The following is a 111,948-nucleotide window of genomic DNA, read 5'->3' on the forward strand; positions in this document are numbered from 1 at the left end:
TTGCGGAAATTGAAGAGATTCGCCGCGAAGGCCATGCCTTCGACCGCGAGGAGCATGAAGCCGAGATCTGTTGCGTGGCAGCGCCGATCGTCGTTCCGGAGCACGAATTGGTAGCCGGTATTTCGGTAACCGGCCCTTCCTATCGCGTCACGATGACGCAATTGGCGGCCTGGGCGGCGGATGTTCGCAAGGCCGCCGCTAAGGTCGAGGAGGAGGCCCGAATCCGGTTGGGACCCGGCCGAGGCGGCCGCTAAGCATCGCTTTACGTAAATTAGAAGTTTCGACTGGACGAGGCGGCTATAGATCGCTAGCTTCAACTGGCTACTCCCGCCTCCACGACTGGTTGCAGTTTCGCGCGGGATGTGTTCCTTGGCGGAAGCGCCAAGAGCGGATTAGGACGGTGAACCGGCCGGACTTGCCAACGGCGTGAACAGGTTGTGGGAGGCCAGCGGAACGATGATGGATTTCAACGCGGACATCAATTCACTGATCCTTCCCGATGGCCGCTCGATCGATGGGGCGCTCGGCAATGAAGACGATGTCAGGCGCGCTCTGGACCAGATTTCGGACGCTTTCGGATTCCGCGGCTTCATCGTCTTGGCCATTCCCGACTCCGGTTGTCACAGCCTGGCTGCTCAGGCGTTGCTCACGTCCTGGCCCGCCGAATTCCTGCGGCGCTATGATAGCGCCGGCCTGATCGAGGGAAGCCCCGTTATCCAGCGGCTGCGCCGGAGCACCATCCCCTTCACCTATGATGCGCATTTGCTGGCGCGCAGGCGCATGGACGGCAAGGGCGAGGCCGCCGTCAGTGTTTTCGAGCAGGCTGGCATGCCGCGCGGTCTGTACCTTCCCGTCCACGACGCCAAGGGAGGTCGCGCTGCCATTGCCTTTGGCGGAGACCGGGAGGTGGTCTCGAGCGACGAAATGCAGGCCCTCAATTTCTGGGCGGGGCTGCTCTATAGCCGGCTTTCCGAGATCAGAACGCGCGACCGGCGCCGGCCGGGCGGCCTTTCCCGACGCGAGATCGAATGTCTGCGCTGGGCTGCGGCCGGAAAGACGACCGTCGAGATGGCGCGAATCATGGCGCTTTCCGAATACACGGTGAACCACTATCTGAATCGCGCGACCCGCAAGCTCGATTCGGTCAATCGTGTGCAGACGGTCGCCAAGGCGATGCGGGCCGGCCTGATCAATTAAAAGAACAAGCCTCGCTCCTGCCCCTCGTGCGTCCCGCCGCGCGAAACGTAATACACAGCCTTTTGGCGGCGAAGGGAGACCATTGCCGATCACCTGTTGGCAATCATGCGCGGCTCAGGCTATTTGATACTTGATGAATGTCATGGAACGCGCGAATGCAAGATACGATGACGACCGGGATGACTGACATCGATCTACCCCGGGGCGGTGATTTCGCGTCTGAGATCGCAAGGCTGGAGACTCAGTTCGATATCATCCGTTATATGCGGCGGATTACGCATATTTTCGGCTTCAAGACGTTCCTCATCTGCTCGATCCCGCCGATCGACATGGAGCGGCTTTCCGCCGCCACCGTCATTTCCAACATGCCAGCCGAGCTTCTCAACAAATATGACAGCCTGTCGATGCTGCGTTTCAGCACGGGCGTTCGTCGGTTGCGGGAGACCACGACGCCGTTCCAGATCACCCTTGAAGACTGGGAGAGCGAGGGCGGCAAGCCGGCGTCTGCCGGGGACTACATCGCGATGCTGCGCGAAAACGGCATCTTTCAGGCCAACTATTTCCCTGTCCATGATGCCGAGGGCGGCCGCGGCGCGGTCATTCTCATGGGCCCGGCGGCCGATCTGCCGATGACCGCGGCGATGGAACTGCAGATGATCGCGATCCACGTCTATAACCGGCTCGCCGAGATCGGTTCGGTTTGGAAGAACAGCAACACGACCCTGTCTGAGCGGGAAATCCAGTGTTTGAGCTGGACCGCAGCCGGTAAGACAAGTGCTGAAATTGCCGGGATCCTGGGCCTGTCCGAGCACACCGTCAATCACTACCTCAACCATGTCACGAAGAAGCTCGACGCCGTCAACCGCACGCAGGCGGTCGTGAAGGCGATGAAGAAGGGCTATATTAGCTAGCCTTCGGCCCGCCGTTACGGACAGCTGCTCGATTGCGGTCAAAGTGTTGTGCCCAAAAGCACGCATGCCCAGGATTTGGGCGGACACGCGGCCTGCGTCTCGCGTCGCTTCGCCTATTTCCGTGGAAATCGCAGCTTTATCCCCGCCGTTTGAAACTGGCACGGTTTCTGCTTGTTCATTGCTGGTCCACAGAGGGGACTAAAAAGAACAGCGCCCAAGAAGGTCGCGAAAAGGGCCGCCGCCCACCGCCCGTGATCCCGGATGTACGGACATGGGTGATAGGCTGGCGGCCCTTCATTTTCTCAATTCCAACATTGGCGAAGTGCCTCGCCTCGATTATCTACTGCACAAGGACTCTCGGATCGGACTCGGTTCGAAGGGATCGCATTGTAAGCGTGGGCAGCACCGTCCCGTCCCAACAGGCGGTGAATAGCCGGCGCGGCAGAGAGAAGAGGGCGAGATGCCGGACGTGACCAGGGAAATGGTGCTGGAAAAGCTGCGGAGCGTGCGCGGCCCGGACATGGAAGGCAACATCGTCGATCTGGGCCTGGTCTCCGATGTGTTCATCTCCGACGGCAAGGCCTATTTTTCGATCACCGTGCCGGCGGATCGTGCGAAGGAGCTCGAACCGATGCGCGCCGCTGCCGAACGAGTCGTTCGGGAGATGCCGGGCGTGAAGGCGGCCATGGTCGCGCTGACTGCGGACCGCAAGGCGGCGGCTCAGGCGACCCCGGTAAAGCGGCCGGCGCCGCCTTCCGGGCAGGCTCACGCGCATGCTCCGCGGCCGGCCGGCGGCGCGCCGGCCAAAGCAGGTATCCCGGGCGTTGGCGCGATCATCGCGGTTGCCTCGGGGAAGGGCGGCGTCGGCAAGTCGACGACCTCGGTGAATCTGGCCCTGGCGCTTCAGGCGAACGGTCTCAAGGTCGGGTTGCTCGATGCCGATATCTATGGCCCGTCGATGCCGCGCCTCTTGAAGATTTCCGGCCGGCCGCAGCAGATCGAGGGGCGGCTTATCCGGCCGATGGAAAATTACGGACTGCCGGTGATGTCGATGGGATTCCTCGTCGACGAGGAGGTCGCGATGATCTGGCGCGGACCGATGATCCAGTCCGCTCTCCTGCAGATGCTGCGCGAGGTCGCCTGGGGCGAACTCGACGTGCTCGTCGTCGATATGCCTCCTGGCACTGGCGATGCGCAGTTGACGATGGCCCAGCAAGTGCCGCTCGCCGGCGCGGTTATTGTGTCGACGCCGCAGGATCTGGCGCTCGCCGATGCGCGCAAGGGAATTACCATGTTCCGCAAGGTCGAGGTGCCGGTGCTCGGAATCGTCGAGAACATGAGCTATTTCGTCGCTCCCGACACCGGCAAGCGCTACGATATTTTCGGCCATGGCGGTGCCCGCAAGGAGGCCGAACGCATCGGCGTGCCGTTCCTCGGCGAAGTCCCGCTCACCATGGGAATCCGGGAAACCTCGGATGCAGGCACACCCCTGGTGGTGTCCGATCCTGATGGTGAGGTCGCGCGAAACTACCGCAGCATCGCCGAACGGGTCTGGAAACAGCTCTCGGCCGGGAAGGCGAACAAAGGCCGGGCGATGCCGAACATCGTCTTCGAATAGACCATCGGTGGGGCAGAACCAGACCGCGCTATTTTTTCTTTCGCGGGAAGGTACCGCTTGCGGAAAATATGACGTAGGGTCCGGCACCGTTCGCAACGAGGCGTGATGTGCCGCCGAGGTCGGCATCTGCAAAAAGCATTGATTTTGCCCGAGTGTTGCGCCATATGGCTTGCCGCTCGCGCAGAGGCAGGCGCACACCGTCCCTCACCGGAGATTTCAGCCAAGGGGAGATGTCGTGGGGCGGAAGTCTGCATCAGATGAATCGGCATTGTGGAAATCCTGTGGCGGCTGATCGTTTCAATCCTTCATCCTTCTTTCCTGTCGGTCCTACCCAAAAGGCGGCCGCATGATCTCAGGCTATTGCGTCAATGGCGAAGCCGTCGCCCTTACGACGGCCGAACCGCCAGCCGCCCTGCGCCCGGAGATCGTCTGGATCGACCTCGTCGAGCCGACCAGGGCCGAAGAACACATGATGGAGGGGCTGCTCGGAATTTCCATTCCGACCCGCGACGATCTCAAGGGCATAGAGCCGTCGAGCCGCCTTTATGTCGAAGGGGGCGCCGTCTTCATGACCGCGTCGCTGGTTTATCGCAGCGAAACCCAGATTCCCGGCTTGACGGATGTAGGCTTCATCCTTTCCGGAGGCAGACTGGTGACGATCCGCTACGCGGAGCCGCGCGCCTTCGGCCTCTTCAAGGCGGGCTTGCATCGGATTCCCAACGGCTGCCGCAACGGCGTGGTGCTGCTGACCCGGCTGCTGGAAACGATCACCGACCGGACGTCGGAAATTCTCGAGCAGGCCGTCGTCAAGATCGATGACCTGTCGATCGAGGTGTTCGGCGACAGGGCTGCGGGCCGGCGCCGGCCGCCGCAATTTCTCGAAGCTCGCCTGCGCGATGTGGCGGGCCACCACAGGCTGGTTGCGAAGACGCGCGATAGCCTCGCTTCCCTGTCGCGGCTGCTCACCTTCCTCTACACCGTGCCGGAAGTGCAGGAGGACAAGGACAGCCGCGAGCTTTGCCGCTCGATCTCCAGGGATATCCAGTCGCTTTCCGAACATGCGGCCTTCATCTCGGGAAACATTACCTTTCTGCTCGATGCGTCGCTTGGTCTCATCAATGTCGAGCAGAATGCCATCATCAAGATCTTCTCGATCGCTTCGGTCGTCCTCCTGCCCCCTACGCTGGTTGCTTCGGTCTATGGCATGAACTTTCGCGTGATGCCGGAACTCGAATGGCAGTTCGGCTATCCCTGGGCGCTCGCGGCCATGGTGCTCTCGGCCGTGATCCCGTTTTTCTTCTTCCGCTGGAAAGGCTGGCTCTAAGGAGCCTGTTGGATACCATGTCTCAGTCGTCTGCCCCTGCCGCACATGGATCCGAGAACCTGCGCCGCCTGCTTGCGCTTGGGCTTGGCTCGATCGGCGTTGTCTATGGCGACATCGGCACGAGCCCGCTCTACGCTTTCCGCGAAGCGCTGCGCCCGGTCGCCCATGACGGCGTCACGGATGCGGAGATCATTGGCCTGATCTCGATGATGATCTGGTCGCTGACGATCATCGTGACGATCAAATACGTGCTCTTCCTGCTGCGGGCCGACAACCAGGGTGAGGGTGGCACGCTCTCGCTGCTCGCTCTTTTGATGAAGACAGCCAACGGTCACGCGCCGATTCTGTTCTTCATGGGCGTCGCGGGGGCGGCGCTCTTCATCGGCGACGCGATGATCACGCCGGCGCTCTCGGTCCTCTCTGCTGTCGAGGGCCTGAAACTGGTGACGCCGGCGCTTTCGGACTATGTCGTTCCCATTGCCGTCGTCATTCTGCTGCTTCTCTTCGCCGTCCAGTCGAAGGGCACGGCGGCCGTCTCGAATTTCTTCGGGCCGATCACGCTCGTCTGGTTCCTCGTCATGGGCGGGATCGGCCTCGTGCATATCGCCGACGATCTGTCGATCTTCGCCGCCTTCAACCCCCTTTATGCGGTGACATTCCTGTTCACTGAGGGCTATGTCGGCATCATTGTGCTGGGCGCCGTGTTCCTGACGGTGACGGGAGCGGAAGCGCTCTACGCCGATCTCGGCCATTTCGGCCGCCGGCCGATCCAATGGGCATGGTTCACCATCGTCTTCCCGGCCTTGACCCTGAACTATCTCGGCCAAGGCGCCTTCGTGCTCGAGCATCCGGAGGCCATGTCCGATCCGTTCTTCCTGATGTTCCCAAAATGGGCGCTGCTCCCAGTCGTCATACTTGCGACCGCAGCGACCATCATCGCAAGCCAGGCGGTGATCACCGGCGCCTTCTCGCTGACGCGCCAGGCGATCCATCTCGGCTTCCTGCCGCGCATGGCGATTTTCCATACGTCCGAAACCCACACCGGCCAGATCTATTTGCCCAATGTCAACACGCTGCTGATGTTCGGCGTCATGGCACTCGTATTCGTCTTCGGCTCCTCGGAATCGCTTGCGACCGCCTACGGCATCTCCGTGACCGGCGCCATGGTCGTGACGACGATGCTCGCCTTCGAGTTTCTGCGCGCGCGCTGGAACTGGTCCGGCTGGGGGGCCGCCGCCGCTTTGCTGCCGCTCCTCACGCTGGAGCTCGTCTTCCTAGGCGCGAACATGCTGAAGATCCATGACGGCGGCTATGTGCCGATCCTGATCGCGGCGACCTTCATCATCGTCATGTGGACCTGGAAGCGCGGCACGGAGATCCTCCACAACAAGACCCGCCATATCGACATTCCGCTCGCGAGCTTCATAAACTCGATCGAACGCAAGAGCGAGCACGGGCCGGTCGCCGTACCGGGCACGGCGATCTTCCTGACCAGCGATCCGGATTCGACGCCCGCCGCCCTCCTGCACAACATCAAGCACAACCACGTCCTGCACCAGCAGAACTTCATCCTGACGGTCCGCACCGCCAACACCCCGAAAGTGCCCAAGGAAGAGCGCGTCAGCGTCCTGCCGCTGTCGGAGCGCTTCACCCAACTCGAGATGCGGTTCGGCTATATGGAAACGCAGAACGTTTCCCAGGCGCTCGGCCTTTTCCGCAAATCCGGCCTGAAGTTCGACATCATGTCGACCTCCTTCTATCTCGGCCGCCGCAAGCTCGTGCCCGACGCCCAGTCGGGCATGCCGCACTGGCAGGATCGCCTCTTCATCGCGCTCGCCAATGCCGCCATCGATCCTTCCGACTATTTCCGCCTGCCGACCAACCGCGTCGTCGAACTCGGCTCCCACGTGATCATTTGACGAGCTTCGCCACTCAGCCGCATTAACCAAACATCAAGGTTAATGCTTCATTTTCGAGGCTCGAACGAAGCGACCCCGGGCAACCGTCCGGACGCTTCAAGATCTTAGCGTCCCTGCATGTCGTCGTCAGGCCGGTTTCAAATTAAAGCCGGCTTGCGAGAACGCGTGCGCCAGTAAGATTTGCGTGGAGCGGTATGATGCGTAGGAGTAAGCAGTCGCGTCGCAAGTTTCGCCTGTCCTTCTCCGCCTGGCGCGCGCCGGCCATCATCGGCCTCGCCATTTTCTTAGGCTTTCCGTCGGTCGCTGCCTATTCCGATCTCGCCACCTTTCTTTCTGGCATCAACCGGGGCGGCGAGCGTTGGCGCATGTATCTGACCCGGTCGCCGGCCGGATCGCTTCACGACGTCGACATGGTGTTTGCCGATCCGATCACGACCGGCGGGCTCGACGGCGGCGCCGGCATGACGCTCTCCGATGGCAGGCGCGTGGCCCTGACGGCCGAATCGAAGCATCAGGGCGGAACTCCCGACGAGGACCGCGTCACCCGCAAGCTGAAGAAGGGCCGAATCGTCGCCGTCACGCCGGTAACGCCGCCGAAGGACTTCAGCGCCGGCTCGATCCTGAAGCGCACGAGCTTCCTGATGGAGCCTGATTTCGACGGGGCGGAGAAGATGGCCTTCGCCAAGCCGAAGATCATTGGCAAGGAGATCGAGATCGCCACGGCCTTCTACCGCAGGAAGCCGCCGCGGCCGGACCCGGGCGTTTCGCCCATGCTTGCCAAGCTCGTGACCAACCGCGATGCCGACATCCTCGCCACTGCCTACGTCCGGCCGGAGCCGGACTATGCGCGTGAATCGCCTTTCGATTCGATCCTTCGCCAAGACAAGAACGGTGGACGGTTCATCCCGGACATCTCCCCCGACGATCATGCCTGGGCGGCGACGGCCTTGCCGGCGACGGTGTTCGGCAAGGAGGAGCAGACCTGTCTTGCCGAAGGCATCTACTTCGAGGCGCGCAGCGAATCGGTGAAGGGGCAGGCGGCAGTCGCCCAAGTGATTCTCAACCGGGTGCGCAATCCCACCTACCCGAAGACCATCTGCGGCGTCGTCTATCAGAACAAGGCCTGGCGCAACCGCTGCCAGTTCTCCTTCGCCTGCGACATGATCCGTGATCTCATCTATTCGCGTTCGCATTGGAAGACCGCAAAGGAGGTCGCGATGGCGGTCACCGCCGGAAAGATCTGGCTCCCGGAAGTCGGTTCTGCGACACACTACCATGCCACCTATGTGAAGCCCGCCTGGGCGAAGACCATGAAACGCGTGGGACAGATCGGTCTGCACATCTTCTATCGGACCTATGGCGGCGGCTGGAGTTGATCGGCCACAGGATTCCGCACAAGTCACGCCTGTGAGGCGAAGAGCGGCTCCGATGAATGAGGGCGATTCCCGGTGCAGCTTTGTCGCAGGTGCCGCAAATTTCCATTAAGCCGTTGAAAAACCTGGCAAACATTGTCCACCCTCTATGCCCCCGCATGCCTTGACTATGCGGGTGCCTAAAACTATGTTGCGCGCGACTTCAAATGGGGCCGAACCGTGGCTTGAGCACCGGCCGTTTGTATGACCGAGATCGCGTTCGACCGCGTGGGGCTGCAAAAGGGGAGCCATGTGACGGAGAAGCCGGAAGAAAGTCTGGAAGCGCGGCTGAAGCGCCTTGGTGAGGACATCGCGTCGAAGCGCGTGGATGTTTCGGACGAGGCGGAGGTTCGAAGCGCGGAGAGCCGCAAAGGCTACGCAGCAGCGATGAAGCTCTCGAGCGAGTTCATCGCCGGCATCGTGGTCGGGGCATTCCTGGGCTATCTTTTGGACCATTTTGCGGGTACAGGGCCGTGGGGCATGATCGTCCTCCTGCTTCTCGGTTTCTGTGCCGGTGTTTTGAATGTGCTGCGTTCTGCCGGTTTGGTGGCGACACCCGACCAGCGCGGAGGCGGTACTGATGATAGCAAGAAGGACGGTGACGGCGCCTGAGGCGCCGACCGGAAAACACGGTTTCCGCTTGCGGGCGGGCAGAACGAAAGAGAAGCGCGGTGTCAAACGATCCGACCCACCAGTTCCTGGTCAACAAGATTGTCCCGATCGAGATTGGCGGAATTGACTTTTCCTTCACCAATGCGTCGCTGTTCATGGTGGCGACCGTCGGTGCTGCCGCGGGCTTTCTCTACCTGACGACTTCTCAGCGCGGCGTCATCCCGACGCGCATGCAGTCGGTTTCTGAACTGTCCTACGAGTTCATCGCCTCGATGCTTCGCGAAGGGGCGGGCAGCCATGGGATGAAGTTCTTCCCGATGGTCTTCTCGCTGTTCATGTTCATCCTGACGGCGAACCTGCTCGGCATGTTCCCGTATTTCTTCACCGTCACCAGCCAGATCATCGTGACTTTCGCTCTCGCCGTCTTCGTGATCGGCACGGTCCTGCTCTACGGCTTCTACAAGCATGGTCTGGGCTTTCTCAAGCTCTTCGTGCCGCACGGCGTGCCGGGCGCGTTGCTGCCGCTCGTGGTGTCGATCGAAGTCATCTCTTTCCTATCCCGGCCCATCAGCCTCTCGGTCCGTCTCTTCGCAAACATGCTGGCCGGCCATATCACGCTGAAGGTCTTCGCAGGCTTCGTCGCCTCGCTCAGCGCTTTCGGTGCGCTCGGCGTCGGTGGCGCGATCCTGCCGCTCATCATGACCGTCGCTCTCACCGGTCTTGAGTTCCTCGTCGCCTTCCTCCAGGCCTATGTCTTTGCGGTACTGACCTGCATGTACCTCAACGACGCTGTCCACCCGGGAAGCCACTAAGGAATAACAGTCGCTCGCTTCCGGTCGGCTTCAGCCGCCCGGGGCGCAAATCCTAAGCCGCAACACCATTCGAAGGAGTCAATCATGGACGCGGAAGCAGCAAAGTTCTTGGGTGCAGGTCTTGCATGCCTTGGTATGGCCGGCACGGCTCTCGGCCTCGGCAACATCTTCGGCAACTATCTCGCTGGCGCTCTGCGCAATCCGTCGGCTGCTGACGGCCAGTTCGGCCGCCTCGTATTCGGCTTCGCCGTTACGGAAGCTCTGGGCATCTTCTCGCTGCTCGTAGCCCTGCTCCTCCTCTTCGCCGTCTAATAACGGCTGAAGGTTCGGCCGCGGTCCCTCGGGTTCGCGGCCGCGCATATCTTTAAGTGCACCTTGGAGGTGAGCATGTTTGTGACCGCGGCCTATGCCCAGCAGTCAACCACCACTGAAGGCGCCGAAGCACACGATGCCCCTGCGGCCGGTGAGGTGCACACCGAAACGGGTGTGGCCCACGAAGGCGAGCATGGTTCCGGCGTGTTCCCGCCCTTCGATTCGACTCATTTCGCTTCGCAGCTGCTCTGGCTGGCGATCACCTTCGGCCTTTTCTATCTCCTGATGTCGAAGGTCATCATTCCGCGCATTGGCGGGATTCTCGCAAAGCGCCATGACCGCATCGCCCACGATCTCGATGAAGCCTCCCGCCTAAAGGGCCAGGCCGATGCCGCGATCGCTTCCTACGAGCAGGAACTGGCGAATGCCAAGGCCGAGGGCCACTCGATTGCCGACACGGCCCGCGAAGACGCCAAGAGCAAGGCGAATGCCGACCGCGCGGCCGTGGAGGCCGAGCTCACAAAGAAGATCACCGCTGCCGAAGCGCGCATCGCCGAGATCAAATCCAAGGCGCTTGCCGATGTCGGCGCTATCGCCGAGGAGACGGCCACGGCCGTCGTCAAACAATTGATTGGCGGCAACGTCACGAAGACCGAGATCGCTGCGGCGGTCAAGGCGTCAGCCGGCAACTGAGGGGCAGGGAACAATGGCACTTGATGCGACTTTCTACGCCCTCGTCGGCTTGATCCTCTTCTTCGCTCTCATCGCCTATCTGAAGGTGCCGGGCAAGATCGCCGAAGCGCTCGACGCGCGTGCCGACAAGATCGGCAACGAACTTGCGGAAGCCAAGCGCCTGCGCGAGGAAGCCCAGGCCCTGGTTGCCGAATACCAGCGCAAGCGCAAGGATGCCGAGGCGGAAGCCGCCAACATCGTCGCTGCCGCCCAGCGCGAGGCGGAGATGCTGGCGGCGGAAGCCAGGCAGAAGACCGAGGACTACGTCACCCGCCGTACGGCCCTTTCCGAACAGAAGATCAAGCAGGCCGAAAGCGACGCAATCAACGCGGTTCGCGCGGCAGCCGTCGATCTCGCGATCAGCGCAGCCGAGAAAGTGCTTGCGACCAAGACCGACGCGAGCGCACAGGACGCCCTTTTCCAGAAGGCGCTCGGCGAGGTCAAGGGACGCCTGAACTAAGCTCCGAATTTACACTTCGCGCATTAAGAGCCCTGCTTCGGCGGGGCTTTTTCTTTGGCACGGGCACTAGGGAAGGGGTTCTTCGTCAGGAACTGACTTCGAGCGGTTCGGCGCTCATTGCCATGGGTTGCTCTTGCTCCTGCCGAAACGGGCGGAAGCTCATCCGATGCAGCGAACACGGTCCATGGCTGTCAATGGCGTTCCGGTGCCGGACCGTGGCATAGCCTGCGTGTATGGCAAAGCCGTAGGCGGGAAAGGTCGCGTCGGCGCGGGCCATCATGCGATCGCGGGTGACCTTCGCGACGATGGAGGCGGCAGCGATCGACACGGAGCGGGAATCGCCCTTGATGATCGCCTTCGCGTGGCAGGCGAGGCCCTGCGGAACGTCGCGGCCGTCGATGAGTGCGAAGCGCGCCGCCACGGACAGGCCGTCGATCGCGCGGCGCATGGCGTCGAGGCTTGCCTTGAGGATGTCGGTTGCGTCGATATGTGCCGCCGAGGACGAGGCGATCGACACGGTCGCCGTCGCCATGATCTCGTTGAACAAGGCCTCGCGCTGCTCGGCCGTCAGCAGTTTGCTGTCGTTGAGACCGGCCGGCACGGCCTCGGAATCGAGGATGACGGCTGCTGCCACCACCGGACCGGCAAGCGGGCCGCGGCCGGCTTCGTCGGCGCCGGCGACCGGCCAAAAACCATCCCGCTTGGCGGCGATTTCGAAGCTGAAGTCCGGAAGCACCGGCTCAAGTTGAAAAAGCGGGGAATCGGGCGACTTGCGACGTGACATGCGGGGGACCCTCGCATATTCGCCCGATTCCCTTCAAGCCCCCCGGTACGTGTGCGGCGGTAAACCGGGAGGAAAGCCAGCGCCATCCTGAGGCAAGGGTGGCGCCGGAACTGAATATGAGATGAGAGGGTCTTTTCGCTCCCCCACATATTCGCGGCTCGTCTCGCACCCTCCTAAAGCGCGTCGCGTTCAAACGCATTCACGCGGCGCGCTTTAGGTCTTTGTTTTTGTGCATGTCGTCATCCCAAAACCGCTGCACACTTTCGGGCGACATGCATTAAAGCAGCGACAGCTGCACTCCCATTCCCAGCGGCGGCACGAAGAGATCGTGCCGCAATTGGCGACGGGTGAGGTTGAGCTCCAGGCGCTTGGCGGCAAGTTCGAAGCGGCGGCCGATCTGCCAGGCATAGGGACCGGCGCCCTTCATCCGCTTGCCGAACTCGGCGTCATAATCCTTGCCGCCGCGCATCGAGCGGACGAGCGACATCACGTGTCTGTAGCGGTCCGGATAGTTTCTGAGCAGCCAGTCACGGAAGAGCGGGCTAACTTCCAGCGGCAGACGTAGGAGAACGTAGCTTGCTTCCGTAGCGCCCGCCGTTTTCGCGGCATCGAGCACCCGCTCTATCTCATGATCGTTGAGAGCGGGAATGATTGGTGCCACCATCACGCCGGCGGGAATGCCTACTTCAGAGATCGCGCGAATGGCTTCGAGCCGCTTTGGCGGTGTCGATGCCCGCGGCTCCATGGCACGCGCCAGCTTGCGGTCGAGGGTGGTCACGGAAATGCCGACGCGCGCCAGACCTTTTTCCGCCATCGGTGCGAGGAGATCGATGTCGCGCGTCACCAGCGCCGACTTGGTAACGATCATCACCGGGTGATTGGCGGCCTTCAGCACCTCGAGGATCTGGCGCATGATGCGCCACTCTTTCTCGATCGGCTGATAGGGATCCGTGTTGGTGCCGATCGCGATCGGCCGCACCTTATAATCCGGCCTCGCCAATTCCCGTTCCAGCAAGCGGGGCGCGTCCGGCTTGGCGAAGAGCTTCGATTCGAAATCAAGCCCTGACGAGAGCCCCATATAGGCATGCGTCGGCCGCGCGAAACAGTAGATGCAGCCGTGCTCGCAGCCTCTGTAAGGATTGATGGAACGATCGAAGGAGATGTCCGGCGACTCGTTGCGGGTGATGACGTTGCGGGGTTTTTCGACCTGAACTTCCGTCCTGAACGGCGGCAATTCCTCAAGCGTCTGCCAGCCGTCGTCGAACACTTCGCGCGTCCGCGGTTCGAAACGTCCGCTCATGTTGAGGGCGGCACCGCGTCCCCGCCGACGATCGACGTCTATTCTGGCACCCGTACCGGTGACGATCGCTTCAGCCAGCTCTGCGCTATTGCCGGGCGCAAAGGCACCCTGCCTGAGTTGAGGCAGCTCGGTCATGGAAATCTCCTCGGAACCGATTTGCGACTTCGTTCCGCTCTGATTATTTTCCTAGCGCATCGAAACGAACAAAGCAAGAACAAATATCGCTGTAGGTCGGGAATGCCCGAGGGAAGCAGCTAACCTCCCTTAAGAATTATGGTATTTGATGCAGCTATGCGCTAGGAGACGGTATGCTGACGATCATAATGGAGACACGCGACAACGAGGCGGAACTCGCGCAGACCTTGTCCGTGCTCGTCGCCGGGGCCGTCGAGGGGCTCGTCAGCGACGTGATCATTTTGGATCACGGCTCGAGAGATGGCTCGGTACACGTCGCCGATGCGGCCGGCTGCCGCTTCTGCGCCGAATGGGACCTCGCCGATGTGGTCCGTTCCGCGCGCGGTGATTGGCTGATGCTGCTCGAGCCGGGGGCCCGTCCGATAGGGCGCTGGGTGGACGAACTCATCGAATATCTGGCGCTCAACAAGGATCCGGCCCGGTTTTCACCATCGCGCATGCACAGGCGTCCGTTCTTCAAGCGCTTGTCGCAACGGGCCGCGCCGCTGGAAACCGGGTTTCTGCTGCGCAAGCAGGATGCCGTGGCTGTCGCGCGAGCCGATATGCAGCTCAGCGACATCGCCAATGCCCGGGCAGTCCGCAAGCTGGCGACCGAAATCGTTCCGGCCTGGGTTGCTCTCGGCAATCGATCTTTGGCTGCGCCTATTTGAAACAGTCCAAGTGCTGCAGCCACACAAGAGGGAAGTGCCTTGCGGCACCCCCTGAAACGATTCTCAAATGACCTTGCCTAGGAAAGGGCTTGCCATGCTGCTCCATCTCCTTGTGGTGGGGCATCATGTCGTATGACTCTCTAGCTCTTTCCACGGGGAAAACGGAAAGAGGCGTCTTCGCTTCGCCTTGTACGAATGCTCGCTAGGTGCATTGTTCCGGTGAGCTGACGAGTAGCAATCTAGCGAGTTCAACCATGCGTGGCTGTTCCAAACGGAACAGGGTCAGCCGCGTTTCAGGTGTTCGTCCAGCCGGGGCATGATCTCAACGAAGTTGCAGGGCATGTGCCGGTAGTCGAGCTGCTGTTTCAGGATTCCGTCCCAGGCGTCCTTGCAGGCGCCGGGCGAGCCGGGCAACACGAAGATAAAAGTGGCATTGGCAACGCCGGCCCTTGCCCGCGATTGAATTGTCGACGTGCCGATCTTGTCGTAGGAGATCCGGTGAAACACTTCCGAGAACCCATCCATACGTTTCTCGAATAGCGGCTCCAGCGCTTCGGGCGTCACGTCTCGGCCGGTGAAGCCGGTCCCGCCGGTGGTGATGACGACGTCGATCGCCGCATCCAGCGTCCAGGCCTTTACCTGATCGTAGATCTTCTGGCGGTCGTCGGGCACGATTGCGCGCGCTTCGAGCCGATGTCCGGCGTCGCGGATGCGTGCCTCGAGCGTGTCGCCCGATTTATCATCGGCGCGCGTGCGGGTATCGGAAACCGTGAGGACGGCGATCCCGACCGAAATGAAGGGACGTGTTTCGTCGATGCCGGGCATTGCCTATCCTCTCTTCCCCGCCGTTCGGGTGGCGTGAACGTACCACTCGGGATGATCGGCGGAAATGCGCTGCGCCGCCGCAGCCGCCCTTTCGTCGCTGTCGAACAGGCCGAAGCAGGTGGCGCCCGAACCGGACATCCGCACGAGTTTGGCTTCCATGGTTTGCAACGCAGCCGACACCGCCGCTATCGTCGGCTTCAGGGTTTGCGCCGGTCGCTCCAGATCGTTGCGCATACCGGCAAGCGCCGTCAGCCAGTCCGCCGCCGTGCGGGCGCCTTGCGGAAGGGTGAGGGGAGGGTTGCGCTTCTCGGCGAGCATCCGGAAGATGACCGGGGTCGAGACGGCAACGAGCGGATTGACGAGGACGATCGCAAAGGACGGCAGATCGGCAAGCGGGGCAAGCTCTTCGCCGATCCCCCGCGCAAGCAGCGGCCCGCCGTCGAGACACATGGGCACATCGGCACCAAGTTCGAGCGCGAGCTCCGCGAGCCTTTCCGGGGCGATCTCTGCTCTCCATAGGGAAAGCAGCCCCCGTAGCGTCGCAGCCGCGTCCGCCGAGCCTCCGCCGATGCCCGACGCTATCGGCAGGTTCTTCTCCAGGTGCAGATGCACGGGCCCCGCAGCATCGCCGCGTCCGGTCAGCTCCCGCCGCAAGAGGTCGCGGGCCCGCAGCACTAGATTGCCCGTACTGCCTTCCGCCGAAACCGGCAGATCGCGCGCGAAGGGACCAGACAGAGTGAAGCGGTCGGCATCCGCCGGCGAGAATGCCACCCGGTCGCCGCACTCCGCAAAAGTGACGACGCTTTCCAGACTATGATGTCCGTCGGCGCGCTGACCGACGACATGCAGTGCGAGATTGATCTTGGCCGGCGCCACGCGGGTCAGCGCGAAGCCGGCGATGCCGTCCGCCTGCATGCCGTCAGGATTTCTTGTCCGGCGCGGCAAGCTCAGGGCCCGGCTTTTTCGGCAGCGTCTCCTTGGCGTCCGCCGCGGCTGGAACGTTCTGCTTGAGCGGCGGCAGGCCCTTCTCGATCTTGGCCTTGATCTTCGGAACTTCCGCTTCCTCGGGCTTCATTTCGAGAGCCTGGTTCCACTGGAAGACGGCCTCGAGCTTGCGACCGACCCGCCAATAAGCATCGCCGAGATGGTCGTTGATCGTCGGGTCGCCGGCCATCAGCTCGGCGGCGCGCTCCAATTCGGTCACCGCCTCGTCGAAGCGGTTCATGCGGAAATAGGCCCATCCGAGCGAGTCGACGATGTAACCGTCGTCGGGCTTCAGCTCGACCGCCTTGCGGATCATCTCCAAGCCCTTGTCGAGGTTGATGTTCATGTCGACCCACGAATAGCCGAGATAGTTCAGGACCTGCGGCTGGTTCGGATTGAGCTCAAGCGCCTTCAGGAAATTCGGCTCCGCCTTCGCCCAGACCTTCTGCCGCTCATAGGCGATCCCCCTCTGGAAGAACACCGTCCAATCGCTGCGCTTCGGCACCGGGCCGATCGCCTCGACGGCGCGGTCGTAAAGCTCGCCCATTTCCTTGTAGGCCTTGGCGTCGGAAAGCACGCTGCCATAGGCGAGATAGTTGCGGATGTTCTTCGGATCGACTTCGATCAGCGCCTGCAGGTGCTTCTTCGCCTCGTCGACCTTGCCGACGTCGGCCAGCGCCAGGCCGAGCTGAAGCTCGGAGATGCGGCGCATCGGGGAATCTGCCGGCACGCTCTTGTAAAGCGCGATCGCCTCTTCCTGCTTCTTCAGATTTTCGGCGATGCCGCCGAGCATGACCAGGATATCGGCGCTTTCCGGATCCAGGTGGCGGGCGGTCTGAAGATAAAGCGTGACGATGTCTTCCGCTCCCTCGCGGTTGAGGGCGCCGCCGATCGAGAAGAGGACGGCGGCAGCCCCTTGCGCGGCGTTGCGCACCTGTTGTTCCTGGTGCTCGCCCTTTTCGATGCTCTCCCTGAGCGCCTCGAGTGGCGTGTAGTTGTTGACCATGCTCTCGCCGACGGCAACCGTATCCAGCGCCTTCTGCTTGTTGCCCTCGCGGGCCTCGAAGCGGGCCAGCGCCTCGACCGCGCGCATGAACGTATCCGGTGCGGCACTGCCGCCTTCCCGGTCGAGAATGGCGTCGTTCAGCCTGGCACGGGCGGTTGCCTTGTCGCCGGCCACAAGGGCGATCGCGCCGGCGTGATAGTTCTTGAACACCCGGAACCACTCCGGCCCTTCGAGCGCCTTGATCTGCGCGACGGCCTCCTTGGGCCTGCCCTGGCCGGCCCGCGCCCAGGAGGAGAGCAAAGTGCTCATCAGCCGATCGAGATCGTTCGGGCCCTGATAGTTCAGGAGCTTCTGGGCGCTGCGATATTCGCGCTTGCGGATCGCCTCGATGGCCCGCACGGTTGTGGTGATCCGCTCGACGGCCGGATCGGCTTTCAACGCGTCGGCGATCTTGACCCCTTCATCGAACTTGCCGCTCATCAGCAGCGTGATCATCAGCCGCTGCTTGACCTCGGGATTGTCCGGTTCGAAGCGCAGGGCGATGCGGTAGAGCTCCGTCGCCGTTGCGAAGTCGCGATCGACGTCGGCCGTCCGTGCAGCCAGGAAGGCGCCGGCGAAGGTGTTGACGCTCCTGACGTCGAAAGGCCGGGCATCCTCTACGGCCGCTTTGTCTTCAGCGAAGGCCTGGTGGCTTCCGGTCACGCACAGAAGAGCCAGCATTGCCGCTCCGCCGAGCAGGCGGAGGAATGTATTATGCCGCATGTCAAACCTTTCGTTGCCGATCGTCTCGGCTCGCCGCGTCTCTGCTGGTTGTTCCGGAGTCGATCGCAAGTTGCCGAACGCAAGTCTTGAAGAATAGAATGGCTTTTTTGGCGCAACGCGGCAAGAAATTCCTCCCGCGGAGAATATTGCTCGTCGGCTGGCGCTCAGCTGAGCCGATCGATGCAGAAGTCGATCACCTCGATCAAGGCGGACTTCCAGGAAGAGGCCGGCAACGGCGCCAGAGCGTCGCGCGCAATCGTTCCATAGTGCTGGGCGCGGGCGATCGTGTCGGTCAATCCGCCGTAGCGGCGTATGAGGCCGAGGGCTTTGTCGAGGTTGGCCGCATCGCTGGCGCCGCCTTCGATCGCTTCGCGCCAGAAAGCTCGATCCTCCGGCGTGCCGCGCCGGTAGGAAAGGATGACCGGAAGGGTGATCTTTCCCTCGCGGAAGTCGTCGCCGACATTCTTGCCGAGATCGCTCGACGAGCCGCCATAGTCGAGAACGTCGTCGACCAGCTGGAAGGCGAGGCCGAGATTCATGCCGTAGGATTTCAGCGCATTGCGGTCGGACCGGCTGGCGCTCGCGACGATCGGTCCGACCTCCGCGGCGGCGGCAAAAAGCGCCGCGGTCTTGGCCCGGATGACCTGCAGGTAATCGTCTTCGGTTGTCTCCATGTTCTTGGCGACCGAGAGCTGCAGCACTTCGCCCTCGGCGATCACCGACGCGGCGGTCGACAGCACGTCGAGCGCGTCGAGCGAGCCGACGTCGACCATCATGCGGAACGCCTGGCCGAGCAGGAAGTCGCCTACGAGCACGCTCGCCTGATTGCCCCAGATCGTCCGCGCCGTCGACTTGCCGCGCCTAAGATTGCTTTCATCGACGACATCGTCGTGCAGCAGCGTCGCCGTATGCATGAACTCGACGCTTGTTGCGAGCTTGACATGGGCGTCGCCCTCGTAGCCGAACATCGAGGCTGCAGCGAGCGTCAGCATCGGCCGCAACCGCTTTCCGCCGGAGGAAATCAGGTGGTTGGCGACCTCCGGAATCATCTGCACGTCGGAGCCGGCTTTGGAGAGGATGAGCTGATTGACGCGCTCCATGTCGGACGCCGTCAGGTCGACGAGCGGCTTCACGGAAGCCTGTTTGTTTTTATTGTCTTCCAGCGGTATCACTACGCCCAACGCCCCGGACTCCTGCTTCGTTGTCGGGTCTGACAATAGAAAGCGGGACTTCGGGCGGCAAGAGGCGAATTGCCTCGTCCGGTGCAATTTAAGACGGGATCATTGAGACGAATGAAGGAATTGATCCGCACCAACGACGCCGTGCTGCTCTCCTTTGCGGAAAGCCTGATGAAGGATGCCGGCATTGCATGCCTGATTGCCGATCGGGACATGAGCATCCTCGAAGGCTCGCTCGGCCTCTTGCCACGCCGCTTTCTGGTGGCCGATGAGGACGCCGACAGAGCCCGGCGTATTCTCATCGATGCCGGCCTGGAAAAGGAACTGCGGCAATGACTCCCGGCCTGCCGGCCAGCGGCCGCCGGTTCGAGGCGTCGTTGCTGCAATGACGACGAGGACGACGACGGCGGAAACCGTGGACGCCTTTCACCGCGGGAAATTTCATCTGATCCAGCCGCTCGGCCAGGGCCATCGCTCCGGCATGGACGCGATGCTGCTTGCGGCACTCGTCTCGTGCGGGCGGCCGTGCCGCGTCGCTGATCTTGGTGCGGGCGCGGGTGCGGCCGGCATGGCGGTCGCCTCGCGGCTCGAAGAGGCAGAGGTCCTGCTCTTCGAGCGCTCGCCGATCATGGCGGACTTTGCCCGCCGCAGCCTTGCGCTGCCGGAGAACGCGCGCTTCGCGGCGCGGGTCGCGGTCCTCGAGGCGGATGTTTCGCTAAACGGCAAGGCGCGTGCCGCCGCCGGCCTTCCGGACGATGCCTTCGATCACGTGATCATGAACCCGCCGTTCAACGATGCGGCCGACCGCAGGACGCCCGATCGCCTCAAGGCGGAGGCGCATGCGATGAGCGACGATCTCTTCGAGACCTGGATCAAGACGGCCGGGGCGATCATGAAACCCGGCGGACAGCTTTCGCTGATCGCCCGTCCGGAATCGATCGCCGAGATCCTTGCCGCCTGCGGCCGCCGTTTTGGCGGCATCGAAATCACGCCGCTCCTGCCGCGTGCCGGCGAGAATGCGGTAAGGATCCTGGTGACGGCCATCAAGCAGAGTCGCAAGCGTTTGGTGCTTCGGGCGCCGCTGATCATGCATGCCGAAGGGACGCACCGTTTCGCGCCGGAGGTCGATGATCTCAACAATGGCCGCGCCGCCTATCACCGCCGATGATTAACGGCAAGCGTGCCATTGCGTTTGCGGCGCCAATGCATACATGCAGGTTCGGGTTCGTATCGGGCAGGAGTTGAAATGGCCGGATTCTTCAGAAAACTGATGCCAAGGCGTTTTCGCAAGGACGGGGTTGCGATTCCGACGATCCGGCTTCACGGTACCATCATGTCCGGGGGCGGGCAGTTCCGTCCGGTCCTCAATCTCGGGACCGTGGCGCCCCTTCTGGAAAAGGCTTTCTCCGTCAAGGAGGCGCCCGCCGTTGCCATTTCCGTCAATTCGCCCGGCGGCTCGCCCGTCCAGTCGCGGCTGATCTATCAGCGCATCCGCGATCTTGCGGAGGAGAAGAAGAAGCGCGTGCTGATCTTCGTCGAGGACGTCGCTGCCTCGGGCGGCTACATGATCGCGCTCGCCGGCGACGAGATCATCGCCGATCCGAGTTCGATCGTCGGTTCGATCGGCGTCGTGTCCGGCGGCTTCGGCTTTCCGGAGCTCCTGAAGAAGGTCGGCGTCGAGCGGCGCGTCTATACCGCCGGCGAGAACAAGGTCGTGCTCGACCCGTTCCAGCCGGAAAAGGAGCGCGACGTCGAGTTCCTCAAGAGCCTCCAGTTGGACATCCACGATACCTTCATCCAATTGGTCAAGGCCCGCCGCGGCTCGCTGCTTGCCGACCATCCCGATATATTTTCGGGTCTGTTCTGGACCGGGCGCCGCGGCCAGGAACTGGGCCTCGTCGATGGTCTCGGCGACATGCGCGGCGAAGTGAGGCGGCGCTATGGTGAGAAAGCCCGCCTGGAGCTCATTCAGCCGAGCCGCAGCCTATTCGGACGCCGCCAGCCCGGCGCGGCGGTGGATGGATCGATCGCCGCCCCCTTGGCGGCCTCGGCCGCTGCCGGCCTTATCGAGGCAATTGAGGAAAGGGCGCTTTGGGCACGCTTCGGCCTATGAGAGAATGGCTCCGGCATCTGGTCAGACGTGCAAGGCCGCTGTAACAAAAGCTGCTGCATCTCCTGTCCGACATTCCGTCTGATCCAAGGAGGAGCAGAGGAGAACCCATGCCGCAGATCATTCTGCTCTTGATCATTGCCCTGATCGCCTGGATCGGCTACCGCAAGTTCATAGGTGATGCCAAAAGAGTGACGCGTCAACAGGAACGCTTGCGCCGGGAGCGCCAGACCGGGGCCAACGGGACGCTCATCAAGGATCCGGAAACCGGGGAATACCGCCTGAAGCGCGAGGACGAGTGAGGTCTGCCGAATTCGTCGACCGATCTGCCGTCCGGCCAAGGCGCTTGACCCTTGACCTGCGGCATGGCACCTGTCCCGGCAAGATTTCGATGAATTCGGACGTGATCCATGACCACTGCCTCCCTGCCGGACCATATGAACCCGAAGCGCTCCTTTCAGGCCCTGATCCTTACGCTGCACAACTACTGGGCCGACAAGGGCTGCGCCGTGCTTCAGCCCTATGACATGGAGGTTGGGGCCGGTACGTTCCATCCGGCGACGACGCTACGCGCGCTCGGGCCGAAGCCGTGGCGGGCGGCCTATGTCCAACCGTCGCGCCGCCCGACCGATGGCCGCTACGGCGAGAACCCCAACCGGCTCCAACACTACTACCAGTATCAGGTTCTTCTGAAGCCGAATCCGTCCAACCTTCAGGAACTCTACCTCGGCTCGCTGGAAGCGATCGGCCTCGATCCGCTGCTGCACGACATCCGCTTCGTCGAGGACGATTGGGAAAGCCCGACGCTCGGCGCCTGGGGGCTTGGCTGGGAGTGCTGGTGCGACGGCATGGAAGTCTCGCAGTTCACCTATTTCCAGCAGGTCTGCGGCATCGAGTGCTCGCCGGTTTCCGGCGAGTTGACCTATGGCCTTGAGCGCCTGGCGATGTATGTCCAGGGCGTCGACAATGTCTACGACCTGAATTTCAACGGCCGCGAGGGTGCCGAGAAGATCACTTATGGCGACGTATTCCTGCAGGCCGAGCAGGAATATTCGCGGCACAATTTCGAATATGCCAACACGGCGATGCTGCATCAGCACTTCATCGACGCCGAGAAGGAGTGCATGGCGCTGCTCGCCGCCGGCGCGCCCGGCGACGCCAGCAACAACCGCCTGCACAAATGCGTTCTCCCCGCCTATGACCAGTGCATCAAGGCGAGCCACGTCTTCAATCTCTTGGATGCCCGCGGCGTCATCTCCGTGACCGAACGGCAGAGCTATATCCTACGGGTGCGCACGCTTGCCAAAGCCTGTGGTGAGGCCTTTCTGCTGACCGACGCTGGGGGTGCGAACGCAGCGAGAGACGCGGCCTGATCAGGCGAGCCTGATCTTTCGGCCGCATGGCATGGTGGGGTGCCTCTTCTCGGAGGTCCGCGCGCCGGAAGCCGACACCATGTTCTGCAGGCAAAAGAACTCGCTGCCATCGAGCCGCCACATCGGCTCCAGCCTCATCGAGGCGCTGTTCGTCAACTCGCCGGCATAGATCTGTAATGCGCGGCGAACGCCGGTCGGCCTCTCGACCGGGGCTGCGCTCGCATGGGCAGCGAAGAGCGCCGTAAAGGCGACAACGTTGATGAAAGTGGCGAGCGAGCCCATGGTCCTGTCTGCGTGCTGTGGTTGTTTGATGATCTGAGTATCGGCCATCGGCGGCCATCGTGCCGTTACCCGCGGAACAACTCGGTGCCTGGCGACGTCGCTACATCGAGAAGGGGCAAGGCGGCGCTTTTTGACAGGCCCCGGCTGGTGGTCGGCAATCGTGCGGATGAGCCGGTTCGGCCGCGGACATGCCTTGGAATTGGAGCGGGGAAATCTGCGCTTTTTGCCTGCGCGTCCAGTATCTCGAAGGCGGAGTCGGTGTTAACCTCCCGCGGGTTTCGAAGGAGGGCATTTCATGATCGGGCTGGCAATCGGGGTCGCCGTGATCCTGTACCTGGTGTTCGTCTACAACGGCCTCGTCAAGGCGCGGCAGATGGCGGAAGAGGCCTGGTCCGGCATCGACGTGCAGTTGAAGCGCCGCGCCGACCTCATCCCCAACCTGATCGAGACGGTGAAGGGCTATGCGGCACACGAGAAGACGACGCTCGAGGAAGTCGTGGCCCTGCGCAACCGGGCCCAGGCTGTCCCCGAGGGCGATGTCGCCGCGCGAGCGGCAGCCGAGGGGGCGCTCTCGCAGGCGCTCGGCCGTGTCTTTGCGCTCGCAGAAGCCTATCCGGATCTGAAGGCGAATGAGAACTTCGCCGAGCTACAGGGCTCGCTGGAAACGATCGAAGGCGAGATCCAGATGTCGCGCCGCTATTACAACGGTGCCGCCCGGGACCTCAACGTCAAGGTCGAAAGCTTCCCGTCCAACCTGATCGCCAGCGCTTTCCGCTTTGCCAAGGCCAGCTATTTCGAGATCACCAACGAAGCGGATCGCGCCGTGCCGTCGGTCAAGTTTTGAGACGGTCCGGAAGAGGAAATCCCGATGAAGCGGCTTCTGGCGGCGCTTTCTTTCGTGCTTATCGTGCTCGCCGCATCGTGCCCGGCTGCGGCGGAAGAGATCATCTCGTCCTATCATTCGGTCATCGACGTCGCCAAGGACGGCACCCTCACGGTGACCGAAACGATAACCGCGAATGTCGAGGGCAAACAGATCCGCCGCGGCATCTATCGTGACTTTCCGCTAACCTTTATCGACCCGAACGGCCGCCGCGTCCGGGCGGATTTCAAGCTCGTATCCGTCGAACGTGATGGCGAGCAGGAGGAGTACCGGACCGAATCGATCAGCGACGGCATCCGTATCTATACCGGCAATGCCGAGGTCTTCCTGCCGCGCGGCGAGCATATATTTCAGATCACCTATGAGACCGGCCGCCAGATACGCTTCTTCAACGATCACGACGAGCTCTACTGGAACGTCACCGGTACCGGATGGGCCTTCCCGATCGAGGAGGCGACCGCCACCGTGACTCTGCCGGATGGCGTCGTGGCCCAGGCGCTCGACGTCTTTACCGGCGGCTACGGCGCCACCGGCAAGGACGCGCGCGCGGTCGAGGAGGGAGGCGAGGTCTTCTTTGCCACCACGCGCAGGCTTCGACCGCAGGAGGGCCTGACCATCGCGATCAAGCTGCCGAAGGGCAGCATCGACCAGCCGAGTGCCTCCCAGCAGAACATCTGGTGGCTGCGCGACCACCTGGCGCTTGTCATCGCCGGCGCCGGCCTTGTCGTCGTGAGCCTCTATTACGGGCGGGCCTGGCTGCGCGTCGGGCGCGATCCCGCCCGCGGCGTGATGGTTCCGCGTTGGGATCCGCCGGACGGCATTTCGCCGGCCCTCGTCAATTACATCGACAACAAGGGATTTTCCGGCGAGGGCTGGACGGCGCTCTCGGCTGCGGTGCTCGACCTGGCGGTGAAGGGATATGTCGTCCTCGACGATCTGAAGAGTGCCATCGTCGTCTCGGCGACGGGCAAGAGCGGCGGTGAAAAGCTCCCGGCGGGCGAGGCGGCGCTGATGAAGGCGGTCAAGGCGGCCGGCGGCACGCTCAAGATCGATCGGGCGAACGGCAAGGCGGTGGCAGCCGCCGGTTCCAGCTTCCGCAGCGCCATGGAGCGCGAGCACCGCGGCAAATACTACCGGGCCAATATCGGCTACATCATCGGTGGCGCGGTGCTTTCGATCGTTGCGCTGGCGGGGCTTTTCATTTTCGGCCACCTCAGCGAAGAGACCATTCCCTTTCTCATCGTCCCGGTGTTTTTCGCCGTGTTCGTCTCCGGTTTTGCCGTTTCGGTCGGCAAGTCCCTGAGGCGCGGAGCGAGCCTCATGCGGCGCATCCTGTCGATCGTCGCGCTGGCCTTCATCGGCTTCGTCCTGTTCGCCGTCTTTTCGAGCATTCTGGCGGTCCTCTTCATTTCGGCAACCGAACCGGACGACCTGCCGCTGTTTTTCGCGGTCGGCGGCATCGTGCTCGTCAACGGCCTCTTCTATTACCTGATGGGAGCGCCGACGCCGCTCGGCAGCCGGATGATGGACGGTATTGATGGGCTCCGGCAATATATGACGCTTGCCGAGCAGGATCGGCTGAACATGCAGGGCGCGCCGGAAATGTCGCCGCGGCATTTCGAGACGCTCTTGCCCTATGCTGTGGCGCTCGGCGTCGAGAAGCCATGGACCGAGACGTTCGATCGTTGGCTGCTGGCGGCAGCCGGAGGGGCGGCAGCCGCCGCCTACCAGCCGAGCTGGTATCAGGGCGATTCTTTCGGCCCTGGATCTTTCTCCGACACGATCGGCGGCTTCGCCGGCTCGATGGCTGATACCATGACGTCATCGCTGCCGCCTCCGCCCAAGAGTTCGTCCTCCGGCTTCTCTTCCGGCGGCGGCTTTTCCGGCGGCGGCGGTGGTGGTGGCGGTGGCGGCGGCTGGTAGGAAGCCAATTTCCTCGCCGCACTTGATGACATTTTCGCCCCGGCTTGCTAAGTCGAGCCACCCACCGGAATAGAACAAAGTCTCGATTGATGCCCGATCTTCTTATTGAACTGCGCTCCGAAGAAATCCCTGCCCGCATGCAGCGCAAGGCGGCCGGCGACCTGAAGAAGCTCGTGACTGACGCACTGGTCGAGGCGGGCCTCACCTATGAGGGGGCGCGCGAATATTGGACGCCGCGGCGGCTGACGCTCGACATCCGCGGCCTCAATGCGCGCTCCGCCGATGTCCGCGAGGAGCGCAAGGGGCCGCGCACCGACGCCAACGCGAAGGCGATCGAAGGCTTTCTGCGTGCCGCGGGCCTCTCCTCCATCAGCGAGGCCCATGTCCACAGCGATCCGAAGAAAGGCGAATTCTACGTCGCCCATATCGTCAAGCCGGGCCGCGACGCGGAAGACATCATCGCCGAGGTGATGCCCACGATCATTCGCGACTTCCCCTGGCCGAAGTCCATGCGCTCCGGTGCCGCCTCCGCGAGGCCGGGCAGCTTGCGCTGGGTGCGGCCCCTGCAATCGGTCATCTGCACCTTCGGGGCTGAAACCGAGGAGACAAGGGTCATTCCCTTCGAGGTCGACGGCATAGTCGCCTCGAACGTCACCTACGGCCACCGCTTTCACGCACCCGAGGCGATCACCGTGCGCCGCTTCGCCGACTATGCCGACAAGCTCGAAAAGGCGAAGGTCGTGCTCGACGCCGAGCGCCGCAAGGAGATCATCGGCGCTGACGCGCGCAACGTCGCCTTCGCCAACGGGCTCGAATTGGTCGAGGACGAGGGCCTGCTCGAGGAAGTGGCGGGTCTCGTCGAATGGCCGCGGGTGTTGATGGGAAGCTTCGAGGAGAGCTATCTCGAGATTCCCTCTGAGATCATCCGGCTGACGATCAAGACCAATCAGAAATGTTTCGTGACACGGCAGCCGGGCGCGGAAACGCTGTCGAACCGGTTCATCCTCGTTTCGAATATCGAGGCGAAGGACGGCGGCAGGGAAATCGTCCACGGCAACGGCAAGGTTGTGCGAGCGCGCCTCTCCGACGCGGCGCACTTCTGGAAACGCGACCAGGGCGATTTGCCGGATCTCGAGACGCTGAAGCCGTCCGCCGAAAAATTCGGGCTCGATCTTCAGAAGCCGCTCGACCAGCGCATGGCCAAGCTCGACGCGCTGAACGTCACCTTCCATGCCAAGCTCGGAACGCAGGGCGAGCGCGTCCTCCGCATCCGTTCGATCGCCTTGGCGCTTGCCGAGGTCACCGGCGCCGACCAGGCTCTGGTGGCGCGCGCCGCCGTGCTTGCCAAGGCGGATCTGCGCACCGAGGCCGTCGGCGAGTTTCCCGAGCTGCAGGGCATCATGGGCCACAAATACGCGGTTCTGCAGGGCGAGGACGCGGCGGTCTCCAATGCGATCGAGGACCATTACAAGCCGCAAGGTCCCTCCGACCGGGTGCCGACCGATCCCGTGTCGGTGGCGGTTGCGCTTGCCGACAAGCTCGATACGCTCGTCGGCTTCTGGGCGATCGACGAGAAGCCGACCGGCTCGAAGGATCCCTATGCGCTGCGGCGTGCCGCACTCGGCGTCATCCGGCTCGTTCTCGAAGGCAAGGCGCGTCTGCCGCTGCTGCCGTTCTTCGACATCGCGCTGAAAGCCCAGAGGGCGCAGCGCCCCGATCTGGCCGGCGATATTGCCGCAGACCTTCTCGCCTTCTTCCATGATCGCCTGAAGGTCTATCTGCGCGATCTCGGGGCGCGCTACGACCTGATCGACGCGGTGTTGACGTCGGATGCGGACGACCTGTTGATGATCGCGCGCCGTGTCGAAGCACTCACTGCCTTCATCACGGCCGAGGAGGGCAGGAACCTGCTTGCCGGCACCAAGCGCGCCACGCAGATCCTCGCGGCCGAAGAGAAGAAGGGCACCGAAGTCGCAGACGCGGTGGACGAGAAACTTTTCAGCCTCGATGCGGAGCGGACCCTGCACGCTTCGATCAAGCTTGCCTCCGGCGATGCGCGCGAAGCGATCGTCAAGGAGGATTTCCGCTCCGCCATGGCGGCGCTCTCCAAATTGCGCGAGCCGGTCGATGTGTTTTTCAACGACGTGCTCGTCAATGACGAGGACAAGGCGATCCGTGCCAACCGGCTGGCGCTCCTGGGGCTGATCCGCTCGGCGACCGGCGAGGTTGCGGACTTTTCGAAGATTTCCGGATAGGTGCTTTCGGTTGGGCTGAGGTGCCTGTCGACAACCGACAGGCGCTTCCCTATCTGTGCGGGATGACGAACCACCATCCGAGCGCAGGTGCAGGTGCCATCGAGCCTCCGGGCCTGAGCCGACGTGGCGACTGGATCGCCCTCGCCGAGGATGCGGTTCCCTTCGAGCGCATCGAAGCCTTCTTTGCCGGACGGGCCTACGAGCCGCACCGCCACGATACCTATGGCGTCGGCCAGACGCTTACAGGCGTTCAGAGTTTTCGTTATGGCGGCGCGGAGCGCACCAGCCTTCCCGGCGCAACGATGGTGCTGCATCCCGACGAATTGCATGACGGCCAGGCCGGTGCCGAGGAAGGATTCCGCTACCGGATGATCTATATCGAGCCGGCCGCCATCCAGGCGGTGCTCGGCGGCCGGCCGTTGCCGTTCATAAAAGGCGGCATCTCGTCCGATCCGCGCCTGTTCGCCGCGGTTCACGCTCTCTTGCCGGCGACAGACACCCGCATCGATGCCCTGGAGTTCGAAGACGGCCTCTTCGAGCTTGCCCATGCGCTCGAGGCGGCTGCGGGCGGCCATGCAAAGCCTGGCGGGGCGCTCGACTATGGCGCCGCCGAACGCGCGCGCCTCTACCTCGATGATCTGCCCGAGGGAACCGTAACGCTTGAGCGTCTGGAGGCGATCAGCGGCCGGGATCGCTGGGGACTCAGCCGTGACTTCCGCCGGCTGTTCGGGACGAGCCCTTATCGTTATCTGGTGCAGCGGCGCCTCGATGCGGTGAAGGCCGACCTCCGGCGCGGTGTCGGGGCGGCTGAGGCCGCCCTTGCTGCCGGATTTGCCGATCAGGCGCATATGAGCCGCCATTTCAAGAAGGCCTTCGGCGTCTCGCCGGGCCGTTGGCTGCGCATGGCGGGGCCGGCGCCTTTAGAAATCCCGCCGCGCACCTGATTCCTGCACGATCGTTCAAGACCCCGGTTGCCTGAACTGCTGTAGTCCCGGCCGAAACAGCCTGAGGAACGCAGCCATGACCCTATCCAGCATCTACGCGCCGATCAATTTTGCCGAGAAGCTCACGAAGTTCGCCGATCAGTGGCAGCCGCGCGTAATCGCCGAACTCAACGACTACCAGTTTAAGATCGTCCGTATCGAGGGCGATTTCATCTGGCACGATCATCCTGAAACCGACGAGGCCTTCATCGTTCTTGACGGCACGCTCCGGATCGACTTCCGCGACGGTTCGGTCACGCTCGGCCCCGGCGAAATGTACATCGTCCCCAAGGGCGTCGAACACAAGCCCTATGCGGCAAGTGAGGTGAAGATGCTGCTCATCGAGCCGAGGGGAACGGTAAACACCGGGCAGTCGGGCGGCGAACGCACCGCTGCGAGTGACATGTGGATCTGATGCGATGGTCCGTGACCTCGCGCTTCTTGCACTTGCGGCCCTGCCGCTGATGGGCAGCCCCGGCCCGGCGACGCTCAGCCTCGCCGGCATGGCGGCGGCCCACGGTGTCGTCCGCAGCTTCCGCTATGCCGCCGGCATCAACACAGGCACGATTGCCGTCGTTCTGCTGATCGCGACGGGAACGACTGCGATCGTTCTCGGGCTGCCGGGGATGAAGACGGCGACAATGGTCCTTGCCGGGCTCTACATGCTTTACCTTGCCTGGCGCATTGCGACCGCGCCGCCGGTCGGCTCCGGTGAGCAAGGATCGCGTCTTCCCTCGTTCCTCGGCGGCTTTGCACTGGCGATCGCCAACCCGAAGGCCTATGCGGCGATCGGCTCGCTCTATGTGGGAAGCCTTGTCGAAGCACAGCAGGGGGCATACACGACCGCTGCAAAAGTCCTGGTCCTGGCGATCGTCGCGGTAACGGTGAACACGACCTGGCTTGCCTTCGGCGCGGCCATTGCAGCGGTTTTGCGGGATCCGCGGAAGGCGCGGATAGCCAACATCGTTTTTGCACTTCTGCTGCTTCTATCGCTTGCTCCGCTGCTGCTCAGCTCGCCCCTTGAGCGTTAGCACCCGGAGGTCTATGAACGCGCCATGACCGCCAAGATCCTCGTCAGCGCCTGTCTCATGGGCCATACTGTGCGCTATGACGGCGCAGCGAAACCGCTCCGTCATCCGGCGATCGAGCAGTGGCGCGCGGAGGGGCGGCTCGTGACGCTCTGTCCGGAGATGTCGGCAGGCATGCCGGTTCCACGGCCGCCGGCCGAGATCGAGGCAGGCAGGACCGGTGCGGACATCCTTTCCGGCGCCGGGCGGGTTGTCGAAAAGACCGGCGGCGATGTCACCGAGGCGTTTTGGCATGGTGCGGAAAACGCGCTCGCCCTGGCGCTTGCCACCAACTGTCGCTTCGCACTGCTGATCGACGGCAGCCCGTCCTGCGGCTCCAGCTTCGTCTATGACGGCAGCTTCAGCGGCGCGCGCGTCAAAGGCGAGGGGGTCACCGCCGCACTGCTTCGCCAGAACGGCATCGAGGTCTTTTCCGACCGCGAAGTCGAGATGCTTGTCGAGAGACTTGCCGGTGAGGAATTGGCCGCCCCATAAAAGATTACGCCCCTGCTTCTCTCAGGGGCGCAACCTTTCGCCATTGCAGCGAAACGCCCGTCAGCCTGAATATTCCGGCCGATGGGGCAGGGAACTCTATGTATATGGTGTCAATCTAATCTAAGTTCGAAGGCCGACGGATCAAATTCTTGTGAACCGCTGTCCGCCATCGAGGCGCTGACCGGTTCGGCGTGCGACACGACCCCGACCGCGGCGGTCTTTGCCGTCCGGTCGATGTCGGCGACTGCGGCGACTGTGGGCGCGGGGGCCGTCTTCATGGACGCGGCCCTGATGACGTCCTCCGAGGCCTTGTTGACGAAGACGACCGGCGATCCTCCGAGCCAGGCTTCGGTGCGGAGCGCCTTCATTTCGCCATCGATCTCCTTGAGCTCGAGCTTGGCGGTACCGGGTGCCAGCTCCGGCACGACATAGGAGGCCTTCTTCTTGGGTTGCAGCGGCGGGCACTGCGCGCAGGAAATCGTCGCGACGCTGGAATTGACGGCCGCTCCGGAGGCTACGTCCTCGACCGACGACCCTGCCGCCGTGCCGGCGGCAAATGTCAGGGCGGCGGTGATCAGCAGTGAACGCATCGGTTTCTCCTCGAAAGTATCGAGGAGAAGAATACGAGTTCTCCCTTACCTTCCCGTCAGGAGAATTGGTAAAAATTGAATCACGCCGCGATCCCGGGCAATCACGCCTTCTCGCGTGCGAGCGCCCGCCAGCCGATGTCGCGGCGGTAGAAGCCGTTCTCCCAGGAAACGCTGTTCACGCCTGTATAGGCGGCGTTTTTTGCATCGCTGACTGTCCGTCCTAGCGCCGTGACGTTCAGCACGCGGCCCCCGGTCGCGACGAGGCGGCCGTCCTTGAGCGCAGTCCCCGCATGAAACACCCTTGTCGTGGCGGATGCCTCGGGCAGGGCCGCGATCGGCGTGTTCTTTTCATAGGCCCCCGGATAGCCGCGCGAGGCCATCACGACCGTCAAGGCCGCCTCGTCGTGCCATTCGGTCTCTTTGCCCGCGAGCGTTCCCGTCGCTGCCGCGTAGAGCAGTGGCAGGAGGTCGCTCTTCATGCGCATCATCAGCACCTGGCATTCCGGGTCGCCAAAGCGGACATTGTATTCGATGAGTTCCGGCCCCTTCGCCGTGATCATCAGGCCGGCGAAGAACACGCCCGTGAATGGATGCCCGCTTTCGGCCATGCCGCGCGCGGTCGGCTCGATGATCTCCTTCATCGTCCGCTCGACCATCTCGGCCGTCATCACCGGAGCGGGCGAATAGGCGCCCATCCCGCCCGTGTTCGGTCCCGTATCGCCGTCGCCGACGCGCTTGTGATCCTGTGCCGAGGCAAGCGGCAGCACGGTCTCGCCGTCCGAGAGGCAAAAGAAGCTTGCCTCCTCGCCATCGAGATAGGCTTCGACCACGACCTCCGCCCCGGCGGAGCCGAAGGCGCCGGCGAAACACTCGTCGATGGCGGCGAGCGCCTCGTCGAGGGTCATCGCCACCGTGACACCCTTGCCGGCGGCGAGCCCGTCAGCCTTGATGACGATCGGAGCGCCCTGTTCGCGGACATAGGCCTTCGCGGGTTCGGCTTCGGTAAAGCGCCTATAGGCGCCGGTCGGGATCCCATACTTGGCACAAAGATCCTTGGTGAAGCCTTTGGAACCTTCGAGCTGGGCGGCAGCGGCAGAGGGGCCGAAGACGGCGATGTCGGCGGCACGGAGCACGTCCGCGAGGCCGGCGACGAGGGGGGCCTCCGGGCCGACCACCACAAAGTCGATCGCTTTCTCGCGGCAGAACTCGACCACGGCTGCGTGGTCGTCGGTGTCGAGGGCGACGATCGTCGCCTCTTCGGCAATGCCGGGATTGCCTGGTGCCGCGTAAAGCGCGGTAAGCTGCGGCGACTGCGCGATTTTCCATGCAAGCGCGTGCTCGCGTCCGCCCGATCCGATCAGAAGAACCTTCATTGCCATCCCTGCTGTCAGCGCCTTGATGCGCTGCGGTTAGGACGCCGGGCGGGGCAAGGTCAAGGGAAAACCGGCGCTGCGCTCAAGATTCACCGGAGCGCTTCGCGGCTCGGGCTCCGGCGCGCGCTGCCGGACCGCTCGTCGGCGGGCCGGTCCTTGACGTGCTGCGCCGTCCGGGTCAGCGCCCAGATGGCCAGATCGTCGAGCGAGAGCGGCTTGCTGATCAGGTAGCCCTGGAAGCGGTCGCAGCCGGCTGCGGTGAGCATGGCGAGTTTTTCCGGCGTATCGACGCCTTCGCCGATCACTGCCATGTCCTTGGCATGGCAGAGTGCGATCACCGCCTTGAGCACGGAAAGGGAGTGCGAGGCCGTAAGGTTGGTCACCAGCGCCCGGTCCAGTTTGATCGTATCCGCGGCGTAGTCGATGATCTGTTGGATCGAGGTGTAGCCGGCACCGAAGTCGTCGATCGACAGGCGGAAGCCTTTGTGGCGCAGCTTGTCGATGTTCTGCCGGAGCTGATCGCTGATCTTGACTGCGAATGTCTCGGTGAGTTCGATGTCGATCGATCGCGTTTCCAGTTGATGGCGGGCTGCGCAATCCGACAGATAGTCGCCGAGCGCATGCGAATGCAGCTCCGCCGAAGAAATGTTGATCGCCACGACCGTGTCTTGCCCGAAGAGGGCCTTCAACTGGCGGCAGTCGGACATCGCCCTGTCGATCACCCACCAATCGATCTTGGTGAAAAGACCGGAGCTTTCGGCGATCGGGACGAATTCGTCGGGCGTCACGGCACCGAGGACGGGCGAGTTCCAGCGCAGCAGCGCCTCACAGCCGGTGACCTGGCCGCGTACGTTGACGATCGGCATGTAGACCAGATGGAATTGCTCGTCGGGATTGAGCCCCCGCAGTTCCTCCTGGATCTGGCGGAGCCGTGTACGCTTGTCGTGGAGCGCACGCGAGAAACGGGAGGAGCGATTCCTGCCGCCGGACTTCGCCTGGTACATGGCCGCATCTGCATTGGAGATCAATTCGGCGATGTTGGTCGCATCGTCCGGGCAGATCGCCACGCCGATGCTTGCCGTCACCGGATAGCGCTTTCCGGAAACTTCGAAGCCTCCGTCAAAGAGGGCCAGGATCGCGTCCGAGATCTCCCGGACGGTGCCTTTGCCGGGGTTCGACCGCACCAGAACCGCAAATTCGTCACCGGAAAGGCGGGCGAGGACCGCAGGCTCCAGCTGTCTCCGCCGGGTGATCGTCTCCACCGTTTGCCCAATTCGTCCAGCAAGCGTCTTGAGCAGGTCGTCGCCGACGTCGTGGCCGTGCTTGTCGTTGACGAACTTGAAGTTGTCGATGTCGATGAACAGCAGGCTGCACTTCTCGCCGGAAGCGATCACTTGGTCGACGACACCGGCCGCAAGCGTGTTGAAGCGACCGCGGTTGTTGATGCCGGTGAGCGTGTCGGCCCATGAGCTTTGCTGCACGAGACGCAGGGAATGGGCGGACTGGCTGTGAAGCTCGCGGATATTGTGTGTCAGCCGGCCGATCTCGCCCGCCTCGTCCATGTCCCTGATGTCGTCACGCTCGCCGGCCATGACCGCCGTGACGTCCGCATCGAGGCTGGCGATCGGTCCCGTGATGAAACGTCTGATCAACAGCACGATCAGGAAGATCGAAACTAGGCTCATGGCGAGAGCACCGCAAGCAAGCAGCACCTTTCGGCGCCACACTTGAGCCTCGAAATAGGCGTCCGGAACGACGATCGTGGCATAGAGCTGCGTCCCGAGCGGCGTGCTGGCTGAAAGCTTGTCCGTGGCGGCGAGCGGCCATGGCTGGAGAACGACGTCGGCCCCATACTCCTTCTTCAGAGCAGCCTGCATTGCCAGGAACCGGTCCGGCAGGATGGCGATCTGCATCAGCAATGCATTGGCCTTGTTGCTCGGCAAGGGACGACCAAAGGTGACCGGGTCGACAAAGAGGGAATAGACGATCCGTGGCCTGTCGCCGGTGGGCTCAAGATAGGTCAAGTCGCTGAGCCGCTTGCCGGCGATCAACCTCCTGGCAAGATCGCGCTGCGGCTCGTCGATCTCGGCAAAGGGATCCCAACTGTTCTCGTAATAGTAATCGGCCTGGTTTCGGGTGTTGAGGACGGCGAAGGAGATGTAGGCTATCGGGTCCTCCGACAGCGACTTGATGCTTTCCTGCAGGCGAGCCCCGAGCGCCGTGACGCGATATCGCTCGTCGGTCTCGGCGACGAACTGGTGCAGAACGTCTCCGTTCAGGAGCGCGTTGAGAAAACTCTTGCTGCGCTGAACCTCGTTCTGGAAAACCGCGGCTGCGTGCTCGAGCCGTTGGGAGAGCTTCGCCTTCTCCAGCGCCTGAATGGAGCGCTCCTGGGCAACATAGACCGATAGCGCTGCGAGGATGTAGCCGAGCAGCACGACGGGGAAGATGAGGAAAAGTGCGCGCTTGCTGAGGGTCACTGAAAATTCGCCAGAGTGCTGATGATGCGTCGGCGTGCCTGGACCGACGGGATTGAAAGTTCCTGCTGGTACTGGCTCTTCGCCAGGGTCGCGGCCGGCGGATAGATCTCCGGATCGGAGCGCATCGCTTCCGGCAGAATCTTCAACGCCGCGCTGCTCGTGGTCGGCATCGTCAAGGCAACGGCGTTGGCGGCAGCGCCTTCCGGCGAACCGATGAAGTCGAGGAACTCCAGGGCACGCTGCTTGCGAGGCGAACTGGCCATGACCGAAACACAGTCGAGCCAGGAAAGCGTCCCTTCCTTCGGGACCGAATAACGCCACAACCCCGGCGTGCCGACCTTGTCGTTGAGGACGTGCTGGTCGCCGCTGTAGCCGAGTGCCATATAGATCTCTTTGCCCGTCGCCTGGTCCTGAATGGCGGTGATGACATAATCGTAGGTCAGCACGGCCGGCGCCTGTGCCTTCAGAAGATCGAAGGCGGCCTTCAAGGTTCCCGTTTCGCTCGCATTGATGGATGCGCCGAGCAGCATCAGAGGCGGCACGAAGAGTTCGGTATGGTCGTCGAACATCGCGATGTGCTTCTTGAGCGACACTGCAGGCCGCATCATATCCTGCCAGGAGGTCGGCGCCTGTGCGATGACGTCGGAGCGATAGAGAATGCCGACCGTTCCAGAGAAATAGGGCAGTCCGCGTCCGGAGCAGCGATCGCGCCACTTGGGCTCATAGTCCTTGAGGGCGGGCAAATTTGCTTCATCAAGCAACTCGAGCACGCCCTTTTTGCCGAAAAGATGCGCACCGTTCTCATCGACGACGACAAGATCGACATTGTTGCTGGGATCCGCGAGGATCTCGTCGCGGGCATCGTCGCTGTCGAAATTGATCTGGCGGATTTCGACACCGGTCTCCTGCGTCCAGCGGTCGATCAGACCCTGGTCGATATAGGCTTCCCAGATCAGCAGGTTCAGCGTTTCGGCGCGGCTTGCGGCCGCGCAAAGCAACGTCGCCAGGAAGACGGATGTAGCCGCGCGCCTTCTCATTCCTTGGCCCCTCGCCCTTCACTGGCAGACGGTAACCGGCAATAATTTAGGAATGCTTACGGGCAGCGCGAGCCATGCATCTCTTCGCGGTGCGCCGACTATCGAGACGGTATTTTCGGCAGCAACACCGTGAAGATACCGAGCAGCGGCAGGTAGGAGCAGATCTTGTAGACGAATTCGATGCCATGGCTGTCGGCGAAGATGCCGAGCACCGCCGCACCCATGCCGCCGAAGCCGAAGGCAAAACCGAAGAAGACGCCGGCGATGAGCCCGACGCGGCCGGGAACGAGTTCCTGCGCGAAGACGACGATCGCAGAGAAGGCCGACGAAAAGACGAGGCCAATCACCACGCTGAGCACGCCCGTCCAGAACAGGTTCGCATAGGGCAGCATGAGCGCGAAGGGAATGACGCCGAGGATCGAGAGCCAGATGACGAAACGGGCACCGTAGCGGTCGCCGATCGGTCCGCCGAGGAAGGTCCCGGCCGCCGCGGATCCGAGGAAAAGGAACAGCATCAGTTGAGCCTGCTGCACGCTGGTGCCGAACTTTTCGATGACGAAGAAGGTGAAATAGCTGGAGACGCTGGCGAGATAGACGTTCTTGGTCGCCGTCAGCAGGACGAGGATCGCGACCGTCCAGAGGACCCGGGCCTTGGGCAGCGGCAGGGTCCGGCTCGGCGCCGCACGGCTCATGGTCGAGCGGCGATGCCGCACGTACCAGGTGCTGACCCAGGACAGCACGAAGAAGCCTGTTATGGCGACGATCGAGAACCAGCCGAGGCTGCCCTGGCCGAAGGGCAGGACGATGAAGGCGGCAAGGAGCGGGCCGAGCGCGCTGCCGGCATTGCCGCCGACCTGGAACAGCGATTGCGCCAGCCCGTGGCGACCACCCGAGGCAAGCCGCGCGACGCGCGACGATTCGGGATGGAAGATCGCAGAACCGACGCCGATGAGGCTCGCCGCGAGCAGCAGCATCCAGAAGTGATCGGCATGGGCGAGGAGGAGAAGGCCCGAACAGGTCGACAGCATGGCAGCCGGCAAGGTGTAGGGGAGGGCCCAGCGGTCGGTGACGATCCCGACCGCCGGCTGCAGCATAGAGGCAGTCACCTGGAACGTGAAGGTCAGGAGGCCGATCTGGACGAAATCCAGTGCGTAGTTGGCCTTGAGCAACGGATAGAGCGCGGTCAGCAGCGATTGCATGATGTCGTTCAGCATGTGGCAGAAGCTGACGGCAAGAATGACGGAGAAGGCCGTCTTTTCCGGATTGATGCTGCCAGCCGTGACCGAAGACATGAGGTGTTCCTTCCGCGTGGCTCGCTGCGGGAGCCTTTTCCTCCATCTCTAGACGTCTTGCTGTTGGCCTGCTTTTGTGATTTGGTCGAATTCTTTCGCGAGTGGGCCAAATGCCGAAATACGACCGAGGACACCTGCCGGAACTACCGGACATGGATCACTTCAGGAGTCTTGAGTGGATAGAAATGGCGAATGCCCCGGTGGTGGCGATCGGCAAGGATTATGGCTGCGGGCTGGTCGTGCCTCCGCACAGCCACACGCGCACGCAGCTCTGGTGGGCCCGCTCCGGCGTGGTCCTCGTGCACACGGCTGACGGGCGATGGATGATCCCTCCCGGCCATGCCCTGCTCATTCCTTCTGGGATGGAGCACTCGGCCGAGATGGTCAGCGACGTTCGGATGCATTCCATCTATATCGCGGCGATGAGCCGGGCGCGCCGGCCTCTGGTGCTGGAGGTGTCGGCCTTGGCCGGCAGCCTCATCGACGAACTGGTCCGGATCGAGAACGAGACATCCTCCCAACGGCGGGAGCAGCTGATCGTCGAGCTGTTGCTCGAGGAAATACCGCGCCTCGCCGAGCGGCCGCTGGGCCTGCCCTTTCCGCAGGACCGTGCCCTTGCCGGCCTCTGTCGGAAATTCCTGGAGGCGCCTTCGGCGGCCGCCAATATCGATCAATGGGCCGACAGCATCGGCATCAGCCGACGTTCCTTCACGCGATTCTTCCGTCGCGAGACGGGCATCAGCTTCGTTACCTGGCGCCAGCAGGCCTGCATCTTCGCCTCGCTGCCGCGCATCGCCGACGGCGAGCCGATCACCACCGTCGCTCTCGATGCGGGCTATGAGAACGTCGCGGCCTTTACCACCATGTTTCGCCGCATGTTGGGTGCACCGCCGAGCCTTTACCTGCGCGCCCGTAATGCCTGACTGCAACGGATCATGCGGGCGCTTGACCGGTTTGCTCAGCGGGGCCAAACAGGGACCATGAACAGCTCATCCATCGATTCCGGCCGCGTGCACGATGCACCGTCGAAGAACTGGGTCTATCGCGTGCTGCCGCGGGTGCTTTGGCCTTATGCGCAGCTCGCCCGCTGGGACCGGCCGATCGGCTGGCAATTGCTGATGTGGCCATGCCTCTGGTCAGCGGCACTCGCGGCCGGCGCCGCAGCCGCGCTCGGCAGTTTCTCCACGGCTCGCTTCCTCTTGCACGTCCTTCTGTTCGTCGCCGGGGCGATCGCCATGCGCGGCGCCGGCTGCACCTATAACGACATCGTCGATCACGAGATCGATATGGAAGTGGCGCGCACCCGATCGCGGCCGCTGCCGTCCGGACGCGTGACGCGCGCCCAGGCGAAGGTCTTCATGGTGCTACAGGCGGTGGTGGGCCTCGTCATCCTGCTGCAGTTCAACGCCTTGACGATCATTCTCGGCATCGCCTCGCTGGGCCTGGTGGCAATCTATCCATTTGCCAAGCGCTTCACCGACTGGCCGCAATTCTTCCTCGGCCTGGCTTTTTCCTGGGGCGCCATCATGGGCTGGTCGGCGGAATTCGGCTCGCTGTCCTTCGCCGCCATCCTGCTCTACGCCGCGGCAATCGCCTGGACAATCGGCTATGACACGATCTACGCCTATCAGGACCGGGAGGATGATGCACTGATCGGCGTCCGCTCGACCGCACGCCGCTTCGGCGACAATCCGCGGCCCTGGCTGATAGGGCTTTACGCCTTGACCGTTCTCCTGATGGTTTTCGCATTCCTGGCGGCCGGCGCGGGATTCTTCGCCTATGCTGGACTGGTCGTAGCGGCCGTTATGCTCGCCTACCAGATCCTGGTGCTGAACATTCACGATCCTGAGCAGTGCCTGGCCCTCTTCAAGTTCAACAGCGTCGTCGGGCTGATCATCTTTGCCGGGCTGATGCTGGCGCTTCTCCTGCGTCTGATATGAAAAATCCTCCGGAAGGCCCGGAGGATATCTTGTTCAACGGATAGGGCGATCACGCCCAACTTGCTTCGGCGTCCGCCTTGCGCCGCTTGTCCGCGATGTGGGTACGAAGAGCGGCCCAAAGGGCGACGAGGGTGGCGAGCAGGTGCTTGCGCATCGGTATCTCCTTCATTCGTTGCCTTGGCTATGTGCCGCTTGTGGCATGATGAAGGCCGAGACCGCTGTATCCACCGTAACATTTGCCGCGGCCGCGTGTACGTTCTCCCGCGATAACATAAGCCGGCCGCAGGGATTGGCAGGCTTTTGCACTGGAGATGGAGATAGGCGGTCAGGACCGGGCGATGATCTCGCGGCCGTCGATTTTCATCTGCACGCCGAGCTTGCCGGTGGAGCGGCGCACGAGGAAGCGCGGCCGGCGCTCGGCAAAGAAGGAGTGGCGCCGGCGCGGCTTTACCGGCGCGGTGCGGATTTCGCCGAGATGTTCTTCCAGCGGCCGGGCGACACCATCAGCTTCGACCATCAGCATCGGGATGCGATAGGCATCCGCCCAGGCACGCCAGTCGGCCGCGATATCAGAAAGATCATGCGCGACGAGCAGCGGGATGCAAAGATCCGGATCGTCGTGATGAAGCTCGAGCGTCACAGTTACCTCCCCGTCGCCGTGGTCGATGGCCCGCGCTGCGACACCCTTGAAAGCTCGCGCAGGCAAGGCGATCGAAAGGGGCAGGCCGCTGGATGGTAGCACCTTGCGCAGGACAGCGCCACGCTGGTCGAGGCTGATGCTCACATTGCCCACATCGCCGCGTAGCACGTAGGTCGCCTGCTGCGGAAAACGCTTCGGATCGAGCCGCAGCGTATTTCCTACCCACGCCGGTTGAGAGAGTGTGTTGCGCATTTTCATTTCGCCCTTGTTTTCCTTGAGAGCCGGTTCCCGGTCTTCTTCTCGGGACGTTTTCGTCCTCTATGGGCTGGAGGATAGGCGGCCGCTCTTCCGGACGACTTAAAAATCGCGGTTAAAAAAACTTTGCGTCTCCCGATGGTTAGCAAAAGCCGAGGCGGCAAGGTTTCTCCTTCGTCAACGAAATCGCCGGGATTTTGCGGGTCGGCCGAAAAGCCACGCACAAGCCTGTTGATCCAGTTTCGGACGGAATAACCATCGGGGATGTCGCGCGCCGGCTGTCCCCCGATCCTTCCTGGCGGGGCAGCGCGCATGGTTTCGACTTATCTCGACTACAATCTCATCGCGCGGGACATGAAGGTCAGCCTGAGCCGCGTCTCGGAGCAGACGGTCGTCGCGCGCGACACGCAATACTACAAGGACAACATCGGCAATGTGGGCTCGGTCGACGACTTCCTCGACGACTACCGGCTCTATTCCTACGCGATGACGGCATTTGGCCTCGGCGACATGATCGATTCGGTGGCCTTCATGCGAAAGGTGCTCGAAAGCGACCTCTCCGACACGAGCAGCTTCGCCAACAGCTTGACGGACGATCGCTATCGAGAATTCGCTCTCGCCTACAGCTTCAGCGGCGGGACCGCCGTGTCGCAGACCGAGGCACAGCTCGACGAGATCATCGGCCTCTACGATACGAGCATTCTCAACCTCGCGGAGACGCAGAAGGAGGAGACCCGCTACTACAACGTCATGATCGACAAGATCACCAGCGTCGATCAGCTCCTCAACAACGATCGGCTGAGAGCCTATATCTTCACGGCTTTCGGCATCGATGAGAGCACCTACTCCCGCCAGACGATCCGCAGCGTCCTCTCCAGCAGTTCCGGCGATGCGAGCAGCTACGAGAATACGGTGATTGCTCCCAAGCTTACTGAACTCGAGACCGCCAAGGCAGCGGCGGAAGCACAGTTGGCCGCGGGAGACCTCACCGACGAGGAAGAGGCGGAGCTCGAGAGCAAGGTAACGACCTACACGAATTCCATTGCCACGCTGAACAACTATCTCGACCTTGCAGCTGCCTTCGACTTTGGTTCCGATGGCACCGTGAGCGCGGGTGCGGCGCAGACCGACGAAAACAAGCTTGCCGTCAACGACCTCTATGTCTCCAGCAATTCCCGCGTTACCTCACAGGCGGCGCTGCTGAACAAAGCCTATTTCGAGGAGACGATCGCGAGTATCACGTCCGTCGATGAGCTCATCGCGGATACACGCCTTTACAATTACATCAGGACCGCTTTCGACCTCGACGAGGTGACGATCGTTTCCGCAACCATCAAGAACATCCTGACGAGTGATTCGGATGATCCGGAGAGCTATGTCAACACGATCGGCGACGGCGACGAGAACTACCTGGCGCTCGCCAATGCCTTCAATTTCCAGGAGGACGGCACGCTGGCTGACGGCGACAGCGCGCAGACCGCCACCCAGACGACGCTCACCTCCAACCGTTACATGACCCGCTATAATGACAAGGACGACGAAGCGGACGAGAAGGCGGTCAGTGCCTACAAGGCCGCGGTCTCCGGCATGACCTCCGTCGACGATTTCATCGTATCCGCCTCGATCTATGATTTCGCCTTGCAGGCCGTCGGCCTCGATCCCGACACGGAGAGCACCCGCACCATCCAGCGCGTCCTGACCAGCGACCTCACCGATCCGAAGAGCTTTGTCTACACGCTCAAGGACGAGCGATACGTGACCCTTGCCAAACTGTTCAACTTTACGACAGAGGGCGAGGTCGGTGCACCGGCACTGGCTCAATCGGAAACGCAAATCCAGGAAACCGCGAAGAACTACATCGTCATCAAGTCCCGTTTTGGGTCGGACGAGGAGAAGACCAAGGCCCAAGAGGAGAGCGAATATTATACGGCCGGGGTCGCCAAACTTTCCTCCCTCGACGCGTTCCTGGCCGACGAGCGTCTCGTCACCATCGCGCTCGAGGCGAACGGCATCGACCCCGAGGGCGTGACGGCCGATTTCCTCCGCGACATCTTCGCCTCCGACATCGATGATCCGGGGAGCTTCATCAACGAACAGGAAAATTCCGCCGCCTATATCTCGCTCGTGACCTCCTTCAATTTCGACAGCGAAGGTAACGTGCTGCGCGAGGAAAGGGAAAGCATCGTCACACGCCACGGGCTTTACGAAACGCTTGATCAATATCTGCACCAGACGCTCGAAGAACAGGCGGGCGAAAGCAATGAAGGCGTTCGCCTGGCACTCTATTTCGAGCGCAAGGCCGGCACGATTGTCGACGCCTACGACCTCCTCGCCGACGACGCGCTCGCCGAGGTGTTCCGCACGATCTTCAGCCTGCCCGACGAGTTCAGCACCATGGACATCGATCAGCAGGCGAAGATCGTCGAAAAGAATCTCGATCTCGAGAAACTCAGCGATCCGGTCGAACTGAAGAAGCTGCTGGCGCGCTTTGCCGTGCTTTACGATCTGGAAAACAACACCGAGGTCGATCCGGCCGTCTCGGTGCTCACGAGCAGCGGCAGCAGCGTCGGCATCAGCGCCGACACGCTCTATACCTTGTCGCAGCTCAGGATGGGCGGATAGCGCCGCCTCAATCAATCCTGCCGCAGCACCTTGTCCGGGTTCATGATTCCGGCCGGATCGAAGGCATGCTTGATCCGCCGCATTAGCTCGATCTCGATCGGCGCGCGGATGGCCGCAAGTTCGTCGCGCTTCAACTGGCCGATGCCGTGTTCGGCCGAGATCGATCCGTTATATTTCAGCACAATGGCGTGAACGATCGCGTTCACTTCGTGCCAGCGGGCCAGAAAGGTCTCGCGGTCCGCGCCGACCGGCTGGGTAATGTTGTAGTGGATGTTGCCGTCGCCCATATGGCCGAAGGCGCAGATGCGTGCGTTGGGGATTGCCGTGATGACCGCCGCATCCGCTTCCGCCATGAAGGCGGGAATGCTCGACACCGGTACCGACACGTCATGCTTGATCGAGCCGCCCTCGGGTTTCTGCGCCGGAGACATGCTCTCGCGCATGTGCCACAGCGCCTTTCGCTGCGCTTCGCTCTGGGCGATGACGGCATTCTCGATGAGACCCTCCTCTGCGCCTGCTTCGAGCAGGCTTTGCACCATCTGCTCCGAACTCTCGGCCGAGTCGGAGGTGGAGATATCGATCAGCGCATACCAGGGATGACTTGTTTCCATCGGGTCGCGAACGCCCGGTATGTGGCGGGTGGTGAACTCGATGCCGAGCCTCGGCATCAGTTCGAAGCCGGTCAAGGCGGGACCGCAGAGGCTCGATGCCCGCTCGAAGAGTCCGAGCGCCTCTTCGACGCTTGCGAGCCCGGCAAAGGCGACCTGATGGCCGCGCGGCTTCGGGAAGAGCCTTAGGACGGCGCCGGTGATGACCCCGAGCGTCCCTTCGGCGCCGATGAACAGATCGCGTAGGTCGTAGCCGGTATTGTCCTTCTTGAGGCGTCGGAGACCGTCCCAGATTTCGCCGGTCGGGAGCACGACTTCCAGCCCCATGCAGAGCTGTCGCATGTTGCCATAGGCAAGCACGGCGGTGCCGCCGGCATTGGTGGAAAGATTGCCGCCGATCCGCGCCGATCCTTCGGAGCCAAGCGACAGCGGAAACAGCCGGTCGACGTCGTCCGCCGCCTTCTGAATGTCTGCGAGAATGCAGCCGGCGTCGGCGACGATCACATTGCCGACCGGGTCGATGTCGCGGATGCGGTTCAGCCGCTCAAGGGAAAGCACCACATCGGCCTTTCCCTCGCGCGGGATCTGGCCGGCCACGTGGCCGGTGTTTCCGCCCTGGGGCACGATCGCCGTCTGGCTCTGGCTGGCGAGCCGCAGGATGCGCGAGACTTCATCGACCGAGGCGGGCTTCAGCACGAGCGGTGTCGTGCCGCGGTAAAGCCCGCGCGATTCGACGAGATAGGGCGCCGTCTCCGCCGGTCCGGTCAGCGCATGGCCGGGGCCGACGATGTCGGTGAACGAGGCGATCAGTTCGGGAGAAGGGATTGCTGTGCTCATGACCTGCCTGCGATTTATATTGCCGAAACAGCCGGACCACACAGGTCTCGCGCTTCCGGTCAGATCCTCGGGGCGGCGGCCCGTTCGAGCCGGTCGACGATCGCTTCGCCAAGGCCTTCGCCCGGGATCGGCCCGAAAGCGATGGTTCGAGCGCCGCTCGCATCTGCCTTTTTCATATAGTCGAAAAGATTGGCGGCCGCTTCCCTGAGATTGCCCGTTGGGCTGAGGTCGAGGACGATCGCCGCGCTGCCTTCGCCAGGCAGCGCCTTGCCGCCGAAGCGGATCAGCGCCTCTCCCGTGTGGACGTCCGTCGCATTGAGCCGCACCGCGGCACCCGGCGCATAATGCGAGGCGAGCATGCCGGGAGCTTCGATCGTCGCGCCGGCCGCTTCCGGCCGCTCAACGGGAAGGCCGGCGAGCGCCTCGATCTCGGCCGCATCGAGACCCCCCGGCCGAAGCAGCCGCAGCCGGCCGTTTTCGACCTTGATGATCGTCGATTCGAGGCCGATTTCCGCCGGGCCGGCATCGAGGATCAGCTTCAGCTTCGCACCGAGATCCGCCTCCACATGGGCCGCGCTGGTCGGACTGATCTTGCCCGACGTATTGGCGCTCGGCGCCGCCAGCGGGCGCCCAAAATGTGAGATCACCCGCCGGGAAAAACCTTCAGGCATGCGGATCCCGAGCGTGTCGAGGCCGGCCGAGGCAAGCGCGTGCACGGTACTTTCGGGTCGCTGAGTGAGAATCAGGGTCAGCGGCCCCGGCCAGAAGGCTTCCGCGAGGCGTCGGGAGATGGGGTCGAATATCACATGCGCTTCGGCCATTCCCATGTCCGAGACGTGGCAGATCAGCGGATTGAAACGCGGCCGGCCCTTCATCTCGTAGATGCGGCTGATCGCATCGGCACTCGTTGCGTCTGCTGCAAGGCCGTAGACGGTTTCCGTCGGGATCGCCACGGGCTCACCTTCGGAAAGCACCGCGCAGGCCGTTTCGATCGCCCGATCCGGTTCGCTGCGCGTATCGATGATTTCGGCCATGGCGGTTCTGGTCCTTTCCGTCGCTTCCTTAACGGAGGAGGAGGGAAAACAGAACGATTTTCTTTGTCGATGACCGGCGTCAGAGGCTGCGAATGATCCGCCGCAGCGCTTCGTCGCGTGCGCCGAGCATCAGGACGTTCTTGAGCGCCACCTTCGGGTCCTGCGTCCGGAAGATCAGGCCGTTGCCCCGAACATTTCGATCGAGGACCATCCGCCCCTCTTCGGTGCCGGGTTGAATGGCCACGGCGAAATACATGCGCGAGTAGCTTGTCTGTATGCGTTCGAAGAAGTGCGCCTCGTCGCCGAGGTCGGAGAAGAAGTTGGCAAAGTAGAACGCCCAGGTGACGTCTCGCGATCGAGCGAGATGAGTCCGCGCCGCGGTGACATGGCAATAGCCGAGGTGGGGACTGTCGGCGAGGGTCCTGTGGAAGATCATCTTCGGGAACTGGATCGAGGCATGAAAGCCGTTGATCCGCCTGTGTGTCGTCTCTCCCGCCGCCTGTAATCTCTGTCCGGTTCTCTCTGCCACTTCCTCATGCGTCATGTAGCGGCGCTGTTCGGGCAACCACGGCCGGCGCCGGTCGATTCGGCCCGTGCGCAGGAACTCTGTATGGCCGCCCGCCGTTTTCGGCGCCGGCGCCTGCGCTTTGCCTGAGGCGTCGTAATATCTGATTTTTGCCATCGACCTCTGCGTCACTTGTCGCTGAACGGACTAAACCGTCAGCGAACGCTAAATCACTATGGTTAATAGAGTATTTCGGGCGCCCGTGCATCGCTTTATGTCGCAAAATGGCCCGTGATCTTCGCGGCCTGGATGCCGCTGCGAAAAAAAGCGCCATTTGCCGAAAAATGTATCTATCACATTGTTTATTATAGAAGATGTCACAGGACTTCCAACGCGCGCGCATCGAAAATCTTTGTCGTCTTTCTGGAATGGAATGTCGCGCACCGGCAATTGCCGAGCCTGTCTGGCCGCTTAGATTCGAATTGCTCAAGGTGCCGCTTCTTCGCAGGGAGGGGCGGAGAATTGGGAAGCCGGTCAAATCCCGGCGCTGCCCCCGCAACGGTGGTGGAGTGAACCCCCGGCATAAGGCCACTGGACAATCGTCCGGGAAGGCGCCGGGCAGGGCCCTCGGGCCGCTCCAGAGCCCGGAAACCAGCCTTGAGGAAAACGACCGTAACTGGTTGCGGCGGGCAGCCGGATCGGAGCCAAGGCGCACGACATCTCTCCGGCGCGGTTCCCGTCCTGCCTGCCCGAAACAGGGCTAACGAGGACATGGGCATGGACATCCAGAACGAAATGCTGCGCAAGCTGAAGACCCGCCGCGAGGGCTACAGCCTCGATCGGGCCTTCTACATCGACCCGGACTATTACCGTCAGGACCTGGAGAATATCTGGTACAAAGACTGGCTATTCGTCGGCCACGACTGCGAAATCCCGCGTCCCGGCAATTACTTCACGCTGCAGGTCGGCGACTATCCGATCGTCATCGTGCGCGATCGCCATGGGGCGGTCCGAGCGCTGCACAATTCCTGCCGCCACCGCGGCTCGCGCGTTTGCACCCAGCACAAGGGATCCTCGGCCAAGCTCGTTTGTCCCTATCACCAGTGGACCTACGAACTCGATGGCAGGCTGCTCTTCGCCCGGCAGATGCCGGAGGATTTCGATCCGGCCCAGCACAGCCTGAAGCCGGTCAATTGCGAAACGGTCGGCGGCTATATCTTCATCAGCCTTGCCGAGCGGCCCATGGATTTCCAGCCCTTCCGCGACACGGTTGCAGCCTATCTCGCGCCGCATCGCCTCGGCGAAACCAAGGTCGCCTATGAAAGCACCATCGTCGAGAAGGGCAATTGGAAGCTCGTCTGGGAGAACAACCGCGAGTGCTACCATTGCGCCGCCAACCATCCGGAACTCTGCCGGACCTATCCCGAGGCTCCGACTGTGACGGGCGTCCAGGGCGCCATGGACGATCCGGAAATCGGTGCACATTGGGAGAGATGCGAGGCGGCGGGGCTGCCGAGCGCCTTCAAGATCGGGCCGACCGGCCAGTTCCGCATGACGAGGATGCCGCTGATCAACGGGGCGGAGAGCTATACGATGTCCGGCGAGAAGGCGGTCCGCAAGCAGCTTTCCGGCGACATAAGCGCGAACCGCATCGGCACGCTGCTGCTCTTCCATTACCCGACGACCTGGAACCACATCCTCGGCGACCATGCGATCACCTTCCGCGTGCTGCCGCTCGGGCCGGAACTGACGCAGGTCACGACGAAATGGCTCGTCAGCAAGGATGCGGTCGAAGGGGTCGACTATACCCTCGAAGACCTCACCCATGTCTGGACCGAGACCAACGACCAGGACCGGCAGATCGTCGAGGAAAACGCCTTCGGCATCCGCTCGCCGGCCTATGAGCCGGGTCCCTATTCGGCCGAACACGAGGGCGGGGTCATGCAGTTCGTCGACTGGTATTCGCGCTTCATGCAGGATCGCCTGCAGGGCAGCGCCGCTCCTCTGTCGCGGGTGGCATGACGATGGAAATGGCACGCTCCTTTCACCACTTCGACGAACTGCAGCCCTGGAAAGATCGCCAGTTCCTGCTCGAATGCATCTCCGCGGTCGGCGAGACCGCGGACGTGATGACCTTCACCTTCCGGTCCGACAGGCCGGCCTGGTTCCGCTACCTGCCCGGGCAGTTCGTGACGCTGGAACTCCCCGTCGGCGAGGAACCGGTGATGCGCACCTATACGCTATCGTCCTCGCCGTCCCGCCCGCTTTCCGTGGCGGTCACGGCCAAGGCGCAGTCGAACAGCATCGGCACGCGCTGGATGTTCGACAATCTCAGGCCTGGCATGACGTTGAAGGCGCTGGGGCCGCTCGGCGATTTCAGCTTCGTGCGCCATCCGGGCGAAAAATATCTGTTCGTCTCGGCCGGCTCCGGCATCACGCCGATGATGTCGATGACGCGCTGGATGGCGGATTGCGCGCCGGACACGGATGTGACCTTCATTTCCTGTGCCCGGCAGCCGGAGGATCTGCTGTTCAAGCCGGAGCTGGAGATCCTCGCCCGCCAGATGCCGCGTCTCAATCTCGGCTTCCTGGTGGAAGGACACGAAGCGCGTCACGGCTGGCACGGCCTGCGCGGCCGTATCGATGCGACGAAGCTGCCGCTGCTTGCACCGGACTTTCTGGAGCGAACGGTCTTCTGTTGCGGACCCGAACCCTTCATGCGCGGGGTTCGGGAGATGCTGGAGGGGGCCGGTTTCGATATGGCCCGCTACCACCAGGAAAGCTTCCAGCCGGCGGCGGCGCCGGCGGCAGAGGAACTCGCCATCCGCGCCGGCTCGGCGGCCGGCGCTCAAGGCGAGGCAGCCCGGGTAACCTTCACCATGAGCGGCAGGGAAGTCTCGACCGTCCCCGGCCAGACGATCCTGCAGACAGCACGCGCCAACGGGGTCAGGATCGGTGCGGCCTGCGAGGGCGGCATCTGCGGCACGTGCCGCGTCTTGAAGATCGCCGGCGAAGTCGAGATGAACCACAATGGCGGTATTCTCGATGACGAAGTCGACGAGGGCTACATCCTCGCCTGCTGCTCGCGGCCTATCGGCGACGTTCAGATCGAAGCGTAGACAGCTACAGGCGCCGTCCGGCTTTTTCAGCGGCGCTCGGGCTGGTTGGGCAGGTGGGCCTCGGCGGCCTTCACGCTGATCGCACCGGTGACCGTTCCGTCGACGCCGGCGCCCGAGCCGCTCTCGGCCTCGGCACGGCTGATGAGCAGGGGTTTTGCGAGCGGGACGGTGGCCGCGGCGCTCACCGCCGGCGCCTTGCCAATCTTCGCGGAGGCGATGACGGTGACGATCGGCGGCTTCTCCGGGAGCAGCGCGCCCTGCGGCCACACCTTCTTCAACTCTGAAACGGTCATTGCGGCGACGTTGACGTCGATGTCGTTGAGCGTCCCGGGCACGCGATAGGGGCAGCGCTTCTTTCCGCAATTATGCGACGACGAGAACTGCCACAGCGCATAGCGATCCCAGTTGCCCATCGGAAAGACGTCGCGAATGTCGGGCTTGTAGCGGGCATACCAGAGCGGCAGGCGGGAAAGCAGCCGATGCTGGGCGCGGTTGGCGGCGATCTGCTTCGCGGTGATGTGGTTGGTGTAGAGAATGGGGTATCGCCCGGTGCGGGCCTTGATATGGCCGGCAAAGATCGCGGCGTCCTCGAGTGACATGTAGTTCTCGGGATCGATACCCTCGAGGTCGAGAACCATCAATTCGTCCTCGCGCGGCGCCGCATAATCGAGGAAGTGGTTGGCCTGATCGACGGGATTGCCCGGGCGCGCCAGGTGATAGGCGCCCCAGAGCAGTCCATGGGAGCGGGCGATCATTCGGCGCGTCTGATAGAGCTCCCGGCTGACCGCATATTTTCGCCACATCGTCTTGCAATGGGCGACCGTGTCTCCGCCGTGATCGCCGGTGCAGCTGTAGCTTTCCGGAAGGCCGTCGGAGGCCTTCGCGATGAAGCCGGCGATGCGCTTGTCCTTCAGCATCGCTTCCCAGTCGATGCTGTTCAACTCGTAGGCGTCGACGATGATGGCGTTCTGCCGCGCTTTCCACGGTTCGACGTCTGCGGCGCGTGCGTTCGCCGCCGCAAAGGCCAGGCCTACCAAGGCCGCCAGGCGCAAGATCATCCCCGAGATCGAGATTCCCCGCTTTTCCATTCTCTGAGATTGCCGACTTAGCGTTAAAGGGTCGTAAATCTCAGCCCCTCAGCCAATCTGCGCGAGAGCGCCGCTCCTGTACACTGACTCTTGGCGGTAAAGTGCGGCGGGACTCGGCTCTGGATTGTGGCGCGAAACGCGGCGTGTTGGTCGTATCCGGTCAAAGGATGCCGACGCGTTTGAGGATCAGCCATGCCAGGCCCATGGAGGCGGCGATGATCAGCCCGGCATAGAGCGTGCCGCTGCCGTCGGCGAAGGGCAGGGCACCCGTGTTCATGCCGAAGAAGCCGGTGACGAGCGTCGGCGGCAGCAGGAAAGCGGTCATCAGCGAGAGAATGTAGAGGTGACGATTGGTCTCCGACGAAATCTTGCTGTCGATCTCCTCGTGCAGCAGCCTGGCGCGCTCCTGAAGCGCGAACACGTCGCGATCGACCGCCTCCAGCCGATCGGATAGCCGTTCGGTGACGTCGATGAAGCCCGGCGGCACCTCGTCCTCATCGGACGCGCCGGCGCGTCGCAGCAGCGCGAGGATCGTTCTCAGATGCCGATGCAGCCGCACGACGGTTCGGCGCAAGGGCGCCAACCCCGGCTGCTGCCGGTGCCCCGCCTCGCCATAGACCCGGTCCTCGATGACGTTCAGTTCCTCGGTCAATTCAAGCACCAGCGTGATCAGCGTCCGCTGGAACTCGGTGACGAGCATTTCGAAGAGATCGATCGGTCGGCCGCATTTGGCGCTCTTCTCGACCGCCGCCTTGACGCGGTCGATGCTTCTCAAAGGATGCAGGCGGCTGGTGATGATCATCCGGTCGCCGACGGCGAAGTGCAGCCAGCCGATCGTCTTCGTCATCGTGTCGAAGGTCCGTTCGAAATCGACAAGCGTGCCATAGACGACGTCCTCGGCAACGGTGATCGCCGCTTGGGTGTCATGGCTGGTGAGCGTCGCCATCGCCGCCGGCGGGAGGGTGCCGATGCGCTCGATCAGTGCCGGCGTGCGCGCATCGCTCAACGCCAGATGCAGCCAGACCCAGCCTTCGCCGCCTTGAAGGCTGTCGACGGGTGAATCCGTCGCGATTCGCAGGCAACGGCTTTCTCCGGGCAGGAACCGGTAGGCCCAGACGAGGCCGGGTATTTCGGGAGAAATCAGATTCATCGGAGCGCCATGACCAGGTCGTTCGAAGTGGCTTCTATTCGCGCGCCATGACAGTTTTGTTACAGTACATCGCCGGCCGCGGTGTCCAGAATTGACGTTGACGTTTACGTAAAAACAAATAGGGTGCGGCCGGTAGGAAGCCGAAGCGAACCTGCGCCTGCGGCCGCAAGGGAGGAGCACCATGTACAAGGCACCGGTGGACGAGATCGCATTCACCCTGAAGCACGTGGCCGGTATGGCCGATGCCGTGAGCGCGGGCGTCTTCGGCGAACTCGGCGAAGATCTCGTCGACGCGATCCTTTCGGAAGCCGGCCGCTTCGCCACCGACGAGGTGGCGCCGCTCGGCGAAGTGGGGGACCGTCAGGGATCGCGGCTTATCGACGGCGCGGTCAAGACGCCGGAAGGTTGGCGCGACCTCTACCATAAATGGATTCAAGGAGGCTGGAACGGCCTGACGGCGCCAGAGGTTTTCGGCGGCCAGGAACTGCCGCACATGCTGCATGTCGCCGCCATGGAGATGTGGAACAGCGGCTCCATGGCCTTCGCGCTTGGCCCGACGCTCACCATGGGCGCGATCGAGGCACTGGACAGGCACGGTTCCGATTTCCTGAAGGCGACCTTCCTGTCGAAGATGGTCTCCGGCGAGTGGATGGGGTCGATGAACCTGACCGAGCCGCATGCCGGCTCCGACCTCGGCGTGCTGAAGACCCGTGCCGAGCGCTGCGGCGACGGCAGCTACCGCATCTTCGGCCAGAAGATCTTCATCACCTGGGGCGAGCACGATTTCACCGACAACATCGTCCATCTCGTGCTGGCGCGCCTGCCGGACGCGCCTACGGGTACGAAGGGCATCTCGCTGTTTCTTGTGCCGAAGTTCCTCGTCAATGAGGACGGTTCGCTCGGCGCCCGCAACGATCTCTTCTGCCACTCGCTCGAACACAAGCTGGGCATCCATGGGTCGCCGACCTGCACGATGATCTATGGCGACGGCAAGTTCGGCGACGAGAAGGGCGCGATCGGCTATCTGGTCGGCGAGGAAAACCGCGGCCTTGCCTGCATGTTCACGATGATGAACAACGCCCGGCTTGCCGTCGGTATGCAGGGCGTGGCGATTGCCGAGGCAGCGACGCAAAAGGCCATCACCTATGCCAAGGAACGCACCCAGGGCCGGGCGCCCGGCTGGAGCGGCCAAGGCATGAGCCCGATCATCGAGCATCCGGATGTCGCCCGCACGCTCTTGACGATGAAGGCGCTGACGCAGGGCTCGCGCGCCATCGCCTATGCCTGCGCGCACGCCGTCGACATGGCGCATGCGAGCGAAGGCGAAGCGGCGCGCCATTGGCAGGAGCGCTCGAGCCTCTTGACGCCGATCGCCAAGTCCTTCGCCACCGACGCCGGCGTTGACGTCGCCTCCATGGGCATTCAGGTGCATGGCGGCATGGGATTCATCGAGGAAACCGGTGCGGCCCGCTATCTGCGCGACGCCCGCATTGCGCCGATCTACGAAGGCACCAACGGCATCCAGGCGATCGATCTCGTCACCCGCAAGCTGCCGCTTTCCGAAGGTAGCCAGGTGCGCGGCTTCATCGGCGAGCTCCGCGACGTCGCCCAGGCGGTGGCGGCTTCGAACAGGCAGGAGTTCGGCGAGACCGCAGCGCGCCTCGAGACGTCGATTGCCGATCTTGAAGAGGCAACCGACTGGCTACTTGCAGCGCTCGGCGACGGACGAACCGCCGAAGCGCTTGCCGGCGCGACCGCCTATCAGCGCCTCTTCGGCCTGGTGCTGACGGGGGCCTATCTTGCCAAAGGCGGCCTGGCGGGCGCCGATGACGGGAAAGAGGAGGCGCGCGTCGCCCTCTGCCGCTTCGCCGCGGAGAACCTGCTCGCCGAAACGGCGGCGCTCAAGGATCGTGTGGTCACTGGGGCGGAGAGCCTCGCCGCCGCCCGCTTCATTCTCGACTGAAGCAGAAACAGGAAAATCCTTATGACCGATCATGTGCTTGTCGAACGTCCGGACGCCTATCCCGGCGTACAGGTGATCCGCTTCAACCGCCCGGATAAGAAGAACGCCATCACGCGCGACATGTACGCGAAGATGACAACCGCGCTGACGGTCGCCGGATCGGATCCCGCGATCCGCGCCACCGCGTTTCTCGGCACGCAAGGGTGCTTTTCAGCCGGCAACGACATGAATGATTTCATGGCTTTCGCCATGGGCGGCAGCATGGGAGGCGAAGTTCTCGACTTTCTCCGCGCCCTGGCGAGCGCGACGAAGCCGGTCGTTTCCGGAGTCGACGGCCTGGCGATCGGCATCGGCACGACGATCCATCTCCATTGCGACCTGACGGTCGCCTCAGCCCGATCGGTGTTCAGGACGCCCTTCGTCGATCTGGCGCTCGTCCCGGAAGCCGCCTCGAGCCTGATCGCCCCGCGCATCATGGGCCACCAGCGAGCCTTCGCCCTGCTTGCCGCCGGCGAGCCGCTCGAAGCGGCCGCTGCCCTTCAGGCCGGATTGATCTGGAAGGTGGTCGACGAGAACGCCGTCGAGGAAGAAACGCTGTCGCTTGCAGGTCGTCTGGCGAAGAAACCGCCCGAGGCGCTGCGCATCGCCCGCGATCTGATCCGCGGCGACCGGAATGACGTCCTCGCACGGATCGACGAGGAAGCCGAGCACTTCGCCGCGCAATTGAAGAGTGCCGAGGCGCGCGCGGCATTCGAAGCCTTCATGCGGCGGTGAGGTCCGAGCGCCCGAACTTGCTTCGCGGGAGATGTTGAACCGCTGCAGCAACTTCGTCATGCCACATCAATCGGTCTGCACCCGGCCTGTCGCGGACGACAGCCATCGGCTCGGTAATACTCCACATGGATGGAATGCCTAGAGGCAACTGCCCATATTTGGTGTTTAATGGTGGAGTTACCGTATAGACGCATGTGATCAAGCACAGGTCTGCGAAACGACGACGGGTGTGCCCGGACTGCCCATTTGAACTTCGCCATATGGCGAGGCATCACCGGAATGCCGCCGTCGAGGAACGAGAAGGCATTGGCTGGGCGTGGATGGCCACCGCGGGGTAAACCCATGGAAAGACGGGACAAGGAAAGCGACAAGGAACAGGAAAACCTTTCCCGGCTCGAACGGGCCGCGCAACAAACTGCTGATCCAAGAACCATGCAACAGAAGGCGAAGAAGCCCGAGGAAGAATTTCGCTTCAGCCTTCGCAAGGAAGACATCTGGTGGACGGTAGGCTTCGCCGGCGCTGCCTTGCTGCTTTTTGGCATTCAAGTGCTGATCAACTGGCGCTTAGAATGGCTTGACGCGCCTATGCGCCTTCGCGTGCTGAATTACGTCAGGGGCGGCCTTCTCATTTTCACCATGCTGACCGTGGCGAAGGTCGTTGAAGTCTTTCTCATTGGCCGAATTCCCAATCGTGTTGCGCGTTTCAATCTGAAACGTATTTTTCGATTGGTGGTCGTCGTCGCCATCGTATTCGTCGCCATTTCAGTTTTGTTTGTGAACTGGTACGGCGCGGTCGTTTCGCTGGGCCTGATTTCTCTGATTCTCGGTTTTGCGCTGCAAATGCCGATCTCCAGTTTCATCGCGTGGATTTATATTCTGGCCAGGGCGCCTTATCGCGTCGGCGACCGAATTCGCATCGGCGATGCCCACGGCGATGTCATCGATGTCAGCTATCTCGACACGACGTTATGGGAATTCGGCGGCGAGTATCTTTGGACCGATCATCCGAGCGGACGCATTATCAAGTTTCCGAATTCCACCGTGTTTGACACACCGGTCTTCAACTATTCCTGGCCGCTGTTTCCCTATGTCTGGAACGAAATCAAGTTCCAGCTCGCCTATGAAAGCGATCTGGAATTTGTGGCGCGAACCATGAGAGAGGTCGTGGAAGAGCAGATCGGCGACATCATGAGCCAGAAGGTGAAGGTCTATAAGCATATCCTGTCGGAAACGCCGGTGGACGAACTCGACGTGAAGGAGCATCCCGTGGTTCATTTTCGCGTCAGCGAAAACACCTGGCTGGAGGCCATCGTACGTTACCTGGTGCCGCCGAAGGAAGCGGGGCGTACCAAAACACGCTTGATCAAGGAAATGCTGGCACGAATGAATGCGAAACCTGATCGCGTGCTGTTTCCGAAGAGCAATTTGAGGTGAGCCTCCTCACGCCACGAGTCGCATCTGGCCGGATGAACAGCGGCCCATAAGAGATCACTTCTCCAGAGTCGCAACCGTCTCGACATGCGCCGACCAGAGGAATTGGTCGATGGGGGTCACCGATGTAATGCGGTAGCCGGCGGCAACGAGGATCGAGAGATCCCGCGCAAGCGTCACCGGGTTGCAGGAGACCGCGGCGATTTTCTTCACGCCCGAGCGGGCGAGTTCGTGGCATTGCGCCTCGCCGCCGGCCCGGGGCGGGTCGAAGACGACGGCGTCGAAGACCTTCAGTTCCTGCGCCATCATCGGCCGGCGGAAAAGGTCGCGCTTCTCGACCGTCACCGGCTTCAGCCCTTGTGTGTTGCGTGCGGCGAAGTCGAGCGCCTTCAGCGCCTTGTCCTCACCCTCGACGGCATGCACTCGGCTGGTCCGGGCGATCCGAAGCGCAAAGGTGCCGATGCCGGCGAAGAGATCGGCCACGCGCTTCGCCTTGCCGACATGCCCGAGCACGAGCTTCGCCATCGCCTCTTCCGCCGGCCGTGTGGCCTGGGTGAAGGCGCCGGGCGGCGGCGAAACCGATACGCCGCCGAAATCGATCAGTGGCTTGACCGGTTCGATGATGATCTCGCCGTTCAGGCTGACGCGCGCGATGCCCCGCTCGCCGAGAACGGCTTCCACGGTCGAACGTCGCTGACGGTCGCCGAGCTTGATGTCTTCGAAGGCGAGGTCGAGGCCGGTATCGGTCTCGAGCACGGTGATCCGGAACGGTTCGGTGCTCGACGCCATAGCCGCCGCGATCTTGCGGATGGTCGCGAGCCGCGAGACGATGCCCGGGCTGGTGATGGGACATTCGCCGATCGCGACGATATGATGGCTTTGCGCCTGGTTGAAGCCGAGCAGCAGTTCCTTTTCGGTCCGCCGGGCCGTGAACACGGCGCGCCGGCGCTCGCCGGGCCGGGCGACGATCAATGGAGCGACCTCGGGCGTCAGGCCTTTCGACTTCAAGGCGTCGATGACGAGATTGCGCTTGAAGGCGTGGTAGAGCGGGTCGGAGGCGTGCTGCAGGGTGCAGCCGCCGCAGGTGCCGTTGATGCCGTCCGGGCCGAAATGCCGACACTTCGGTTCGGTCCGCTCCGGGGAAGCCTCTTTCAGCGAAATCAGCGTGCCATGTGCCTTGTTGACGGCCAGCGCGACGGTTTCGCCGGGCAGGGTGAAGGGCGCGTAGACGGGGCCCGCTTCGGTCTGCGCAATGCCGTCGCCCTGGGCCCCGAGACGGCTGATGGTGACGATCTCTGTGCTCATCGCTTCAGCCCCGCAAGCAGAAACTCCCTGTTGCCGTCGCCGCCGGCAATGGGCGAGGGGACGAGGCCAAGGCTTTGCCAGCCCATGTCCTCCACGAGCCAGCGTTCGAGTTCGGCCGCCACGGCCGGGGCGCTCTCCGGGGCCTTGAGGAGCCCGGCCTTGCTGATTGCGTCGCGTCCGGCCTCGAATTGCGGCTTCACGAGCAGGATACAATTGGAGCCCGGCTCGGCCAAAGACAGCGCCGGCGGCAGTGCCAGCTTGATCGAAATGAATGAGACGTCGGAGACGACGAAGCCAATCGCCCGGTTACCGATGTCGTCCGCTGTCATCGCGCGGGCATTCAGCCCTTCGATATTGGTGACGCGCGGATCTTCCGCGATGCGCGGGTGCATCTGCCCGTGGCCGACATCGACCGCTACCACATGCGCGGCGCCGCGCTTCAACAGCACCTCGGTAAAGCCGCCCGTCGAGGCGCCGACATCGAGGCAGGTCCGACCTGCCGGATCGAAGCCGAAATGGGCGAGCGCGGCAACGAGCTTCAATGCGGCCCGGGAGACATAGGCCTGCGCCGGGTCATCGATGGTGATCGCTGCGTTTTCCGTAAAGGCGGCGGCGGGCTTGGTCACGGTGCGCCCGTCGACCTTGACGGTGCCGCGCTGGATCGCGTCCCGCGCGCGGGCGCGGCTGGCGACCAGGCCCTTGTTCAGGAGCAACTGGTCGAGGCGGAGGATGCTTTGCTTGCTATCGGACATGGGCCGTCATCGCCCGTCGAGAGGTATATTGCAAGCGTGTTCCGTTGAGCCGCGCGGTTCTAAGATTTCTAGCCGGCCGCGCCGAGATCCACCGACTGCTTCTGGCCGAGCGCCTTGAAAACGGTCGATACGATGCCGGCCCGGTCGAGGCCGGCCTGGGCATACATGGATTCGGGCTTTGCCTGCTCCATCCAGATGTCCGGCAGCACCATCGGCCGGACTTTGAGGCCGCCGTCGAGCAGGCCTTCCTCCGCCAGGAAGTGCAGCACATGGCTGGCGAAGCCGCCGATGGCGCCTTCCTCGATGGTGATCAGCACCTCGTGGTGACGGGCAAGCTGGCGGATCAGTTCCTGGTCGAGCGGCTTGGCGAAGCGCGCATCGGCAACCGTTGTCGAAAGGCCGGCGGCATCCAGGTCCTCGGCCGCCAGCAGACAGTCCGCGAGCCGCGTTCCGAAGGAAAGCAGCGCCACCTTGGTGCCCTCTTTGATGATCCGCCCCTTGCCGATCTGAAGAATCTCACCCCGTTCAGGAAGCTCGACGCCGACGCCTTCGCCGCGCGGATAGCGGAACGAGATCGGGCCCTCGTCATAGCCCGCGGCGGTGCGTACCATGTGCTTCAGTTCCGCCTCGTCGGCGGCCGCCATCACCACGAAGCCCGGCAGCGAGGCGAGATAGGTCGTGTCGAAGGAGCCGGCATGGGTCGGCCCGTCGGCGCCGACGAAACCGGCCCGGTCGATCGGGAAGCGCACCGGCAGGCCCTGGATCGCCACGTCGTGCACGACTTGGTCGTAGGCGCGCTGTAGGAAGGTCGAATAGAGCGCCGCAAAGGGCTTGTATCCTTCCGCGGCAAGGCCGGCGGCGAAGGTCACCGCGTGCTGCTCGGCGATGCCGACGTCGAAGCAGCGCGACGGATGCACGGCCGCAAACCGGTCGAGCCCGGTGCCGGACGGCATGGCGGCGGTGATCGCCACGATCTTGTCGTCGAGGCTAGCCTCCTGCACCAGCGCATCGGCGAAGACGGACGTGTAGGCCGGCGCGTTCGGCTTGGCCTTCGCCTGGGCGCCGGTGATCACGTCGAACTTGTTGACGCCATGATATTTGTCGGCGGCGGCCTCGGCCGGCGGATAGCCCTTGCCCTTCTGCGTTACCACATGAATCAGCACCGGTCCGCGCGCATTGTCGCGGACGTTGCGCAAGACCGGCAGCAGATGGTCGAAGGAGTGACCGTCGATCGGGCCGATATGGTAGAAGCCCATCTCCTCGAAGAGGGTGCCGCCGGTGACATAGCCGCGCGCATGCTCGACGGCGCGGGTGATCGCCCGGTCGACCGTCTTGCCGAGATAGGCGGTCAGCTTCTTGCCGACCTCGCGGATGCCCATATAGGTCCGACCGGAGGCAAGCCGTGCCAGATAGGCGCTCATGGCGCCGGTCGGCGGGGCGATCGACATGTCGTTGTCGTTGAGGATGACGATCAGCCGGGCATCGAGCGCGCCGGCATTGTTGAGCGCCTCATAGGCCATCCCGGCCGACAGCGCGCCGTCGCCGATGACGGCGATGACATTGCGGCTCTTGCCGTCGAGATCGGCAGCGACCGCCATGCCAAGGCCGGCGGAGATCGAGGTCGACGAATGCGCCGCGCCGAACGGGTCGTATTCGCTCTCGGCGCGCCGGGTGAAGCCGGAAAGACCGCCTTCTTGACGCAGCGTGCGGATGCGGTCGCGCCGCCCGGTCAGGATCTTGTGGGGGTAGCACTGGTGGCCGACGTCGAAGATCAGCCGGTCGTGCGGCGTGTCGAAGACCTTGTGGATGGCGATCGTCAGTTCGACGACGCCGAGGCCGGCGCCGAGATGCCCGCCGGTGCGCGACACCGCATCGATCATTTCCGCACGCAGTTCGCTCGCCAGCTGCGGCAGGTCCTTGTCGTCGATCCTCTTCAGATCGTCGGGGACATTGACCTTGTCGAGCAGCGGGGTCGCCGGCATCGGATTGGTGGGCAGTTGTGTCACGCTGCGTGCCTCGTGCGCGCCGCCGGGCGACGCGCGAACTGTTGGTGATTTCCGTCTTATTGGCTGTTTAGACGCAATCGTCGTTGAATGCAAAAATTAGGCATTCCTGCGTCGCCAACCAAGGGCTCGACGAAAAATTAGCTTGCCGGCAGGGGAATGAACTCCTCCTCGTCGCCCGGCACGATGTCGAAGCGGCCGCTCGCCCATTCTTCCTTCGCCTTGTCGATGCGCTCCTTCGATGAGGACACGAAGTTCCACCAGATATGCCGTGGCGAGCCGAGTGCAGCTCCGCCGAAGAGCATCACGTGACAGCCGGACGGCCCCGCCGTGATGGTGATCTCGTCGCCGGGCCGGAAGACGAGAAGCTGGTTGTCGGCGAAATGGTCGCCCGCAATGATCGCTTCGCCCGAGAGAATATAGATGGCGCGTTCCTCCCATTGGGCGGCAAAGGGAGCGCTGCGGCCGGCCTCGATCGACAGATCCACATAAATAGTGTGCGTGAAGGTCGAGACGGGCGAAGCAGCCCCTTCGAAATTGCCGATGACCACGCGCGCGCGAACGCCTCCGTCGGCAAGATGCGGCAGCATGTGTTCCTCGGTATGGGCGAAGACTGGATCGACTTCTTCCTTGTCATCGGGCAGCGCCAGCCAGGTCTGCAAACCGGAAAGCGAGCGCTCACGGCCGCGCTGGTTTTCCGGCGAGCGTTCCGAATGGACAATGCCGCGCCCTGCAGTCATCAGGTTCACGTCGCCGGGGCGAATGACCATTTCGGTGCCGAGGCTGTCGCGGTGCTTGATCTCGCCGTCGAAGAGATAGGTGACCGTCGACAGGCCGATATGCGGATGCGGACGCACGTCGATCGCCTGGCCGGCCCGCAGCAGCGCCGGTCCCATGCGGTCGAAGAAGATGAATGGGCCGACGAGCCGCCGCCGCGCCGTCGGAAGCGCCCGACGCACTTCTAGGCCGCCGATGTCGCTGGTGCGCGGGATGATCAGATGTTCTATGGCGTCGCAGGCCGGCTTGTCGCCGGCGAGCGGATCGGGACCGGGAAAAAAGGACATGGCGCTTGCTCCGGTTGGTGGCGTTTCAGCTTGAAACTAGCGCCGATCCTTCTCGCTCGATAGCGGATGTCGGCGAACGAAGTGTTTCCCAAGCTACAATGGTGACGACAGGCCTGGCCCCTCACCCTTCCCCTCCGTTCTGACGGGAAGAGGGGACCGAGTTGGCGCCACAAGTCCCTTCGCCCGGCCTGCGGGGAGAAGGTGCCGGTAGGCGGATGAGGGGCAAATTCTCGGACGAAAGCCGATGGCTATTCCGCGTCGAGCGGCTCCACAGCTTGCGGCTTGCCGTTGCGATCGAGGCGGATTTTCTCGATGCGGTCCTCGGCCGCCTTCAGCAGCGTCTCGCAATGCTTCTTCAGCGCCTCGCCGCGCTCATAGATTTCGATCGATTTGTCGAGCGCCACATCGCCGCGTTCGAGCGCGGAGACGATCCGCTCCAGCTCCTCGACGGCCTGCTCGAAGGAGAGGGCGGAGACGTCCGCCTGCGTATTGTCGTTGTTCATCAATTACCCTCTCATCAGTCTCAGTATGTGCATGCCGGCCGATTCGGCGAGCCCCTGCAGGTCATAGCCGCCCTCGAGCATGCTCACCACTCGGTTGCCGGCGCTCCTGCCGGCGGCCTCCATGAGGCGTCCGGTCGCCCAGTCGAAGTCCTCCGCCACAAGATTGATCTGCGCCAGAGGATCGCGGTAGTGCGCGTCGAAACCGGCGGAGATCAAGACGAGGTCCGGCCGGAAATTGTCGAGAGCAGCAAGAACGCGGCTTCGGAACGCATCGCGGAAGTGCTCGCTGCCGCTATTGGGGGAGAGCGGCGCATTGACGATATTGTGCTTGACGCCGGTTTCTTCTTTGGCGCCGGTGCCCGGATAGAGCGGCATCTGGTGGGTAGAGCAGAACAACACCGACGGGTCGTTCCAGAAAATGTCCTGCGTGCCGTTGCCATGGTGCACGTCCCAGTCGACGATGGCGACCCGCTCGACGCCGTGCGCCTTCTGTGCATGGCGCGCGGCAATCGCGATCGTGTTGAAGAAGCAGAAGCCCATCGCCTTGTTCTTCTCGGCATGGTGGCCCGGCGGGCGGGCCGCGACGAAGGCGTTGTCGGCCTCGCCGGCGAATACCGCGTCGATGGCGGCGACGGCGCCGCCGATGCCGGTCAGCGCCGCCACGAAGCTTGACGGGCTCGCATAGGTATCGGCTTCGATCTGGTTGATGTCCTCGTCCGGCATCGCCCGGGTGATCGACCTGAGGTGCTCCTCGGAATGGGCAAGCAGCACCAGGTCCTCGCTGCCCTTCGACGCCTCGATACGCGTGAGCGGCGCGAAATTCGGATGCTCCAGCGCGAGGTTCAGCGCCCTCAGCCGATCCGGTCGCTCCGGGTGCCCCTCCGGAACTTTGTGTTCCTGGAAGAGGGCATTTTCATAGAGATGCGTGGTCATCCGCGCAAAGCTAGTGCGCGTGCCTGTCAAAATCCATGGCCGCGACAGCAAAAGTCCGAATTTTCAACAGCGCGGATCGAGCAGGATCTTGCCGTTGCGGAGCGGATCGGACTGGTGTGCCAAGGCTTCGCGAAGCCGGCTCAACGGATAGGTTGCGGCGACCGGGCTCGCGAACAGCCCGTCGCGAAGGCCCGCAAAGCTTCGGGCAAAGGCTGCCTCGAGGGCGTCGCGCCCGGCGGAGTGGACCCAGGTTCGCAGCCAGAGGAAGGCGAAGCGAACGTCGGGGCGGCCGGCGATCGCTGCCTGCGGGACCGGAATGCCGCTGAGCGCGCCATACTGGATGAAGGCCCCGCCTCGATGGATGGTCCGGCTGATCAGCTCGGCGGCCAACGTCCCGCCAACCGCATCGAGCACCGCGTCAAACCTTGCCCCTGCCGGAAGGTCGCTGCCGTCGGTCACGACAATCGAATATCCCTCGCCGACACAGGTGCGGCTCTTGTCGCTGCGAAGGACCGCTGTTGGCACAACGCCTTCCAACGTCAGCAACTTCATCAGCATGCCGCCGATCGCCGAACCCGCGGCCGTCACGCCGACGCTGCGGCCCTGGAGAGAGCCGAAATGCAGGCGCAGCGCCTCGACGAGCCGCAGCGTCGTCAAGGGGTTGACGTAGCTCATTGCCGCTTGCGTGTCGCTCACATCGTCCGGCACGGCAAAGCACCATTCGGCCGGGCGGACGAGGAATTGCTGCCACAGCCCGCTGGCGCCGATCGGAACCACCCGGTCTCCGGGTTTCAGCTGGTGCACGCCCGTTCCGACGCGACGGACGATGCCGACGCCCTCGAACCCAGGAACAAAAGGCAGTTCGGTACGAGCGCGATAGGCCCCGGTGACGGGGATCAGGTCAGACGGATTGATCGCCGCAAGCGAGATTTCAACGTCGACCTCGCCCGGAGCAGGCTCGCTGCGGCCGGTCTCGACAAGCTCGATGACTTGTTCGGGATCGCCAAACTGTCTAACGAGGGTAGAGCGCATGTAAGGGGTCTCGCATGGACGGCACAGAGCGGGAAAATGTCACGGAAATCCGTATTCCGTTTCGCGATATAGACATGCACGGCCACATGCACAATGCGGCCTACTATGCGCATGCCGAGGCGGCACTGGCCAATCTCTGGCGGCATCGCCCGCCGACGAAGAACGAGCCGGCCTATCTGGTGCGCCGCTCTGCCTGCCTCTTTCATCGCGGCTTGCGTTTCGATGAGCCGGCCCGCTTCACCGTCACCGTGGCGAAGATCGGCGGCAGTTCGGTGAGCTTTGCGGTGCGCATCGAGGCTGGCGCCCATCTGGCGGCGGAGGTGGAAATCGTGTGGGTCGCCGTCGATCCGACTCGGCATCAGCCGGTGCCGCTGCCGGCCGCGACGCGCGAATGGCTCGCCGGCTATGCGGTGTGACCCGGTCTCAGCGAGCGAAAATGGGCGACGACGCCCATGCCGCCGCCGACCCCCATCATTGCCAGACCCTCGCTGTCGCTCGCTGCGGCGAGCATCTGGGAAAACAGCCTGACGACGAGAATCGCGCCGGAGGCGCCATAGGGATGGCCGAGCGCGATCGCACCGCCATCGCGATTGACGCGCTCCGGCGAAATGCCGAGGGGATCGAGACTTCCGAGAACCTGAGAGGCAAAAGCCTCGTTGAACTCGATGAAGTCGACCTTGGCGACGTCGAGCGCCGGATTGCGGGCACGAAGCCTCGCCATTGCCGGCACCGGGCCGAGGCCCAGGAGGTTGGGGTCGACGCCCGCCGTCGCCGCGTCGATGAATTCGAGGGCAAAGGACACGCCAAGCCGCCTAGCCTCGGCGAGCGACGTCATCAGAACGATCGCCGCGCCGTCATTGATCGGACAGGCATTGCCGGCGGTGACGGTGCCGTCCCTGACGAAGACGGGCTTCAGCCGGGCGAGCGTCTCGGCCGAGGCGTTGGCGCGGGGGCACTCGTCGCTGGCAGCGAGGCCGGCCGGCGTCTCGACGGGCACGATCTCGCGACCGAAGCGGCCCGCAGTCTGGGCAGCCACGGCACGGCAATGACTTTCGAGCGCAAACTGGTCTTGGCGCTCGCGCGAAATCCCGCAGGCCGCGGCGACGTTCTCCGCCGCAACGCCCATATCCGGGTCGCCGATGGCATCGGGCGCCATCCGCGCGCGCTTCACCGGCTGCAGTTCCTCGCCACGCGCCAGCGGCGGGCGAAGTCGGATATGGGCGCGGCTGGCGCTTTCGGTGCCTCCGGCAAGATAATATTGCCCTGCGCCGGCCTGGATCTGCCGCGCCGCCAGGACGATCGCCTCGAGCCCGGAGCCGCATTGGCGGTCGATGGTGACGCCGGGGATGGAAACGGGCAGGCCGGCCTCGAGTGCGGCGAGACGCGCGAGATTGCCGGCGCTGTTTGCGGCATTGCCGACAAGCACGTCGTCGATCTCGTTCCGATTGATACCAACGTCCGAGACGATGCGATCGATCAGCAGGGCGGCAAGGTTTGCGGGCTCGATCGCGGCGAGACTGCCGTTGACGCGACCGATCGGCGTGCGTAGCGCCGCGATGACGACCGGTGTGCGGGTGGGATCAGAAGAGGCGTTCAAGGGCACCGTTCTCCTCCGCGATCCATTGCCGCAATTGTCCGGCCGCGATCTTGCCGGAGGCGGTCATCGGCATTTCCCGGCACAGCCAGACCTTGCGTGGATGCTTATAGCGCGGCAGGGCATCAGCAAGATGACGCTCCAGCGCTTCACGCTCGAACCTATCATCGCTCGGCTGGACGACCGCGACAAGCTCGCTGCCGAGATCCGGATGATCCAGGCCGAAGGCCAGCACCGACTGGACGCTGGCCGCAGCCATGATCGCGCTCTCGACTTCCGAGGGATAGATATTGTTGCCGCCGGAAAGCACCATGCCGCCGGCGCGGCCGATGAGATGCAAGGTGCCGTCCTCGTCGAGAGATCCGAGGTCGCCGACGGTGGCGAGCCGCCCATGGCGTCGAAATCCGACATTGTCGCCGCCGACTATGTAGCCATCTGATATCAGTGCGCTGTCGACGAAGATCGTCCCGGCTTCCCCCGGCGGCAGGCGATTTCCGCGATCGTCCAGGATGGCCAGCCGGACGCCCGGAAATGCCTTGCCCACGGCAGTCGCTGCGTGATGCTCGTCCGCGCCGGCAACTGTGATGAAGCCGAGTTCCGACGCGCCGAAATATTCGATCACCTCTGCCGCGGGGAAGGTGCGCGCTGCAGCGCTGCGGTCCGCCGGCGTCAGCTTGGCACCGGCGACGGTGATCTTTTCGACGCAGCGCAAATGAGCACCTTCCGCCTCATCGCAAAGCCGCCGCAGCATTGTCGGTACCAGCACCAGGCGTTTCGCCCTGGCGGCGCCGATGATGTCGAGTGCCTGGCGCGCCTCGAAGTGGCGGGCGCCGATGAATTCGGCTCCGGCCGCAAGGCTTTCGACGAGGGCATAAAGGGCCAGCCCGTGCGCCAACGGTCCGGGGGCATTGGTCGTCGTTTCCGGTCTTAGGCCGAAGAAATCCTGGCCAATTTCGAGGCTGAGGCGCCAGGATCGGCGGTCGCGGATGATCGCTTTCGGTTCCCCGGTGGTACCCGAAGTGAAGACCACGAGGAACGGTTCCGCCTCGTCGCCGACGCGGATCGGGGAGGAGCCGTCGAACGTATCGAGCGAATGGGTTTGTCCCGCTGACGGAACCTCCAGATGCAGGAGATCGCCGGCGGCGCGGATGACGATCTCCGGTTTCAGCTTTTCCTTCATTCGCTGGCGGGTCGAGTCGGGGAGGTGCGGATCGATGAGCGCGGCACAATTGCCGCCCGATGTCGCGGCGATGAAGGCTGCGGCAAAGAGCGGGTGATTGCCGGTTTCAAGGGCAATCAGCCGGACGCGGCCGGAAAGGACACTTTGCTCCGTCGCCTGCAGGGCCGCTTGTTCGATCGCGTGGAGAATCCAGTACGCATCCGCGGCAAGCTCGCCATAGGTGAAAACCCGGCCCTCCATGTGGAAGGCCCGGGCGTGCGGGCGCTCGCCCGCATGTCGCGCTATGGCGCCTGCAAGCGGCATTGCCTCAGGCGCGGGCCGGCAGCAGCGGATAGCCGGCGTAGACGGCGCGGGCCGCGAGCGTGGCGATCGCCGCCTTGAGGAGATCGCCCGGAATGAACACCAGCGAACCGGTCGCGGCGGCCATGAGCGGCGTGCCGGTGACTGCCGAGAGCCACGGAACGCCGATCGCATAGAGGACGACGATGCCGCCGATCAAGGAGGCGAGGAAGAATCCGACGAACTGACGCGCTTCCGAATTTCCCGGATGCACGAAGCGTTCGGCAATGAGACCGGTGACATAAGCGGCAACCGCCCACCCAAGAATGAAACCGCCCGAGGGGCCGGCGAAGACGGCAAGTCCGCCGCGACCGCCCGACAGCACCGGGAGGCCGATCGCGACCAGCAGGATGAACAGCAGGAAGGAAAGCGCGCCGCGCTTGGCGCCGATGATGCAGCCGGCGAGCATGACGCCCATCGATTGCGCCGTAATCGGAACGGGGATGAAGCCGAGCGTGATCGGCGGGATGAGGCCGAGCACGACGACGATTGCGGCGAAGAGCGCGATGAGGACGAGGTCTCTGGTGTTCATGTGGTCCTATCCTTTATTAGAAAGCGCGAATTTATTGGCGGCGGAATCCGCGCGCGTCAATGGCCGCCGCGATCGTATCCGCATCTTTCAGCGTCAGGATGATCAGCGGGCCGATGATCGTCATCGGCCGGATCGGCAGTCCTCGTGCACGGTGCGCCTCGCTGATTGCCTGATATCTGGCGAGGATATCCGGGACGAAGCGTAGCACGAGGCCAAGCGCCAGGCTGACATCGGCCGCCCGCAGGAGCCCGAGGCGTTCCAATGGCTTCAAGAGGATGGTGATCTCGTCCATGAAAGCGCCGATCGTCGTCGTCGCCGTGACCGCGGCGGCAAAGAGCACGAGGGCCGTCAGCCGCAGAATGAGTGCGATCACCTGGGGGAGTGGAACGAGGAAGAGGTTGATCCCCGCCAGCACGAGGATGGTGAACAGGACGAAGCCGACCCGCGAAAAGGCTTGGCGCGCCGACATGCCGAGGGAAAGATAGAGCGCACCGCAGAGGAGAAAGGCCGGCAGCAGCAGGAGCGGCGCGTTCGTCGCAAAAAGCACCACGCTCAGGACGATGAGAGCGGCGAGCTTCAGGCGCACCGGCACCCGGTGGAACCAGCTCTGTCCTTCCACATAGAGGCTCGTCAGCATCCGGCCACCTCGTGATAGCGCCCGATTGTCTCCTCGGGGGTTCCGTCGGCAACGAGGCGACCTTCGTGAAAGAGCAGCAGGCGCTCGACCCCTTCGACAAGCCCGAGATCATGGGTGATGACGATCGTGTCCTCGTCGAGCGCATCGATCGTTGCCGCGACCATGCGGCGGTTGCGCAGGTCGAGCTGGTTGGTCGGCTCGTCAAGGATCAGGATTTTCGGTCCGGTGACGACGACGCTCGCCATGGCGACAAGCTGCGTTTCCCCGCCCGAAAGCTCATGCACGCGCCGTCTCGCAAGATGGCTGACGCCGAAACGGGCCAGCACCGCCTCCGTTCGCGAGGAAATCTCGTGCGTTGGCAGTCCGCGATTCTTGAGCCCGAAGGCGATGTCGTCCGAAACGATCGGCATGATCAGCTGGTGCTGTGGGTTCTGGAAAATGAAGCCCGCCTCGGCAAGCACGTCCCTGTCATCCTTCACCGTATCGAGGCCATTGACCAAAACGTTACCCGTCGTCGGCTTGACGAGCCCGTTGATCAGTCGCGCGAAGGTCGTCTTGCCGGAACCGTTGAGGCCGATGATGCCGATCCGCCGTTCGTCGAGGGCAAGCGTCAGCGGGTGAAGCGCTACCCGCTCGCCGAACCGGACCGAGCAATCGGTGAAGCGGATGTCCAATCTTGATCCTCGTCCAGTTGTCGTGGTGGCTCTAGCGCATCGCCCGAAAATCGGCATCGATTTTTCGGGAAGCACGATGCGTAGGTTTAAAGTGTTACAGCGTCCTTTGCGCGTCTGAAAAGACGTGCGGCGCTGTATAGGGCAACTCGATCGGCAAGGGCAATGCAGCCTTTGCCCGATTGCTTTATGGTGGAACTGTATTTGAATTATGGGAATAAAAGCCTATCCTCTTGCCCATGACGATTCGCCTCTCCAACCGCGATGCCCGGCGCATCTTCCTTTTCAAGCAGCGCCTCTCTGCCGCGCCGCATCGCGCGCTCGGCAAGGAGGGTCTCCTGCGGCTGATCCGCGATATCGGCTTCGTGCAGGTTGATAGCATCGGCACCGTCGAGCGCGCCCATCATCAGATCCTGTTTTCACGCAACCAGACCTATCGCCGCGAGCATCTGAGCGAATTGCTGGAAGAGGATGGCGAGCTCTTTGAGCACTGGACTCATGATGCTTCGATCATTCCGAGCGCCTTCTTTGTCTATTGGAAGCATCGCTTCAAATGGGAGAGCGAAACGCTCAGCGAGCGTTGGCGCAAATGGCGCGGCGACGGCTTCGATGCGGGTTGCGACGAAACCTACGAGCGGATCGCCAGCGGCGGCGCCGTCATGGCGCGCGAGCTGAAGGAGGATCATCACGAATCGGGCGGCTGGTGGAACTGGCACCCGTCGAAGACAGCGCTCGAGGTGCTCTGGCGCCAGGGCCGGCTGGCGATCGCCCGCCGCGTCAATTTCCAGAAGGTCTATGATCTCACCGAGCGGGTGATCCCGGCGCATCACTACGACGGCGATGTGAGCCATCCGGAGTTCGTCGACTGGGCCTGCCGCAGCGCCCTCGAACGCCTCGGTTTTGCCACGCACGGGGAGATTGCCGCCTTTTGGGATCTCGTCTCGCCCGAGGAAGCGAAGGCCTGGGTCGCCGAGCATCGCGGCGAGCTTGACGAAATCGTCATCGAGCCTGCCAATGGCGGCAAGCCGCGGCTGTCCTATGCCTTTGCCGGCTTTCCGGACAATCTCGCCGATGTGCCCGATCCGCCGGCGCGCATTCGCGTGTTGAGCCCCTTCGACCCCTTGCTGCGCGACCGGAACCGCACCGAGCGACTTTTCGGTTTCTTCTACCGGATCGAAGTCTTCGTTCCCGAGGCGAAGCGCGAATATGGCTATTATGTCTTTCCGCTTCTCGAAGGCGATCGGCTGATCGGCCGGATCGACATGAAGGCCGACCGCAAGCGCGGCAGCCTCGACGTCAAGCGCCTGTGGCTCGAACAAGGCGTCAAGCCGGCGTCGGGCCGCATTGACAAGCTGATGGCCGAACTCGACCGGATCGCCCGTTTCACTGGCGTGGCAGAGGTCAATCTGCTGGAAGGCTGGAACGCCGATCTCTCCTGACCGATTTTTCTTGGCTTGCGGCGCCGGGCTTCCTAAATGGAAGGAACCCTTCACGACGCGGAGCAGAACGATGGACACCAACCTCATAAGCCTCTTCGATGCGGACGAGGCGGCGGTCCGCAAGGTTCTCTCCGAGACGCTTGCCGGCGCCGACGACGGCGAACTCTTCCTGGAGCATGCGCAGGCGGAGGTGCTCTCCTTCGACAATGGCCGCCTGAAGGGTGGCAGCTTCAACACCGACCAGGGTTTCGGCCTGCGCGCCGTCGCCGGCGAAGCGGTCGGTTACGCCCATGCCGGGGAATTGTCGCTTGCCGCGTTGAAAAGGGCCGCGGACGCGGTCGGGCAGGTGACCCGCGGCTATTCCGGCTCCTACGCCGCTGCCCCGCAGCGCACCAACAAGAAGCTCTATGGCGATGAAAATCCGATCGGCGAACCGAGTTTCGAGACGAAGGTGAGCCTGCTCCAGGACATCGACGCCTATCTGCGAGCCAAGGACCCCAAGGTCAGGCAGGTGACGGCGACGGTCGCCGCAAGCTGGCAAGTGGTGGACATCTTGAGGTCGGACGGGCATCGTGTTCACGACGTGCGGCCGATGACCCGCATCAACATCTCGGTCGTGGTCGGCGAGGGCGAAAGGCAGGAATCCGGTAGCTTCGGCATCGGCGGCAGGCGCGGCTTCGGCGACTTCATCACCGAAGAGAACTGGAAAAAGGGTGCCGACGAGGCGTTGCGGCAGGCGCTCGTCAACCTCGAGGCAATCGATGCGCCGGCAGGAACTATGGACGTGGTGCTCGCTTCCGGCTGGCCGGGCGTGATGCTGCACGAAGCGGTCGGCCACGGCCTGGAAGGCGATTTCAACCGGAAGAAGACCTCCGCCTTCGCCGGGCTGCTCGGCGAGCAGGTGGCGGCCAAGGGCGTCACCGTCGTCGATGACGGCACGATCGAGGCGCGGCGCGGCTCGATCTCGATCGACGACGAGGGCACGCCCTCCGGCTACAACGTGCTGATCGAGGACGGCAAGCTGGTCGGCTACATGCAGGACCGGCAGAATGCCCGGCTGATGGGCATGAAACCGACCGGCAACGGCCGCCGCCAGGGCTACGCCCATGTGCCGATGCCGCGCATGACCAACACCTATATGCTTGCCGGCGATCGCACGCCCGCTGAAATCATCGCCTCGGTGAAGAAGGGGATCTATGCCGTTTCCTTCGGCGGCGGCCAGGTGGACATCACCTCGGGCAAGTTCGTGTTCGGCTGCACCGAGGCCTATTTGATCGAGAACGGCAAGGTCGGCGCGCCGGTCAAGGGCGCCATGCTGATCGGTAATGGACCGGATGCGATGAAGCGGGTAACGATGGTCGGCAACGACACGAAGCTCGACACCGGTATCGGCAACTGCGGCAAGGCGGGCCAATGGGTGCCCGTCGGCGTCGGCCAGCCGCATCTCAGGATGGATCAGATCACCGTCGGCGGCACTCAGGCATAGGCAAGTCGAGATGGCGGGTCAGTCGGGAGATGTTCTGGAAGTCCGGCGTTTTTTGGCGGCAGACGAGCAGGGCGTCATCGACGTCATCCTACCGATCCAGCGCGAGGAATTCGGCATTGCCATCACCGCCGAAGATCAGCCCGATCTTCGGGCAATTCCCGCATTCTACCAGAGCGGCGACGGAGACTTCTGGGTTGCAGCCGTCGGCGAGCGGATCGTCGGCACGATTGCGCTCAAGGATATCGGAGGCGCCGAGGCGGCCCTGCGCAAGATGTTCGTCGCGTCCGACTTTCGCGGGCGCGAATACGGCACCGCCACTCGCCTGCTCGATACCCTCCTCGCCCATGCCGAACGGCGGCAGTTAACGGCGATCTATCTCGGCACGACCGAGAAGTTCCTCGCCGCCCATCGGTTCTACGAAAGGAACGGCTTTGTCGAAATCGCCAGGCAAGATCTGCCGGCGAGCTTTCCGGTGATGGGCGTCGATACGATATTCTACGTTCGCCGATTTTAGGGCCCGACAGAAGAGCGCGGATATCCTGTCAGGTATTTGCGGGAATACGGGCGATGACCTTTATCTCGAAGTCGAAGCCTGCGAGCCAGGTCACCCCGAGCGCAGTCCAATTTGGGTACGGCGGCTTGCTGAAAACCTGTTGCTTGACCTCCATGATGGTTCCGAACTGGTTTTCGGGATCGGTGTGGAAGGTCGTCACGTCGACGATATCATCCATCGTGCAACCCGCTGCGCTCAGTGTTGCCTTGAGATTTTCGAATGCCAGTTGGACCTGGCGCCTGAAGTCGGGTTCGGGAGTTCCATCAGGACGGCTGCCGACCTGCCCGGAAACGAACACGAGATCGCCGGATCGAATGGCGGCGGAATAGCCGTGCTCCTCATAGAGTGCGTGCCTGTCTGCAGGAAAGATTGCTTCGCGCTGGGTCATTCTGATTTCCTTTGGGATGATCTAGAGAGAACCGATGAGCGCGGTTCATGCTTCACAAGCCGGCGCCACATTGGTATACGGTACGTATGTGAAGTATCCAAATACGCACCGTATGTCAAGTCTATGTACGAGTCGTATGTGAAATTGTGAGTTTGAAATGGCGAAACGACGCAGCGAAACGATGGAGGAGAACCGGGTCAAGTTGATCGGGGCTGCAAGAAAGGCCTTCGCGGAAAAGGGATATTCCGCGGCATCGATGGACGATTTGACCGCCGAGGCAGGTTTGACGCGCGGTGCGCTCTACCACAACTTCGGGGACAAGCGAGGGCTGCTTGCGGCGGTTGTCGAGCAAATCGACTCGGAGATGGCGTCGCGGGCGCAGGAGATCGGCGCACGCGAGGGCAACGATTGGCTGAGACTATTGGCCGAGGGCGCGGCCTATATAGAGATGGCGCTTGATCCAGAAGTGCAACGCATTGTTCTTCTCGATGGACCCGCGGTGTTGGGTGATCCCTCGCAATGGCCCAGCCAGAACAGTTGCCTGCAAGTAACGAAAAGAGCTGTGGAACTCCTCATTGCGCGGGGCATCGTCAAGCCGCTTGACGCGGAAGCATCAGCCCGGCTTCTCAGTGGTGCCGCGCTCAATGCTGCTCTCTGGGTCGCGGCAAGCGACAACCCACCGGATGTGCTACCGAAAGCCGTGGAGGCTTTCCGTTCCCTTGCGGCGGGGCTGCTTTTGCAGCCCTCGAGCGCTGCCGATGGCTGTGCGCATCGCCTGGAAAACGCGTCCCGATCTTAGCTGCGGCCGGGAAGCAGCAGGCAGTCGTAGGACCGTTTCTTGAGGATGGTGCAGGCCGAGTCGGCCGCCTCCCGGCTGGGGAAGCCGATGAAGCGGGAGCGGTAGCGCTTCCCGGAGCCGCTGCCGTCCACATCCGTATGCGGCGAGGCGCCGAGCAGGGCCGCACCGCCGGCCGACTGTGCCTCGACGAGAATTCTGCGCGCGGCTTCTGCCGTGGGTGACGTCGAAATCTGGATCTGCCAGTAGGCAGCCGCCTTCGCCTCGCTGCGCGCGACCACCTCGATTTCGGTTGGCCGATCAGCCGGAACCACAGCTGCGGGCGAGGCCGCCATGAGAGCTGCGCTCGCTTTCTTTCCGGCCCGAGTGGGTTCGGAATAGAGAGACACGCCGGGCAAGGTCGCGACCTCGACCGTGTCGAGCGGCTTAGCCGCGGCCATCGCCGATCCGCTGCCAGACTGGGACGCCCTGCCCAGGTGTTGATCGAGCAGCGCCGCCATCTTGTTGTCGCGGCTTTTCGCCGTGCGTCCGCCGAGCACGACGCCGATGACACGGCGGTTGCCGTCTCTGACGGCGCTGACCAGATTGAATCCGGAAGCGTTGGTATAGCCGGTCTTGATTCCGTCCATGCCGTCGTAACGATACATCAGCCTGTTGTGGCCCCGGATCACCCGGCCGCGGAAATTGAAGCTCTGCGCCGAGAAGAGCCGATACTCCTGCGGAAAGTCCCGGATCAGCGCCATGCCGAGTCTTGCCATGTCGCGCGCCGTCGTCACCTGCTGGCTCGCAGGCAGGCCGGATGCGTTGACGAAGACGGTGCGCGTCATGCCGAGCCGGCGCGCCTTCGCCGTCATCATCTGGGCAAAGGCGGCTTCGGAGCCGCCGAGTTTCTCCGCCATCGCCGCAGCGGCATCATTGGCGGAATGGACGATCATGCCGTAGACGGCCTGCTCGACGGTGATGGCGTCGCCGGGCTTGAGGCCAAGCTTGGTCGGCGGCTTGCGCGCCGCTTCCTTCGACATCGGTACCGGGGTCTGCCAACCGATCTCCCCCCGATGCAAGGCCTCGAAGGTCATGTACAGCGTCATCATCTTCGTCAGCGATGCCGGATAGTTCAACTCATCCGCATTTTCGGCGGAAAGAACCCTGCCGCTGCGGGCGTCGATGACGAGGGACGCGCTACCCGCGAAAGCCGATCCGGTGGCAGCGACGAATGCAACGATCGCCGCCAAGGCAAATTGCAAGTTCTTCATGATTCCCCCTTGAACCGCGTGGCTTCTGGCGCGCGAAGTGTCAGGACGTGGCCGCCGTGGATTTGTCGTAACATTAAGGCCGAAAATCGATAAGCGCAGCCCCTTTTTAAGGTTTGCCCCGACTTTCAATGCCAGCGCCGGCCGATTCAGCAAGGCTTAACAGAGGTGGCGTAAAGCTTCGGCAAAGTGCTGCGGGGCGGGTTCAGCGGCGTCTCGCGAAGCCGGTGCGGCACAGCGGAGAAGGATGAGACAGTTGGTCGCGAAGATCGTCCGCAACCATTTGCGGCGGGCCGCAATTGCCGGCGGGCTCGAGGCCGCACATCTCCTTGCGCGCGCCGGTCTGATGGGCGAGGCCCGCGGCCGCGGTGCCGTCTTTACCTTGCATCATGTCCGCCCCAGGGAACATCGAAACTTTGATCCCAACGCGCATCTGGAAATCACCCCGGCGTTCCTCGAAAAGACGATCGTGACATTGAAGCGCGGCGGTTACCGTTTCGTCGCTCTCGAAGATCTGCCGGCATGTCTCGCCTCGACCGGCGATCGGCCCTTCGCTTGCTTCACGCTCGACGACGGCTACCGCAACAATCTCGAATGGGCGCTGCCCGTATTCGAACGGCACGCCGTTCCCTTCACCGTCTTCGTCACGGCAGGCTATGTCGATCGCAGCCACACGCTGTGGTGGGAAACGCTCGCCGAGCTGCTGTCGCCCAGCCGCGAGTTCCGCTTCGACTTCGGCGATGGTGCGGTGCCGCTCTCGAGCGGCACGCTTGTGCAGAAGCAAGCGGCTTTCGATCGCATCGCCGCCTTTATCCATAGAACCGACGAGGCGAGCGCCGTGGCGGCGCTGAACCGAGCTGCGCTGGCGCAGGGCATCGATCCCCTCGCCATCACCGAGCGACTGACGCTCGACGAGAGCGGTCTTCGCGCCTTGGTCGCAAGCCCGCTCGCCAGCCTCGGCGCGCATACGGTCAGCCATCGCGCGCTGGCGCGGCTCGATGACGAGGAGGCCCGCCGGGAAATCGCCACATCCGCCGCACGGGTCGAGGCGATCACCGGCAGGCCGCCACTGACCATCGCCTATCCCTATGGCTACGGGCCGACGGTTTCGAAGCGGGACCACCGGCTGGCCGCGGATCTCGGCTTCACCGTTGGCGTGACGACCGAACCGGGCACGCTCTTTGCCGGCGTCAATCTTCATGCCATGCCGCGGATCTCGCTGAACGGTCACTTCCAGAGCGAACGCTATGTCGCTGCGCTCGCCTCCGGCATTCTGTTCCGGCTGCTGCATGAGTCCTGAAATCGGAATCGATTTAAGGACAGAATCCTGCAGCAGTTCAAAGTGCTACAGCGATCTTGGCGCGTCCACTTGGACGCGCGGCGCTGTAGCCTCGCGACAGGTCGCGGCTTCACGTCAGGGATACATCCGAAGCTTTTCCCACCCTCCTTCCGGGACGGGGCGGCGGAACTCCATGCGGTCGTGCAGTCGGAATGGACGGTCATGCCAGAACTCGATCGAGGTCGGCCGGATGCGGAAACCCGACCAGTAATCCGGACGCGGGATTTCGCCGATGGCGTGACGGGCGGTGAATTCGGCGACGGCCTTCTCGAGCGCGAAGCGGCTCTCGAGCGGTCGGGACTGCTTCGAGGCCCAGGCGCCGATGCGGCTGCCGCGCGGCCGACTCCTGAAATATTCGTCCGCCTCTTCATCGGTAACGATTTCCACCGGCCCGCGCAGGCGCACCTGGCGGCGCAGCGATTTCCAGTGGAAACACATGGCGGCCTTGCGGGTCGCCAGCAATTCGCGGCCTTTCTGACTCTCGAAATTCGTGTAAAAGACAAAGCCGCGTTCGTCGAACCCCTTGAGCAGCACCATGCGGACATTGGGCAGTCCATCGGGATCGACGGTCGCAAGGGCGACCGCGTTGGGGTCATTCACCTCGCTCTTCTCGGCGTCCTTCAGCCATGTGCCAAAGAGAGAAAAGGGCTCGTCTGCCTCCGTGAAGTCACCGGTTGTTAACTCATTCGCCGTCATATTGCCTTCCTATGCCGTGTATCTGGCGCGGGAGCGCGTCGGGATGAGCCCGATTGTCGTTTCCGCATCGAAAAATGTCGGAGCCCGCCAGCGCTTCCTCGGGCTGCGCTCGGCTCTGGCGAGTCAGACAGGATTGCCGTGCAAGACATAGCAAAGTGGATCGATGGCAAGAAGGGTTTTTCCATTGCGCTGCTGCGCAGTGCGGCTTTGTGCCTGACCGTCTTGGCGCTTCCGGGCTGCATGGGCGGTGGTCTTGATCTCTTCGGAAGTTCGAGCGTCGATCGCTCGGTCGCGACCGGGACCGTGCCGGTCGCCAAGACGTCCGACGGTCTCTCGGACGCGGTCGCCGTGCGCAATGCGGTTTCCTCGGCCGATATTACTGCGAGCAGCAACGCCATTCCCTGGGCGAATGCCTCGTCGGGCAGCGCCGGGGTCATCAGCAGCATCGAGGAAGACCGCGCCTCCGGCGTGCTCTGCCGCCGCTTCACCACCACGCGCCACTCCTTCGAAGGCATTGCCAAGTTCGATGGGCGGACCTGCCAGCTCGACAATGGCGAGTGGTATCTGACGAGCTTCGGCCCGCAGGGCTGAAATCCTCGGTTAACCACATCCCCGCAAAGACGCGGGACTGCGGCCCGAGCGGCCCGCAACCGCCTGCGGGGCGATAGCTCGGCTAACCGATATTTAGCAACTTCCCCGGATCATCGCTTCCGAGAAGAGCGGCCCATCTTGAGCTGCCGTCGTAGTGCGTAGACCCGCCGCCGCCAAGGGCTGGCCGTTCAAAGAATGTGGTGACAAGCCATGCGTGATCCCTATGCAATCCTCGGCGTGCGTCGCGGCGCTGGACAGGACGAAATCAAGGCCGCCTGGCGGTCGGTCGCGAAAGCGATCCATCCGGATCACAACCAGGACGATCCGCTGGCGACCGAACGCTTTGCCGAAGCCGGCCGGGCTTACGAACTGCTGCGGGACCCGGCGCGCAGGAGCCGCTACGACCACGCGCGGCGGGAGGCGGAACTGCGTCGCATGGAAGCGATGAAGGAGAAGATGCGCGGTCCGGAGCAGGTCGAGGAACCGGTCGGCGCGGAGAGCGCCGAGGAGGCGGTATCGCGCATTTTCGGCGTCGACCCACAACCGGCATCCGGCAACAGGCCGAGGGCCTCGGCGCAGCGCCCCGCCGAGAAGGTCGCTCCCGCCGCCGAGGCAAAGCCGGAGCCGCCCGTCGAAACGACACAGGAGCCGGCAAGGACGGATACAGCGGTCCGGCGGCTTGCGGCGCCCGGGACGGAACTGGTTGCGGCGATCGTCCGGCGCATCCGCGACCGCATCACGAAGACGGCCGAGAAAGTGCCGGATCTGGCTGTCGAATTGCCGGTCAGCATCGACGAGGTGATCAACCGGGCGCGTGTCTCCCTGGAGCTTCCCGACGGCGAAACGGTGAAGCTGGCAGTTCCGCCTGGCGCGGTCGACGGCCAGGTGGTTCGCCTGAAGGAGCAGGGCTACCGGGTCGCCGGCATGACCCGTGGCGACGTCGTCGCGACCCTGCGCATCCGTCAGGACGGCGCCTTCCGCACCCAGGGCCTCGATCTCGTGACCACCCTGCCGGTCGACCTCCAGGATGCGGTCCTCGGCTGCGAGGCCGCAATCGAAACGCCGAGCGGAGCCGTGACCGTCACGGTTCCGGCATGGTCGGGATCCGACCGTGTCATCCGGATAGCCGGTAGGGGTTTGAAGGGAGCCGACGGCGAAAGCGGCGACCTCCTTGTCGAGTTGCGGCTGGTGCTGCATGAAAAGCCCGACGACAAGGTCACCGACCTGATGCGGGCGCAGCGCGACGGCCTCTATTTGTAACGGTTCAATGACAAGCTGAACCAATATTACGGGGACTAACAGTTCCTGATCCGCACCGCGCTTGAACCGGTCTGGCGGCTATGCCATAGGCAATTCTCGACATTTTGCCGCATCCACCATTGGTGGCATAGTGCGGCGCCATCGACATTCGGGAATCTGGCATCGGCTCCGGCCGGTCCAGGCAGACAGTATTGGGGACATTCCATGGCTCAGGCATCGGGTCTGATGAATGGCAAGCGCGGCGTCATCATGGGCGTCGCAAACAATCGCTCGATTGCGTGGGGCATCGCCAAGGCTCTGTCGGAAGCGGGCGCTGACATCGCGCTGACCTGGCAGGGCGACGCGCTGAAGAAGCGCGTCGAGCCGCTGGCGCAGGAACTCGGCGCCTTCATGGCCGGTCATTGCGACGTGACGGACCTTGCCACGATCGACGGCGTATTCTCGGCGCTTGAGGAGAAATGGGGCAAGATCGATTTCGTCGTGCACGCGATCGCCTTCTCCGACAAGGACGAGCTGACGGGCCGCTACCTCGATACGAGCCGCGACAACTTCGCCCGCACGATGGATATTTCCGTCTACTCCTTCACGGCCGTTGCGGCGCGTGCCGAGCGCATCATGAACGATGGCGGCTCGATGCTGACGCTGACCTATTACGGCGCCGAAAAGGTGATGCCGCATTACAACGTCATGGGCGTCGCCAAGGCGGCGCTCGAGGCAAGCGTGCGTTATCTCGCCGTCGATCTCGGCAACCGCGGCATCCGCGTCAATGCGATCTCGGCCGGCCCGATCAAGACGCTCGCCGCCTCCGGCATCGGCGACTTCCGCTATATCCTCAAGTGGAACGAATACAACGCGCCGCTGAAGCGCACCGTTTCAATCGAGGAGGTTGGCAATTCGGCACTCTACCTCCTGTCCAACCTGTCTACCGGCGTCACCGGCGAGGTGCACCATGTCGATTCCGGTTATCATACGGTCGGCATGAAAGCGGTCGACGCTCCGGACATTTCCGTCCTGAAGGACTGATCGCTTCTTGCGTGCAACTGCTTGAATCCTCGGACCGAGTTCGGTCTAAGATTTGAGCAGCTGTCCGGTTGCGCGAGCGGCCTTCGCGCGCCTGGCAAGACACGCAACGCGGCGGGCGGCGGCCTCATCCGGAGTGAACACTGTGCTGATCTACATGGTTCGCCACGGCCAGACGGACTGGAACGCCGAGAGTCGTCTACAGGGGCAGAAGGATATTCCCCTCAACGAGACCGGCCGCCAGCAGGCGACCGGCAATGGCGTGGCCCTCGGAGAGATCCTCGGGCGGAATGCCGCCAGCTTCGATTTCGTCAGCAGCCCGCTTGGCCGGACGCGTGAGACCATGGAGCGCCTCAGGCGGGCCATGGGGCTCGACCCTTTCATCTACCGCACCGACGAGCGGCTGAAGGAGGTCTCCTTCGGAGCCTGGGAGGGCTTCACGCTTTCGGAATTGAAACGCCGGGTGCCGGAGCGCATTGCCGCACGCCGGGTGGCGAAATGGGACTTCATCCCGCCCGGCGCGGATGCCGAAAGCTATGAAATCCTCTCCTGGCGCGTCGGTGCCTGGCTGAAGGATGTGAGGAAGCCCACCGTCTGCGTCAGCCACGGAGGCGTGATCCGTACCCTGTTCAAGCTGCTCGGAGAAATGGAGCCGGATGAAGCAGCGGCAGCAGCGATTCCACAGGACCGGCTGCTGAAGATCGTCGACGGCTCGATCAACTGGCTTTAGGAGGGATGCGCGCACAAATGTTCGTGCCGGACCCTTGGGACCAGCCTACTGAACGATTTCCAGATCGTTGATGACGCGTTTGCCGTCCACTTCGGTGTAGAAGACGAGAACCTTGACGCCGGCCTCAAGTCCCTCGAAGTTGAATTCCTCGGGCGCCTGGTAGCTCTTGCCGTCGTCGAGCGAGAGGCTCAGCTGCTCGGTGTCGATATTGGTGATCACGGCTTCGACGTCGGCGCTTTCCGCGTGGACCGAGAGCGGCGATAGCAAGCTTGCGGTAGCCATGAGCGTCGCAATGACAAATCGCATCTTTCCTGCCCTCTTCCATGAAACTGCGAATTTCCTCGTCATCACCCTGTGATCCCCGATTGTGGCAAAAGTTCTTTTTGCCATGGTTTTTTAGGATTTAGCTGCAGATTCCGAACAGTGTTTTCGGCGGCTGAAAGAGTGAACGCCGGCCACGGGAATTTCAAGCCGCTAAGGCCGGAACGCGGGTGCTGTACGCCCTGCCGAAGGATGTCGCAGCGGGTTTTCCAAAGAAAGATCGCGGAGAACTCCAGGGCGGCAGGCAGGCCGCGACAACCGTCGACCGTAATCCAAGCGAATCGGAGCCGAAAATCCGGGCTTGCGGCAAGTCCTCCCGCAACAGCGGAAGCCCTTTCCCCAATGAGTGCTTTACACTAAGAGAGGGCGCGCGCTTTCGCGCGGTCTGAGCAGGACGGAAATACGAAGTCTTTCGCGTTCTGCTCTCACTCGATTAGAATCGATCCGGAGGGATTGGGTCGGTCGGTCCGATCTCTCGGGTCCTGAGCACGGTAGCCGTCATGTCGCACAATACCTTCGGTCATCTCTTCCGCGTCACCACCTGGGGCGAGAGCCACGGAGCGGCGCTCGGCTGCGTCGTCGACGGATGCCCGCCCGGCATTCGCTTCACGCTCGCCGAAATTCAGGCCTGGCTTGACAAGCGGAAACCCGGCCAGTCCCGGTTCGTGACCCAGCGCCGCGAAGATGATCTGGTTAAGGTCCTGTCCGGCGTGATGCTCGACGAGGACGGCGAGACGATGATCTCGACGGGTACGCCGATCTCGATGATGATCGAGAACACCGATCAGCGCTCGAAGGATTACTCGGAGATCGCCAAGCGCTACCGCCCCGGCCATGCCGATTACACCTACGACGTCAAATACGGCATTCGCGACTATCGGGGCGGCGGCCGGTCCTCGGCGCGCGAGACGGCGGCGCGCGTGGCGGCCGGCGGCATCGCCCGCAAGGTCGTGCCCGGCCTCGTCGTGCGCGCTGCGCTCGTGCAGATCGGCAAGCACCGGATCGACCGGGCCAATTGGGACTGGGCCGAGGTCAACAACAATCCGTTCTTTGCGCCGGATCCGGCCATCGTTCCCGTTTGGGAGGAATATCTCGACGGCATCCGCAAGGCTGGCTCGTCGATCGGCGCGGTCGTCGAGGTCGTCGCCGAAGGCGTGCCGTCCGGCATCGGTGCGCCGATCTATGGCAAGCTGGACCAGGACATCGCCTCGAACCTGATGTCGATCAACGCCGTTAAGGCCGTCGAGATCGGCGATGGTTTTGCCACCGCCGAGCTCAGCGGCGAGGAGAACGCCGACGAGATGCGCATCGGCTCCGACGGCAAGCCCGTCTATCTCTCCAACCATGCCGGCGGCATTCTGGGCGGTATCGCGACCGGCCAGCCGATCGTCGCTCGCTTCGCGATCAAGCCGACCTCCTCCATCCTGACCGAACGCCGCTCGATCGACAGCGACGGCAACGAGGTGGACGTGCGCACCAAGGGCCGGCACGATCCTTGTGTCGGGATCAGGGCGGTGCCGATCGGCGAGGCCATGCTTGCCTGCACGATCGCCGATCACTATCTGCGCGACCGGGGCCAGACCGGCCGGCTGAAATAATCTGCTGGAGAGAATAAAGATGTCCTATGACCAGAAGCGCGTCGTCGAGGCCATTCGCGCCTTCGAGGCCGGCGAGATCGTCGTCGTTACCGATGACGGCGGGCGCGAAAACGAAGGCGATCTGATCGTCGCGGCCGTGCACTGCACCCCTGAAAAGATGGCCTTCATCGTCAGGCACACCTCGGGCATCGTGTGCGCGCCCATGCCGCGCGACGAGGCGAAACGCCTCAACCTGAATGCGATGGTCGCCGAGAACGACTCCGCCCACACCACCGCCTTTACGGTTTCCGTCGACTTCAAGCACGGGACGACGACTGGCATTTCGGCCGACGACCGCACCCTGACGGTCAGGAACCTTGCCAATCCGAATATCGGAGCGACGGATTTCGTGCGGCCCGGCCATATCTTCCCGCTGGTGGCGCGTGAGGGCGGCGTGTTGATGCGCTCCGGCCATACCGAGGCGGCAGTCGACCTCTGCAAGCTCGCCAGCCTGCCGCCGATCGGCGTCATTTGCGAACTGGTCAACGACGACGGCACGGTGATGCGCGGCCCGCAGGTGGAGGCCTTCGCCGAAACGCACGGCCTGAAGCAGGTCTCCGTTGCGGATCTCATCGCCTACCGCCAGCGCAAGGAGACCTTGATCGAAAAGGCCCATAGCTTCGAGATCGAGACGGCCTACGGCAAGGCGAAGGCGCACACCTATGCGCTGCCATGGGATCCGATGCAGCATCTTGCCGTCGTTTTCGGCGACGTTCGCGACGGCGTCGACATTCCCGTCCGTCTTCACCTCGAAAATGTCGGCGCGGACGTCTTCGGCAATGGCCGCCAGATCGACGAGGTCATGAAGCGCATCGCGGGCGAGGGGAGGGGCGTCATCGTCTACCTGCGCGAGGGCTCGGTCGGCGTCGGCGTCTCCCAGACCGCGCGCAAGGGCAAGCATGACCGCGAGGGCCATTCCGAAGCGCAGGCGCGCGAAAGCGAATGGCTGGAAATCGGCCTTGGCGCCCAGATCCTCAAGGATCTCGGCATCACGTCGATCCGACTGCTGTCCTCCCGCGAGCGCCACTATGTCGGCCTCGAAGGCTTCGGCATCAAGATCGCAGCGACAGAGATCCTGTAGCGCGCACAGGCGGACGGCCGAGTTCACAAGAAAGCCGCGCCTCGGGAAGAGCGCGGCCTTTCATTTCGATAAGCACTCGCGATTTTACGGAAGCGCGTCGTAGCCTTCGCCGAAGCCCTTCAGGTCGACCGGAATGCCGATCCCTTCCTCCGGCGACTGGAAGACGATGAAGGTTGCCGTCCCGCCGGCGCGCATCGTCTTCAGGAGCTCGTCCTCGAGCACCACCTCGGCATAGCAACCGTCCGAAAAGCAGCGGACGAAATAGGCGCGGCCAATGTCCTTGCCGTCGACATTGAGGCCAAGGCCGTTGGGCAGAAGCACGCCGAGCGGTGCCAGAACGCGAAGGATCTTCGCCTTGCGGTCGGCGGTTTTGAGAACGACGACCGAGAGCCCGACTTCAGGCCGGTCCTCGGCGATGACGTTCTGCATCAGCGCGCATTGTTCGGCAGAGGCGCCGGCCGGCTGATCGCAGACGATCGACCAGGCGCCGTGGTTCGACTTGACGGTCCCGGGTGTGGCAGCAGACTGCTGGGCCAAGCTTGCGGCGGGAAAGACGAAGGCGGCAATTCCGAGCGCGATCAAAGCGGGCAGCCGGGAGAAGAGGGACAGGCCCATGTAAACCTCAAAACGTCGAATCATTCGGGCTATTCTTGATGCGCAGAGATATAAATGAAAAGCCCCGCCACTTACATTCCAGCGGCATATGGCCGAAATTGGGCCTATATCGAGCGCATCGGGCGCGCCGGACGTTTCCGCCGTGACGGGGCGCGCGTAGGCAAGGCGAGGATCGCCGCCCTGACGCAATCTCTGATCCGGCGCGAAGGGCGGCGGCGGGAAATCTTGGCTTTGTGCAAAAATGCCGCATGAGGTTCATTGCACAGATGTTGCGGCGCTGGTCAAACTGTGGTTTGAAGCGCTTCCAGTATCGCAGGGATTCTGCGTTCCGGGTTTGATCCTGATCAAGCGCATTGGGGAGACGTAATTGTGAAAAACAAGGCCTATGCAGTTCTGGCAGCGCTTGCCTGTCTGCTCTTTGCTTCGAGCGCCTTTGCTGACAAGCCTGTCGACTGGCAGACCACCTTTCAGCCGGCCGCAACGGGCATCATGGAAGAAATCACGTGGTTCGAACAATATACCCTGTGGTTCATCATTCCGATTACCCTCCTGGTCCTCCTGCTGCTGATCATCGTCGTCGTGAAATTCCGCGAGGGCGCCAATCCGGTTCCGTCGCGGACCAGCCACAACACCACGATCGAAGTGATCTGGACCGTCGGTCCGGTGATCATTCTGCTGTTCCTGGCCGTTCCGTCCTTCCAGCTTCTCACCGCGCAGCTCACGCCGCCGCAGAACCCGGACCTGACTGTCAAGGCGACCGGCAATCAGTGGTACTGGTCGTATGAATATGAGGTCGGCGAGAATCCGCTCTCCTTCGACAGCCTGCTTTTGAAGGACGAAGACCGCGCGGGTCTCGGCAAGGAAGACAAGGCCGCTTATCCGCGTCTGCTCGCCGTCGACAACGAAGTCGTCGTGCCGGTCGGCAAGACCGTCCGCCTTCTGGTCACGGCTGCCGACGTCATTCATGCCTTCGCCATGCCGGCCTTCGGCGTGAAGATCGACGCCGTTCCGGGCCGCCTCAACGAGACCTGGTTCAAGGCCGACCGCGAAGGTCTCTATTATGGCCAGTGTTCCGAGCTCTGCGGCAAGGATCACGCCTATATGCCGATCGCCATCCGCGTGGTTGCGCAGGAGAAATACGACGCCTGGCTCGCCGCCGCCTCAACCAATCTCGGCGAAGCGAACAAGGCGCTCATGGCGTCCACCGACGGCGCGGTCAAGACCGTTGACGTCGCCGCAAACGCCGCACAGTAATCGGAAGGGGAGCTCGACCCATGGCTGGAACAGCCGTTCACCACGATCACCGTCATGATCATTCCGATCATGCCCATGATGCAGACCACGCTCACCAGCCGCTGACCTTCTTTCAGCGCTGGTTCCTGTCGACCAACCACAAGGATATCGGCACGCTCTACCTGATCTTCGCGATCATTGCCGGCATCATCGGCGGTACGCTGTCGGTCTTCATGCGCGCCGAACTGCAGGAGCCCGGCATCCAGATCTTCCACGGTCTGGCGCAGATGGTCTACGGCTTCGAAGGCGATGCTGCCATCGACGGCGGCAAGCACATGTTCAACGTCTTCACCACCGCCCACGCGCTGATCATGATCTTCTTCATGGTCATGCCGGCCCTGATCGGCGGTTTCGCCAACTGGATGGTGCCGATCATGATCGGCGCGCCGGACATGGCCTTCCCGCGCATGAACAACATCTCGTTCTGGCTGATCGTGCCGGCCTTCCTGCTGGTGCTGCTTTCGATGTTCGTCGAAGGCCCGGCGGGCGCCTACGGGGCCGGCGGCGGCTGGACGATCTATCCGCCGTTCTCGACCTCCGGCATGCCGGGGCCGGCCATGGATCTGGCGATCCTCGGCCTGCACATTGCCGGTGCCTCGTCGATCCTCGGCGCCATCAACTTCATCACGACGATCCTCAACATGCGCGCGCCGGGCATGACGCTGCACAAGATGCCGCTCTTCGCGTGGTCGGTGCTGATCACCGCCTTCCTGCTGTTGCTGTCGCTGCCGGTTCTGGCGGGCGCCATCACCATGCTGCTCACCGACCGCAACTTCGGTACGACCTTCTTCGCGCCTGACGGCGGCGGCGATCCGATCCTGTTCCAGCACCTGTTCTGGTTCTTCGGCCATCCGGAAGTGTACATCCTGATCCTGCCGGGCTTCGGCATCGTCAGCCACATCATCTCAACCTTCTCGCGCAAGCCGATCTTCGGCTATCTCGGCATGGCCTATGCCATGGTCGCGATCGGCGCCGTCGGCTTCATCGTGTGGGCGCACCACATGTATACTGTCGGCATGTCGCTCGAGACGCAGCGTTACTTCGTCTTCGCGACGATGGTCATCGCGGTTCCGACGGGCGTGAAGATCTTTTCCTGGATCGCCACGATGTGGGGCGGCTCGATCCGCTTTACCACGCCGATGGTCTGGGCGATCGGCTTCATCTTCCTCTTCACCGTCGGCGGCGTCACGGGCGTTCAGCTCGCTAATGCCGGCCTCGACCGGGCCCTTCACGACACCTACTATGTGGTTGCTCACTTCCACTACGTTCTGTCGCTCGGCGCCGTCTTCGCGATCTTTGCGGCCTGGTACTACTGGTTCCCGAAGATGAGCGGCTACATGTACTCCGAGTTCCTCGGCAAGCTGCATTTCTGGGTGATGTTCGTCGGCGTGAACCTCATCTTCTTCCCGCAGCACTTCCTGGGTCTCGCCGGCATGCCGCGCCGCTATATCGACTATCCGGATGCCTTCGCCGGCTGGAACATGGTATCGTCCTACGGCTCCTATGTCGCCGCCGTCGGTGTGCTGATCTTCCTCTTCGGCGTCGCCGAAGCTTTCTCGAAGAAGCGCGTCGCGGGCGACAATCCGTGGGGCGAGGGCGCCAACACGCTCGAATGGCAGCTGTCCTCTCCGCCGCCGTTCCACCAGTGGGAGCAGCTCCCGCGGATCAAGTGACGGACAACGAACAGAAGCCGCCGGTGACGGCGGCTTCTCCCCGCCGGCCTTCCGGCATGATGCGGCCTATCCGGTCGCAGCTAGTTCAGGAAAGAGACATGACGCTCATCGACAATCACGAGGCAGTCGGCATGGAAGGCGCACCGCGCCTGTCCGAAGCCTCTGCGCGCGATTACTTCGAGCTCTTGAAGCCGCGCGTCATGTCGCTTGTCGTCTTTACTGCCTTTGCCGGGCTTGTCCTTGCGCCGGGACAAATCAATCCGGTCATCGGCTTCATCGCCATTCTCTGCATCGCCATCGGCGCCGGCGCCTCCGGTGCGCTGAACATGTGGTACGACGCCGATATCGATGCGGTGATGAGCCGCACCGCCAAGCGCCCCATCCCCGCCGGCAAGATCCTGCCGCAGGAAGCGCTCGCCTTCGGCCTCACCCTGTCGGCATTTTCCGTGATCATCCTTGGGCTCGCCGTTCACTGGCTCGCAGCCGGGTTGCTCGCCTTCACGATCTTCTTCTATGTAGTGATCTACACGATGTGGCTGAAGCGCTCGACGCCGCAGAACATCGTGATCGGTGGTGCCGCCGGGGCCTTCCCGCCGATGATCGGCTGGGCCTGCGTGACCGGGGGCGTGTCGGTCGAGAGCATCGTGCTCTTCCTCATCATCTTCCTTTGGACACCGGCGCATTTCTGGGCGCTGGCGCTCTTCAAGATGGGCGACTACGGCGCCGTCGGCGTGCCGATGATGCCGAATGTCTGCGGCCAGGCGACGACCAAGCGGCAGATCGTGGTGTACGCGCTCCTGACCGCGCTGAGCGGCATCTGTCCCACGCTGCTCGGTTTTGCGAGCCTTGGATACGGAGCCTTCGCGACTGCTCTTGGCTTGGGCTTCGTCTGGTATTCGCTCGCCGTGCTGCGCATGCCGGAAAGCGACCTCAGGATGCTGCCGGCCAAGAAGCTCTTCGCCTTTTCGATCGCCTATCTCTTCGCGATCTTCTCGGCCCTGCTTGTGGACTATGTGATCGTGAATGTCTGGCTCAAGGCCGGGGGTGTCATCTGATGGAAACCGTGAAGCTCAGCGAAGCCCAGAAGAAATCCCGCCGCGGCCGCAATATCGCACTTGGCCTCGTGCTCGCCGGTCTTGTCGGGCTGTTCTATGTCGTCACGCTGATCAAGTTCGGCGGCGGCATGGCCCATTGAAGGTGATGCGATGACGGATACGCCGCAAACACCCGGGAAGCAACGCGCCAACGGCGTCATCGTCGGCGCCTGCCTCGCCTTCGTGGCGGGCATGGTCGGTATGGCCTATGCGGCCGTTCCGCTCTACGACATGTTCTGCCGGGTGACGGGCTATAACGGCACGACGCAGCGCGTCGAGCAGGCGTCCGACGTCATTCTCGACGAGACGGTCAAGGTGACCTTCGACGCCAATGTCGGCCCCGGCCTGCCATGGGATTTCAAGCCGGTTCACCGGGACATCGACGTCAGGATCGGCGAGACGGTGCAGGTGATGTACCGCGCGAAGAACCTCTCGTCGAAGCCGACGACCGGCCAGGCGACGTTCAATGTGACGCCGATGGCGGCGGGCGCCTATTTCAACAAGGTGCAATGCTTCTGCTTCACCGAAACGACGCTCAAGCCCGGCGAGGAAATGGAGATGCCCGTCGTCTTCTTCGTCGATCCGGAGATCGTCAGGCCGGTCGAGACCAAGGACATCAAGACCTTGACGCTGTCCTACACCTTCTATCCGCGCGAGCCGTCCAAGCCGGTCGCCGCGGCAAGGGACGGGCAAACTGAGAACAGACTTTGACAGGACGCCCGTTTCGGCTATGCCGTGCGGGCGACAAGAGAGGACTATCGGGGATTACTGACATGGCCGGAGCGCATCAGAAGAATCACGACTACCACATCATCGATCCGAGCCCGTGGCCGTTGCTCGCCTCCATTGGCGCCTTCGTCATGGCGTTCGGCGGCGTCGGTCTCATGCGCTATGCCGCCGGCGGCTCGTTCAAGCTGTTCGGCCTGGAACTTGCCAACCCGTGGCTCTTCCTGATCGGCCTGGCGATCGTTTTCTACACGATGTTCGGCTGGTGGTCGGATACGATCAAGGAAGGCCGCGAGGGACACCACACACGCGTCGTGTCGCTGCACCTGCGCTACGGCATGATCATGTTCATCGCTTCCGAGGTGATGTTCTTCGCCGCCTGGTTCTGGGCCTTCTTCGATGCCAGCCTGTTTGCCGGCGAGCCCATTCAGGCCGCTCGCGCCGCCTATACCGGCGGCGTCTGGCCGCCCAAGGGCATCGAGGTCCTCGACCCCTGGCACCTGCCGCTCTACAACACGGTGATCCTGCTGCTCTCCGGCACGACCGTCACCTGGGCGCACCACGCGCTGCTGCACGACGACCGCAAGGGCCTGATCTACGGCCTGACGCTTACCGTGCTGCTCGGCGTTCTGTTCTCCTTCGTCCAGGGCTATGAATATGCGCACGCGCCGTTCGCCTTCCGCGATTCGATCTATGGCGCCACCTTCTTCATGGCGACCGGCTTCCACGGCTTCCATGTTCTCGTCGGCACCATCTTCCTGCTGGTCTGCCTTTTCCGGGCGCTCGGTGGCGGCTTCAGCCAGCAGCATCATTTCGGCTTCGAAGCGGCAGCCTGGTACTGGCACTTCGTTGACGTGGTCTGGCTGTTCCTGTTCTTCTCCATCTATATTTGGGGCGGATGGGGTGCGCCGATCGCTCACGGCTGAGGCTGGGGCGGTACGAAGGACAAAGGGCGGCTGCGGCGATGCAGCCGCCCTATTTCGTTTGAGAGCAATGGTCGGGCGATGAAATACGCGTATTTGTGGCTGCTGGCTGCAGCTGTTTTCGTGACGCCGCCTGTCAACGCCGCCGAAACTGCGGACAAGGTGGTCGTCTACAAGGAACGACGCGTGCTGCAATTGTTTGCCGGCGAGCGCCTCCTGCGCGAATATTCGGTCGCGCTCGGCGGCAATCCCGTGGGAGACAAGATGCAGGAAGGCGACCGGCGGACGCCGGAGGGGCGCTACGTACTCGACTGGCGCAACGACGCGAGCAGCTTCTACCGTTCCATCCACATCTCCTATCCGGCACCCGAGGATGTGCGGGCCGCGGCTGCCAAGGGCCTCGATCCCGGCGGCATGATCATGATCCATGGTCAGCCCAACTATTTCGGCTGGCTGGCCTTTTTGACGCAGATGTTCGATTGGACGGATGGCTGCATTGCCGTTACCAATGCCGAGATGGACGAAATCTGGGACATGGTCCCGAACAACACGGCGATCGAGATCAATCCATGAACGACGACAAGGCGTTGTACCCGCCGGTTGACCCGATCATGACAGGCGTCAAGGGGCTTTGCCCGCGCTGCGGCCAGGGCCGGTTGTTCGACGGCTTCCTGAAAGTTCGACCGGCCTGCGAGAGCTGCGAGCTCGACTATCGCTTTGCCGATTCCGGCGACGGTCCCGTCGTTTTCGTCATCCTCATCGTCGGCTTCGTCGTGCTTGGGGCGGCGCTCTGGATGGAGGTCAATGTCAATCCGCCGCTATGGCTGCATTTCCTGATGTGGATACCCCTGGCAACGGTTTTCAGCCTCGCGCTGACGAGGACGTTGAAAGGCGTGCTGATCAATATCCAGTACCGCAACAATGCACGTCCGGGTGAGATCGACCGTGGCCGAGATGCATAAGGCGGCCTCGCATGGGCGCCTCGGCCGGATTGGCGGTATCGTGCTCGTCGCGATCGCCTTCGCCGTGCTCCTCTCGCTCGGTACATGGCAGCTGGAGCGGCTGCACTGGAAGGAGGCGCTGATCGCCGCGATCTCCGAGCGCCGTTCGGCGCCGCCGGCGCCGCTCGGAGAGATAGAGGCGCTGGCTGCGGCCGGCGAGGACATCGACTATCGATCCATCAGTGTGTCCGGCGTGTACGACCACGGCAAGGAGCGGCATTTCTTTGCCACGCACGATGGCCGCACCGGTTACTACGTCTTCACGCCGCTCATGCTCGCGGACGGTCGCGCTCTTTTCGTCAACCGCGGCTTCGTGCCCTTCGAGAAGAAGGACGCCGCAACGCGGGCCGAGGGGCAGGTTGGCGGCAACGTGACCATCAATGGTCTGGCACGGCCGCGGCTTTCCGAAAAGCCTTCGTCGCTGGTGCCCGACAACGATATCGCCAAGAACATCTTCTACTGGAAGGATCTTGGCGCGATGACACAGACAGCCGGCATCGCCGCTGATCGTGTCGTTCCCTTCTTCGTCGACGCGGATGCCGCAAAAAACCCGGGCGGCTTGCCGGTCGGCGGCGTCACCCGGTTCGACCTGCCGAACAACCATCTTCAATATGCGCTCACCTGGTACGGTCTTGCGGGGGCGCTGGTCGTGGTGAGCGGCGCTTACCTCTATCGTCAGCGACGCAGAGATCATTCCGGCGAATGAAACGGGGAAACGTATGGCTATTCTCGCCGCCATCCTGATTGCGCTCACCGCATTGCTGCATGTCGGCTTCCTGGTGCTCGAGATGTTTCTATGGACGAAGCCGCAGGGGCGGGCGGTCTTCCACATGACGGCGGAGCGGGCCGAGACGACGCGGGTGCTGGCGGCCAACCAAGGGCTCTACAACGGCTTCCTGGCCGCAGGTCTCCTCTGGTCGCTGCTCCAGCCCGAACCGACCTTTGCCTTTGAGTTGAAGGTGTTCTTTCTTGTGTGCGTGATCGTTGCCGCTATATATGGCGCATGGTCGGTCAAGCCCCGCATTCTTCTCGTGCAGGGCGGCCCGGCCATGCTCGCCCTCCTGTTCGTTCTACTGGCGTCCTGATTCATGGCCTCATCCACGGCGGCAAAATCCCAGATCACCATACGTCTTTGCGGACCGCGCGGCTTCTGCGCCGGCGTCGACAGGGCGATCCAGATCGTCGTACTGGCGCTCAAGGAGTTCGGCGCTCCGGTCTATGTCCGCCACGAGATCGTGCATAACCGCTATGTCGTCGAAGGGCTGGAGGCCAAGGGCGCGATCTTCGTCGAGGAGCTCGACGAAATTCCGCCGGAGCATCGCAAGCAGCCTGTGGTCTTCTCCGCCCATGGCGTGCCGAAATCGGTGCCCGCCGATGCCGATCAACGCAACCTCTTTTATCTCGACGCCACCTGTCCGCTGGTCTCGAAGGTGCACAAGCAGGCGATGCGGCACCACCGGCTGGGGCGGCATGTGGTGCTGATCGGCCATGCGGGGCATCCGGAGGTCATCGGCACGATGGGGCAATTGCCGGAAGGGTCCGTCTCGCTCATAGAGACGGTGGAGGACGCAGATTTGTATGTGCCGCCCGATCCCGACAATCTCGGCTTCGTGACGCAGACGACGTTGTCGGTCGACGACACCGCGGGGGTCATCAAGCGCCTGCACGAGCGCTTCCCGAACCTGACGGCACCGGCCGCCGATTCGATCTGCTACGCTACGACCAACCGGCAGGAGGCAGTCAAGCAGGCGGCGCCCGGCTGCGACCTCTTCCTGATCGTCGGCGCCCCCAACTCATCCAATTCCAAGCGGCTCGTCGAAGTGGCGCTGAGAGCGGGGGCAAAGAAATCTGTGCTTGTCCAGCGTGCCTCGGAGATCGACTGGGAAACGATCGGCGACATCTCAACCGTCGGCCTCTCGGCCGGCGCCTCGGCGCCGGAGGTGATCGTCAACGAGATCATCGAGGCGTTCCGTGAGCGCTATGATGCGACGGTCGAACTGGCCGACACGGTCGAGGAGAACGAGAACTTCCTCGTCAATCGCGAACTCCGCCATGTCGAGTTGACCGCCGCCGACATGGCCTTCGTCAATGGAGAATAGGTGCGGGACGATAAAGCTTCCGCTTCGATCCCCTGGAATTCTTTTCCGAAAGTAGCGACCCTTGGCAGTTTACACCGATATCACGGAAGACGACCTGATCCGCTTTCTGGCCGCCTATGACGTGGGCGTTCTGACCTCCTACAAGGGCATCGCCGAAGGCGTCGAGAATTCGAACTTCCTTCTCCATACGACCAAGGGCTCCTATATCCTCACGCTCTACGAAAAGCGGGTGAATGCCGATGACCTGCCGTTCTTCCTGGGGCTGATGCACCATCTCGCGGAAAGGGGGCTTTCCTGCCCGCTCCCCTTGCCGCGTGCCGATGGCGAACTGCTCGGCACGCTGTCCGGCCGGCCGGCCGCCGTCATCTCCTTCCTCGAAGGCATGTGGCTGAGGAAGCCCGAGGCGCAGCATTGCCGCGAAGTTGGCCGGGCGCTGGCATCGATGCACGAAGCGGGCGAAGGGTTCCCGTTGAAACGAACCAATGCGCTCTCGGTGGGTGGCTGGCGGCCGCTCTGGCGGAATTCCGAGGCGCGCGCCGACGAGGTGCAGGACGGCTTGAAGGACGAGATCGCGGCGGAACTCGCTTTTCTCGAAGAGCACTGGCCGAAGGGCCTGCCGGGCGGCGTGATCCATGCCGACCTCTTCCCCGACAACGTCTTCTTCCTAGGCGATCGCCTTTCCGGATTGATCGATTTCTATTTCGCCTGCAACGACTTCCTCGCCTATGACATCGCCGTTTGTCTGAACTCCTGGTGCTTCGAGAAGAACGGCTCCTATAACATCACCAAGGGAATGGCCTTGCTCTCCGGTTACGAAAGCGTACGGAGTCTGACCGCGGAGGAGGTAGCGGCGCTGCCGTTGTTGGCCCGAGGCTCGGCGCTGCGCTTCTTCCTGACGCGCCTCTACGACTGGCTGACGACGCCGGCCGGCGCCCTCGTGGTCAAGAAGGACCCGCTCGAATATCTGACGAAACTCCGCTTCCACCGCGCCGTCGTATCGAGCGCCGCATATGGCCTGCGGCGCGCCGAGGCTTTGCAATGAAGCATGTCGACATCTTTACCGACGGCGCTTGCTCGGGCAATCCGGGGCCGGGCGGCTGGGGAGCGGTGCTGCGCTATGGCGAAGTGGAAAAGGAAATGTGCGGGGGCGAGGCGGAGACGACCAACAATCGCATGGAACTTACGGCCGCTATCTCGGCGCTCAACGCCCTGAAGCAGCCCTGCGAGGTCGATCTGCACACCGACAGCAAATATGTCATGGACGGCATTTCGAAGTGGATCCACGGCTGGAAACGCAACGGCTGGAAGACCGGTGACAGGAAACCGGTGAAGAACGGCGAACTCTGGCAGGCGCTCGATGAGGCGCGGGGCCGGCATCAAGTGACCTGGCACTGGGTCAAGGGCCACGCCGGCCATCCGGAAAACGAGCGCGCCGACGAGCTGGCGCGCAAGGGAATGGAGCCGTTTAAGAAGCCGGGCCGCCTGGCTGCGGCGAAGTAGCGCCACACGGCCAGTATCACTTTTCGAATACCTGATTGACGGGCAATTGCCCCTCACCCTAGCCCTCTCCCCGCCCGCGGGGAGAGGGGACTTCAGAGTGCGCCGCGAGTCCCCCCGCCCCGCTTGCGGGGAGAAGGTGCCGGCAGGCGGATGAGGGGCTGAGACTAACGCCAATCCCTATCGATCAAAGCTGTTCCAGCATTGCCGCCGCGCCGGAAACGGTCGCCTGGCCCGGGGAGTCTTCGACGTTCAGCGACTTGACCACGCCGTCGTCGACGAGCATCGAATAGCGCTTCGAGCGGATGCCGAGTGTGCCGGCCGACAGATCGATATCGAGGCCGAGCGCCTTGGTGAAGGCAGCGTTCCAGTCGGATAGGAAATGGATCTTGCCCATGCCGCCGGATGCCGTTGCCCAGGCGCTCATCACATGCAGGTCATTGACGGCGACGACGGCGATATCGTCGATGCCACGCGCGAGGATCGCGTCGCGGTTCTCCAGATAGCCGGGAAGATGATTGAGCGAGCAGGTCGGGGTGAACGCCCCCGGGACGGCGAAAAGGACGACGCGCTTGCCCTTGAAGAGCTGGTCGGTGGTGATCTCGACCGGGCCGTCGGCGGTCTTTTCCTTGAAGGTTGCGTTGGGCAGCTTGTCTCCGACAGCAATGGTCACGGTTCTCTCCTCGAATTCAACTCGCGGTCCGGCAAAGGGGTTGCCGAGCCTGCGAGCGACTATAGGAACGCGTCAGTCAAAGGCAAGCGTGGTTTCCATGCTCAGATCGCCGGCACGCACGGTAATCGCAATCGCCTTGCCGCCCATCTTTCGGTCCTTGCCGGAGAACTTCACGGGAATGTCCACGCGGCGCTCGGCGCCGGAGAGGTCGCCCACGACCGGTGCTCCGAAGGAGAGACCCGCCGGGCCGGCGAGGAAAATCTCCGGTTCGCCCGCGTCTTGCGGAAGCCGGAGATCGAGGTGCATGATGCCGGCATCCTCTTCGAAGTCTGTCATCGTGACCCTGAAGTGATCGGATGGCGGCTTCGGAAGTGCCGCCACGGCCTCCTCGATGCGCGCGCCGTCCAGTGGATTGTCGAAGACACCGGCCTTCAGCGCCAGATCCAGTGTCCCTTGGACCGGGATGCAGATGTCTTCGCAAACGCCCAGGAAAACGGAAGCCCGGACCGTCAGGTCCTTTTCGCCGCTTACCCGTTTCAGCGTCAGAGGGAAGGCAACCGAGCTGTCGTAACCGACATAGCGTCCCGGTCCCTCGCCGAAGGTCTTCGGTGCGGGAAACCGGATCGCCTCCAGAGCGACGCCGCCTTCCGGATCGAGGGTGATCTGCGGCGGTATTCCGCTCGCGCCGGGGTCGCGCCAGTAGGTTTTCCAGCCGGGCTCCAGCTTGATTTCGAGCACCGCTGGAATGGAGCCGTCCGGTCTTGGCTGCGAGGCGACAAGGCGGATCGCCCCGCCGGGGGAGGCCAACCAGTCGCTGCTGGCGGCCTCGGACTGGTACGGCAAAAAAAGAGCGACGAGCAGGCTTGCCTTCGCGAGGCGCTGAGCCATCTTCTTCCTGGTTCGGCATCTGGTCATGACCTAGCACTAGCGCGTTTCCGCATTCGTCTCCAGCCGCCGCGAAAGGCCGCCGATCATATCTGCTTGATCGACGATGCCGGGTGAATGGTTCGCCCGTACTGGGCTCCAACTGTGGAATTCGCTTGTCTTTGTATCGTTGGAGCTGGAGATCGACGCGAAGGAGCGTCGTGCGTGCAAATTTCGGCCCGCGCCACGTAGAGGCGCTTTTCATTTCGTGCCGAATTGATAGGCTATCTTTCATTATGGCAACAACGGCGCAGCCAAAGATACGCGAACGTGGTTTCCTTGACGGTCAGTTCCTGATCGCCATGCCCAGCATGTTCGATGCCAATTTCGCCCGCACGGTGATCTTCGTCTGCGCCCATTCGGAAGACGGCGCGATGGGCTTCGTGTTGAACCGGCCCCAGCGGCTGACCTTCCCGGACGTGCTCCTGCATCTGCAACTGCTCGACCCGGACGAAGCGATCCGGCTGCCTTCGGCGGCACGTGAGTTCCAGATCCAGGCTGGCGGACCGGTCGAGACCGGTCGTGGTTTCGTCCTGCATTCGGACGATTACCTGAGCGACTCGAGCATTCCGGTCAGCGACGATATCTGCCTGACGGCGACGCTCGACATCGTCAAGGCCATTTCGCGCGGCGAGGGGCCCGTTAAGGCCACCATGCTGCTCGGCTATGCCGGCTGGGGACCGGGGCAGCTCGAAAGCGAAATCGCCAACAACGGCTGGCTGACATGCCCGGCGCGTGAAGAGCTGATCTTCAGCCGTGACCTCGACGAGAAATACGATCAGGCGCTTGCGCTGATCGGCGTCTCTTCTGCGATGCTTTCCCCCGATGCTGGCCACGCCTAATCGAAGGCTCGGTTTCCTGCTTCTTTCCCCGATTACGCTCTCTTCATGAGCGGAAAGCGCTCCTTCAGGAGCCGCAGGATCGATTCCGAGCCGACGGGCGGGCCGAACAGGAAGCTCTGGCCATAATCGCAGCCCATCTGCGCGAGCTGGATCGCATCCTCCTCCGATTCTATGCCTTCGGCGACGACCCGCATGTCGAGTTCGCGCGCCATGGCGATCACCGAGCGCAGCACGACGCCGCGCTTGTCGCTCGGATCGCGCACCAGCGCCTTGTCGATCTTGATCGTGTCGAAGGGGAAGCGGGTCAGATAGGAAAGCGAAGAATGGCCGGTGCCGAAGTCGTCGAGGGCGAGCCGCAATCCGGCTTCCCGGAGCTTTTCGAGCACGAGCCGGGCCTGTTCCGGATTCTCCATCACCAGCGATTCGGTCAGCTCCATCTTCACCTTCGCCGGATCGCAGCGGTTCTTGTTGAGGATGGTCCGGACGTCGTCATAGAGCCCGCTGTTGAGCAGCTGCGCACTCGAAAGATTGATCGCGACGAAGATCGGCAGATCGCCCGTCTGGATCTGCCATTCGGAAAGGTCGCTCGTCGCCTGGTCGAAGGCGAACATGCCGAGCTGGTTTATGACGTCGGAATTCTCCGCGATCGGGATGAATTCGGTCGGCGAGATACTGCCGCGCTTCGGATGGTCCCAGCGCATCAGCGCTTCGAAACCGGCGACCTCGGCATCGCTGAGACGCACGATCGGCTGGTAGACGAGCGACAGTTCCTTGCGTTCGATCGCCCGCTTCAGGTCCGCTTCGAGCTGCAGGCGATCCGATCCGGATGTTCGGAAGGCCGGCCGGAAGGGCTCGACGCGGTTGCCGCCCTCCTTCTTGGCGCGAAACATCGCAAGCTCCGCATCGTCGAGCAGGCTTGCGGCGCTCTGCTCCTGGTCGAGCCAGGAAACGAGACCGATCGAGGCGGTGAGATTAATCTCGCGGTTGCCGTAGTTGAGCGGCACCATGATCGCCTTGCTGACCGCATCGGCGAAATCGGCGATCTTCGCCGGATCGCGCTCGGACATCAGGATCAGCCCGAACTGGTCGCCGCCGAGGCGGGCAAGCGTGTCCTGCGGCCGCAGCAGCCGGCGCAGCCGCCGCGTCAACGCGATCAGAATGTTGTCGCCGGCGGCGATCCCGAGCAGGTCGTTGACCTGCTTGTAGCGGTCGATGTCTATGGCGAGAACGGTCGGCCGCGTCGAAGCGGTGCCGTCGGACATCAGAAGGATGGCCTGCAGGCGATCGAGGAAAACCTGCCGGTTCGGCAGGCCGGTGAGGTTGTCGAGGAGCGCGTTCTGCAGCAGCCGCTCGACCGAATTGCGCTGTTCGGTGATGTCGACGATGGTGCCGACGCAGCGGATGATCTCGCCATTGGCGCCCAGCACGGGCCGCGCCCGGATCGACAGCCAGTGATAGTGCCCATCCTCGGCGCGCACGCGAAATTCGTGGTTCAAGCGGCCGCGTCTGTGTTCGAGAAGCACATCCAGGGTCGCCCTGAACCGGTCGCGATCGTCCGGATGCAGCCGCGGCACCCAATTGCGGACCGGTCCGTTCATCGTGCCGAGCGAAAGGCCGAGCTGGTGCGAAATGTCCGGGATCGTCACGACGCGGTCGCGCGCCACGTCCCAATCCCAGACGGTGTCGCCGGAGCCGGTCAGCGCCAGCGCCTGCCGCTCGAGGTCCGAGAAGAGACCCTGCTGGTATGCGCCGCCGGCAAAGGCATGCTGCATCACCGTGAAGCCGATCAAGAGGACGATCAACACGAGGCCGCCGCCGAGGGCCGGCTGGACGATGTCGTTGGCGAGCTGACCGGTGACCGCCAGCCACGCGCCGAACAGCCAGACGAGGATCAGGAGCCAGGCCGGAACGAGAAGGATGGCGCGGTCGTAGCGGTTGAAGCCGAGATAGGCGATCAGCACGATGCCGACCGTCGCCGTCAGCGCAAAGGAGAGACGGGCGATGCCCGATGCGATCGCCGGATCGTAGACGGCGACGCCGAAGAGCAGTGCCAGGCCGAGAATCCAGGCGAGCGTCGCGTAGCCGAGATGCTGATGCCAGCGGTTGAGGTTCAGATAGGTAAAAAGGAAGACCACCAGGCCCGCCGCCAGAAAGACTTCCGTTCCTGCTCGCCATATGCGTTCGTCGCCAGCCGTCACGCTGATCAGCTTCGACAGAAAGCCGAAGTCGACACAGATATAGGCGAGAACCGCCCAGGCAAGCGCCGCCGTCGCCGGCAGCATCGAGGTGCCCTTGACGACGAAGAGAATGGTCAGGAAGACCGCGAGCAGCCCGGCAATCCCGAGCACGATGCCGCGATAGAGCGTAAAGGCGTTGACCGTGTCCTTGTAGGCGTCGGGCTGCCACAGATAGATCTGCGGCAGTTCCGGCGTCGCAAGCTCGGCGACGAAGGTGATGACGGCGCCGGGGTTGAGGGTGATGCGGAACACGTCCGCCTCGTCGCTCGGCTGTCGGTCGAGCGCGAAGCCCTCGCTCGGCGTGATCGACAGGATGCGTTGCGAGCCGAGGTCCGGCCAGAACAGTTTCGAATTGACCAGCCGGAAATGCGGCGCGACGATCACCCGCTCGAGCTGCTCCTCGGAGACATTTGCAAGCGCGAAGACGGCCCAGTCGCCCTGATGATGCTCCGTGCTCGATCGGACCTCGATGCGCCGCACGATGCCGTCCGTGCCGGGCGCGGTGGACACCTGGAAAGCCTCGCCCCGGCCGGAATAAATTTCCGTCGTGGCCGTCAGGTCGAGTGCCGTGTCCTCGCGCGAGATCTTGACCGGTTCGAGAGCATGGGCGACACCGCCGGCGGTGCCGAAGATGAAAACGGCGAATGCCGCCAGAAACGCCGCCACCCTTGCGGCTGGCCATGCGGTCGGCTTGCGGATCACGGGCATCAAAGGGGCATATTCCTGTTCGGTACGGCATCCGCGGACAGAAGCGAAAACATCAGGTGATCGCGCCACTGGCCGTTTATCTTCAAGTACTGTCTCAAGTAGCCTTCGCGTTCAAAGCCGGCCTTTTCAAGGAGCCGGATGCTCCTTGCGTTCTCTGGAATACAGGCTGCTTCAATACGGTGCAACTCGAGGGTCGAAAAGATGTAGGGGATGGTCAGCTTCAGCGCCTCGTACATGTGGCCCTGGCCGGCATGTTTCTGCCCCATCCAGTAGCCGATCATGCAATTCTGCGCCGCACCCCTGCGGATATGGCCGATCGTCAGGCCGCCGAGGAGAACCTCGTCCGGTCTGCGGAACAGGAACAACGGCACCGCCTGGCCGGAAGCATATTCCTGTTCGTTGCGGATGACGCGGCTGCGAAACGCGCTCTCGGTCATCTCGTCAGCCCGCCAGGTGGGCTCCCACGGTTCGAGGAAGCCGCGGCTCGCGCTGCGCAATTGATACCATTGCCGATAATCGGCGTAGCGCGGCAGGCGGAGAAGGTAATCCTGATTGGCGATTTCGACCGATTCGGGCTGCCTCGACAGGAACCGAAATACCGATCGTGCCATATATGCCTCCGGCCCCAAACTCGCATGCCGGCGGGCGGAGATCGGCTTCATGCTCTTCCTCATCCCGCTCAGGTCAATCTACACAGCCGGACCGAAATCCCAGCCCGGACCGCGCCATCATGCAAGAGTTCGAAGGCGCCGTGTCATTGCGAAGCGTTGCACAAGTTAACGCCTAAATCGAATCCGATTTTAGAAATTGTGCAAGAAAGGCACGGGCCCCGCAGGTGCTGCCCGCACTCTGAAGATCGGGGATTGCGCCCGCTAGCCGGCGAGCGCCTGGACGGCAGCGGGTTTGATATTCAGAGACGACAGAATGTCGCTCATCGGGGCGAGCTGTTCGAGCGGGCCGATCGCCGAAAGGGTAGGGGTCGTATCGAAGAAGAGCCGGCCGGCGAGATCGGTCAGCCGCTCTATGGTGATGCCGGACAGCCGCTCCATCAGCTCTTCGTTTGGAATGGGGCGCCCATAGAGCATCATCTGGCGGGCGATCTGGCCGGCGCGCGCCGCCGGGCTTTCCTGTCCCATCAGCAGTTGCGCCCGGATCTGCGCACGGGCACGCTCGATCTCCTGCTGGTCGATGCTCGCCGACGATTTGCGCAGCTCCTCGATGATGACCGGCATCAGCTCGGGGAGATTTTCCCCGCCGGTAGCGGCGTGGATGCCGAAGATGCCGGTATCGGAAAAGCCCCAATGGAAGGCGTAGACCGAATAACAGAGGCCGCGATGTTCGCGCACCTCCTGAAAGAGGCGGGACGACATGCCGCCGCCGAGGATATTGGCAAGGATCTGCGAACAGTAGAAGTCGCGGGCGTGATAGGCCCGGCCTTCGAAGCCGAGCAGCACCTGCGCGTCCATCAGGTCACGGCTCTCGCGGCTGTCGCCGCCCGTGTAGCGCGCTGTATCGAGGACCGGAGTCGACAGCGGCGTGACGGGCAGCGTGGAAAAGCGCTCCTCGACCTGGCGCACGATCGTGTCGTGGTCGACGGCGCCGGCGGCAACGATGAACATCCTGTCGGTCGTATAATTGCGGCCGAGATATTGGCGGATCTGACCGGGGGTGAACGACATCACCGTTTCGGGCGTGCCGAGAATGGGCCGCCCGACCGTCTGGTCGCGGTAGGCGGTCTCGGCGAAGCGGTCGAAGACCACGTCGTCCGGCGTGTCGTCGGCCGCGCCGATCTCCTGCAGGATGACGTGCTTCTCGCGCCGCAGCTCCTCCTCGTCGAAGGTTGATTCCGTCAGAATGTCCGCAAGGATGTCGACCGCCAGCGGCACGTGGTCCTTCAGCACCCGCGCGTAGTAGGAGGTGGTCTCGGTGGAGGTGGCGGCGTTGACCTCGCCGCCGACGTTTTCGATCTCTTCGGCGATCTGGCGGGCGCTGCGCCGTCTTGTCCCTTTGAAAGCCATGTGCTCCAGCAGATGCGCAATTCCGTGTTCATCCACGGTCTCGTTGCGCGAACCGGATTTGATCCAGACCCCGAGCGCCACGCTTTCCAAATGCGGCATTCGCTCGGTTACCACCGTCAGCCCGGAAGGGAGCCGGGTGCACTCAACTTTCATCATCCGTATCTTTCGTTCTATTCCCGAACGCGGGTACGCTCGCCGATGAAGGTTTCGACGTTCTTCAGCTCCGCATCCAGGATGTCGAAACGCTCCGCCCTAGTCATGAGATCAGCAAGCCACGTCGGAAGCGTGGGGTCAATACCACTCGCCGATTTTACCGCGTCGGGAAATTTCGCGGGGTGAGCGGTCCCGAGCGCCACCATTGGCGCCGACGGCTTCTCGTGCTTGGCGGCGACCGAGACGCCGATTGCCGTATGCGGATCAAGGAGATAGCCGGATTTCTCGAAGGTTTCGCGGATCGTCGCCGCCACCTGCTTCTCCGAGGCGCGGCCGGCGCGAAATTCCTTGCGAATTTTTTTCAGTGCGCCCTCTTCGATGGCAAAGGAACCGGATTGCTTGAGGCTTTCCATGGCGGCGCGCACCCCTGCCGCCTCGCGGCCATAGGCCTCGAACAACAAGCGCTCGAAGTTGGACGAGATCTGAATGTCCATCGAGGGCGAGGTCGTCGCCTTGACCTCGCGCATCTCGTAGCGGCCGGTTTTCAGCGTGCGCGCCAGAATGTCGTTTTCATTGGTGGCGATGATCAGCCTGTCGATCGGCAAGCCCATGCGCTTGGCGACATAGCCGGCGAAGATATCGCCGAAATTGCCGGTCGGCACCGTGAAGGAGATCCTCCGGTCCGGGCCGCCGAGCGCGATCGCCGTGGTGAAGTAATAGACGATCTGAGCCATGATGCGCGCCCAGTTGATCGAATTGACCCCCGACAGCTTAACCCGGTCGCGAAACGCCGTGTCGTTGAACATGGCTTTGACGAGGTTCTGGCAATCGTCGAAATTGCCCTTGATAGCGATCGCATGGACGTTCGACGCCCCCGCGGTCGTCATCTGCCGCTGCTGCACCGGCGAGACCTTGCCGTGCGGGAAGAGGATGAAGATGTCCGTCCTTTCCCGGCCGGCAAAGGCGTCGATCGCGGCACCGCCGGTATCGCCGGAGGTTGCCCCGACGATCGTCGCCCGTTCGCCGCGCTCGGCGAGCACATGATCCATGAGGCGCGCCAGCAATTGCATGGCGACGTCCTTGAAGGCGAGCGTCGAACCGTGGAAGAGCTCCATGACGAAGGAGTTGGGGCCGGTCTGGACAAGCGGGGCGATGGCCGGATGGCGGAAGGTCGCATAGGCCTCGTCGATCATCTCGCGGAACTTCGCGGCCGGAATTTCACCGTTCGTGAAGGGCTCGAGAACAGCGAAAGCGATTTCCTGATAGGACTTGCCGCGCAGCGCACGGATTTCCTTTTTCGAGAAGGCCGGCCATTCTTTCGGCAGGTAGAGGCCGCCGTCACGAGCAAGCCCTGCCAGAAGAGCGTCGCAGAAACCGAGGGGTGCTGCTTCCCCGCGCGTCGAAATATACTTCACCTTCTTCATCCTTCGTTACCGCATCTCAAAGTTACAGCAGACAGTCTGGCGGAGGACCGAGCCGCGCTATCACGCCGATATTGCATAACCCTTCAAGGAAGAACCGCCGCCCGGCCCCCTATTTGTTCCAGTTCGCCGTAAATCGCGCGGACATTTTTGTCACCATGGCAAATTTCCAAATGCTTCGGAAAGTGAGGCTTGCGATGGCCCGGCGGTCGATTTTTCGATTTGCCGCTGCTATAGACGATGCCCGAGGGTCGAGAAAGGCCCTCGAGGTTCGTCGGTCCGGAGGAGGAGGGGATTGCAGATGGGTTCCTGCTCCGGCCATCAAAGGATCGCGCCAGCTTCGGCCGAATTCGCCGCGGTTGCCGTGATCTCAAAGTCTCACCGGTTCAGTAGGGGTCGTGCAACGTGTCTGGCAAAGTGTCTCGCCATCTTATCGCAATGTCTGTCCTTTTGGTCGCCGCAGGCTGTAACAAAACGCAAGACGGCGGCGCCATCGAGGCCGGCGGCACCGCGAACGCACCGACGCCGGCGGTGATCCAGGCGGCTTGCCCGCCGGTGACGCTGCGGGACGGCACCGCCTCCTATCGCACCTATGCGAAGGGCGGCAAGGACGATCCGACCAAGGTGGTCTACCAGGCCTCGCTAGCCGATACCACGCGGCAATGCGTGCAGAGCGCGGACACACTGACGGTGACCGTGGTCGCCCAGGGCCGTGTCGTCGCCGGCCCCGCCGGCGGTCCGGGCAAGATTACCATGCCTATCCGCGTGGCGGCGACCGACGGGGAAAAGACGCTCTATTCCGAACTGACGCAATATCCGGTCGAAGTCCCGCCGGGCAGCACCAACACGCAATTCGTCTTCACCAAGGCCAACGTCACCCTGCCGGCCGGAGCCGGAGCCGATGCCAAGATCTTCGTCGGCTTCGACGAGGGACCGCAGAAGGCGAAGCAGTAGCAGGCCGCACAGGTGCGGGGGAGTTGCCCCTTACGCTGACCCGATACGGTGCCGCGAGTCCCCTTCGCCCCGCCTGCGGGGAGAAGGTGGCCGGCAGGCCGGATGAGGGGCAGACTCCAAGAAAAACAACTCTTTGCAGCCACTTATAAAAACGCCGAGGCAATGCCCGGCGTTTCCACGCGTCCGCGGCCGGGTTATTCGGCCGCCACGCTCTTGCCCGCTTCCCATTTGTACAGCGAGAAGCTCGGCGAGGTGAGATCGCCGCTCTCGCCATAGGTCAGCTTGCCGATGACCGTGTCGATCGCCTCGCCGGATTTGATCGCGGTCGCAACCGCGGTCGCATCCTCGGCCGAGCCTGCCTTCTCGATGCCGGCCTTGAGCACCTGGACGGCGGCATAGGCGTTGAGCGTGAAGGCTTCCGCCGGGATGTTCTTGACATTGAGCGCCTCGATCACCGGTGCGGCGGCCGGGTGGCGGGTGGCGTCGCTCGCATTCGTGTAGATCGTTCCCTCGGCAGCGTTGCCGCCGATCGCCCAAAACTCGGTGTTGGAGAGGCCGTCGCCGCCGATCAGCTGCGCATTGACGCCCTGGTCGCGCATCTGCCGGATCATCAGGCCGGCCTCGGCGTGGTAGCCGCCGAAATAGACGACCTCGACATTCTCGGCCTTGAGGCGTGTGACGATGGCGCTGAAGTCCTTCTCACCGGGGTTCAAGCCCTCGTAGACGACTTCCGTGATGCCGCCTGCGTTGATCGCCGCCTTGAAGCCATCGGCGAGGCCCTTGCCGTAAGCACCCTTGTCGTGCAGGACGGCGACGCGCTTGTCCTTGAGGTTCTTGACAACATAGTCGGCCGCGACCACGGCCTGCTGGTCGTCGCGGCCGCAGGTGCGCAGCACGTTCCAAAGCCCGCGGGTGGTAAGGTCGGGCGTGGTTGCTGTCGGCGTGACCATGAGGATGCCGTTCTCGGCGAGCACGTCGGATGCCGGCATCGCCGTGCCGGAAAGCACCGGCCCGACGACATAGCGCACGCTCTCTCCGGCGAGCTGGTTGGAAACGGAAACAGCCTGCTTCGGCTCGCCAGCATCGTCGACGATCTTGATGACGATCTTCTCGCCCTTGATGCCGCCGGCATTGTTGATTGCTTCGGCCGCTGCCTCGGCGCCGTTCTTCACCTGCTCGCCAAAGGCCGCGACCGGGCCGGTGAGCGGCGTGATCACGCCGATCGTGATATCGGCATGGGCGAGCGGCGCGAAGGCCACGCCGGCAGCCAGGGTTAGTCCGGTCAATAGTGAAAGACGCATCGTGGTTCCTCCTTGGAAATAACCTCTACAGCGCCCGGACATACGGAGGCCGCCATAGCGCTTTGAACTGCTGCGCGGCCCTACCCGGAACCATGCAGTGGTCGATCTTGATATAGCTCTCGTGCGCCGTTCGAAAACCCGCGGTTTCTCGCAGGAAACCATGGGTCTTCCACCGCATGCCGCCTTTCGAGGGCGCCGATGATAAGCGGCGCGAAGGGCCGTCGGAATTAGAGAGGGTGAGGGTCAGGCCGTCAGGGACTCGGACCATTCGGCAAGCGCGGCGACAACGCCGGGCAGGACGGCCATCCGCGAGATAACGGTCTCGGCGCCGGCCTCCGTCAGCTTGTCAGCATGCGAGGCATAGCTATGCGAGCCCCCCGTGAAGCCGACGACGCGCATGCCGGCGGCGCGCGCCCCGTGGACGCCGTGCACCGAGTCCTCGATGACGAGGACGCGTGCCGGGTCGACGCCGAACTGGGCGGCGCCATGCAGGAAGATGTCCGGCTTCGGCTTGACCCGGTCCGGGCCAAGATCGCGCGCCGAATAGATATGCTTGCCGAAATGATCCTGAATGCCGACCTTGCCGAGCATCGTTGCGAGCCGCGCTGAGGTCGAGTTCGAGCAGATGCAGTGCGGCAGCGTCAGCTGCAGCAGTACGGGCTTGACGCCGTCGATGATCTTGACGTCGCGGGCGAGCCGCTTGTCGAGAATGGTGTCGACGCGGTCGATCAAAGAAGCCGAGAGCGGAATGCTGGCTTCCTTCTCGATCGCCAGCAGCGTGTCGCGCCAGGTCATGCCGGCAAAGCGCTCGCTCATTTCCTCGACACTGATCGGGTAGCCGGCTTCCGTCAGAAGTCCGGCCTCGACTTCCGAGGCGATGATTTCCGAATCGACGAGCACGCCGTCGCAGTCAAAGATGATGAGATCGAAACCGGTCATTTTGCGTCCTTGGGAGAGGCGCGCCGCTGGCGGGGAGGAGGCTCGATGCGGCGCGAAAACAGGTCCGGGCAGATTTATACGATGGTGGATCAAAGCTCAACCTTTGGAAATCGTCTTGCGGAAATTGTGCCTTGCTCGACAGGCTCGGGCTGCACCTCTATCTGTAGCGCATGACAAACGAACGCGATGACACGATTGCAAGCCGGATCAGCCGGGCGCTCGCCGAAAGGATCATCTCCGGGGCGCTCTCTCCGGGCGAGCGGTTGCGTCAGGACCATGTTGCCGAGGAGTTCGGCGCGAGCCACGTGCCGGTGCGTGAGGCTTTCCGACGGCTCGAGGCGCAAGGCCTTGCCGTCAGCGAGCCGCGCCGGGGCGTGCGGGTCGCCTCCTTCGATCTCAAAGAGGTGCGCGAGGTGGCGGAGATGCGCGCGGCACTCGAGGTGCTGGCGCTCCGCCATGCCATACCCCACCTGGCACCCGCCATTCTCGATCGCGCCGAGGCGGCCACGGCCGCGGCGGACAGATCCCGCGACGTGCGTAGCTGGGAGGCGGCAAACCGAGCGTTCCACCGTTTGATCCTCGAGCCCTGTGCCATGCCGCGCCTGCTCGCCGCGATCGACGACCTTCATGCGGCAAGCGCCCGGTTTCTCTTCTCCGCCTGGCGATCCAGCTGGGAGGCACGCAGCGACCACGACCACCGCGCCATTCTTGCAGCGCTGCGCCAGGGGAGAGGCGAGGAGGCTGCCTCGATCCTCGAGCGCCATGTCGGCTGGATCGGCAAGACGCCGGTAAAGACCGCCGGCGGGGAAGTCCGCGACGCCTTTTCTATCGTCGGATAGCGGCGATCTGCCGTAAACTGCGACTTCGGAAACCGGGACGAGGTGACATTCCATGGTTCGCCTGCGCGGCCACCATCTCCTGTGTCTGCTGACCTATGTCGGCAAGGGCTACACGGCCGCCTTCACCCGCAACTATCTCGGGATCGCCGCCCGCCTTTCCTCCGGCGAGGCGATCGAAATCGTCCAAGGCCCGGACGATATCTGCGCTCCCATGCTGAATGATCCCGACGCCCATTGCCGGAACGACAGTGTTCTTGACCGTGACGACAAAGCCTTGACCGCCGTCGCCGATCTGCTGGGCATGTCGCTGACGGCCGGCTCGGTCCTCCAACTGGACGGCGAGCGCCTGGAGCGGCTGCGTGCCTCGTTTGCGGCAGACTCGATACGGGCAGCCTGCGAGGCGTGCGAATGGGCGCAGTTTTGCACACGGATCGCGGGCGACGGTTTTGCCGACGCGCTCGTCAAGGCCAAGCGCCTATAGCGGAAAGAGCTCCAGGAAGGCTTTTTCGCCCCTGTCGGTGAAACGGATCACGCGGCTGTCCTTCTCGCGTTTCGCCCAGCCGTTGTCGATGAACAGCCTGAGCAGCGCCACGCCGAGCGAGCCGGCGAGATGCGAACGGCGTTCGCTCCAGTCGAGGCAGGTTCGGCAGATCGGCCGTCGGGATTTTTGAAGCGCGGGGTAGTCGATGCCGAGCGCCTCGATGCGATGCCGTCCTGCATCGGTCAAGGCGAGGTCCTCTCCAGTCACTTCGATCTGGCGGTCCGCGACCAGACTGTCCAGCAGGCGCACGCCATAGTCGCCGGCGAGGTGGTTGTAGCAGATGCGCGCCTTTCTGAGCGCCGGATCCTTCGGCCCCAGCCGATGCCGCGTCAGGCCGCGGCTGGCGGCGAAACCCATGAGGCTTTCGAGCATCAGCCCAACCTCGTCTTCGGCCAAGGCATAGTAGCGATGCCGACCCTGCTTGCGCTGCGTCAGCAATCCGCCGGCCTCGAGCTTGGCGAGATGCGAGCTCGCGGTCTGCAGCGTGATGCCGGCGTGCGCCGCAAGCTCCGTTGGCGTCAGCGCCTGGCCGCCCATCAGCGCGGTCAGCATGTTGGCGCGGGCCGGATCGCCGATCAGCGATCCGATGAGGGCGATATCGGGACCTTCCTTCATACTTCGATCGTAGTCGAAGCATTCCGGCCGAACAAGCGGGCATGATGCAAATCATCAACAAGGAGAAGATCATGATCACCTGCTTCATTCGCTACGAGATCGATCCCTTCCGCAAGGAGGATTTCGCTACCTATTCCCGCAATTGGGGCGAGGCCATTCCACGCTGCGGTGCTGACCTCATCGGCTATTTCGGTCCGCACGAAGGCTCGGCGACGACCGCCTATGGCGTCTACAACATCGAAAGCCTCGCCGCCTACGAGGCGTACCGGGCGCGTCTTGCCGCCGATCCGCTCGGCCGCGAGAATTACGAATTCGCGCGGCGCGAGCGTTTCATCCTCAAGGAGGACCGCATCTTCCTGAAGAACGTCTCGCTGCCACATGGGAAGGAGTGATGCGATGATCGCGGTGATTTTTGAGGTTCTGCCGGCCGAGGGCAAGCGCGAAGCCTATCTCGCCCTTGCCGCCGACCTGCGGTCGCTGCTCGACGGGATAGACGGCTTCATCTCGATCGAGCGATTCCAGAGCCTTACCGATCCGAACAAGCTGCTGTCGCTCTCCTTCTGGCGCGACGAAGCGGCGGTGAAGGCCTGGCGCAATGGTGCGGAACATCGCGCGGCACAGGCCGCGGGGAGGAATGGCGTCTTCGCCGACTATCGCCTGCGGATCGCGGCGGTCGTTCGCGACTACGGCCTCAACGAACGGCATGAGGCGCCAGCGGACAGCCGGGAGTGGCACGAGCACGATACGAACTGAACGAGAGGGGCATGGCAGCGACGCAAATTTCCCGGGCGGCCTTCAAGCTTTGGTAACCATCTTCGGTAACCATAAGTGCTATAGTCAGTCCCGAGTAAGCGTATTTGCGAGTTGCCCATGTCTTCAGTTGTTTCGCTTGCCGAAATCTCCCGAGCCGCCCGTCCGCTGAGCTGGTTGGACAGCATCATCAAAGGAGATTGCGTGTCTGCGCTGAACGCGCTCCCCGACAATTCGGTCGACGTCGTCTTCGCCGATCCGCCCTATAATCTGCAGCTGGGCGGCATGCTGCACCGGCCGGACCAGTCGCTGGTCGACGCTGTCGACGACGAATGGGACCAGTTCGCTTCCTTCGAGGCCTATGATGCCTTCACCCGCGCCTGGCTGCTTGCCTGCCGCCGCGTGTTGAAGCCGACCGGCACACTCTGGGTAATCGGCTCCTACCACAATATCTTCCGGGTCGGCGCGATCCTGCAGGACTTGCATTTCTGGATCCTGAACGACATCATCTGGCGCAAGACCAATCCGATGCCGAACTTCAAGGGTCGCCGCTTCCAGAACGCCCACGAAACGCTGATCTGGGCGACGCCGAACGCCAAGGCCAAGGGCTACACCTTCAATTACGAGGCGATGAAGGCCGCGAACGACGACGTGCAGATGCGCTCCGACTGGCTGTTCCCGATCTGCTCCGGTTCGGAGCGGCTGAAGGGCGACGACGGCAAGAAGGTGCATCCGACGCAGAAGCCGGAAGCGTTGCTCGCCCGCATCCTGATGGCTTCGACCAAGCCCGGCGACGTGGTGCTCGATCCCTTCTTCGGCTCCGGCACCACCGGCGCGGTTGCCAAGCGCCTCGGCCGCCATTTCGTCGGCATCGAGCGCGAACAGGACTATATCGACGCCGCAGCCGAACGCATCGCCGCAGTCGAGCCCCTCGGCAAGGCGACGCTGTCCGTGATGACCGGTAAGAAGGCCGAACCGCGCGTCGCTTTCAATACGCTCGTCGAGAGCGGCTTGATCAAGCCCGGCACGGTGCTGACCGATGCTAAGCGCCGCTACAGCGCCATCGTGCGCGCCGACGGCACGCTTGCCTCTGGCGGCGAGGCCGGCTCGATCCACCGCCTCGGCGCCAAGGTTCAGGGCCTCGACGCCTGCAACGGGTGGACGTTCTGGCATTTCGAAGAAGGGAATACTCTGAAGCCGATCGACGAACTCAGATCCGTCATTCGAAATGACCTGGCAAAACTGAACTGATCAACCAGTTCCGCTTGGGTCTTCGAAAAAGCGCTCTGCCCGGTTTTGTACCTTCAGTCCCGGGAGGAGAGCTTTAAACGCCCGGAATCCGTAAGGGATTCCGGGCGTTTGTATGAGGTGGGATGCCCTCCCGCTGCCGCGACCTTCTCCCTTGACGGGGAGAAGGGGCACGCCGCGCCGCCTCAGAGGAAGAAATCGTCGACCCGCAGGCTGGTGACGCCGTTCACCTTGATCTGGAAGTCGGCATAGCCGTCGCCATTGACGTCGCCGGACAGGACGCCGGAGCGGAAGTTCAGTTCGCCGGCGTCTCCCGAAAACGCGCTGCCGCCGATGAAGGTGAATTTCTGATTGCCGCTCCAGGTCGTGTCGGCATCGATCGTCGAAAGGTCGATGACGTCGAACTCGGAGCGGCGGAAATCGGCGATCACGTCGCGGCGGGAGCCGACCACCGATTCGGAGATCGCGTTGAAATCGAAGTTGTCGGTGCCGGTCCCGCCGACCAGATAGTCGAAGCCACTGCCGCCGCGCATGATATCGGCGCCGGAGCCGCCATAGAGATCGTCGTCACCGCTGCCGCCGTCGAGGAAGTCGTCGCCGGCGAGGCCCTCGATAATGTCGTGGCCGCCCAGCCCGCGCAGCGTGTTGGCAACAGAACTGCCGGTGATATCGTCATGGCCGTAATTCGTGCCGGTGGCGTTCTCGATGCTAATGAGGTCCTCGCGCCGGCCGCTGCCGGTGGTCGCGTATTTGTTGCCGAGGTCGATCGTCACGCCCTTGCCGCGCTCCGAGCTCCAGTCGTCCTGGAACTGGTAGCTGACGGTGTCGATGCCGGTGCCGCCGTTGAAGTAGTTGTTGAATCCGGCCGAGAGGAAGGTGTCGTTGCCACTTTCGCCGTAATAGTCGCTGGCATAGCCGTCGATTTCGAAGCGGTCATTGCCGCTGCCGGCATAGACGACATCGTAGGAGCTCGTGTCGCGTGCCCGGATGTCGGCAACATAGATGTCGTTTCCGGCACCCATATAAATGTCGTTGCCGCCCTCGTAGGAATTCACCACGAGATCATTGCCGTAGCCCGCATCGACGTAGTTGTATCCGCCGTAGCTGTCGGTCCTGTTCAGGTAGATGTCGTCGTCGCCGTCATAGCCATAGATTTCGACCTCGATATAGCTGTTCTGCTTGAGGATATCGGCGTAATTAGTACCGTAGATGCGCGTGACCATTAGCTCGACCTTTTCAGCGAAGGCGTTGAAATCTAACGCGGATCATGGAGGAGCAAAGCTGAATGGCGGGTGAACCGAATGCGGCGTTTTCGTGAATTCGCTGGCCGGTTCGGCGGTCAGGATCGCGCTATCAGGCCTGGGTCGCCACTGCCGGACCGACACCGTCAAGCACGTCCAACGGTTGCACGCCATAGGCTGCCAGATCGGCCCTCAGCCTTTGGGCATCGACGAAGTGCACGGCCTGCCAGCCCGCCGCCCGGGCGCCTTCAACATTGGCCAGGCTGTCGTCGATGAAGATCGTCGCCGCGGGGTCGAGACCGAAGGTACGGGCATGGGTCCAGTAGATTTCGACATCCGGCTTGATCAGCCCGACGTCGCCCGAAACCGTAACGCCGCGCGGCAGCGTCAGGAAGGGAAAGCGCTTCTGCGCCTCGCGGAACGTGTCGGAGGCGAAGTTGGTCAGCATCGTCACGTCGCGGCCTTCGGCGATCAGGCTTTCCATCAGCGCGACCGTATCTTCATAGGCGTGCGGCACCATCTCGTGCCAATGCCGGCGGAAGGCGCGGATATGCTCTTGCCGTTCCGGATGCTCCTCGATCAACAGCGCCTCGGCCTCCTCCCAGGAACGGCCCCGGTCCTGTTCGATGTTCCAGTCGTGGGTACAGACATTGGCGAAGAACCAGCTGCGTTCCGCCTCGTCCGGGATGATCCGCGCGTAGGGGATCTGCGGATCGTAATGGATCAGCACCTTGCCGATGTCGAAAACGATGTGGCGGATGTCGACGCTGCTCATTGGTAATCCTGCGGCGGGTTGAACGAGGTTGCGGCCTTGCCTTACACGGCTTTGAATGCGTGCGGTATAGCCTGCGTGATTGCTTTTTTCATGACGGTCGGCAATGCCTGCCCCTTCAAAGACGCGATCGGCTCCCACCAGCCCTCGGCGCAGGCCACGGCCTTCGCGACTTTGGCACGGTAGACCGAGAGGCGCAGTTCGAAATGCGTGAAGACATGCGTGACAGTGCCGCAGGCTTCCCAGGCGGCCGCGAAAGGCTGCGCCTCTACCGAGGTCTCGCCGTCGCGGCGCGCGGTCCAGCCCGTGCCCGGCACTTCCGTCATGCCGCCAAGGAGGCCCGTCTCGGCGCGCTTGCGCAGATAGACGGCATTAGCACCATCGATCGCCACGAAGGCGGCGCCGAGGCGCAGCGGCTTTTCCTTCTTCGCCCCCTTACGCGGAAACGTCTCGGGATCGGCGACGGCGAGCGCCCGACAGTTCGAGCGGAAGGGACAGAGCGCGCAGGCGGGGCGCTTCGGCGTACAGATCGTGGCACCGAGATCCATCATCGCCTGGGCGAAATCACCCGGCCGGTCGGACGGCGTCAGTTCCGAGACGAGCCGGCGCATTTCCGG

The 111,948-nt window shown here is 63.1% G+C and carries 113 protein-coding genes and 1 riboswitch (2 of these 114 running past the window's edge); of the genes, 66 read left to right on the forward strand and 47 right to left on the reverse strand.

Annotated elements, in window-relative coordinates; all coding sequences use genetic code 11:
- From CO664_RS15180 to CO664_RS15240, 12 genes are all read left to right on the forward strand, one after another.
- A protein-coding gene (locus CO664_RS15180; RefSeq protein WP_176536600.1) for an IclR family transcriptional regulator crosses the window boundary here: on the forward strand, positions 1-254 show its final stretch. 559 nt of this gene lie to the left of the window's left edge; 254 of the gene's 813 nt are visible here — the last part of the coding sequence; the start codon falls outside the window, past its left edge; the stop codon is at positions 252-254.
- Positions 255-456: 202 nt separating this feature from the next.
- Positions 457-1,197 carry an autoinducer binding domain-containing protein gene (locus tag CO664_RS15185; protein ID WP_037413292.1) on the forward strand — a complete coding sequence of 247 codons (741 nt, stop codon included), beginning with the start codon at positions 457-459 and terminating at the stop codon, positions 1,195-1,197.
- A gap of 155 nt (positions 1,198-1,352) precedes the next feature.
- Positions 1,353-2,108, forward strand: coding sequence for a LuxR family transcriptional regulator (locus CO664_RS15190; RefSeq protein ID WP_086022718.1), 756 nt, complete (start codon positions 1,353-1,355; stop codon positions 2,106-2,108).
- Between the two features lie 460 nt (positions 2,109-2,568).
- A complete protein-coding gene (locus CO664_RS15195) occupies positions 2,569-3,726 on the forward strand; it encodes an Mrp/NBP35 family ATP-binding protein (RefSeq protein ID WP_097539256.1) in 1,158 nt (385 codons plus the stop codon).
- 346 nt (positions 3,727-4,072) lie between these two features.
- Positions 4,073-5,050: a magnesium transporter CorA family protein gene (locus CO664_RS15205; protein WP_037413296.1), complete on the forward strand. Its 978-nt coding sequence runs from the start codon at positions 4,073-4,075 to the stop codon at positions 5,048-5,050.
- Between the two features lie 17 nt (positions 5,051-5,067).
- Positions 5,068-6,969 (forward strand): potassium transporter Kup, encoded by a 1,902-nt coding sequence (locus CO664_RS15210; protein WP_097539257.1) that lies wholly within the window; start codon positions 5,068-5,070, stop codon positions 6,967-6,969.
- 197 nt (positions 6,970-7,166) lie between these two features.
- Positions 7,167-8,345 (forward strand): cell wall hydrolase, encoded by a 1,179-nt coding sequence (locus tag CO664_RS15215; RefSeq protein WP_037413370.1) that lies wholly within the window; start codon positions 7,167-7,169, stop codon positions 8,343-8,345.
- Positions 8,346-8,633: 288 nt separating this feature from the next.
- Positions 8,634-8,993 carry an AtpZ/AtpI family protein gene (locus CO664_RS15220; RefSeq protein ID WP_097526388.1) on the forward strand — a complete coding sequence of 120 codons (360 nt, stop codon included), beginning with the start codon at positions 8,634-8,636 and terminating at the stop codon, positions 8,991-8,993.
- A gap of 59 nt (positions 8,994-9,052) precedes the next feature.
- Positions 9,053-9,805, forward strand: a complete 753-nt coding sequence (locus CO664_RS15225; protein ID WP_097539258.1) for a F0F1 ATP synthase subunit A — start codon at positions 9,053-9,055, stop codon at positions 9,803-9,805.
- 84 nt (positions 9,806-9,889) lie between these two features.
- On the forward strand, positions 9,890-10,117 hold the full coding sequence (locus CO664_RS15230) for a F0F1 ATP synthase subunit C (RefSeq protein ID WP_026612986.1): 228 nt from the start codon (positions 9,890-9,892) through the stop codon (positions 10,115-10,117).
- A 75-nt stretch (positions 10,118-10,192) separates the two neighbouring features.
- The gene (locus tag CO664_RS15235; protein ID WP_037413300.1) at positions 10,193-10,810 is read left to right on the forward strand and encodes a F0F1 ATP synthase subunit B; all 618 of its coding nucleotides are present in this window, start codon (positions 10,193-10,195) and stop codon (positions 10,808-10,810) included.
- Positions 10,811-10,823: 13 nt separating this feature from the next.
- The gene (locus CO664_RS15240; protein WP_037413301.1) at positions 10,824-11,309 is read left to right on the forward strand and encodes a F0F1 ATP synthase subunit B; all 486 of its coding nucleotides are present in this window, start codon (positions 10,824-10,826) and stop codon (positions 11,307-11,309) included.
- An 85-nt stretch (positions 11,310-11,394) separates the two neighbouring features.
- On the opposite strand, the gene CO664_RS15245 is transcribed toward CO664_RS15240, so the two are convergent.
- Positions 11,395-12,093: a ribonuclease HII gene (locus CO664_RS15245; protein ID WP_097539259.1), complete on the reverse strand. Its 699-nt coding sequence runs from the start codon at positions 12,091-12,093 to the stop codon at positions 11,395-11,397.
- A gap of 277 nt (positions 12,094-12,370) precedes the next feature.
- Positions 12,371-13,528 (reverse strand): PA0069 family radical SAM protein, encoded by a 1,158-nt coding sequence (locus tag CO664_RS15250; RefSeq protein WP_097539260.1) that lies wholly within the window; start codon positions 13,526-13,528, stop codon positions 12,371-12,373.
- A 173-nt stretch (positions 13,529-13,701) separates the two neighbouring features.
- Between CO664_RS15250 and CO664_RS15255 the strand changes: the two genes are divergently transcribed.
- Complete coding sequence (locus CO664_RS15255; protein ID WP_037413304.1) at positions 13,702-14,238, forward strand: glycosyl transferase; 537 nt, start codon at positions 13,702-13,704, stop codon at positions 14,236-14,238.
- A gap of 282 nt (positions 14,239-14,520) precedes the next feature.
- Here CO664_RS15255 and moaB read toward each other — a convergent pair whose 3' ends face one another.
- The 4 genes from moaB to CO664_RS15275 form a co-directional block, all read right to left on the reverse strand.
- Positions 14,521-15,063 carry a molybdenum cofactor biosynthesis protein B gene (moaB, locus tag CO664_RS15260; protein ID WP_097539261.1) on the reverse strand — a complete coding sequence of 181 codons (543 nt, stop codon included), beginning with the start codon at positions 15,061-15,063 and terminating at the stop codon, positions 14,521-14,523.
- A 3-nt stretch (positions 15,064-15,066) separates the two neighbouring features.
- Entirely contained in the window at positions 15,067-15,978 is a 912-nt protein-coding gene (locus tag CO664_RS15265; RefSeq protein WP_176536601.1) for a 4-(cytidine 5'-diphospho)-2-C-methyl-D-erythritol kinase, read from the reverse strand.
- A gap of 4 nt (positions 15,979-15,982) precedes the next feature.
- Positions 15,983-17,815 carry a tetratricopeptide repeat protein gene (locus CO664_RS15270; RefSeq protein ID WP_037413308.1) on the reverse strand — a complete coding sequence of 611 codons (1,833 nt, stop codon included), beginning with the start codon at positions 17,813-17,815 and terminating at the stop codon, positions 15,983-15,985.
- Positions 17,816-17,979: 164 nt separating this feature from the next.
- Positions 17,980-18,996, reverse strand: coding sequence for a polyprenyl synthetase family protein (locus tag CO664_RS15275; RefSeq protein ID WP_037413309.1), 1,017 nt, complete (start codon positions 18,994-18,996; stop codon positions 17,980-17,982).
- A 111-nt stretch (positions 18,997-19,107) separates the two neighbouring features.
- On the opposite strand from CO664_RS15275, the gene CO664_RS15280 reads away from it, so the two are divergent.
- The 5 genes from CO664_RS15280 to CO664_RS15300 all read left to right on the forward strand — a co-directional run bounded on the left by CO664_RS15280 (position 19,108) and on the right by CO664_RS15300 (position 22,476).
- The gene (locus tag CO664_RS15280; protein WP_037413311.1) at positions 19,108-19,329 is read left to right on the forward strand and encodes a DUF2007 domain-containing protein; all 222 of its coding nucleotides are present in this window, start codon (positions 19,108-19,110) and stop codon (positions 19,327-19,329) included.
- Positions 19,330-19,378: 49 nt separating this feature from the next.
- Positions 19,379-20,161 (forward strand): tRNA1(Val) (adenine(37)-N6)-methyltransferase, encoded by a 783-nt coding sequence (locus CO664_RS15285; protein WP_097526322.1) that lies wholly within the window; start codon positions 19,379-19,381, stop codon positions 20,159-20,161.
- A 78-nt stretch (positions 20,162-20,239) separates the two neighbouring features.
- A complete protein-coding gene (locus CO664_RS15290) occupies positions 20,240-21,106 on the forward strand; it encodes a S49 family peptidase (RefSeq protein ID WP_037413314.1) in 867 nt (288 codons plus the stop codon).
- Positions 21,107-21,213: 107 nt separating this feature from the next.
- Positions 21,214-21,405 (forward strand): hypothetical protein, encoded by a 192-nt coding sequence (locus tag CO664_RS15295; RefSeq protein WP_097539263.1) that lies wholly within the window; start codon positions 21,214-21,216, stop codon positions 21,403-21,405.
- A 108-nt stretch (positions 21,406-21,513) separates the two neighbouring features.
- On the forward strand, positions 21,514-22,476 hold the full coding sequence (locus tag CO664_RS15300) for a glycine--tRNA ligase subunit alpha (protein WP_037413317.1): 963 nt from the start codon (positions 21,514-21,516) through the stop codon (positions 22,474-22,476).
- Here the strand turns inward: CO664_RS15300 and CO664_RS15305 are convergent, their stop codons facing one another.
- Positions 22,477-22,758: a hypothetical protein gene (locus tag CO664_RS15305; protein ID WP_097539264.1), complete on the reverse strand. Its 282-nt coding sequence runs from the start codon at positions 22,756-22,758 to the stop codon at positions 22,477-22,479.
- 295 nt (positions 22,759-23,053) lie between these two features.
- Here CO664_RS15305 and CO664_RS15310 point away from each other — a divergent pair, with 295 nt between their 5' ends.
- The 7 genes from CO664_RS15310 to CO664_RS15340 all read left to right on the forward strand — a co-directional run bounded on the left by CO664_RS15310 (position 23,054) and on the right by CO664_RS15340 (position 30,364).
- A complete protein-coding gene (locus CO664_RS15310; RefSeq protein ID WP_097526321.1) occupies positions 23,054-23,602 on the forward strand; it encodes a LemA family protein in 549 nt (182 codons plus the stop codon).
- Between the two features lie 24 nt (positions 23,603-23,626).
- On the forward strand, positions 23,627-25,564 hold the full coding sequence (locus tag CO664_RS15315) for a DUF2207 domain-containing protein (protein ID WP_097526320.1): 1,938 nt from the start codon (positions 23,627-23,629) through the stop codon (positions 25,562-25,564).
- 89 nt (positions 25,565-25,653) lie between these two features.
- Positions 25,654-27,819, forward strand: a complete 2,166-nt coding sequence (gene glyS / locus CO664_RS15320) for a glycine--tRNA ligase subunit beta (protein ID WP_097539265.1) — start codon at positions 25,654-25,656, stop codon at positions 27,817-27,819.
- Between the two features lie 20 nt (positions 27,820-27,839).
- The gene (locus tag CO664_RS15325) at positions 27,840-28,763 is read left to right on the forward strand and encodes an AraC family transcriptional regulator (protein ID WP_234820274.1); all 924 of its coding nucleotides are present in this window, start codon (positions 27,840-27,842) and stop codon (positions 28,761-28,763) included.
- A gap of 76 nt (positions 28,764-28,839) precedes the next feature.
- On the forward strand, positions 28,840-29,217 hold the full coding sequence (locus tag CO664_RS15330) for a cupin domain-containing protein (protein WP_097539266.1): 378 nt from the start codon (positions 28,840-28,842) through the stop codon (positions 29,215-29,217).
- Positions 29,218-29,221: 4 nt separating this feature from the next.
- Positions 29,222-29,833, forward strand: coding sequence for a LysE family transporter (locus tag CO664_RS15335; RefSeq protein ID WP_176536602.1), 612 nt, complete (start codon positions 29,222-29,224; stop codon positions 29,831-29,833).
- Between the two features lie 24 nt (positions 29,834-29,857).
- The gene (locus tag CO664_RS15340; RefSeq protein ID WP_097539267.1) at positions 29,858-30,364 is read left to right on the forward strand and encodes a DUF523 domain-containing protein; all 507 of its coding nucleotides are present in this window, start codon (positions 29,858-29,860) and stop codon (positions 30,362-30,364) included.
- A gap of 110 nt (positions 30,365-30,474) precedes the next feature.
- Here CO664_RS15340 and CO664_RS15345 read toward each other — a convergent pair whose 3' ends face one another.
- The 5 genes from CO664_RS15345 to CO664_RS15365 form a co-directional block, all read right to left on the reverse strand.
- Complete coding sequence (locus CO664_RS15345; protein ID WP_097539268.1) at positions 30,475-30,954, reverse strand: plant virulence effector HPE1-like domain-containing protein; 480 nt, start codon at positions 30,952-30,954, stop codon at positions 30,475-30,477.
- A gap of 101 nt (positions 30,955-31,055) precedes the next feature.
- Positions 31,056-32,327, reverse strand: coding sequence for a phosphoribosylamine--glycine ligase (gene purD / locus CO664_RS15350; RefSeq protein ID WP_097539269.1), 1,272 nt, complete (start codon positions 32,325-32,327; stop codon positions 31,056-31,058).
- Positions 32,328-32,416: 89 nt separating this feature from the next.
- Positions 32,417-34,807, reverse strand: coding sequence for a bifunctional diguanylate cyclase/phosphodiesterase (locus tag CO664_RS15355; RefSeq protein WP_097539270.1), 2,391 nt, complete (start codon positions 34,805-34,807; stop codon positions 32,417-32,419).
- Positions 34,804-35,844: a spermidine/putrescine ABC transporter substrate-binding protein gene (locus CO664_RS15360; RefSeq protein ID WP_097539271.1), complete on the reverse strand. Its 1,041-nt coding sequence runs from the start codon at positions 35,842-35,844 to the stop codon at positions 34,804-34,806. Before CO664_RS15360 ends, CO664_RS15355 begins: the two co-directional genes overlap by 4 nt.
- Positions 35,845-35,942: 98 nt before the next feature.
- Positions 35,943-37,136 carry an MFS transporter gene (locus tag CO664_RS15365; protein WP_097526386.1) on the reverse strand — a complete coding sequence of 398 codons (1,194 nt, stop codon included), beginning with the start codon at positions 37,134-37,136 and terminating at the stop codon, positions 35,943-35,945.
- Between the two features lie 110 nt (positions 37,137-37,246).
- Here CO664_RS15365 and CO664_RS15370 point away from each other — a divergent pair, with 110 nt between their 5' ends.
- Together CO664_RS15370 and ubiA are read left to right on the forward strand one after the other, a co-directional pair.
- Entirely contained in the window at positions 37,247-38,059 is an 813-nt protein-coding gene (locus tag CO664_RS15370; protein WP_097539272.1) for a helix-turn-helix transcriptional regulator, read from the forward strand.
- A 57-nt stretch (positions 38,060-38,116) separates the two neighbouring features.
- A complete protein-coding gene (ubiA, locus tag CO664_RS15375) occupies positions 38,117-39,076 on the forward strand; it encodes a 4-hydroxybenzoate octaprenyltransferase (RefSeq protein WP_097539273.1) in 960 nt (319 codons plus the stop codon).
- A 325-nt stretch (positions 39,077-39,401) separates the two neighbouring features.
- Here the strand turns inward: ubiA and CO664_RS15380 are convergent, their stop codons facing one another.
- Entirely contained in the window at positions 39,402-39,968 is a 567-nt protein-coding gene (locus CO664_RS15380) for a DUF6101 family protein (protein ID WP_037413373.1), read from the reverse strand.
- 315 nt (positions 39,969-40,283) lie between these two features.
- Here CO664_RS15380 and CO664_RS15385 point away from each other — a divergent pair, with 315 nt between their 5' ends.
- Complete coding sequence (locus CO664_RS15385) at positions 40,284-42,593, forward strand: DUF1217 domain-containing protein (RefSeq protein WP_097539274.1); 2,310 nt, start codon at positions 40,284-40,286, stop codon at positions 42,591-42,593.
- Between the two features lie 11 nt (positions 42,594-42,604).
- On the opposite strand, the gene CO664_RS15390 is transcribed toward CO664_RS15385, so the two are convergent.
- The 3 genes from CO664_RS15390 to CO664_RS15400 form a co-directional block, all read right to left on the reverse strand.
- Positions 42,605-44,038 carry an FAD-binding oxidoreductase gene (locus CO664_RS15390; protein WP_097539478.1) on the reverse strand — a complete coding sequence of 478 codons (1,434 nt, stop codon included), beginning with the start codon at positions 44,036-44,038 and terminating at the stop codon, positions 42,605-42,607.
- Positions 44,039-44,097: 59 nt separating this feature from the next.
- Entirely contained in the window at positions 44,098-45,072 is a 975-nt protein-coding gene (locus CO664_RS15395; RefSeq protein ID WP_097539275.1) for an L-threonylcarbamoyladenylate synthase, read from the reverse strand.
- Between the two features lie 79 nt (positions 45,073-45,151).
- Positions 45,152-45,754, reverse strand: coding sequence for a DUF6656 family protein (locus CO664_RS15400; protein ID WP_097539276.1), 603 nt, complete (start codon positions 45,752-45,754; stop codon positions 45,152-45,154).
- A 295-nt stretch (positions 45,755-46,049) separates the two neighbouring features.
- Positions 46,050-46,252, forward strand: a riboswitch (cobalamin riboswitch).
- Positions 46,253-46,354: 102 nt separating this feature from the next.
- Between CO664_RS15400 and CO664_RS15405 the strand changes: the two genes are divergently transcribed.
- Together CO664_RS15405 and CO664_RS15410 are read left to right on the forward strand one after the other, a co-directional pair.
- Positions 46,355-47,599: an aromatic ring-hydroxylating dioxygenase subunit alpha gene (locus CO664_RS15405; protein ID WP_097539479.1), complete on the forward strand. Its 1,245-nt coding sequence runs from the start codon at positions 46,355-46,357 to the stop codon at positions 47,597-47,599.
- On the forward strand, positions 47,596-48,696 hold the full coding sequence (locus tag CO664_RS15410; RefSeq protein WP_176536603.1) for a hybrid-cluster NAD(P)-dependent oxidoreductase: 1,101 nt from the start codon (positions 47,596-47,598) through the stop codon (positions 48,694-48,696). Before CO664_RS15405 ends, CO664_RS15410 begins: the two co-directional genes overlap by 4 nt.
- A 26-nt stretch (positions 48,697-48,722) precedes the next feature.
- On the opposite strand, the gene CO664_RS15415 is transcribed toward CO664_RS15410, so the two are convergent.
- Positions 48,723-49,784 carry a glycoside hydrolase family 25 protein gene (locus CO664_RS15415; protein ID WP_176536604.1) on the reverse strand — a complete coding sequence of 354 codons (1,062 nt, stop codon included), beginning with the start codon at positions 49,782-49,784 and terminating at the stop codon, positions 48,723-48,725.
- 160 nt (positions 49,785-49,944) lie between these two features.
- The gene (locus CO664_RS15420) at positions 49,945-50,934 is read right to left on the reverse strand and encodes a transporter (RefSeq protein WP_037413342.1); all 990 of its coding nucleotides are present in this window, start codon (positions 50,932-50,934) and stop codon (positions 49,945-49,947) included.
- Between the two features lie 181 nt (positions 50,935-51,115).
- On the opposite strand from CO664_RS15420, the gene CO664_RS15425 reads away from it, so the two are divergent.
- The 3 genes from CO664_RS15425 to CO664_RS15435 all read left to right on the forward strand — a co-directional run bounded on the left by CO664_RS15425 (position 51,116) and on the right by CO664_RS15435 (position 55,105).
- Positions 51,116-52,897, forward strand: coding sequence for an acyl-CoA dehydrogenase (locus CO664_RS15425; protein ID WP_097539277.1), 1,782 nt, complete (start codon positions 51,116-51,118; stop codon positions 52,895-52,897).
- A 21-nt stretch (positions 52,898-52,918) separates the two neighbouring features.
- Positions 52,919-53,671 (forward strand): crotonase/enoyl-CoA hydratase family protein, encoded by a 753-nt coding sequence (locus tag CO664_RS15430; RefSeq protein ID WP_037413345.1) that lies wholly within the window; start codon positions 52,919-52,921, stop codon positions 53,669-53,671.
- 342 nt (positions 53,672-54,013) lie between these two features.
- Complete coding sequence (locus CO664_RS15435; protein ID WP_097526304.1) at positions 54,014-55,105, forward strand: mechanosensitive ion channel family protein; 1,092 nt, start codon at positions 54,014-54,016, stop codon at positions 55,103-55,105.
- Positions 55,106-55,159: 54 nt separating this feature from the next.
- On the opposite strand, the gene CO664_RS15440 is transcribed toward CO664_RS15435, so the two are convergent.
- The 7 genes from CO664_RS15440 to CO664_RS15470 form a co-directional block, all read right to left on the reverse strand.
- A complete protein-coding gene (locus tag CO664_RS15440; protein ID WP_097526303.1) occupies positions 55,160-56,407 on the reverse strand; it encodes a class I SAM-dependent RNA methyltransferase in 1,248 nt (415 codons plus the stop codon).
- A complete protein-coding gene (locus tag CO664_RS15445) occupies positions 56,404-57,159 on the reverse strand; it encodes a TlyA family RNA methyltransferase (RefSeq protein WP_097526302.1) in 756 nt (251 codons plus the stop codon). Before CO664_RS15445 ends, CO664_RS15440 begins: the two co-directional genes overlap by 4 nt.
- A gap of 68 nt (positions 57,160-57,227) precedes the next feature.
- Positions 57,228-59,165, reverse strand: coding sequence for a 1-deoxy-D-xylulose-5-phosphate synthase (gene dxs, locus CO664_RS15450; RefSeq protein WP_097539278.1), 1,938 nt, complete (start codon positions 59,163-59,165; stop codon positions 57,228-57,230).
- Between the two features lie 137 nt (positions 59,166-59,302).
- Positions 59,303-60,226 (reverse strand): pirin family protein, encoded by a 924-nt coding sequence (locus CO664_RS15455; RefSeq protein ID WP_037413351.1) that lies wholly within the window; start codon positions 60,224-60,226, stop codon positions 59,303-59,305.
- Between the two features lie 248 nt (positions 60,227-60,474).
- Positions 60,475-60,729 carry an exodeoxyribonuclease VII small subunit gene (locus CO664_RS15460; RefSeq protein WP_037413353.1) on the reverse strand — a complete coding sequence of 85 codons (255 nt, stop codon included), beginning with the start codon at positions 60,727-60,729 and terminating at the stop codon, positions 60,475-60,477.
- A 3-nt stretch (positions 60,730-60,732) separates the two neighbouring features.
- Positions 60,733-61,662, reverse strand: coding sequence for a histone deacetylase family protein (locus CO664_RS15465; protein ID WP_037413356.1), 930 nt, complete (start codon positions 61,660-61,662; stop codon positions 60,733-60,735).
- A 63-nt stretch (positions 61,663-61,725) separates the two neighbouring features.
- The gene (locus tag CO664_RS15470) at positions 61,726-62,694 is read right to left on the reverse strand and encodes a zinc-dependent alcohol dehydrogenase family protein (protein ID WP_097539279.1); all 969 of its coding nucleotides are present in this window, start codon (positions 62,692-62,694) and stop codon (positions 61,726-61,728) included.
- A 14-nt stretch (positions 62,695-62,708) separates the two neighbouring features.
- Between CO664_RS15470 and CO664_RS15475 the strand changes: the two genes are divergently transcribed.
- A complete protein-coding gene (locus CO664_RS15475) occupies positions 62,709-63,110 on the forward strand; it encodes a thioesterase family protein (RefSeq protein WP_097539280.1) in 402 nt (133 codons plus the stop codon).
- On the opposite strand, the gene CO664_RS15480 is transcribed toward CO664_RS15475, so the two are convergent.
- From CO664_RS15480 to CO664_RS15500, 5 genes are read right to left on the reverse strand one after another with little or no spacing between them, the layout of a single operon-like run.
- Positions 63,098-64,291, reverse strand: a complete 1,194-nt coding sequence (locus CO664_RS15480; RefSeq protein ID WP_097539281.1) for a thiolase family protein — start codon at positions 64,289-64,291, stop codon at positions 63,098-63,100. The genes CO664_RS15475 and CO664_RS15480 overlap by 13 nt on opposite strands.
- Positions 64,275-65,771 carry a class I adenylate-forming enzyme family protein gene (locus tag CO664_RS15485; RefSeq protein ID WP_097539282.1) on the reverse strand — a complete coding sequence of 499 codons (1,497 nt, stop codon included), beginning with the start codon at positions 65,769-65,771 and terminating at the stop codon, positions 64,275-64,277. The genes CO664_RS15480 and CO664_RS15485 overlap by 17 nt, the downstream gene beginning before the upstream one ends.
- A 4-nt stretch (positions 65,772-65,775) precedes the next feature.
- Positions 65,776-66,339, reverse strand: a complete 564-nt coding sequence (locus CO664_RS15490; protein WP_097526297.1) for a biotin transporter BioY — start codon at positions 66,337-66,339, stop codon at positions 65,776-65,778.
- A 31-nt stretch (positions 66,340-66,370) separates the two neighbouring features.
- On the reverse strand, positions 66,371-66,976 hold the full coding sequence (locus tag CO664_RS15495; protein WP_097539283.1) for an energy-coupling factor transporter transmembrane protein EcfT: 606 nt from the start codon (positions 66,974-66,976) through the stop codon (positions 66,371-66,373).
- A complete protein-coding gene (locus tag CO664_RS15500) occupies positions 66,970-67,650 on the reverse strand; it encodes an energy-coupling factor ABC transporter ATP-binding protein (RefSeq protein WP_097539284.1) in 681 nt (226 codons plus the stop codon). Before CO664_RS15500 ends, CO664_RS15495 begins: the two co-directional genes overlap by 7 nt.
- Positions 67,651-67,886: 236 nt before the next feature.
- Between CO664_RS15500 and CO664_RS15505 the strand changes: the two genes are divergently transcribed.
- The 3 genes from CO664_RS15505 (at position 67,887) to CO664_RS15515 (ending at position 71,086) form a co-directional block, all read left to right on the forward strand.
- Positions 67,887-69,086: a winged helix-turn-helix domain-containing protein gene (locus CO664_RS15505; RefSeq protein ID WP_097539285.1), complete on the forward strand. Its 1,200-nt coding sequence runs from the start codon at positions 67,887-67,889 to the stop codon at positions 69,084-69,086.
- 70 nt (positions 69,087-69,156) lie between these two features.
- Positions 69,157-70,572: a metalloprotease TldD gene (gene tldD / locus CO664_RS15510; protein WP_037413378.1), complete on the forward strand. Its 1,416-nt coding sequence runs from the start codon at positions 69,157-69,159 to the stop codon at positions 70,570-70,572.
- 10 nt (positions 70,573-70,582) lie between these two features.
- The gene (locus tag CO664_RS15515; RefSeq protein WP_097539286.1) at positions 70,583-71,086 is read left to right on the forward strand and encodes a GNAT family N-acetyltransferase; all 504 of its coding nucleotides are present in this window, start codon (positions 70,583-70,585) and stop codon (positions 71,084-71,086) included.
- A 28-nt stretch (positions 71,087-71,114) separates the two neighbouring features.
- On the opposite strand, the gene CO664_RS15520 is transcribed toward CO664_RS15515, so the two are convergent.
- Positions 71,115-71,513 carry a RidA family protein gene (locus tag CO664_RS15520; RefSeq protein WP_037413380.1) on the reverse strand — a complete coding sequence of 133 codons (399 nt, stop codon included), beginning with the start codon at positions 71,511-71,513 and terminating at the stop codon, positions 71,115-71,117.
- 157 nt (positions 71,514-71,670) lie between these two features.
- On the opposite strand from CO664_RS15520, the gene CO664_RS15525 reads away from it, so the two are divergent.
- The gene (locus tag CO664_RS15525; protein WP_037413381.1) at positions 71,671-72,312 is read left to right on the forward strand and encodes a TetR/AcrR family transcriptional regulator; all 642 of its coding nucleotides are present in this window, start codon (positions 71,671-71,673) and stop codon (positions 72,310-72,312) included.
- On the opposite strand, the gene CO664_RS15530 is transcribed toward CO664_RS15525, so the two are convergent.
- Complete coding sequence (locus tag CO664_RS15530; protein WP_097526293.1) at positions 72,309-73,562, reverse strand: D-alanyl-D-alanine carboxypeptidase family protein; 1,254 nt, start codon at positions 73,560-73,562, stop codon at positions 72,309-72,311. The two genes, CO664_RS15525 and CO664_RS15530, sit on opposite strands and share 4 nt — an antisense overlap.
- Before the next feature lie 244 nt (positions 73,563-73,806).
- Here CO664_RS15530 and CO664_RS15535 point away from each other — a divergent pair, with 244 nt between their 5' ends.
- Positions 73,807-74,859, forward strand: coding sequence for a polysaccharide deacetylase family protein (locus CO664_RS15535; RefSeq protein ID WP_097539287.1), 1,053 nt, complete (start codon positions 73,807-73,809; stop codon positions 74,857-74,859).
- Between the two features lie 114 nt (positions 74,860-74,973).
- On the opposite strand, the gene pdxH is transcribed toward CO664_RS15535, so the two are convergent.
- Complete coding sequence (gene pdxH, locus CO664_RS15540; RefSeq protein WP_097539288.1) at positions 74,974-75,594, reverse strand: pyridoxamine 5'-phosphate oxidase; 621 nt, start codon at positions 75,592-75,594, stop codon at positions 74,974-74,976.
- Between the two features lie 138 nt (positions 75,595-75,732).
- On the opposite strand from pdxH, the gene CO664_RS15545 reads away from it, so the two are divergent.
- The 4 genes from CO664_RS15545 to CO664_RS15560 all read left to right on the forward strand — a co-directional run bounded on the left by CO664_RS15545 (position 75,733) and on the right by CO664_RS15560 (position 79,195).
- Positions 75,733-76,185, forward strand: coding sequence for an RT0821/Lpp0805 family surface protein (locus CO664_RS15545; protein WP_037413388.1), 453 nt, complete (start codon positions 75,733-75,735; stop codon positions 76,183-76,185).
- 210 nt (positions 76,186-76,395) lie between these two features.
- On the forward strand, positions 76,396-77,445 hold the full coding sequence (locus CO664_RS15550) for a DnaJ C-terminal domain-containing protein (protein WP_097539289.1): 1,050 nt from the start codon (positions 76,396-76,398) through the stop codon (positions 77,443-77,445).
- A gap of 204 nt (positions 77,446-77,649) precedes the next feature.
- Entirely contained in the window at positions 77,650-78,468 is an 819-nt protein-coding gene (gene fabI / locus CO664_RS15555; RefSeq protein ID WP_037379294.1) for an enoyl-ACP reductase FabI, read from the forward strand.
- Positions 78,469-78,610: 142 nt separating this feature from the next.
- Positions 78,611-79,195 (forward strand): histidine phosphatase family protein, encoded by a 585-nt coding sequence (locus CO664_RS15560; protein ID WP_037413391.1) that lies wholly within the window; start codon positions 78,611-78,613, stop codon positions 79,193-79,195.
- Between the two features lie 45 nt (positions 79,196-79,240).
- Here the strand turns inward: CO664_RS15560 and CO664_RS15565 are convergent, their stop codons facing one another.
- The gene (locus tag CO664_RS15565) at positions 79,241-79,501 is read right to left on the reverse strand and encodes a DUF1344 domain-containing protein (RefSeq protein ID WP_012707100.1); all 261 of its coding nucleotides are present in this window, start codon (positions 79,499-79,501) and stop codon (positions 79,241-79,243) included.
- 515 nt (positions 79,502-80,016) lie between these two features.
- On the opposite strand from CO664_RS15565, the gene aroC reads away from it, so the two are divergent.
- Both aroC and ribB read left to right on the forward strand, forming a co-directional pair.
- Positions 80,017-81,114 (forward strand): chorismate synthase, encoded by a 1,098-nt coding sequence (aroC, locus tag CO664_RS15570; RefSeq protein WP_037413392.1) that lies wholly within the window; start codon positions 80,017-80,019, stop codon positions 81,112-81,114.
- Positions 81,115-81,133: 19 nt separating this feature from the next.
- Entirely contained in the window at positions 81,134-82,234 is a 1,101-nt protein-coding gene (ribB, locus tag CO664_RS15575) for a 3,4-dihydroxy-2-butanone-4-phosphate synthase (RefSeq protein WP_097539290.1), read from the forward strand.
- Between the two features lie 84 nt (positions 82,235-82,318).
- On the opposite strand, the gene CO664_RS15580 is transcribed toward ribB, so the two are convergent.
- Positions 82,319-82,849, reverse strand: a complete 531-nt coding sequence (locus CO664_RS15580; RefSeq protein ID WP_037413395.1) for an invasion associated locus B family protein — start codon at positions 82,847-82,849, stop codon at positions 82,319-82,321.
- 54 nt (positions 82,850-82,903) lie between these two features.
- Between CO664_RS15580 and CO664_RS30960 the strand changes: the two genes are divergently transcribed.
- The 14 genes from CO664_RS30960 (at position 82,904) to rnhA (ending at position 93,158) form a co-directional block, all read left to right on the forward strand.
- Positions 82,904-83,101, forward strand: a complete 198-nt coding sequence (locus tag CO664_RS30960) for a hypothetical protein (RefSeq protein WP_103451146.1) — start codon at positions 82,904-82,906, stop codon at positions 83,099-83,101.
- 117 nt (positions 83,102-83,218) lie between these two features.
- A complete protein-coding gene (gene coxB, locus CO664_RS15585; RefSeq protein WP_097539291.1) occupies positions 83,219-84,103 on the forward strand; it encodes a cytochrome c oxidase subunit II in 885 nt (294 codons plus the stop codon).
- 20 nt (positions 84,104-84,123) lie between these two features.
- On the forward strand, positions 84,124-85,815 hold the full coding sequence (gene ctaD / locus CO664_RS15590; RefSeq protein ID WP_037379304.1) for a cytochrome c oxidase subunit I: 1,692 nt from the start codon (positions 84,124-84,126) through the stop codon (positions 85,813-85,815).
- Between the two features lie 98 nt (positions 85,816-85,913).
- Positions 85,914-86,870, forward strand: a complete 957-nt coding sequence (locus tag CO664_RS15595) for a heme o synthase (protein WP_037413399.1) — start codon at positions 85,914-85,916, stop codon at positions 86,868-86,870.
- Positions 86,870-87,010: a hypothetical protein gene (locus CO664_RS15600; RefSeq protein ID WP_037413400.1), complete on the forward strand. Its 141-nt coding sequence runs from the start codon at positions 86,870-86,872 to the stop codon at positions 87,008-87,010. Before CO664_RS15595 ends, CO664_RS15600 begins: the two co-directional genes overlap by 1 nt.
- A 10-nt stretch (positions 87,011-87,020) precedes the next feature.
- The gene (locus CO664_RS15605; RefSeq protein WP_037413401.1) at positions 87,021-87,620 is read left to right on the forward strand and encodes a cytochrome c oxidase assembly protein; all 600 of its coding nucleotides are present in this window, start codon (positions 87,021-87,023) and stop codon (positions 87,618-87,620) included.
- A gap of 62 nt (positions 87,621-87,682) precedes the next feature.
- Positions 87,683-88,561, forward strand: coding sequence for a cytochrome c oxidase subunit 3 (locus CO664_RS15610; RefSeq protein WP_037413402.1), 879 nt, complete (start codon positions 87,683-87,685; stop codon positions 88,559-88,561).
- Between the two features lie 120 nt (positions 88,562-88,681).
- A complete protein-coding gene (locus tag CO664_RS15615) occupies positions 88,682-89,131 on the forward strand; it encodes a L,D-transpeptidase family protein (RefSeq protein WP_337441821.1) in 450 nt (149 codons plus the stop codon).
- Positions 89,128-89,520, forward strand: a complete 393-nt coding sequence (locus CO664_RS15620; RefSeq protein WP_037413742.1) for a DUF983 domain-containing protein — start codon at positions 89,128-89,130, stop codon at positions 89,518-89,520. The genes CO664_RS15615 and CO664_RS15620 overlap by 4 nt, the downstream gene beginning before the upstream one ends.
- Complete coding sequence (locus tag CO664_RS15625) at positions 89,480-90,265, forward strand: SURF1 family protein (protein WP_097539292.1); 786 nt, start codon at positions 89,480-89,482, stop codon at positions 90,263-90,265. Before CO664_RS15620 ends, CO664_RS15625 begins: the two co-directional genes overlap by 41 nt.
- A gap of 13 nt (positions 90,266-90,278) precedes the next feature.
- Complete coding sequence (locus tag CO664_RS15630) at positions 90,279-90,644, forward strand: DUF1304 domain-containing protein (RefSeq protein ID WP_037413405.1); 366 nt, start codon at positions 90,279-90,281, stop codon at positions 90,642-90,644.
- 3 nt (positions 90,645-90,647) lie between these two features.
- On the forward strand, positions 90,648-91,658 hold the full coding sequence (gene ispH / locus CO664_RS15635; protein WP_097539293.1) for a 4-hydroxy-3-methylbut-2-enyl diphosphate reductase: 1,011 nt from the start codon (positions 90,648-90,650) through the stop codon (positions 91,656-91,658).
- 61 nt (positions 91,659-91,719) lie between these two features.
- Positions 91,720-92,700 (forward strand): homoserine kinase, encoded by a 981-nt coding sequence (locus CO664_RS15640; protein ID WP_097539294.1) that lies wholly within the window; start codon positions 91,720-91,722, stop codon positions 92,698-92,700.
- Positions 92,697-93,158: a ribonuclease HI gene (gene rnhA / locus CO664_RS15645; protein WP_037413409.1), complete on the forward strand. Its 462-nt coding sequence runs from the start codon at positions 92,697-92,699 to the stop codon at positions 93,156-93,158. Before CO664_RS15640 ends, rnhA begins: the two co-directional genes overlap by 4 nt.
- A 184-nt stretch (positions 93,159-93,342) precedes the next feature.
- Here rnhA and CO664_RS15650 read toward each other — a convergent pair whose 3' ends face one another.
- Positions 93,343-93,828 carry a peroxiredoxin gene (locus CO664_RS15650; RefSeq protein WP_037413410.1) on the reverse strand — a complete coding sequence of 162 codons (486 nt, stop codon included), beginning with the start codon at positions 93,826-93,828 and terminating at the stop codon, positions 93,343-93,345.
- A gap of 72 nt (positions 93,829-93,900) precedes the next feature.
- Entirely contained in the window at positions 93,901-94,716 is an 816-nt protein-coding gene (locus CO664_RS15655) for a protein-disulfide reductase DsbD domain-containing protein (RefSeq protein WP_097526280.1), read from the reverse strand.
- 272 nt (positions 94,717-94,988) lie between these two features.
- On the opposite strand from CO664_RS15655, the gene CO664_RS15660 reads away from it, so the two are divergent.
- Positions 94,989-95,594 carry a YqgE/AlgH family protein gene (locus CO664_RS15660; RefSeq protein ID WP_037413412.1) on the forward strand — a complete coding sequence of 202 codons (606 nt, stop codon included), beginning with the start codon at positions 94,989-94,991 and terminating at the stop codon, positions 95,592-95,594.
- A gap of 32 nt (positions 95,595-95,626) precedes the next feature.
- Here CO664_RS15660 and CO664_RS15665 read toward each other — a convergent pair whose 3' ends face one another.
- The 4 genes from CO664_RS15665 to thrC all read right to left on the reverse strand — a co-directional run bounded on the left by CO664_RS15665 (position 95,627) and on the right by thrC (position 102,134).
- Positions 95,627-98,539 carry a sensor domain-containing phosphodiesterase gene (locus tag CO664_RS15665; RefSeq protein WP_097539295.1) on the reverse strand — a complete coding sequence of 971 codons (2,913 nt, stop codon included), beginning with the start codon at positions 98,537-98,539 and terminating at the stop codon, positions 95,627-95,629.
- On the reverse strand, positions 98,539-99,150 hold the full coding sequence (locus CO664_RS15670; protein ID WP_037413744.1) for a GNAT family protein: 612 nt from the start codon (positions 99,148-99,150) through the stop codon (positions 98,539-98,541). Before CO664_RS15670 ends, CO664_RS15665 begins: the two co-directional genes overlap by 1 nt.
- 261 nt (positions 99,151-99,411) lie before the next feature.
- A complete protein-coding gene (locus CO664_RS15675) occupies positions 99,412-100,713 on the reverse strand; it encodes a pitrilysin family protein (protein WP_037413415.1) in 1,302 nt (433 codons plus the stop codon).
- Positions 100,714-100,727: 14 nt separating this feature from the next.
- On the reverse strand, positions 100,728-102,134 hold the full coding sequence (thrC, locus tag CO664_RS15680) for a threonine synthase (protein ID WP_172900163.1): 1,407 nt from the start codon (positions 102,132-102,134) through the stop codon (positions 100,728-100,730).
- 402 nt (positions 102,135-102,536) lie between these two features.
- Here thrC and CO664_RS15685 point away from each other — a divergent pair, with 402 nt between their 5' ends.
- The gene (locus CO664_RS15685) at positions 102,537-103,085 is read left to right on the forward strand and encodes a hypothetical protein (protein ID WP_037413416.1); all 549 of its coding nucleotides are present in this window, start codon (positions 102,537-102,539) and stop codon (positions 103,083-103,085) included.
- Positions 103,086-103,279: 194 nt separating this feature from the next.
- On the opposite strand, the gene CO664_RS15690 is transcribed toward CO664_RS15685, so the two are convergent.
- Positions 103,280-104,386 carry an ABC transporter substrate-binding protein gene (locus CO664_RS15690; protein ID WP_037413418.1) on the reverse strand — a complete coding sequence of 369 codons (1,107 nt, stop codon included), beginning with the start codon at positions 104,384-104,386 and terminating at the stop codon, positions 103,280-103,282.
- 243 nt (positions 104,387-104,629) lie between these two features.
- Positions 104,630-105,325, reverse strand: a complete 696-nt coding sequence (locus CO664_RS15695) for an HAD family phosphatase (RefSeq protein ID WP_037413420.1) — start codon at positions 105,323-105,325, stop codon at positions 104,630-104,632.
- A 170-nt stretch (positions 105,326-105,495) separates the two neighbouring features.
- Here CO664_RS15695 and CO664_RS15700 point away from each other — a divergent pair, with 170 nt between their 5' ends.
- Together CO664_RS15700 and CO664_RS15705 are read left to right on the forward strand one after the other, a co-directional pair.
- A complete protein-coding gene (locus CO664_RS15700; RefSeq protein WP_097539296.1) occupies positions 105,496-106,164 on the forward strand; it encodes a GntR family transcriptional regulator in 669 nt (222 codons plus the stop codon).
- A gap of 52 nt (positions 106,165-106,216) precedes the next feature.
- Positions 106,217-106,645: a DUF1284 domain-containing protein gene (locus tag CO664_RS15705; RefSeq protein ID WP_097539297.1), complete on the forward strand. Its 429-nt coding sequence runs from the start codon at positions 106,217-106,219 to the stop codon at positions 106,643-106,645.
- Here CO664_RS15705 and CO664_RS15710 read toward each other — a convergent pair.
- On the reverse strand, positions 106,640-107,320 hold the full coding sequence (locus CO664_RS15710) for a winged helix-turn-helix domain-containing protein (RefSeq protein WP_097539298.1): 681 nt from the start codon (positions 107,318-107,320) through the stop codon (positions 106,640-106,642). The two genes, CO664_RS15705 and CO664_RS15710, sit on opposite strands and share 6 nt — an antisense overlap.
- 71 nt (positions 107,321-107,391) lie before the next feature.
- Here CO664_RS15710 and CO664_RS15715 point away from each other — a divergent pair, with 71 nt between their 5' ends.
- The 3 genes from CO664_RS15715 (at position 107,392) to CO664_RS15725 (ending at position 109,321) form a co-directional block, all read left to right on the forward strand.
- On the forward strand, positions 107,392-107,712 hold the full coding sequence (locus CO664_RS15715; RefSeq protein WP_037413749.1) for an NIPSNAP family protein: 321 nt from the start codon (positions 107,392-107,394) through the stop codon (positions 107,710-107,712).
- A 4-nt stretch (positions 107,713-107,716) separates the two neighbouring features.
- A complete protein-coding gene (locus CO664_RS15720) occupies positions 107,717-108,073 on the forward strand; it encodes an antibiotic biosynthesis monooxygenase (RefSeq protein WP_097526276.1) in 357 nt (118 codons plus the stop codon).
- Positions 108,074-108,190: 117 nt separating this feature from the next.
- Positions 108,191-109,321, forward strand: coding sequence for a site-specific DNA-methyltransferase (locus CO664_RS15725; protein WP_097539299.1), 1,131 nt, complete (start codon positions 108,191-108,193; stop codon positions 109,319-109,321).
- A gap of 182 nt (positions 109,322-109,503) precedes the next feature.
- Here the strand turns inward: CO664_RS15725 and CO664_RS15730 are convergent, their stop codons facing one another.
- From CO664_RS15730 to mutY, 3 genes are all read right to left on the reverse strand, one after another.
- Positions 109,504-110,541 (reverse strand): calcium-binding protein, encoded by a 1,038-nt coding sequence (locus tag CO664_RS15730; protein ID WP_097539300.1) that lies wholly within the window; start codon positions 110,539-110,541, stop codon positions 109,504-109,506.
- Between the two features lie 130 nt (positions 110,542-110,671).
- The gene (locus tag CO664_RS15735; RefSeq protein WP_037413432.1) at positions 110,672-111,334 is read right to left on the reverse strand and encodes an HAD family phosphatase; all 663 of its coding nucleotides are present in this window, start codon (positions 111,332-111,334) and stop codon (positions 110,672-110,674) included.
- A 41-nt stretch (positions 111,335-111,375) separates the two neighbouring features.
- On the reverse strand, positions 111,376-111,948 hold the 3' portion of the coding sequence (gene mutY, locus CO664_RS15740; protein ID WP_037413435.1) for an A/G-specific adenine glycosylase. It continues 516 nt past the right edge of the window; 573 of the gene's 1,089 nt are visible here — the last part of the coding sequence; its start codon lies off the right edge, out of view; it ends in the stop codon at positions 111,376-111,378.

This window comes from Sinorhizobium sp. NG07B, assembly GCF_002532005.1.
GTDB classification, from domain to species: domain Bacteria; phylum Pseudomonadota; class Alphaproteobacteria; order Rhizobiales; family Rhizobiaceae; genus Sinorhizobium; species Sinorhizobium fredii_C.

Excerpts from the sequence above, each read along its gene's own strand:
- CO664_RS15690 (WP_037413418.1), bottom strand. The coding sequence starts at position 104,386 with ATGCGTCTTTCACTATTGACCGGACTAACCCTGGCTGCCGGCGTGGCC.
- CO664_RS15235 (WP_037413300.1), top strand. The coding sequence starts at position 10,193 with ATGTTTGTGACCGCGGCCTATGCCCAGCAGTCAACCACCACTGAAGGC.
- CO664_RS15295 (WP_097539263.1), top strand. The coding sequence starts at position 21,214 with ATGCCGCAGATCATTCTGCTCTTGATCATTGCCCTGATCGCCTGGATC.
- CO664_RS15505 (WP_097539285.1), top strand. The coding sequence starts at position 67,887 with ATGACGATTCGCCTCTCCAACCGCGATGCCCGGCGCATCTTCCTTTTC.
- ispH (WP_097539293.1), top strand. The coding sequence starts at position 90,648 with ATGGCCTCATCCACGGCGGCAAAATCCCAGATCACCATACGTCTTTGC.
- CO664_RS15725 (WP_097539299.1), top strand. The coding sequence starts at position 108,191 with ATGTCTTCAGTTGTTTCGCTTGCCGAAATCTCCCGAGCCGCCCGTCCG.
- CO664_RS15465 (WP_037413356.1), bottom strand. The coding sequence starts at position 61,662 with ATGACCACGCATCTCTATGAAAATGCCCTCTTCCAGGAACACAAAGTT.
- ctaD (WP_037379304.1), top strand. The coding sequence starts at position 84,124 with ATGGCTGGAACAGCCGTTCACCACGATCACCGTCATGATCATTCCGAT.
- CO664_RS15665 (WP_097539295.1), bottom strand. The coding sequence starts at position 98,539 with ATGCCCGTGATCCGCAAGCCGACCGCATGGCCAGCCGCAAGGGTGGCG.
- CO664_RS15230 (WP_026612986.1), top strand. The coding sequence starts at position 9,890 with ATGGACGCGGAAGCAGCAAAGTTCTTGGGTGCAGGTCTTGCATGCCTT.
- CO664_RS15430 (WP_037413345.1), top strand. The coding sequence starts at position 52,919 with ATGACCGATCATGTGCTTGTCGAACGTCCGGACGCCTATCCCGGCGTA.
- CO664_RS15715 (WP_037413749.1), top strand. The coding sequence starts at position 107,392 with ATGATCACCTGCTTCATTCGCTACGAGATCGATCCCTTCCGCAAGGAG.
- CO664_RS15425 (WP_097539277.1), top strand. The coding sequence starts at position 51,116 with ATGTACAAGGCACCGGTGGACGAGATCGCATTCACCCTGAAGCACGTG.
- CO664_RS15420 (WP_037413342.1), bottom strand. The coding sequence starts at position 50,934 with ATGAATCTGATTTCTCCCGAAATACCCGGCCTCGTCTGGGCCTACCGG.
- CO664_RS15330 (WP_097539266.1), top strand. The coding sequence starts at position 28,840 with ATGACCCTATCCAGCATCTACGCGCCGATCAATTTTGCCGAGAAGCTC.
- CO664_RS15210 (WP_097539257.1), top strand. The coding sequence starts at position 5,068 with ATGTCTCAGTCGTCTGCCCCTGCCGCACATGGATCCGAGAACCTGCGC.
- CO664_RS15550 (WP_097539289.1), top strand. The coding sequence starts at position 76,396 with ATGCGTGATCCCTATGCAATCCTCGGCGTGCGTCGCGGCGCTGGACAG.
- CO664_RS15565 (WP_012707100.1), bottom strand. The coding sequence starts at position 79,501 with ATGCGATTTGTCATTGCGACGCTCATGGCTACCGCAAGCTTGCTATCG.
- thrC (WP_172900163.1), bottom strand. The coding sequence starts at position 102,134 with ATGAAGAAGGTGAAGTATATTTCGACGCGCGGGGAAGCAGCACCCCTC.
- CO664_RS15305 (WP_097539264.1), bottom strand. The coding sequence starts at position 22,758 with ATGGGCTCGCTCGCCACTTTCATCAACGTTGTCGCCTTTACGGCGCTC.
- CO664_RS15240 (WP_037413301.1), top strand. The coding sequence starts at position 10,824 with ATGGCACTTGATGCGACTTTCTACGCCCTCGTCGGCTTGATCCTCTTC.
- CO664_RS15460 (WP_037413353.1), bottom strand. The coding sequence starts at position 60,729 with ATGAACAACGACAATACGCAGGCGGACGTCTCCGCCCTCTCCTTCGAG.
- CO664_RS15335 (WP_176536602.1), top strand. The coding sequence starts at position 29,222 with ATGGTCCGTGACCTCGCGCTTCTTGCACTTGCGGCCCTGCCGCTGATG.
- CO664_RS15675 (WP_037413415.1), bottom strand. The coding sequence starts at position 100,713 with ATGATGAAAGTTGAGTGCACCCGGCTCCCTTCCGGGCTGACGGTGGTA.
- CO664_RS15485 (WP_097539282.1), bottom strand. The coding sequence starts at position 65,771 with ATGCCGCTTGCAGGCGCCATAGCGCGACATGCGGGCGAGCGCCCGCAC.
- CO664_RS15195 (WP_097539256.1), top strand. The coding sequence starts at position 2,569 with ATGCCGGACGTGACCAGGGAAATGGTGCTGGAAAAGCTGCGGAGCGTG.
- CO664_RS15525 (WP_037413381.1), top strand. The coding sequence starts at position 71,671 with ATGGCGAAACGACGCAGCGAAACGATGGAGGAGAACCGGGTCAAGTTG.
- CO664_RS15345 (WP_097539268.1), bottom strand. The coding sequence starts at position 30,954 with ATGCGTTCACTGCTGATCACCGCCGCCCTGACATTTGCCGCCGGCACG.
- CO664_RS30960 (WP_103451146.1), top strand. The coding sequence starts at position 82,904 with ATGAAAAGCCCCGCCACTTACATTCCAGCGGCATATGGCCGAAATTGG.
- CO664_RS15515 (WP_097539286.1), top strand. The coding sequence starts at position 70,583 with ATGGCGGGTCAGTCGGGAGATGTTCTGGAAGTCCGGCGTTTTTTGGCG.
- fabI (WP_037379294.1), top strand. The coding sequence starts at position 77,650 with ATGGCTCAGGCATCGGGTCTGATGAATGGCAAGCGCGGCGTCATCATG.
- CO664_RS15365 (WP_097526386.1), bottom strand. The coding sequence starts at position 37,136 with ATGTCTTCGGTCACGGCTGGCAGCATCAATCCGGAAAAGACGGCCTTC.
- aroC (WP_037413392.1), top strand. The coding sequence starts at position 80,017 with ATGTCGCACAATACCTTCGGTCATCTCTTCCGCGTCACCACCTGGGGC.
- CO664_RS15670 (WP_037413744.1), bottom strand. The coding sequence starts at position 99,150 with ATGGCACGATCGGTATTTCGGTTCCTGTCGAGGCAGCCCGAATCGGTC.
- CO664_RS15475 (WP_097539280.1), top strand. The coding sequence starts at position 62,709 with ATGGACGGCACAGAGCGGGAAAATGTCACGGAAATCCGTATTCCGTTT.
- CO664_RS15730 (WP_097539300.1), bottom strand. The coding sequence starts at position 110,541 with ATGGTCACGCGCATCTACGGTACTAATTACGCCGATATCCTCAAGCAG.
- CO664_RS15440 (WP_097526303.1), bottom strand. The coding sequence starts at position 56,407 with ATGAGCACAGAGATCGTCACCATCAGCCGTCTCGGGGCCCAGGGCGAC.
- CO664_RS15620 (WP_037413742.1), top strand. The coding sequence starts at position 89,128 with ATGAACGACGACAAGGCGTTGTACCCGCCGGTTGACCCGATCATGACA.
- CO664_RS15250 (WP_097539260.1), bottom strand. The coding sequence starts at position 13,528 with ATGACCGAGCTGCCTCAACTCAGGCAGGGTGCCTTTGCGCCCGGCAAT.
- CO664_RS15315 (WP_097526320.1), top strand. The coding sequence starts at position 23,627 with ATGAAGCGGCTTCTGGCGGCGCTTTCTTTCGTGCTTATCGTGCTCGCC.
- rnhA (WP_037413409.1), top strand. The coding sequence starts at position 92,697 with ATGAAGCATGTCGACATCTTTACCGACGGCGCTTGCTCGGGCAATCCG.
- CO664_RS15405 (WP_097539479.1), top strand. The coding sequence starts at position 46,355 with ATGGACATCCAGAACGAAATGCTGCGCAAGCTGAAGACCCGCCGCGAG.
- CO664_RS15270 (WP_037413308.1), bottom strand. The coding sequence starts at position 17,815 with ATGCGGCATAATACATTCCTCCGCCTGCTCGGCGGAGCGGCAATGCTG.
- CO664_RS15380 (WP_037413373.1), bottom strand. The coding sequence starts at position 39,968 with ATGCGCAACACACTCTCTCAACCGGCGTGGGTAGGAAATACGCTGCGG.
- CO664_RS15190 (WP_086022718.1), top strand. The coding sequence starts at position 1,353 with ATGCAAGATACGATGACGACCGGGATGACTGACATCGATCTACCCCGG.
- CO664_RS15205 (WP_037413296.1), top strand. The coding sequence starts at position 4,073 with ATGATCTCAGGCTATTGCGTCAATGGCGAAGCCGTCGCCCTTACGACG.
- CO664_RS15280 (WP_037413311.1), top strand. The coding sequence starts at position 19,108 with ATGAAGGAATTGATCCGCACCAACGACGCCGTGCTGCTCTCCTTTGCG.
- CO664_RS15600 (WP_037413400.1), top strand. The coding sequence starts at position 86,870 with ATGGAAACCGTGAAGCTCAGCGAAGCCCAGAAGAAATCCCGCCGCGGC.
- CO664_RS15705 (WP_097539297.1), top strand. The coding sequence starts at position 106,217 with ATGGTTCGCCTGCGCGGCCACCATCTCCTGTGTCTGCTGACCTATGTC.
- CO664_RS15610 (WP_037413402.1), top strand. The coding sequence starts at position 87,683 with ATGGCCGGAGCGCATCAGAAGAATCACGACTACCACATCATCGATCCG.
- CO664_RS15400 (WP_097539276.1), bottom strand. The coding sequence starts at position 45,754 with ATGGCAAAAATCAGATATTACGACGCCTCAGGCAAAGCGCAGGCGCCG.
- CO664_RS15290 (WP_037413314.1), top strand. The coding sequence starts at position 20,240 with ATGGCCGGATTCTTCAGAAAACTGATGCCAAGGCGTTTTCGCAAGGAC.
- CO664_RS15415 (WP_176536604.1), bottom strand. The coding sequence starts at position 49,784 with ATGGAAAAGCGGGGAATCTCGATCTCGGGGATGATCTTGCGCCTGGCG.
- CO664_RS15695 (WP_037413420.1), bottom strand. The coding sequence starts at position 105,325 with ATGACCGGTTTCGATCTCATCATCTTTGACTGCGACGGCGTGCTCGTC.
- CO664_RS15310 (WP_097526321.1), top strand. The coding sequence starts at position 23,054 with ATGATCGGGCTGGCAATCGGGGTCGCCGTGATCCTGTACCTGGTGTTC.
- moaB (WP_097539261.1), bottom strand. The coding sequence starts at position 15,063 with ATGCCCGGCATCGACGAAACACGTCCCTTCATTTCGGTCGGGATCGCC.
- CO664_RS15265 (WP_176536601.1), bottom strand. The coding sequence starts at position 15,978 with ATGCAGGCGGACGGCATCGCCGGCTTCGCGCTGACCCGCGTGGCGCCG.
- CO664_RS15435 (WP_097526304.1), top strand. The coding sequence starts at position 54,014 with ATGGAAAGACGGGACAAGGAAAGCGACAAGGAACAGGAAAACCTTTCC.
- CO664_RS15580 (WP_037413395.1), bottom strand. The coding sequence starts at position 82,849 with ATGGGCCTGTCCCTCTTCTCCCGGCTGCCCGCTTTGATCGCGCTCGGA.
- CO664_RS15455 (WP_037413351.1), bottom strand. The coding sequence starts at position 60,226 with ATGTCCTTTTTTCCCGGTCCCGATCCGCTCGCCGGCGACAAGCCGGCC.
- CO664_RS15655 (WP_097526280.1), bottom strand. The coding sequence starts at position 94,716 with ATGGCTCAGCGCCTCGCGAAGGCAAGCCTGCTCGTCGCTCTTTTTTTG.
- CO664_RS15595 (WP_037413399.1), top strand. The coding sequence starts at position 85,914 with ATGACGCTCATCGACAATCACGAGGCAGTCGGCATGGAAGGCGCACCG.
- purD (WP_097539269.1), bottom strand. The coding sequence starts at position 32,327 with ATGAAGGTTCTTCTGATCGGATCGGGCGGACGCGAGCACGCGCTTGCA.
- pdxH (WP_097539288.1), bottom strand. The coding sequence starts at position 75,594 with ATGACGGCGAATGAGTTAACAACCGGTGACTTCACGGAGGCAGACGAG.
- CO664_RS15410 (WP_176536603.1), top strand. The coding sequence starts at position 47,596 with ATGACGATGGAAATGGCACGCTCCTTTCACCACTTCGACGAACTGCAG.
- CO664_RS15720 (WP_097526276.1), top strand. The coding sequence starts at position 107,717 with ATGATCGCGGTGATTTTTGAGGTTCTGCCGGCCGAGGGCAAGCGCGAA.
- CO664_RS15445 (WP_097526302.1), bottom strand. The coding sequence starts at position 57,159 with ATGTCCGATAGCAAGCAAAGCATCCTCCGCCTCGACCAGTTGCTCCTG.
- CO664_RS15390 (WP_097539478.1), bottom strand. The coding sequence starts at position 44,038 with ATGAGCACAGCAATCCCTTCTCCCGAACTGATCGCCTCGTTCACCGAC.
- CO664_RS15255 (WP_037413304.1), top strand. The coding sequence starts at position 13,702 with ATGCTGACGATCATAATGGAGACACGCGACAACGAGGCGGAACTCGCG.
- ubiA (WP_097539273.1), top strand. The coding sequence starts at position 38,117 with ATGAACAGCTCATCCATCGATTCCGGCCGCGTGCACGATGCACCGTCG.
- glyS (WP_097539265.1), top strand. The coding sequence starts at position 25,654 with ATGCCCGATCTTCTTATTGAACTGCGCTCCGAAGAAATCCCTGCCCGC.
- CO664_RS15710 (WP_097539298.1), bottom strand. The coding sequence starts at position 107,320 with ATGAAGGAAGGTCCCGATATCGCCCTCATCGGATCGCTGATCGGCGAT.
- CO664_RS15520 (WP_037413380.1), bottom strand. The coding sequence starts at position 71,513 with ATGACCCAGCGCGAAGCAATCTTTCCTGCAGACAGGCACGCACTCTAT.
- CO664_RS15735 (WP_037413432.1), bottom strand. The coding sequence starts at position 111,334 with ATGAGCAGCGTCGACATCCGCCACATCGTTTTCGACATCGGCAAGGTG.
- CO664_RS15535 (WP_097539287.1), top strand. The coding sequence starts at position 73,807 with ATGAGACAGTTGGTCGCGAAGATCGTCCGCAACCATTTGCGGCGGGCC.
- CO664_RS15245 (WP_097539259.1), bottom strand. The coding sequence starts at position 12,093 with ATGTCACGTCGCAAGTCGCCCGATTCCCCGCTTTTTCAACTTGAGCCG.
- CO664_RS15630 (WP_037413405.1), top strand. The coding sequence starts at position 90,279 with ATGGCTATTCTCGCCGCCATCCTGATTGCGCTCACCGCATTGCTGCAT.
- CO664_RS15285 (WP_097526322.1), top strand. The coding sequence starts at position 19,379 with ATGACGACGAGGACGACGACGGCGGAAACCGTGGACGCCTTTCACCGC.
- CO664_RS15530 (WP_097526293.1), bottom strand. The coding sequence starts at position 73,562 with ATGAAGAACTTGCAATTTGCCTTGGCGGCGATCGTTGCATTCGTCGCT.
- CO664_RS15395 (WP_097539275.1), bottom strand. The coding sequence starts at position 45,072 with ATGGCCGAAATCATCGATACGCGCAGCGAACCGGATCGGGCGATCGAA.
- CO664_RS15470 (WP_097539279.1), bottom strand. The coding sequence starts at position 62,694 with ATGCGCTCTACCCTCGTTAGACAGTTTGGCGATCCCGAACAAGTCATC.
- CO664_RS15490 (WP_097526297.1), bottom strand. The coding sequence starts at position 66,339 with ATGAACACCAGAGACCTCGTCCTCATCGCGCTCTTCGCCGCAATCGTC.
- CO664_RS15700 (WP_097539296.1), top strand. The coding sequence starts at position 105,496 with ATGACAAACGAACGCGATGACACGATTGCAAGCCGGATCAGCCGGGCG.
- CO664_RS15340 (WP_097539267.1), top strand. The coding sequence starts at position 29,858 with ATGACCGCCAAGATCCTCGTCAGCGCCTGTCTCATGGGCCATACTGTG.
- CO664_RS15370 (WP_097539272.1), top strand. The coding sequence starts at position 37,247 with ATGCCGAAATACGACCGAGGACACCTGCCGGAACTACCGGACATGGAT.
- CO664_RS15215 (WP_037413370.1), top strand. The coding sequence starts at position 7,167 with ATGCGTAGGAGTAAGCAGTCGCGTCGCAAGTTTCGCCTGTCCTTCTCC.
- tldD (WP_037413378.1), top strand. The coding sequence starts at position 69,157 with ATGGACACCAACCTCATAAGCCTCTTCGATGCGGACGAGGCGGCGGTC.
- CO664_RS15385 (WP_097539274.1), top strand. The coding sequence starts at position 40,284 with ATGGTTTCGACTTATCTCGACTACAATCTCATCGCGCGGGACATGAAG.
- ribB (WP_097539290.1), top strand. The coding sequence starts at position 81,134 with ATGTCCTATGACCAGAAGCGCGTCGTCGAGGCCATTCGCGCCTTCGAG.
- CO664_RS15660 (WP_037413412.1), top strand. The coding sequence starts at position 94,989 with ATGGCAACAACGGCGCAGCCAAAGATACGCGAACGTGGTTTCCTTGAC.
- CO664_RS15625 (WP_097539292.1), top strand. The coding sequence starts at position 89,480 with ATGCACGTCCGGGTGAGATCGACCGTGGCCGAGATGCATAAGGCGGCC.
- CO664_RS15360 (WP_097539271.1), bottom strand. The coding sequence starts at position 35,844 with ATGAGAAGGCGCGCGGCTACATCCGTCTTCCTGGCGACGTTGCTTTGC.
- CO664_RS15605 (WP_037413401.1), top strand. The coding sequence starts at position 87,021 with ATGACGGATACGCCGCAAACACCCGGGAAGCAACGCGCCAACGGCGTC.
- CO664_RS15495 (WP_097539283.1), bottom strand. The coding sequence starts at position 66,976 with ATGCTGACGAGCCTCTATGTGGAAGGACAGAGCTGGTTCCACCGGGTG.
- CO664_RS15300 (WP_037413317.1), top strand. The coding sequence starts at position 21,514 with ATGACCACTGCCTCCCTGCCGGACCATATGAACCCGAAGCGCTCCTTT.
- CO664_RS15185 (WP_037413292.1), top strand. The coding sequence starts at position 457 with ATGATGGATTTCAACGCGGACATCAATTCACTGATCCTTCCCGATGGC.